This window comes from Pseudomonas sp. SK, assembly GCF_012975065.1.
GTDB lineage: Bacteria > Pseudomonadota > Gammaproteobacteria > Pseudomonadales > Pseudomonadaceae > Aquipseudomonas > Aquipseudomonas anuradhapurensis.
Genome location: NZ_CP051857.1, coordinates 1 through 113,339, shown reverse-complemented (window position 1 = coordinate 113,339; position 113,339 = coordinate 1). Strand labels below are relative to the sequence as shown.

General features: G+C 62.5%; 110 protein-coding genes (1 of these 110 running past the window's edge). 55 read left to right on the top strand and 55 right to left on the bottom strand.

Annotated features, from left to right (window positions below; translation table 11 throughout):
• From HG549_RS00550 to HG549_RS00510, 9 genes are all read left to right on the top strand, one after another.
• Window positions 1-1,152: the 3' portion of a CitMHS family transporter gene (locus tag HG549_RS00550; protein ID WP_170027709.1), read on the top strand. Its footprint begins 156 nt before the window's first position; only the last 1,152 of its 1,308 coding nucleotides appear in the window; its start codon lies beyond the left edge, outside the window; its stop codon occupies window positions 1,150-1,152.
• A 71-nt stretch (window positions 1,153-1,223) separates the two neighbouring features.
• On the top strand, window positions 1,224-1,994 hold the full coding sequence (locus HG549_RS00545) for a TerC family protein (protein ID WP_170027708.1): 771 nt from the start codon (window positions 1,224-1,226) through the stop codon (window positions 1,992-1,994).
• 214 nt (window positions 1,995-2,208) lie between these two features.
• On the top strand, window positions 2,209-3,867 hold the full coding sequence (locus tag HG549_RS00540; protein WP_170027707.1) for a Na/Pi cotransporter family protein: 1,659 nt from the start codon (window positions 2,209-2,211) through the stop codon (window positions 3,865-3,867).
• 31 nt (window positions 3,868-3,898) lie between these two features.
• Window positions 3,899-5,299 (top strand): pitrilysin family protein, encoded by a 1,401-nt coding sequence (locus tag HG549_RS00535; RefSeq protein WP_170027706.1) that lies wholly within the window; start codon window positions 3,899-3,901, stop codon window positions 5,297-5,299.
• A 149-nt stretch (window positions 5,300-5,448) separates the two neighbouring features.
• Window positions 5,449-6,471, top strand: coding sequence for a DUF5924 family protein (locus HG549_RS00530; RefSeq protein ID WP_170027705.1), 1,023 nt, complete (start codon window positions 5,449-5,451; stop codon window positions 6,469-6,471).
• 119 nt (window positions 6,472-6,590) lie between these two features.
• Window positions 6,591-7,715 (top strand): ABC transporter permease, encoded by a 1,125-nt coding sequence (locus HG549_RS00525; protein WP_170027704.1) that lies wholly within the window; start codon window positions 6,591-6,593, stop codon window positions 7,713-7,715.
• Window positions 7,712-8,503, top strand: a complete 792-nt coding sequence (locus tag HG549_RS00520; RefSeq protein ID WP_170027703.1) for an ABC transporter ATP-binding protein — start codon at window positions 7,712-7,714, stop codon at window positions 8,501-8,503. Before HG549_RS00525 ends, HG549_RS00520 begins: the two co-directional genes overlap by 4 nt.
• A gap of 3 nt (window positions 8,504-8,506) precedes the next feature.
• Window positions 8,507-9,445: an MlaD family protein gene (locus tag HG549_RS00515; protein ID WP_170027702.1), complete on the top strand. Its 939-nt coding sequence runs from the start codon at window positions 8,507-8,509 to the stop codon at window positions 9,443-9,445.
• On the top strand, window positions 9,442-10,059 hold the full coding sequence (locus HG549_RS00510; RefSeq protein WP_170027701.1) for an ABC-type transport auxiliary lipoprotein family protein: 618 nt from the start codon (window positions 9,442-9,444) through the stop codon (window positions 10,057-10,059). Before HG549_RS00515 ends, HG549_RS00510 begins: the two co-directional genes overlap by 4 nt.
• A gap of 123 nt (window positions 10,060-10,182) precedes the next feature.
• On the opposite strand, the gene HG549_RS00505 is transcribed toward HG549_RS00510, so the two are convergent.
• From HG549_RS00505 to HG549_RS00480, 6 genes are all read right to left on the bottom strand, one after another.
• Entirely contained in the window at window positions 10,183-11,412 is a 1,230-nt protein-coding gene (locus HG549_RS00505) for a nucleoside recognition domain-containing protein (RefSeq protein ID WP_170027700.1), read from the bottom strand.
• A gap of 246 nt (window positions 11,413-11,658) precedes the next feature.
• The gene (gltP, locus tag HG549_RS00500) at window positions 11,659-12,987 is read right to left on the bottom strand and encodes a glutamate/aspartate:proton symporter GltP (RefSeq protein WP_170027699.1); all 1,329 of its coding nucleotides are present in this window, start codon (window positions 12,985-12,987) and stop codon (window positions 11,659-11,661) included.
• Between the two features lie 740 nt (window positions 12,988-13,727).
• Window positions 13,728-14,198, bottom strand: coding sequence for an inhibitor of vertebrate lysozyme family protein (locus HG549_RS00495; RefSeq protein ID WP_170027698.1), 471 nt, complete (start codon window positions 14,196-14,198; stop codon window positions 13,728-13,730).
• A 2-nt stretch (window positions 14,199-14,200) separates the two neighbouring features.
• Window positions 14,201-14,362, bottom strand: coding sequence for a DUF1328 domain-containing protein (locus HG549_RS00490; RefSeq protein ID WP_003252966.1), 162 nt, complete (start codon window positions 14,360-14,362; stop codon window positions 14,201-14,203).
• A 42-nt stretch (window positions 14,363-14,404) separates the two neighbouring features.
• Window positions 14,405-14,695 carry a hypothetical protein gene (locus HG549_RS00485; protein ID WP_170027697.1) on the bottom strand — a complete coding sequence of 97 codons (291 nt, stop codon included), beginning with the start codon at window positions 14,693-14,695 and terminating at the stop codon, window positions 14,405-14,407.
• Between the two features lie 178 nt (window positions 14,696-14,873).
• Complete coding sequence (locus tag HG549_RS00480) at window positions 14,874-15,695, bottom strand: BON domain-containing protein (protein ID WP_170027696.1); 822 nt, start codon at window positions 15,693-15,695, stop codon at window positions 14,874-14,876.
• A 212-nt stretch (window positions 15,696-15,907) separates the two neighbouring features.
• Between HG549_RS00480 and algB the strand changes: the two genes are divergently transcribed.
• Window positions 15,908-17,254, top strand: a complete 1,347-nt coding sequence (gene algB, locus HG549_RS00475; RefSeq protein ID WP_170027695.1) for a sigma-54-dependent response regulator transcription factor AlgB — start codon at window positions 15,908-15,910, stop codon at window positions 17,252-17,254.
• A complete protein-coding gene (locus HG549_RS00470) occupies window positions 17,251-19,032 on the top strand; it encodes a KinB sensor domain-containing domain (RefSeq protein ID WP_170027694.1) in 1,782 nt (593 codons plus the stop codon). Before algB ends, HG549_RS00470 begins: the two co-directional genes overlap by 4 nt.
• On the opposite strand, the gene HG549_RS00465 is transcribed toward HG549_RS00470, so the two are convergent.
• From HG549_RS00465 to HG549_RS00435, 7 genes are all read right to left on the bottom strand, one after another.
• Window positions 19,011-20,612 (bottom strand): EAL domain-containing protein, encoded by a 1,602-nt coding sequence (locus tag HG549_RS00465; RefSeq protein WP_170027693.1) that lies wholly within the window; start codon window positions 20,610-20,612, stop codon window positions 19,011-19,013. The two genes, HG549_RS00470 and HG549_RS00465, sit on opposite strands and share 22 nt — an antisense overlap.
• A 100-nt stretch (window positions 20,613-20,712) precedes the next feature.
• Complete coding sequence (locus HG549_RS00460) at window positions 20,713-21,501, bottom strand: N-acetylmuramoyl-L-alanine amidase (protein WP_170027692.1); 789 nt, start codon at window positions 21,499-21,501, stop codon at window positions 20,713-20,715.
• An 80-nt stretch (window positions 21,502-21,581) separates the two neighbouring features.
• Complete coding sequence (locus HG549_RS00455) at window positions 21,582-23,513, bottom strand: GGDEF domain-containing protein (RefSeq protein WP_170027691.1); 1,932 nt, start codon at window positions 23,511-23,513, stop codon at window positions 21,582-21,584.
• Between the two features lie 27 nt (window positions 23,514-23,540).
• Window positions 23,541-24,395, bottom strand: coding sequence for an endonuclease/exonuclease/phosphatase family protein (locus HG549_RS00450; RefSeq protein ID WP_170027689.1), 855 nt, complete (start codon window positions 24,393-24,395; stop codon window positions 23,541-23,543).
• 12 nt (window positions 24,396-24,407) lie between these two features.
• Window positions 24,408-25,040 carry a thiol:disulfide interchange protein DsbA gene (gene dsbA / locus HG549_RS00445; protein ID WP_170027687.1) on the bottom strand — a complete coding sequence of 211 codons (633 nt, stop codon included), beginning with the start codon at window positions 25,038-25,040 and terminating at the stop codon, window positions 24,408-24,410.
• Between the two features lie 282 nt (window positions 25,041-25,322).
• A complete protein-coding gene (locus HG549_RS00440; RefSeq protein WP_170027685.1) occupies window positions 25,323-25,940 on the bottom strand; it encodes a cytochrome c in 618 nt (205 codons plus the stop codon).
• Between the two features lie 31 nt (window positions 25,941-25,971).
• Window positions 25,972-26,274 carry a cytochrome c5 family protein gene (locus HG549_RS00435; protein ID WP_170027683.1) on the bottom strand — a complete coding sequence of 101 codons (303 nt, stop codon included), beginning with the start codon at window positions 26,272-26,274 and terminating at the stop codon, window positions 25,972-25,974.
• 201 nt (window positions 26,275-26,475) lie between these two features.
• Here HG549_RS00435 and yihA point away from each other — a divergent pair, with 201 nt between their 5' ends.
• Window positions 26,476-27,108 (top strand): ribosome biogenesis GTP-binding protein YihA/YsxC, encoded by a 633-nt coding sequence (gene yihA / locus HG549_RS00430; RefSeq protein WP_170027681.1) that lies wholly within the window; start codon window positions 26,476-26,478, stop codon window positions 27,106-27,108.
• A gap of 355 nt (window positions 27,109-27,463) precedes the next feature.
• Here the strand turns inward: yihA and polA are convergent, their stop codons facing one another.
• Entirely contained in the window at window positions 27,464-30,211 is a 2,748-nt protein-coding gene (gene polA / locus HG549_RS00425; protein ID WP_170027679.1) for a DNA polymerase I, read from the bottom strand.
• A 75-nt stretch (window positions 30,212-30,286) separates the two neighbouring features.
• Between polA and HG549_RS00420 the strand changes: the two genes are divergently transcribed.
• Together HG549_RS00420 and HG549_RS00415 are read left to right on the top strand one after the other, a co-directional pair.
• Window positions 30,287-30,574: a DUF2782 domain-containing protein gene (locus tag HG549_RS00420; RefSeq protein WP_170027677.1), complete on the top strand. Its 288-nt coding sequence runs from the start codon at window positions 30,287-30,289 to the stop codon at window positions 30,572-30,574.
• A gap of 69 nt (window positions 30,575-30,643) precedes the next feature.
• Window positions 30,644-31,594, top strand: a complete 951-nt coding sequence (locus HG549_RS00415) for a homoserine kinase (RefSeq protein WP_170027675.1) — start codon at window positions 30,644-30,646, stop codon at window positions 31,592-31,594.
• Window positions 31,595-31,643: 49 nt separating this feature from the next.
• Here the strand turns inward: HG549_RS00415 and HG549_RS00410 are convergent, their stop codons facing one another.
• Window positions 31,644-32,600, bottom strand: coding sequence for a zinc ABC transporter substrate-binding protein (locus HG549_RS00410; protein ID WP_170027673.1), 957 nt, complete (start codon window positions 32,598-32,600; stop codon window positions 31,644-31,646).
• Window positions 32,601-32,618: 18 nt separating this feature from the next.
• On the opposite strand from HG549_RS00410, the gene zur reads away from it, so the two are divergent.
• The 4 genes from zur to HG549_RS00390 all read left to right on the top strand — a co-directional run bounded on the left by zur (window position 32,619) and on the right by HG549_RS00390 (window position 35,488).
• Complete coding sequence (zur, locus tag HG549_RS00405) at window positions 32,619-33,104, top strand: zinc uptake transcriptional repressor Zur (RefSeq protein ID WP_170027671.1); 486 nt, start codon at window positions 32,619-32,621, stop codon at window positions 33,102-33,104.
• The gene (gene znuC / locus HG549_RS00400) at window positions 33,101-33,877 is read left to right on the top strand and encodes a zinc ABC transporter ATP-binding protein ZnuC (RefSeq protein ID WP_170027669.1); all 777 of its coding nucleotides are present in this window, start codon (window positions 33,101-33,103) and stop codon (window positions 33,875-33,877) included. The genes zur and znuC overlap by 4 nt, the downstream gene beginning before the upstream one ends.
• On the top strand, window positions 33,870-34,652 hold the full coding sequence (znuB, locus tag HG549_RS00395; RefSeq protein WP_170027667.1) for a zinc ABC transporter permease subunit ZnuB: 783 nt from the start codon (window positions 33,870-33,872) through the stop codon (window positions 34,650-34,652). The genes znuC and znuB overlap by 8 nt, the downstream gene beginning before the upstream one ends.
• Before the next feature lie 128 nt (window positions 34,653-34,780).
• A complete protein-coding gene (locus HG549_RS00390; protein ID WP_170027665.1) occupies window positions 34,781-35,488 on the top strand; it encodes a PA5502 family lipoprotein in 708 nt (235 codons plus the stop codon).
• Between the two features lie 108 nt (window positions 35,489-35,596).
• On the opposite strand, the gene katE is transcribed toward HG549_RS00390, so the two are convergent.
• The gene (katE, locus tag HG549_RS00385; protein ID WP_170027663.1) at window positions 35,597-37,732 is read right to left on the bottom strand and encodes a catalase HPII; all 2,136 of its coding nucleotides are present in this window, start codon (window positions 37,730-37,732) and stop codon (window positions 35,597-35,599) included.
• Between the two features lie 224 nt (window positions 37,733-37,956).
• Here katE and HG549_RS00380 point away from each other — a divergent pair, with 224 nt between their 5' ends.
• The 3 genes from HG549_RS00380 (at window position 37,957) to HG549_RS00370 (ending at window position 40,470) form a co-directional block, all read left to right on the top strand.
• Window positions 37,957-38,964: a methionine ABC transporter ATP-binding protein gene (locus HG549_RS00380; protein ID WP_170027661.1), complete on the top strand. Its 1,008-nt coding sequence runs from the start codon at window positions 37,957-37,959 to the stop codon at window positions 38,962-38,964.
• Window positions 38,964-39,635 carry a methionine ABC transporter permease gene (locus HG549_RS00375; RefSeq protein WP_170027659.1) on the top strand — a complete coding sequence of 224 codons (672 nt, stop codon included), beginning with the start codon at window positions 38,964-38,966 and terminating at the stop codon, window positions 39,633-39,635. The genes HG549_RS00380 and HG549_RS00375 overlap by 1 nt, the downstream gene beginning before the upstream one ends.
• Before the next feature lie 64 nt (window positions 39,636-39,699).
• Window positions 39,700-40,470: a MetQ/NlpA family ABC transporter substrate-binding protein gene (locus HG549_RS00370; protein ID WP_170027657.1), complete on the top strand. Its 771-nt coding sequence runs from the start codon at window positions 39,700-39,702 to the stop codon at window positions 40,468-40,470.
• Between the two features lie 122 nt (window positions 40,471-40,592).
• Here HG549_RS00370 and HG549_RS00365 read toward each other — a convergent pair whose 3' ends face one another.
• The 5 genes from HG549_RS00365 to HG549_RS00345 are packed head-to-tail and all read right to left on the bottom strand — an operon-like array spanning window position 40,593 to window position 44,476.
• Window positions 40,593-41,225, bottom strand: coding sequence for an SCO family protein (locus tag HG549_RS00365; protein ID WP_170027655.1), 633 nt, complete (start codon window positions 41,223-41,225; stop codon window positions 40,593-40,595).
• Window positions 41,222-42,121, bottom strand: coding sequence for a heme o synthase (cyoE, locus tag HG549_RS00360; protein ID WP_170027653.1), 900 nt, complete (start codon window positions 42,119-42,121; stop codon window positions 41,222-41,224). The genes HG549_RS00365 and cyoE overlap by 4 nt, the downstream gene beginning before the upstream one ends.
• A complete protein-coding gene (locus HG549_RS00355) occupies window positions 42,106-43,179 on the bottom strand; it encodes a heme A synthase (RefSeq protein ID WP_170027651.1) in 1,074 nt (357 codons plus the stop codon). Before HG549_RS00355 ends, cyoE begins: the two co-directional genes overlap by 16 nt.
• Before the next feature lie 9 nt (window positions 43,180-43,188).
• A complete protein-coding gene (locus HG549_RS00350; protein WP_170027648.1) occupies window positions 43,189-43,770 on the bottom strand; it encodes a hypothetical protein in 582 nt (193 codons plus the stop codon).
• Complete coding sequence (locus tag HG549_RS00345; protein ID WP_170027646.1) at window positions 43,739-44,476, bottom strand: SURF1 family protein; 738 nt, start codon at window positions 44,474-44,476, stop codon at window positions 43,739-43,741. Before HG549_RS00345 ends, HG549_RS00350 begins: the two co-directional genes overlap by 32 nt.
• 63 nt (window positions 44,477-44,539) lie before the next feature.
• On the opposite strand from HG549_RS00345, the gene HG549_RS00340 reads away from it, so the two are divergent.
• Window positions 44,540-44,743: a twin transmembrane helix small protein gene (locus HG549_RS00340; protein ID WP_003258925.1), complete on the top strand. Its 204-nt coding sequence runs from the start codon at window positions 44,540-44,542 to the stop codon at window positions 44,741-44,743.
• 164 nt (window positions 44,744-44,907) lie between these two features.
• Here the strand turns inward: HG549_RS00340 and HG549_RS00335 are convergent, their stop codons facing one another.
• From HG549_RS00335 to coxB, 4 genes are read right to left on the bottom strand one after another with little or no spacing between them, the layout of a single operon-like run.
• Window positions 44,908-45,795, bottom strand: a complete 888-nt coding sequence (locus tag HG549_RS00335) for a cytochrome c oxidase subunit 3 (protein WP_170027644.1) — start codon at window positions 45,793-45,795, stop codon at window positions 44,908-44,910.
• A gap of 16 nt (window positions 45,796-45,811) precedes the next feature.
• On the bottom strand, window positions 45,812-46,378 hold the full coding sequence (locus HG549_RS00330; RefSeq protein WP_170027642.1) for a cytochrome c oxidase assembly protein: 567 nt from the start codon (window positions 46,376-46,378) through the stop codon (window positions 45,812-45,814).
• Window positions 46,379-46,388: 10 nt separating this feature from the next.
• Complete coding sequence (gene ctaD / locus HG549_RS00325; RefSeq protein WP_170027640.1) at window positions 46,389-47,978, bottom strand: cytochrome c oxidase subunit I; 1,590 nt, start codon at window positions 47,976-47,978, stop codon at window positions 46,389-46,391.
• Between the two features lie 43 nt (window positions 47,979-48,021).
• Window positions 48,022-49,149, bottom strand: a complete 1,128-nt coding sequence (coxB, locus tag HG549_RS00320; protein ID WP_170027638.1) for a cytochrome c oxidase subunit II — start codon at window positions 49,147-49,149, stop codon at window positions 48,022-48,024.
• 369 nt (window positions 49,150-49,518) lie between these two features.
• Here coxB and HG549_RS00315 point away from each other — a divergent pair, with 369 nt between their 5' ends.
• Window positions 49,519-50,163 (top strand): hypothetical protein, encoded by a 645-nt coding sequence (locus HG549_RS00315; RefSeq protein WP_170027636.1) that lies wholly within the window; start codon window positions 49,519-49,521, stop codon window positions 50,161-50,163.
• Between the two features lie 108 nt (window positions 50,164-50,271).
• Window positions 50,272-51,354 carry a hypothetical protein gene (locus HG549_RS00310; RefSeq protein ID WP_170027634.1) on the top strand — a complete coding sequence of 361 codons (1,083 nt, stop codon included), beginning with the start codon at window positions 50,272-50,274 and terminating at the stop codon, window positions 51,352-51,354.
• Window positions 51,355-51,356: 2 nt separating this feature from the next.
• Here HG549_RS00310 and HG549_RS00305 read toward each other — a convergent pair whose 3' ends face one another.
• The 6 genes from HG549_RS00305 to prlC all read right to left on the bottom strand — a co-directional run bounded on the left by HG549_RS00305 (window position 51,357) and on the right by prlC (window position 59,691).
• Window positions 51,357-52,874: a SulP family inorganic anion transporter gene (locus tag HG549_RS00305; RefSeq protein WP_170027632.1), complete on the bottom strand. Its 1,518-nt coding sequence runs from the start codon at window positions 52,872-52,874 to the stop codon at window positions 51,357-51,359.
• A gap of 193 nt (window positions 52,875-53,067) precedes the next feature.
• Window positions 53,068-53,787 (bottom strand): carbonic anhydrase, encoded by a 720-nt coding sequence (locus tag HG549_RS00300; RefSeq protein WP_063912352.1) that lies wholly within the window; start codon window positions 53,785-53,787, stop codon window positions 53,068-53,070.
• A 297-nt stretch (window positions 53,788-54,084) separates the two neighbouring features.
• On the bottom strand, window positions 54,085-55,143 hold the full coding sequence (locus tag HG549_RS00295; RefSeq protein ID WP_170027630.1) for a PA0069 family radical SAM protein: 1,059 nt from the start codon (window positions 55,141-55,143) through the stop codon (window positions 54,085-54,087).
• A gap of 77 nt (window positions 55,144-55,220) precedes the next feature.
• On the bottom strand, window positions 55,221-57,215 hold the full coding sequence (locus tag HG549_RS00290) for a M3 family metallopeptidase (RefSeq protein WP_170027628.1): 1,995 nt from the start codon (window positions 57,213-57,215) through the stop codon (window positions 55,221-55,223).
• Between the two features lie 110 nt (window positions 57,216-57,325).
• Window positions 57,326-57,607: a YheV family putative zinc ribbon protein gene (locus tag HG549_RS00285; RefSeq protein WP_170027626.1), complete on the bottom strand. Its 282-nt coding sequence runs from the start codon at window positions 57,605-57,607 to the stop codon at window positions 57,326-57,328.
• Entirely contained in the window at window positions 57,604-59,691 is a 2,088-nt protein-coding gene (gene prlC, locus HG549_RS00280) for an oligopeptidase A (RefSeq protein ID WP_170027624.1), read from the bottom strand. The genes HG549_RS00285 and prlC overlap by 4 nt, the downstream gene beginning before the upstream one ends.
• Window positions 59,692-59,757: 66 nt before the next feature.
• On the opposite strand from prlC, the gene HG549_RS00275 reads away from it, so the two are divergent.
• Both HG549_RS00275 and HG549_RS00270 read left to right on the top strand, forming a co-directional pair.
• Window positions 59,758-60,306 carry a gamma carbonic anhydrase family protein gene (locus HG549_RS00275; protein ID WP_170027622.1) on the top strand — a complete coding sequence of 183 codons (549 nt, stop codon included), beginning with the start codon at window positions 59,758-59,760 and terminating at the stop codon, window positions 60,304-60,306.
• A 121-nt stretch (window positions 60,307-60,427) separates the two neighbouring features.
• On the top strand, window positions 60,428-61,078 hold the full coding sequence (locus tag HG549_RS00270) for an HAD family hydrolase (RefSeq protein ID WP_170027620.1): 651 nt from the start codon (window positions 60,428-60,430) through the stop codon (window positions 61,076-61,078).
• A 45-nt stretch (window positions 61,079-61,123) separates the two neighbouring features.
• Here the strand turns inward: HG549_RS00270 and HG549_RS00265 are convergent, their stop codons facing one another.
• A complete protein-coding gene (locus HG549_RS00265; protein WP_170027618.1) occupies window positions 61,124-62,260 on the bottom strand; it encodes an aminopeptidase in 1,137 nt (378 codons plus the stop codon).
• A gap of 66 nt (window positions 62,261-62,326) precedes the next feature.
• Here HG549_RS00265 and HG549_RS00260 point away from each other — a divergent pair, with 66 nt between their 5' ends.
• A complete protein-coding gene (locus HG549_RS00260) occupies window positions 62,327-62,740 on the top strand; it encodes a hypothetical protein (RefSeq protein WP_170027616.1) in 414 nt (137 codons plus the stop codon).
• Between the two features lie 55 nt (window positions 62,741-62,795).
• Window positions 62,796-63,209, top strand: a complete 414-nt coding sequence (locus HG549_RS00255) for a hypothetical protein (protein WP_170027614.1) — start codon at window positions 62,796-62,798, stop codon at window positions 63,207-63,209.
• A gap of 33 nt (window positions 63,210-63,242) precedes the next feature.
• On the opposite strand, the gene HG549_RS00250 is transcribed toward HG549_RS00255, so the two are convergent.
• Window positions 63,243-63,476 (bottom strand): DUF1161 domain-containing protein, encoded by a 234-nt coding sequence (locus HG549_RS00250; RefSeq protein ID WP_170027612.1) that lies wholly within the window; start codon window positions 63,474-63,476, stop codon window positions 63,243-63,245.
• Window positions 63,477-63,550: 74 nt separating this feature from the next.
• Entirely contained in the window at window positions 63,551-63,976 is a 426-nt protein-coding gene (locus tag HG549_RS00245) for an OsmC family protein (protein WP_170027610.1), read from the bottom strand.
• Window positions 63,977-64,128: 152 nt separating this feature from the next.
• Here HG549_RS00245 and HG549_RS00240 point away from each other — a divergent pair, with 152 nt between their 5' ends.
• A complete protein-coding gene (locus tag HG549_RS00240; RefSeq protein WP_170027608.1) occupies window positions 64,129-65,133 on the top strand; it encodes an LLM class flavin-dependent oxidoreductase in 1,005 nt (334 codons plus the stop codon).
• Window positions 65,134-65,328: 195 nt separating this feature from the next.
• Here the strand turns inward: HG549_RS00240 and HG549_RS00235 are convergent, their stop codons facing one another.
• Window positions 65,329-65,550 (bottom strand): DUF1161 domain-containing protein, encoded by a 222-nt coding sequence (locus tag HG549_RS00235; RefSeq protein ID WP_170027606.1) that lies wholly within the window; start codon window positions 65,548-65,550, stop codon window positions 65,329-65,331.
• Between the two features lie 102 nt (window positions 65,551-65,652).
• Entirely contained in the window at window positions 65,653-65,868 is a 216-nt protein-coding gene (locus HG549_RS00230) for a dodecin (RefSeq protein WP_170027603.1), read from the bottom strand.
• A 150-nt stretch (window positions 65,869-66,018) separates the two neighbouring features.
• Here HG549_RS00230 and HG549_RS00225 point away from each other — a divergent pair, with 150 nt between their 5' ends.
• Window positions 66,019-66,342, top strand: a complete 324-nt coding sequence (locus HG549_RS00225) for a YqjD family protein (RefSeq protein ID WP_170027601.1) — start codon at window positions 66,019-66,021, stop codon at window positions 66,340-66,342.
• Here the strand turns inward: HG549_RS00225 and HG549_RS00220 are convergent.
• Window positions 66,339-67,235, bottom strand: coding sequence for a LysR family transcriptional regulator (locus HG549_RS00220; protein ID WP_170027599.1), 897 nt, complete (start codon window positions 67,233-67,235; stop codon window positions 66,339-66,341). The genes HG549_RS00225 and HG549_RS00220 overlap by 4 nt on opposite strands.
• 110 nt (window positions 67,236-67,345) lie before the next feature.
• Here HG549_RS00220 and trpB point away from each other — a divergent pair, with 110 nt between their 5' ends.
• The gene (trpB, locus tag HG549_RS00215; protein ID WP_012269890.1) at window positions 67,346-68,563 is read left to right on the top strand and encodes a tryptophan synthase subunit beta; all 1,218 of its coding nucleotides are present in this window, start codon (window positions 67,346-67,348) and stop codon (window positions 68,561-68,563) included.
• Complete coding sequence (gene trpA / locus HG549_RS00210) at window positions 68,560-69,369, top strand: tryptophan synthase subunit alpha (RefSeq protein WP_170027597.1); 810 nt, start codon at window positions 68,560-68,562, stop codon at window positions 69,367-69,369. The genes trpB and trpA overlap by 4 nt, the downstream gene beginning before the upstream one ends.
• 120 nt (window positions 69,370-69,489) lie before the next feature.
• Here the strand turns inward: trpA and HG549_RS00205 are convergent, their stop codons facing one another.
• A complete protein-coding gene (locus HG549_RS00205) occupies window positions 69,490-69,822 on the bottom strand; it encodes a DOPA 4,5-dioxygenase family protein (RefSeq protein WP_170027595.1) in 333 nt (110 codons plus the stop codon).
• Window positions 69,823-69,874: 52 nt separating this feature from the next.
• Here HG549_RS00205 and HG549_RS00200 point away from each other — a divergent pair, with 52 nt between their 5' ends.
• Window positions 69,875-70,492: an NAD(P)-dependent oxidoreductase gene (locus HG549_RS00200; RefSeq protein ID WP_170027593.1), complete on the top strand. Its 618-nt coding sequence runs from the start codon at window positions 69,875-69,877 to the stop codon at window positions 70,490-70,492.
• Window positions 70,493-70,621: 129 nt separating this feature from the next.
• Here the strand turns inward: HG549_RS00200 and HG549_RS00195 are convergent, their stop codons facing one another.
• Window positions 70,622-71,521, bottom strand: coding sequence for a LysR family transcriptional regulator (locus HG549_RS00195; protein WP_170027591.1), 900 nt, complete (start codon window positions 71,519-71,521; stop codon window positions 70,622-70,624).
• A gap of 108 nt (window positions 71,522-71,629) precedes the next feature.
• On the opposite strand from HG549_RS00195, the gene betC reads away from it, so the two are divergent.
• From betC to HG549_RS00180, 3 genes are all read left to right on the top strand, one after another.
• The gene (gene betC / locus HG549_RS00190) at window positions 71,630-73,147 is read left to right on the top strand and encodes a choline-sulfatase (protein ID WP_170027589.1); all 1,518 of its coding nucleotides are present in this window, start codon (window positions 71,630-71,632) and stop codon (window positions 73,145-73,147) included.
• Between the two features lie 16 nt (window positions 73,148-73,163).
• Window positions 73,164-74,093, top strand: a complete 930-nt coding sequence (choX, locus tag HG549_RS00185; RefSeq protein ID WP_170027587.1) for a choline ABC transporter substrate-binding protein — start codon at window positions 73,164-73,166, stop codon at window positions 74,091-74,093.
• A 114-nt stretch (window positions 74,094-74,207) separates the two neighbouring features.
• Window positions 74,208-75,773, top strand: coding sequence for a SulP family inorganic anion transporter (locus HG549_RS00180; protein WP_170027585.1), 1,566 nt, complete (start codon window positions 74,208-74,210; stop codon window positions 75,771-75,773).
• A gap of 126 nt (window positions 75,774-75,899) precedes the next feature.
• On the opposite strand, the gene aroE is transcribed toward HG549_RS00180, so the two are convergent.
• A complete protein-coding gene (aroE, locus tag HG549_RS00175) occupies window positions 75,900-76,724 on the bottom strand; it encodes a shikimate dehydrogenase (RefSeq protein ID WP_170027583.1) in 825 nt (274 codons plus the stop codon).
• A 25-nt stretch (window positions 76,725-76,749) separates the two neighbouring features.
• Window positions 76,750-77,661, bottom strand: coding sequence for an oxygen-dependent coproporphyrinogen oxidase (gene hemF, locus HG549_RS00170; RefSeq protein WP_170027581.1), 912 nt, complete (start codon window positions 77,659-77,661; stop codon window positions 76,750-76,752).
• A gap of 134 nt (window positions 77,662-77,795) precedes the next feature.
• On the opposite strand from hemF, the gene HG549_RS00165 reads away from it, so the two are divergent.
• Window positions 77,796-78,773: an NADPH:quinone reductase gene (locus HG549_RS00165; RefSeq protein WP_170027579.1), complete on the top strand. Its 978-nt coding sequence runs from the start codon at window positions 77,796-77,798 to the stop codon at window positions 78,771-78,773.
• A gap of 15 nt (window positions 78,774-78,788) precedes the next feature.
• Here the strand turns inward: HG549_RS00165 and HG549_RS00160 are convergent, their stop codons facing one another.
• The 3 genes from HG549_RS00160 to dprA form a co-directional block, all read right to left on the bottom strand.
• Entirely contained in the window at window positions 78,789-78,956 is a 168-nt protein-coding gene (locus HG549_RS00160; protein ID WP_170027577.1) for a hypothetical protein, read from the bottom strand.
• A 301-nt stretch (window positions 78,957-79,257) separates the two neighbouring features.
• Window positions 79,258-79,815: an L-threonylcarbamoyladenylate synthase gene (locus HG549_RS00155; protein ID WP_015268440.1), complete on the bottom strand. Its 558-nt coding sequence runs from the start codon at window positions 79,813-79,815 to the stop codon at window positions 79,258-79,260.
• A gap of 42 nt (window positions 79,816-79,857) precedes the next feature.
• The gene (dprA, locus tag HG549_RS00150) at window positions 79,858-80,955 is read right to left on the bottom strand and encodes a DNA-processing protein DprA (protein ID WP_170027575.1); all 1,098 of its coding nucleotides are present in this window, start codon (window positions 80,953-80,955) and stop codon (window positions 79,858-79,860) included.
• Window positions 80,956-81,163: 208 nt separating this feature from the next.
• Here dprA and def point away from each other — a divergent pair, with 208 nt between their 5' ends.
• From def to HG549_RS00125, 5 genes are read left to right on the top strand one after another with little or no spacing between them, the layout of a single operon-like run.
• Window positions 81,164-81,670 carry a peptide deformylase gene (def, locus tag HG549_RS00145; protein WP_051097836.1) on the top strand — a complete coding sequence of 169 codons (507 nt, stop codon included), beginning with the start codon at window positions 81,164-81,166 and terminating at the stop codon, window positions 81,668-81,670.
• A gap of 60 nt (window positions 81,671-81,730) precedes the next feature.
• The gene (gene fmt, locus HG549_RS00140; RefSeq protein ID WP_170027573.1) at window positions 81,731-82,663 is read left to right on the top strand and encodes a methionyl-tRNA formyltransferase; all 933 of its coding nucleotides are present in this window, start codon (window positions 81,731-81,733) and stop codon (window positions 82,661-82,663) included.
• The gene (gene rsmB, locus HG549_RS00135; protein WP_170027571.1) at window positions 82,660-83,970 is read left to right on the top strand and encodes a 16S rRNA (cytosine(967)-C(5))-methyltransferase RsmB; all 1,311 of its coding nucleotides are present in this window, start codon (window positions 82,660-82,662) and stop codon (window positions 83,968-83,970) included. Before fmt ends, rsmB begins: the two co-directional genes overlap by 4 nt.
• Window positions 83,971-83,993: 23 nt before the next feature.
• Window positions 83,994-85,367, top strand: coding sequence for a Trk system potassium transporter TrkA (trkA, locus tag HG549_RS00130; protein WP_170027569.1), 1,374 nt, complete (start codon window positions 83,994-83,996; stop codon window positions 85,365-85,367).
• Window positions 85,368-85,378: 11 nt separating this feature from the next.
• Window positions 85,379-85,687 (top strand): tetratricopeptide repeat protein, encoded by a 309-nt coding sequence (locus HG549_RS00125; protein ID WP_170027567.1) that lies wholly within the window; start codon window positions 85,379-85,381, stop codon window positions 85,685-85,687.
• Window positions 85,688-85,858: 171 nt separating this feature from the next.
• On the opposite strand, the gene HG549_RS00120 is transcribed toward HG549_RS00125, so the two are convergent.
• On the bottom strand, window positions 85,859-86,746 hold the full coding sequence (locus HG549_RS00120; RefSeq protein ID WP_170027565.1) for a lysophospholipid acyltransferase: 888 nt from the start codon (window positions 86,744-86,746) through the stop codon (window positions 85,859-85,861).
• Between the two features lie 41 nt (window positions 86,747-86,787).
• Window positions 86,788-87,339: a DNA-3-methyladenine glycosylase I gene (locus HG549_RS00115; RefSeq protein ID WP_170027563.1), complete on the bottom strand. Its 552-nt coding sequence runs from the start codon at window positions 87,337-87,339 to the stop codon at window positions 86,788-86,790.
• Between the two features lie 83 nt (window positions 87,340-87,422).
• Here HG549_RS00115 and glyQ point away from each other — a divergent pair, with 83 nt between their 5' ends.
• The 4 genes from glyQ to HG549_RS00095 are packed head-to-tail and all read left to right on the top strand — an operon-like array spanning window position 87,423 to window position 91,784.
• Window positions 87,423-88,370 carry a glycine--tRNA ligase subunit alpha gene (gene glyQ, locus HG549_RS00110; RefSeq protein ID WP_029615043.1) on the top strand — a complete coding sequence of 316 codons (948 nt, stop codon included), beginning with the start codon at window positions 87,423-87,425 and terminating at the stop codon, window positions 88,368-88,370.
• The gene (gene glyS / locus HG549_RS00105; RefSeq protein ID WP_170027561.1) at window positions 88,367-90,421 is read left to right on the top strand and encodes a glycine--tRNA ligase subunit beta; all 2,055 of its coding nucleotides are present in this window, start codon (window positions 88,367-88,369) and stop codon (window positions 90,419-90,421) included. The genes glyQ and glyS overlap by 4 nt, the downstream gene beginning before the upstream one ends.
• Window positions 90,422-90,424: 3 nt before the next feature.
• A complete protein-coding gene (gene gmhB / locus HG549_RS00100) occupies window positions 90,425-90,952 on the top strand; it encodes a D-glycero-beta-D-manno-heptose 1,7-bisphosphate 7-phosphatase (RefSeq protein WP_170027560.1) in 528 nt (175 codons plus the stop codon).
• 46 nt (window positions 90,953-90,998) lie between these two features.
• A complete protein-coding gene (locus HG549_RS00095; RefSeq protein WP_170027558.1) occupies window positions 90,999-91,784 on the top strand; it encodes a 1-acyl-sn-glycerol-3-phosphate acyltransferase in 786 nt (261 codons plus the stop codon).
• 201 nt (window positions 91,785-91,985) lie between these two features.
• On the opposite strand, the gene HG549_RS00090 is transcribed toward HG549_RS00095, so the two are convergent.
• Together HG549_RS00090 and HG549_RS00085 are read right to left on the bottom strand one after the other, a co-directional pair.
• Window positions 91,986-93,605: an MFS transporter gene (locus HG549_RS00090; RefSeq protein ID WP_170027556.1), complete on the bottom strand. Its 1,620-nt coding sequence runs from the start codon at window positions 93,603-93,605 to the stop codon at window positions 91,986-91,988.
• A 99-nt stretch (window positions 93,606-93,704) separates the two neighbouring features.
• Complete coding sequence (locus HG549_RS00085) at window positions 93,705-95,351, bottom strand: GMC family oxidoreductase (protein ID WP_170027554.1); 1,647 nt, start codon at window positions 95,349-95,351, stop codon at window positions 93,705-93,707.
• A 293-nt stretch (window positions 95,352-95,644) separates the two neighbouring features.
• On the opposite strand from HG549_RS00085, the gene HG549_RS00080 reads away from it, so the two are divergent.
• A complete protein-coding gene (locus HG549_RS00080; protein WP_170027552.1) occupies window positions 95,645-96,532 on the top strand; it encodes a LysR family transcriptional regulator in 888 nt (295 codons plus the stop codon).
• Here HG549_RS00080 and HG549_RS00075 read toward each other — a convergent pair.
• The 3 genes from HG549_RS00075 to HG549_RS00065 are packed head-to-tail and all read right to left on the bottom strand — an operon-like array spanning window position 96,521 to window position 99,531.
• Entirely contained in the window at window positions 96,521-97,339 is an 819-nt protein-coding gene (locus tag HG549_RS00075; protein WP_170027550.1) for a sulfite exporter TauE/SafE family protein, read from the bottom strand. The two genes, HG549_RS00080 and HG549_RS00075, sit on opposite strands and share 12 nt — an antisense overlap.
• The gene (locus tag HG549_RS00070; protein ID WP_170027548.1) at window positions 97,336-98,607 is read right to left on the bottom strand and encodes an FAD/NAD(P)-binding oxidoreductase; all 1,272 of its coding nucleotides are present in this window, start codon (window positions 98,605-98,607) and stop codon (window positions 97,336-97,338) included. The genes HG549_RS00075 and HG549_RS00070 overlap by 4 nt, the downstream gene beginning before the upstream one ends.
• Before the next feature lie 39 nt (window positions 98,608-98,646).
• Complete coding sequence (locus tag HG549_RS00065) at window positions 98,647-99,531, bottom strand: MBL fold metallo-hydrolase (RefSeq protein WP_170027546.1); 885 nt, start codon at window positions 99,529-99,531, stop codon at window positions 98,647-98,649.
• Between the two features lie 223 nt (window positions 99,532-99,754).
• Between HG549_RS00065 and HG549_RS00060 the strand changes: the two genes are divergently transcribed.
• The 8 genes from HG549_RS00060 (at window position 99,755) to HG549_RS00025 (ending at window position 106,831) form a co-directional block, all read left to right on the top strand.
• Window positions 99,755-101,047 (top strand): sigma-54-dependent Fis family transcriptional regulator, encoded by a 1,293-nt coding sequence (locus HG549_RS00060; RefSeq protein ID WP_170027545.1) that lies wholly within the window; start codon window positions 99,755-99,757, stop codon window positions 101,045-101,047.
• A 161-nt stretch (window positions 101,048-101,208) separates the two neighbouring features.
• Window positions 101,209-101,658 carry a YjfI family protein gene (locus HG549_RS00055; RefSeq protein WP_225931910.1) on the top strand — a complete coding sequence of 150 codons (450 nt, stop codon included), beginning with the start codon at window positions 101,209-101,211 and terminating at the stop codon, window positions 101,656-101,658.
• 15 nt (window positions 101,659-101,673) lie between these two features.
• Window positions 101,674-102,378, top strand: coding sequence for a PspA/IM30 family protein (locus HG549_RS00050; protein ID WP_170027541.1), 705 nt, complete (start codon window positions 101,674-101,676; stop codon window positions 102,376-102,378).
• A gap of 440 nt (window positions 102,379-102,818) precedes the next feature.
• Window positions 102,819-103,844 (top strand): ion channel, encoded by a 1,026-nt coding sequence (locus HG549_RS00045; RefSeq protein ID WP_170027539.1) that lies wholly within the window; start codon window positions 102,819-102,821, stop codon window positions 103,842-103,844.
• On the top strand, window positions 103,844-104,500 hold the full coding sequence (locus HG549_RS00040; protein ID WP_170027537.1) for a DUF2491 family protein: 657 nt from the start codon (window positions 103,844-103,846) through the stop codon (window positions 104,498-104,500). The genes HG549_RS00045 and HG549_RS00040 overlap by 1 nt, the downstream gene beginning before the upstream one ends.
• Before the next feature lie 10 nt (window positions 104,501-104,510).
• A complete protein-coding gene (locus HG549_RS00035) occupies window positions 104,511-104,939 on the top strand; it encodes a DUF350 domain-containing protein (protein ID WP_170027535.1) in 429 nt (142 codons plus the stop codon).
• 14 nt (window positions 104,940-104,953) lie between these two features.
• Entirely contained in the window at window positions 104,954-105,667 is a 714-nt protein-coding gene (locus tag HG549_RS00030) for a DUF1190 domain-containing protein (protein WP_170027533.1), read from the top strand.
• 9 nt (window positions 105,668-105,676) lie between these two features.
• Window positions 105,677-106,831 carry a glutathionylspermidine synthase family protein gene (locus HG549_RS00025; protein WP_170027531.1) on the top strand — a complete coding sequence of 385 codons (1,155 nt, stop codon included), beginning with the start codon at window positions 105,677-105,679 and terminating at the stop codon, window positions 106,829-106,831.
• A 281-nt stretch (window positions 106,832-107,112) separates the two neighbouring features.
• Here the strand turns inward: HG549_RS00025 and gyrB are convergent, their stop codons facing one another.
• The 4 genes from gyrB to dnaA are packed head-to-tail and all read right to left on the bottom strand — an operon-like array spanning window position 107,113 to window position 113,339.
• Complete coding sequence (gyrB, locus tag HG549_RS00020; RefSeq protein ID WP_170027529.1) at window positions 107,113-109,533, bottom strand: DNA topoisomerase (ATP-hydrolyzing) subunit B; 2,421 nt, start codon at window positions 109,531-109,533, stop codon at window positions 107,113-107,115.
• A gap of 4 nt (window positions 109,534-109,537) precedes the next feature.
• Window positions 109,538-110,641, bottom strand: coding sequence for a DNA replication/repair protein RecF (gene recF / locus HG549_RS00015; protein WP_170027527.1), 1,104 nt, complete (start codon window positions 110,639-110,641; stop codon window positions 109,538-109,540).
• Window positions 110,642-110,656: 15 nt separating this feature from the next.
• Entirely contained in the window at window positions 110,657-111,760 is a 1,104-nt protein-coding gene (gene dnaN, locus HG549_RS00010; RefSeq protein WP_170027525.1) for a DNA polymerase III subunit beta, read from the bottom strand.
• A gap of 40 nt (window positions 111,761-111,800) precedes the next feature.
• The gene (gene dnaA, locus HG549_RS00005) at window positions 111,801-113,339 is read right to left on the bottom strand and encodes a chromosomal replication initiator protein DnaA (protein ID WP_170027523.1); all 1,539 of its coding nucleotides are present in this window, start codon (window positions 113,337-113,339) and stop codon (window positions 111,801-111,803) included.

The following is a 113,339-nucleotide window of genomic DNA, read 5'->3' as shown; positions in this document are numbered from 1 at the left end:
ATCAGCAAGCTCGCGCCAACCGGCGTGATGCTGATGTTCGCCATCCTCTACTTCGCCCTGATGATCGACTCCGGCCTGTTCGACCCGGCCGTGCGCAAGATCCTCAAGCTGGTCAAGGGCGACCCGCTGAAAGTCTCCGTCGGCACCGCCGTGCTGGCCCTGGTGGTCTCGCTCGACGGTGACGGTGCCACTACCTACATGATCTGCTGTGCCGCCATGCTGCCCATGTACAGCCGCCTGGGCATGAGCCCGCGGATCATGGCCGGCCTGATCATTCTCGCTGGCGGGGTGATGAACATGACTCCGTGGGGTGGCCCGACTGCCCGCGCCGCCAGCGCCCTGCACGTGGACCCGTCGGAGATCTTCGTGCCGATGATCCCGGCCATGCTGTTCGGCGTACTGGCGATCCTGGCCATCGCCTACTTGTACGGCAAGCGCGAGCGTGCCCGCCTGGGCGAACTGCACCTGCCCACCGACGATATCGACCATAGCGAAATCACCGTTTCGCAGTTCCCGGATGCGCGTCGGCCGAAACTGCTGTACTTCAACGGGGCCCTGACCGCTGCGCTGATGGCGGCGCTGATCGCCGGGGTGCTGCCGCTGCCGGTGTTGTTCATGATCGCCTTCAGCATCGCCATGATCGTCAACTACCCCTGCCTGCAACAGCAGAAGGACCGCATTGCCGCTCACGCCGGCAGCGTGCTGGCGGTCACCGGGCTGATCTTCGCCGCCGGCATCTTCACCGGCATCCTGTCGGGTACCGGCATGGTCGACGCCATGTCCAAGAGCCTGCTGGCGGTCATCCCGGAAGCGCTCGGCCCGTACCTGGCGGTGATCACCGCGATTGTCAGCATGCCGTTCACCTTCTTCATGTCCAACGACGCGTTCTACTACGGCGTGCTCCCCGTGCTGGCCGAAGCCGCCAGCCACTACGGCATCAGCCCGGTGGAAATGGCCCGTGCCTCGATCGTCGGGCAGCCGGTACACTTGCTCAGCCCGCTGGTACCCTCCACCTATCTGCTGGTGGCCCTGGCCGGCATCGAGTTCGGCGATCATCAGCGCTTCACCTTGAAGTGGGCAGTGCTGGTGTGCCTGTGCATAATGCTCGCCGCGCTGCTGATGGGGATTTTCCCGCTGTTCAGTAGTCTTTAATAAACGCGAATCACCCTAACGCGACGTGCCCTGGTGTGGGCACGTCGCCTTTACCGCTCGAAGGAAAACACATGGAATGGCTGACCAGCCCGGAAATCTGGGTTGCCTTTTTCACCCTTACCGCGCTTGAGATCGTCCTCGGTATCGACAACATCATCATGATCTCGATCCTGGTCAGCCGCATGCCCAAGCACATGCAGCCGCGCACCCGGATCTTCGGCCTCGCCCTGGCCATGGTCACCCGCATCATGCTGTTGCTGTCGATCACCTGGGTCATGCGCCTTACCGCCGACCTGTTCGTGGTGTTCGACCAGGGTATTTCCGGGCGTGACCTGATTCTGTTCTTCGGTGGCCTGTTCCTGCTGTGGAAAAGCTCGCAAGAGATCTATCACGGCCTGGAAGGCGAGGATGAGAACGCTGAAGAGCCGAAAGGCGCGGGTGGCAAGTTCTTCTATACCATCATCCAGATCGCCATCATCGACATCGTGTTCTCGCTGGACTCGGTCATTACCGCAGTGGGCATGGTGTCCCACGTACCGGTGATGATCGCCGCCATCGTCGTCGCGGTGCTGGTGATGATGCTGTGCGCCGGCACCATCAGCGAGTTCATCGACAAGCACCCATCGTTGAAGATGCTTGCACTGTCGTTCCTGATCGTGGTCGGTACCGTGCTGATCGCCGAATCTTTCGACGTGCACGTGCCGAAGGGCTACGTCTACTTTGCCATGGCATTTTCGCTGGCGGTGGAGGCCATCAACATTCGCATGCGCACCGCCCTGGCCCGCAAGGAAGGCAAAGAGCACGAACCGGTGAAACTGCGCAAGGACATTCCGGGTCAATAAGATCAGGAAGCGCAGTACAAAAAGGGCCCTTCGGGGCCCTTTTTTTCATGCCGGCAATCATTCATTTCCAGCGTGTTTCAAATAAATGGCAGCCATGCGAAGCTGGCGACAGCTACGCAAAACGACTAAAGCTTTGAGTGAGCACTGAAAATTCTTCAAACGCTCGCGCTTCATCTCTTGGCCCGCTGGGCCAATGTATCAGGGGGCCGTCGCCATGCTGACCCTGCTCAACCTGCTCTCGGCCGTGACACTTCTGGTCTGGGGCACCCACATCGTACGTACCGGCATCCTTCGGGTATTCGGCTCGAGCCTGCGGCGCATCATCGGCCATAACATGAACAAGCGGCCGTTGGCGTTCGTCGCCGGCATTCTGGTCACCGCCATGGTGCAAAGCAGTAACGCCACCGCCATGCTGGTCACCTCGTTCGTCGGCCAGGGCCTGATGGCCATGACCCCGGCCCTGGCGATCATGCTCGGAGCCGACGTGGGGACCGCGCTGATGGCCCGGGTGCTGACCCTGGACCTGTCGTGGCTATCGCCGCTGCTGATCTTCCTCGGCGTGATCTTCTTCCTCTCGCGCAAGCAGACGCGGGCCGGCCAGCTGGGCAGGGTAGGCATCGGGCTCGGCCTGATCATCCTGGCACTTGAGTTGATCGTGCAGGCCGCTACGCCGATTACCCACGCCCAGGGTGTGAAAGTGCTATTCGCCTCGCTGACCGGCGACATCATGCTGGATGCCCTGGTCGGTGCGCTGTTCGCCATGGTTTCCTATTCCAGCCTGGCCGCCGTGCTGCTCACGGCGACGCTGGCGGGCGCCGAAGTGATCAGCCTGCCGGTGGCCATCGGCCTGGTGGTCGGCGCCAACATCGGAAGCGGCCTGCTGGCCTTCATCAGCACCAGCATGCAGAACGCCGCCGGCCGTCGGGTGGCCCTGGGCAGCCTGTTGTACAAGCTGATTGGCCTGTTGCTGATCATCCCTGTGCTGCACCCGCTGGTGGCCTGGATGGACTCACTGAGCTTCAGCGCGCAGGAGCTGGTCATCGGCTTTCACCTGCTCTACAACACCCTGCGCTGCCTGATCATGCTGCCCACGGTGAAACCGATGGGCCGGTTGTGCAACACCTTGCTACCCGACCGGGAAAACGGCAATGGCCAGATACGCCCGCGCCACCTCGATACTTCGGCACTGGAAACCCCCAGCCTGGCCCTGGCCAACGCTGCCCGCGAAACCCTGCGCCTCGGCGACATCGTAGACAGCCTGCTCGAAGCCATGCTCGGTGCCCTGCGCGGCACCCAGACAGCCTTGCCGCAGCAGGTTCGCGCCTTGGGCGAAGACGCCGACGCCTTGTACAACGCGATCAAGCTGTACCTGGCGCAAATGTCGCGTGAAGACCTCAGTGAGCAGGACAACCGTCGCTGGGCGGAAATCATCGAGCTGGCGATCAACCTCAAGCTGGCCTGTGACCTGATCGAACGCATGCTGCGCAAGGTCCAGCAACAAAAAACCAGCCAGCGCCGGGAATTCTCCCAGGTGGGCCTGGAAGAGCTGACCGGGCTGCAGGAACAGTTGCTGGCCAACCTGCGCCTGGGCCTGTCGGTATTCCTCAGTGCCGACCCGGAAAGCGCCCGCTTGCTGTTGCGCGAAAAGCGCCGATTCCGCGCCCAGGAACGACGCCTGGCCCACGCCCACGTCAGCCGCTTGCAGCGCAAGGTAGTGCAAAGTATCGAGACCAGTTCGCTACACTTGGAGCTGATCGCCGACATGAAGCGGTTGAACTCTTTGTTCTGTAGCAGTGCCTATGTGGTACTGGGTGGCTCGGACACGGGCGGGCTGATGCTCGACAGCGTGCCGGACGAAGCCCGCCTGCCGTGATTTCCGCCTACCTGAGGACCCAAGCTCGCCCATGCGTTGCCTGATGTTCGTTTGCCTGCTGATCTGCAGCCTGCCCACATTCGCCCTCGACCGCTCGCGGGTTGAAGGCTACCTGTTGCCCAATGGCCTGCAGGTCATCCTGAAAAACGGCTACGAACGTGACCATGTGGCGATCCGCCTGGTAGTCGGCGTAGGCCTGGACGACTTCAATTGCGAGCAGAAGGAGCTGCCACACCTGCTTGAGCACTTGCTGTTCAGCGGCATCGATGAAACCGGCGAAGGTGGCCTGGAAGAGCGCCTGCAGGCGCTGGGTGGCGAATGGAACGCCTATACCAGCAGCGCCGACACCACGTTCGTCATCGAAGCGCCAGCGCGTAACCAGCGCAAGGTCCTCGACCTGCTGCTGGCAGTTATCCGCGACACCCAGATCGATGCCAAAACGCTGGCCACCGCCAAGCGCATCATCGAGCGCGAGGATGGCGGCCACTATGGCCACCTGCAGCGCTGGCTCGACCGCCAGGACATCGGCCACCCCGCCAGCGACCAGCTGGCCACCGAACTGGGCCTGAAGTGCCCGGAGCGCTCCAACCTCGACGACATGACCCTGGAGCAGGTGCAAACCTTGCGTGACCACTGGTACGCGGCCAACAACATGACCCTGATCATGGTCGGCGGCCTCGACCGCCTGCTGCCGGCCTACCTGGAACGTACCTTCGGCGAACTGCCTGCCAGCGAGCCGGAAGAGCGCCGCACCCTGGAAAGCATCAGCCAGCAGGCCGAGCAGCGCCGCGACCTGACCCGTGGCTGGCTGGGTGACAACGTCAAGCTGCACTGGCTGTTCGTCGAGCCGGTGCTGGACAACGACCACCAGGCCACCCTTGACCTGCTGTCGCATTACCTGGAATGGGCGCTGTATGACCAGCTGCGCCTGCGCAACGGGCTGTCCTACGGCCCTTCGGCGCAACGTGAAAGCTTTGGCGACACCGGCCTGCTCAGCCTCAATGCCGACCTTGAACGCGAAGACATCGACCAGGCGGTCAAGGTGATGCAAGCGTTGTTCGACCACCTGCGCAAGGAAGGCCTCGACCCGGACACCTTTGCCCGCATCAAGGACGCCAGCGTTGCCAAGGAAAGCTGGAGCACCCAGGGCAACAGTGCCTTGGCCGACTATTACTGGGGTGCCCTGAACGACTACAACGACGGGCGCTTCACCGACCCTGCGCGCAAGCTGCGCCAGGTGAGCCTGGAGCAGGCCAATGAAGCGCTCAAGGCATTGCTCAAGAAGGATGGTTACGTACGCGTCGAGAAGCCGTTGCTTGGCTATGATGACCTTTATGGCCTGGCGGCCTTGCTGTTGGGGCTGATCCTTGCGGCAGGGCTGTTGCGCTGGCGTCGGCATGGCCCGGAAAAACCGGGCGGCGCTACACGCTAGCGTGTAATCGGCGGTATCCTTTTGCCATTACCGGCCGCTTCGCAGGCACGCCCGACCCACAAGGAGCGCTTTATCGCTGAACCTTGTGGGAGCGGGCATGCCCGCGAAGCGGCCGGCACAGCCACCTCATCTTCTCTGTTGTAGAGCCAATGCCCCACATACCCCGCATCGTCCAGCGCATCATCGATCTGCTAAAACGCTACCCCGGCATCATTGCGCTTGGCGGTTTCCTTTCAGGCATCGGCAGTTTCATCCTGGTTGACCGTCAGGCCAGCCTGGCCAGCTGGGTGGCCGTGCTGATGCTGGTCAGCTGGGTCTGGCTGATGCTGGAGAACACCCTCACCGGCCTGTTCGCGCGGATCTTCAACCGCGAAATTCCGCAACCGCTGTTGCGCTATGCAACGCAGATGATTCACCAGGAATCGCTGTTCTTCGTGCTGCCATTCTTCTTCGTCACCACCAGCTGGAACAGCAGCCAACTGGTGTTCACCGGCCTGCTCGGCGCCGCCGGCCTGGTCTCGATCATCGACCCGCTCTACTACAAGTGGCTGGCACCACGGCGTTGGCTGTTCCTGGCGCTGCATACGCTGACCCTGTTCGCTGCATTGCTCACTGCGCTGCCGATCATCCTGCACCTGACCACCGCGCAAAGTTTCAAGCTGGCCTTGATCATCGCCATGGCACTGTCGTTCCCCAGCCTGGCCAGCAGCTTCCCGATCAACAACTGGCGGCGGGCCGTCGCCCTGGTGCTGGTTACCCTATCGGTCGGCGGCGGCGGCTGGCTGCTGCGCTCATGGGTGCCACCGGCGACCCTGTGGATGACCGACGTCGCGGTTAGCACCGAGGTGCAGAACCGCCAACCAGGCGCTTCGCTGAAAGAAATCGCGGCCAGCCGCATCAGCAGCGACGGGCTGTATGCCTATACCGCGATCAATGCGCCACGCGGCCTGAACGAACGGATCTACCACGTCTGGCAAAAAGATGGCCAGGAGGTCGACCGCATTGCCCTGGACATCCATGGCGGCCGCAAGGAAGGCTACCGCGCCTGGACGCACAAACAGAACTTCCCGCCGAACCCGGTGGGCAAGTGGCAGGTAAGGGTACTGACCGAAGATGGGCAGGTGATTGGCGTACTGCGCTTCAAAGTGGTCGACGACACGCCAGCGCAATGATGAGGGAGAGACGTTGTGCCCCCCGTGCCCCACACAGCACATAATCACCAAACAGCCCCGGCCCGCTGCGCTATGATCAGGCCCTGAGCCTCACTGCCGAGTCAGGAGCATGGAGCCCGATGACCCCACCCAGCGCCACCCTGGACACCAGTAGCCAACCGGCTTGCCTGCGCATTACCGGCGACTGGACGCTGGCGCATTACGCCAGCCTCAAGCGTGGCAGCGAGCATCTGCGCGCACAGTACGCCGCCGATACCGTTGCCGATCTCAGCCAACTGGGGCGCCTGGATACCGCCGGGGCCTCGCTGCTGGCCGAACTGCTCGGTGCCGAGCGCCTGTCGCACTGCACCGACCAACTGCCCGAAGCCAGCCGCGCACTGCTGAAGAACGTGTATTGCTCCGTGCAGGACTACTGCATTCCGGTCAAGGAGCCCGAGCGCAACGTGCTGCTGTTGCTGCTGGAACGCATCGGCTGCGCCGTCGGCACCTTGTGGCAAGACAGCCTGCAGTTGCTCGGCTTCGTTGGCGTGATTCTCGAAACCCTTATGCGCCGCGCCCTGCAACCGCATCGCTGGCGCTTTACCCCGGTCGTCGCGCACATCGAACAGACCGGCCTGGATGCCGCGCCCATCGTCGCCTTGCTGACCTTCCTGGTGGGCGCGGTGGTAGCCTTCCTCGGCGCCACGGTGCTGGCTGATTTCGGCGCGACCATCTTCACCGTCGACCTGGTGGCCTTCTCGTTCCTGCGCGAGTTCGCCGTGCTGCTGACCGCCATCCTCATGGCCGGCCGCACCGCCAGTGCGTTCACCGCACAGATCGGCTCGATGAAGGCCAACGAGGAGATCGACGCCATCCGCACCCTGGGCCTGAATCCCATGGAACTGCTGGTGGTGCCACGGGTACTGGCCTTGCTGATTTCGCTGCCCTTGCTCACCTTTGTCGCGATGATCTGCGGCATCGTCGGCGGCGCGGTGGTATGTGCGCTGTCGCTGGACATTTCGCCAGCCATGTTCCTGTCGCTGCTGCAAAGCGACATCGGCGTACAACATTTCCTGGTGGGCCTGGCCAAGGCGCCGTTCTTCGCCTTCCTGATTGCCGCCATTGGCTGCCTGGAAGGCTTCAAGGTCAGCGGCAGCGCCGAATCGGTAGGGGCGCATACCACCTCGGCAGTGGTGCAGTCGATATTCGTGGTCATCGTGCTGGACGCGGTGGCCGCCCTGTTCTTCATGGAGATGGGCTGGTGAGTGGCCGGGAACGCGTGATCGAGGCGCGGGGCATCTGCAACCGCTTTGGCCGCCAGAGCGTGCATGAAAACCTCGACCTCGACCTGTACCGCGGCGAGATCCTCGCCGTGGTCGGCGGCTCAGGCAGCGGCAAATCGGTACTGCTGCGCAGTATCATCGGCCTGCGGCGACCCAATGAGGGGCAGATCAAGGTGTTCGGCCAGGATCTGGCCGGCCTGCGCGAAGAGCAGCGTTCACTGGTCGAGCGGCGCTTCGGCGTGCTGTTCCAGAAGGGCGCGTTGTTTTCCTCGCTGACGGTGACCGAGAACGTGGCCTTGCCGCTGATCGAGCATGCCGGGCTGTCCCGCGCCGATGCCGAGCATCTGGCCGGGGTGAAGCTGTCCCTGGCCGGCTTGCCGATCTCAGCCGCTGACAAGTACCCGGCCTCGCTGTCCGGCGGCATGATCAAGCGCGCGGCACTGGCCCGTGCCCTGGCGCTGGACCCTGACATCCTGTTCCTCGACGAGCCCACCGCCGGCCTGGACCCGATTGGCGCCGCCGCCTTCGACCAACTGATCCTGACCCTGCGTGACGCGCTGGGCCTGTCGGTATTCCTTATCACCCACGACCTCGACACCCTGTACACCATCACCGACCGCATCGCCGTGCTGTCGCAGAAGAAGGTCCTGGTCGCCGGCCCGCTGGCCGAGGTCGAACAGGCCAGCGACGCCTGGATTCAAGAATATTTTCATGGCCCACGCGGGCGCGCAGCCGAACAGGCCGCCGTCCGTGCCGGGCAGGAGCGCTGAGCAATGGAAACCCGAGCCCATCACGTCCTTATCGGCCTGGTCACCGTCCTGGTGGTGGCCGGCGCCATGCTGTTCGGCCTGTGGCTGACCAAATCCAGTGTCGACGACGCCTTCAAGGACTACGAGGTGGTGTTCAACGAAGCGGTCTCCGGCCTGTCGCGCGGCAGCCCGGTGCAGTACAACGGGATCAAGGTGGGTGACGTGTCGACCCTGCGCCTGGACCCGAAAGACCCCCGCCGGGTACTGGCACGGGTGCGCTTGAGCGCGGACACCCCGGTGAAGGAAGACACCCAGGCCAAGCTGACCCTCGCCGGCGTGACCGGCAACTCGTTCATCCAGCTCAGCGGCGGCACCCCGCAAAGCCCTGAACTGAAAGGCAAGGACGGCAAGCTACCAGTGATCATCGCTTCGCCCTCGCCGATCTCGCGGCTGCTCAATGACAGCAGCGACCTGGTGACCAACATCAACCTGCTGCTGCACAACGCCAACCAGATGTTCTCCGACGACAACATTGGCCACCTCAGCAACACCCTGGCCAACCTCGACAAGACCACTGGCGCCTTCGCCGGCCAGCACGGCAGCATCACCCAGGCCATCGAGCAACTGGTGGAGGTGGGCAAGCAAGCCAGCGCCACCCTGGCTGAAACCCAGGCGCTGATGCGTAATGCCAATGGCCTGCTGGGCAGCGAGGGCAAACAGGCGATCGGCAGCGCCGAGCAGGCCATGCAGTCGTTGGCCGAAAGCACCGCAACCATCAACCGCCTGCTCGAGGACAACCGCGAAGCGATTGGCGACGGCGCCCAGGGCCTGAACCAACTCAGCCCGGCGATTCGCGAACTGCGCGAAACGCTCAACGCACTCAAGGGTATTTCCCGGCAGCTGGAGGCCGACCCCAGCGGCTACCTGCTAGGCCGCGACAACAACAAGGAGTTCCAGCCATGAAACCGTCGCTGCGCCTGCTGGCCCTGGCGGCTGCGCTGAGCCTGGCCAGTGCCTGCTCGATCCTGCCGCAGAGCGAACCCGTCGACCTCTATCGCCTGCCGGTCAACCAACCCAGCCGTACAGTGCCAGCGCTGGACTGGTCACTGCGCCTGAACAAGCCGCTGGCCAGCGAGGTGCTGGCCGGTCCGCGGATTGCCGTGATTCCCCAGGGCAACGTGGTCAGCAGCTACAAGGGCGCACGCTGGAGCGACGCGGTGCCGGTGCTGCTGCGCAATCGCCTGCTGGACGGCTTTCAGCGTGACGGCCAGGTACAGCGGCTGAGCGCCGACGACAGCAATCTGCAGGCCGACTTCGAACTGGCCGGCGAGCTGCAGGCGTTCCAGAGCGAATACCGGGCGGACGGGGGGGTGGAAGTGGTAATTCGCTATGACGCACGGCTGGTACAGGGGCGCACTCAGCGCGTCCTCGCCAGCAAACGCTTCGAAATCCGCAAACCATTGGCCGAACGGCAGGTGTCAGCGGTAGTCGCAGGCTTTGGCCAGGCTTGTGACCAGCTGACTTCGCAGGTGGTGGGCTGGACCATTGCCCAGGCAGGTAGCGTTCCCGCGCCCTGAAAGCCTGTCCGCGTTGTGCAGGCGCGGCCTTGCGTCGCGATGACGCGCGCAGCGGCCCAGGCCAGCGTCAACGCCCCATCGCGACGCAAGGCCGCTCCTACAACAGCCCGTAGCGCAGCTAACTCAGGCGAAGAACCAGTAGCAGACGAAGATCGCTGCTATCACACCGCACAATTCCGCCAGCAATGCGCAACCAACCGCATGGCGCACCCGCTGGATACCCACCGCACCGAAGTACACCGCCAGCACATAGAAGGTGGTTTCGGTGCTGCCCTGGATGGTCGCTGCCACCAGCGCCGGGAAGCTGTCGACGCCGTGGGTCTGCATGGTCTCGATCAGCATTGCCCGCGCGGCACTGCCGGAGAATGGCTTGACCAGCGCCGTGGGCAGGCCCTCGACGAAGCGGGTGTCCAGGCCCATCCAGGTCACCAGGTGGCGAATGCCGTCGAGAGCCATCTCCAGGGCGCCAGACGCGCGCAGCACGCCCACCGCCACCAACATCGCCACCAGATAAGGCAACAGGCCTTTGGCTACATCGAAACCTTCCTTGGCGCCTTCGATAAAGGCTTCATACACCTGCACCCGTCTCAAAGCACCAATCACCAAGAACAGGATGATCACGCCAAACAGGGTGAGATTGCCCAGGATCGACGACAAGCTGGCCAGCGCAGCCGCCGACAGGGTACCGAGGAACGCCATGAAGCCGCCCAGCAGCAAGGCACCGGGGATCAGGTAGGCGAGCACTACCGGATCCCACAGGCGCAAGCGCTGCATCACCGCCACCGACAGCAGGCCGACCACGGTCGAGACACTGGTGGCCAACAGGATGGGCAGGAATACCATGGTCGGGTCCGCTGCGCCCTGCTGCGCCCGGTACATGAAAATGGTCACCGGCAACAAGGTCAGCGACGAGGCGTTGAGCACCAGGAACAGGATCTGCGCATTGCTCGCCGTGGTGCTGCTAGGGTTCAGCTCCTGCAGCGCGCGCATGGCCTTCAGGCCGATCGGCGTGGCGGCATTGTCCAGGCCCAGGCCGTTGGCGGCAAAGTTCATGGTGATCAGGCCCAGGGCAGGGTGGCCGGGCGGGACCTCGGGCATCAGGCGGGCGAATAACGGGCCAAGCACCTTGGCCAGCCACTCGACGATGCCAGCCTTCTCGGCAATCTTGAGAAAGCCCAGCCAAAGGGTCAGGGTGCCGAACAACAGCACCATGACCTCGACCGACAGCTTGGCCATGGCAAAGATGCTCTCGACCATGGCCGCGAAGATACCGGCGTTGCCGCCAACCAGCCATTGCGCCAGAGCGGAGACTGCCGCCACCAGGAAAAAACCAAGCCAAAGGCCGTTGAGCATCCGTGTGTTCCCCCTGAAAAATGCCCGAATGATAGCGTATCGCGGCCCCTGGCGGCCGCGCTTGCGTGTAGCAGCAGCCTTGTCTCGCCAGCGGGTGCGCAGCGCCCCAGGGCTCAAGCTTCGCCGCTCTAAATTACCGGGGCCGCTCTGCGCCCCTTTCGCAACGCAAGGCCGCGTCTGCCGCAAACACACCGGAAAACAAAAAGCCCCGACAAGTCGGGGCTCTTGGTCAACCGTAGGTGAGGCTCAGCGCTTGGCAGCTTCGCCAACCATGGCCGCTTCCTGCTTGTCGGCCATCAGCGAGGCGTAGTACTTGTCGCCCTTGGCGGCGTCGTACATGCCTTCCCAACGGGCGATGACCAGGGCTGCCAGGGCGTTGCCCACCACGTTCAAGGCGGTACGGGCCATGTCCATGATGCGGTCGACACCGGCGATGAAGGCCAGGCCTTCCAGCGGGATGCCCACACTGCCCAGGGTAGCCAGCAGGACCACGAAGGACACGCCCGGTACGCCAGCGATACCTTTGGAAGTGACCATCAGGGTCAGGACCAGCAGCAGCTGCTGGCTCCACGACAGGTCGATACCGTACAGCTGGGCGATGAAGATGGCCGCGATGCTCTGGTACAGGGTCGAACCGTCGAGGTTGAAGGAATAGCCGGTCGGTACCACGAACGAGCAGATCGATTTCGGCGCACCGTACTTCTCCATTTTCTCGATCACGCGCGGCAGCACGGTTTCCGAGCTGGAGGTGGAGTAGGCGAGGATCAGCTCATCTTTCATGATGCGCATGATCTTGATCACCGAGAAGCCGAACAGGCGGGCGACCAGGCCCAGCACCATGAAGGCGAAGAAGGCGATGGCGAAGTACACCAGCAGCACCAGCTTGGCCAGCGGCAGCAGCGAGCTGAAGCCGAAGTTGGCAACGGTCACGGCGATCAGGGCGAACACGCCGATCGGGGCGTAGTTCATGATCATGTGGGTGACCTTGAACATGGTCTCGGAAACCGCCTGGAAGGTACGTACCAGCGGGTCACGCAGCTCTGCCTGCAGGCTCGACAGGCCCAGGCCGAACATCACCGAGAAGAAGATGATCGGCAGCATTTCGCCACGCATCAGCGCTGCGAAGATGTTCGACGGGATCAGGTTGAGCAGGGTCTCGATGAAGGCATGCTCATGCTGCACTTCGGCTGCAGTAGCCTGGTACTTGGAGATGTCCACGGTACCCAGGGTGCTCATGTCGATACCGGCGCCAGGGTGGAACAGGTTTGCCAGGACCAGACCCACGACAATGGCAACGGTGGTCACCACTTCGAAGTAGATGATGGTCTTCAGGCCGATGCTGCCGAGTTTTTTCGCGTCGCCAACCCCGGCGATACCCACGATCAGCGACGAAATCACGATCGGGACGACGATCATCTTGATCAGGCGAATGAAGATGTCACCAGCGGGCTGGAGGACGTTGCTGATCCACCATGCCTTTTCTGCACTGAAATGATTCAGTAGCGCGCCGATTGCAACACCCAGGATCAGACCGATGACGATCTGCCAGGCGAGGCTCAGTTTTGCCTTCTTCATGTCTTTACCCTTTGTTCTAGTGGTCATGGGCACCCGGCGGAACGCTTGTAACAGAGCCATTGCCCTGTTGATGGGCAACGGATGGTGCGTCCGACGAGTTCATGTAAGGACACCGCAGGCGAACGACAGAACGCTCGGCCAGCGAAAAAGGCCGCAACTATTGCGATGGCAAAGGGGGAAATCTAATGCCGGAAGCGCATACCCCATGCCGTTCATGCATAGGCTTTTTGACCCCCAGGATGAGTTCGCAAGTGCTTGATTTATAACGTTCGGAATCCCGAACAAGACCAAAGCGCCAATTTTCGGCAGATTTGGCGGGGTGGAAAGAGCTAGAAGGATGGCTTGTTCGACTATCCGAATGGCGCAAATGCCGCTTGATTGACGAGTCGGCTGTGGGAAAAAAAATGATGTACGGTCGAAACAAAATGTGTCTCGGGAGGGAATTCGCGCAGGGAAAGAGGAGGTTGCCGTATGGCTCCTCGGAAGCCAGGTCTGGCCAGGTGCCCTTGTGGCACCGCCGACCTGATGCTTCCGATTCCGCCTTTCCTGACCCGGCCCAATGCTGGAGGCACTCCCTGTACCCCTAGGCCACTCCGATCCTGTAGCAATCAGAACGGCCCGGCCCCTTGGTCATGTGCTGCCCCTCCTCGGGGCGGCGCATCATAGAAGGCCGAACTATAGAAAGGTTCGGCTTCTATTACGTGACAGTGCGTGACTCTTCATATGTACCGCGCAGGCGCTCAGTACCAGTTCGGGTCACGCTTGAGCTGCTCTTGCAGCATCGCCTTCATGCCGTCATCCGGCTTACCCAACCAGCGATACTGGGCATGGCGAGTTGGCGATTTGTCCTTGGGCAAGCCTTCGGGTACCTCCACGAGCATCCCGTAGGCATCGTCCTTGTCCCAGCTGAACGCCACGATCAGGCGCTTGTAGGTGCAGTTGTCCTGTCGTTCACACAACGGGCCAACCAGATACTTGTCGCCATCTTCGGTAACGGCCGACATCTGTTGCTGGGAACTGCCGGTCAGATTGACCACCCAATCGGGCAGGCGTTCCTCGCCTTCGATTGCGTCCTGCCAGGTTTCCCGATATTCCGGGTCCGAGCCGAGCAACTGGTCGACCCGGACCTGGCCGTCATTGGCCGCCATCGCCGCCGCACTGCCGCCCATCAACAGGGCGGCAGCCAGGGCTGTCCAACGCTTCCTGCCCATCTTCAACCTCGTCCACGTCCAAAGAAGAAGGAGGCTACGAACAGCACCAGGAAGACAATGAACAGAATCTTCGCGATACCTGTTGCAGCGCCTGCGATACCACCGAAGCCCAGTACCGCGGCGACAATGGCGATGATGAGGAAAGTGATAGCCCAGCTCAGCATGATGGTTCTCCTTTCTTTATCGAAATCGGTCTGGCCGTCGGGTCAGAAGACCCAGCGATCCTGCGGCACGACAGTTTCCACAGTGGCCGGTGAAGCCGTGGCCTGGCCGGCCGAGATCGGGCCGGTGGCCTTGACCAGGGTGTTGGCATGAGTCGCCTGGATCTGGGTCAACAGGGCGGTCTGCGCCGCCACTTGCTCGGCCAGGCGCGCGGTCTGCCAGCTGTAGTAGAACAGGCCAGCGGCCAAGGTCAGCAGCAGCGCCATGGCGAGTGAAAGCATCTGGCGCAGGGGCAGTGCGGCGTCTTGCGAGCGGTTGACGGGTTGACGGTTCATGCCGGCTCCTCCTGCTGTAATTTTTGTTCAAACCTGAACAGGTAATTGCAGCCTGCATGCCAGCCTAGGAATCTCAGTAAAATCTTTTTAAATCAATGAGTTATGAGTAATCGCCAACCCAGCGAAGCTCGTATCCTGCACGATGCCCGCCTGGCCGTCGTGCGAATTGCACGATCGCTCAGCCCTCGACCTTGGTCGCCACCTTGAGCAGGTCGGCATCGACGCCACGCACACCGACGATCTGCCGGGCGATTTCGACGGCAATGGTTTTCTGTTCGCTGCTGACCACTTCGCCTGACAACCGAACCAGGCCTTCTTCACTGGCCACCTTCAGGTTCAGGCCGTCAAGGTTGCGACTGAAGCGGTAGCTGTTCTGGATTTTATCGATGATCCAGCTGTCGCTCGGTTGCGGCCCGGTCGGTACGCCCGCCGGGGCTTCCCTGCCCTTGGCCATGGCAGCGGAATCAAGACTGACCAGGTTGTTCACCAGCTGCACGCCATCGGTGGTACGCGCCACCACGCCTGCGAGTTCCTTGGCCTCGGCACTGTCGACCTTGCCGCGCAGGGTCACCACGCCCTCACTGCTTTGTACATCTATAGGGGCGTTCTCGGTGGTGCGGCTCCACAGCAACCGGGCGCGGATAACGGCCGCCAGCGTGGCGTCTTCCAGACGCTGGGCGTAGGCACGCAATTCCAGCGGGCGCTCCACCAATTGGGCGTTGACCCGCAGCTGATTGTCCACTCTGTCGATGCCGCGGGTGGCCAAGGCTACCTGCTCGGCCAACTGGCGCTCGACATCGTTCTCCACTTCACCGGAAAGCCGCGCCTGCTTGCCGTTTACTTCGACGTCGATCCGGAACAGGTCGAGCATGCGGTTGAGCGACAGGGCTGTTTGCAGCGCACCCTCAAGGCGCGCGTCCTGTACCGGGTCGGCGATTGCCGGGGTGAACACCGGCAGCAAGGCGGCTGCCAACACGGCAGTACGCAGGTAAAAGGTCATGGCAATGCCTCCTTCTGTAGGCAAATACTGAAAATCATCGCAACCAATGTGCCACCCGGCGTCTCTAAGCAAATCATCGGAATAGCGCGGCCTCTGGGCTTTGATTGGCCATTGGCTAGCATGCAAAGGACAGATTCCTTCAGAATTGACCATGCAACTTGCCCGATTTTTCCCACACTAATTTGAAGACCTAACCCTAAGGAGCGCAGGACATGGAATCAGCTCAGGACACTCAAGGCCGCATTCTGCTGGTGGATGACGAGTCCGCGATCCTGCGCACTTTCCGCTACTGCCTGGAGGACGAGGGCTATAGCGTGGCCACGGCCAATAGCGCGGCGCAGGCCGAAACCCTGCTGCAGCGCCAGGTATTCGACCTGTGTTTCCTCGATTTGCGCCTGGGCGAAGACAACGGGCTCGACGTCCTGGCGCAAATGCGTATCCAGGCCCCCTGGATGCGAGTGGTGATCGTGACTGCTCACTCGGCGATCGATACGGCGGTGGATGCGATCCAGGCCGGCGCGGCCGATTACCTGGTCAAACCGTGCAGCCCCGACCAGCTGCGCCTGGCCACCGCCAAGCAGCTGGAAGTGCGCCAACTGTCTGCACGCCTGGAAGCCCTCGAAGGCGAAGTGCGCAAGCCCAAGGACGGCCTGGACTCGCACAGCCCGGCGATGATGGCGGTGCTGGAAACCGCCCGCCAGGTTGCCACCACCGACGCCAATATCCTCATCCTTGGTGAGTCCGGTACCGGTAAAGGCGAACTGGCCCGGGCCATCCATGGCTGGAGCAAGCGGGCGCGCAAAGCCTGCGTGACCATCAACTGCCCGTCGCTGAACGCCGAACTGATGGAAAGCGAGCTGTTCGGCCACACCCGCGGCGCCTTTACCGGCGCCAGCGAAAGCACCCTGGGGCGGGTCAACCAGGCCGACGGCGGCACGCTGTTCCTCGACGAAATCGGTGATTTCCCACTGACCTTGCAGCCAAAGTTGCTGCGCTTCATTCAGGACAAGGAGTACGAGCGCGTCGGCGACCCAGTCACCCGCCGTGCCGATGTACGTATTCTCGCCGCCACCAACCTCAACCTCGAAGAAATGGTGCGCGAAAGCCGCTTCCGTGAAGACTTGCTGTACCGCCTGAACGTCATCACCCTGCACCTGCCGCCGCTGCGCGAGCGCAGTGAAGATATCCTGACCCTGGCCGACCGCTTCCTCGCCCGCTTCGTCAAGGAATACTCCCGACCCGCGCGCGGGTTCAGTGACGAAGCCCGAACAGCGCTGCTCAACTACCGTTGGCCCGGCAACATCCGTGAACTGCGTAACGTGGTGGAACGGGCCAGCATCATCTGCCCGCAGGAGCGCGTGGAAGTCAGCCACCTGGGCATGGGCGAGCAGCCCGCAGGCAACACCCCGCGCGTTGGCGCGGCCCTGAGCCTGGATGAGCTGGAGCGCGCCCATATCGGCGCGGTGCTGGCTGCCAGCGACACCCTGGACCAAGCCGCCAAGACCCTGGGCATCGATGCCTCCACCCTGTACCGCAAGCGCAAGCAGTACAACCTATGAAGTGGCCACCCATGAAGCTGCGCACGCGGCTGTTCCTCAGCATTTCGGCGCTGGTTACCGTGGCGCTGCTGGGCCTGTTGCTGGGGTTGGTCAGTGTTCTGCAGATGGCCGCAGTGCAACAGCGATTGGTGCGCGATACGACCCATGTCCTGGAGGTTGGGCTGAAACTGCGCCAGAACCTCGGCGAACAGATGACCCTGATTCTTGACGAGGACACCACCCCGGAAAGCCTGCGGCTGCTGCAGGAAGATTTCCAGGCCCTGCTCAATCAGGCCCTGGAACAGGGCGGCGAGCGTCCCAGCTTCAGCAAGGCCAGCCGCAATTACCAGGCATTTCTCCAGGCCTACCGGGAGAGCGCCGCGCCCGCCCGCAGCATGGGTGCAGAGCAGCCGCTGGGCGCCGCCTTCAACCAGGTTCGCAGCGACCTGATCGATTCCCACAAACAGGCTTTGGAGCATATTACCCGCAGCGAAGAAAGCACCCGCGACCACGCCTTGCTGATCAGCGGCGCGCTTGGCCTGATGGGCCTGGTAGTGCTGGTGCTGGGCTTCGTCACTGCGCACAACATCGCGCGGCGCTTTGGCCAGCCGATCGAAGCACTGGCCAAAGCGGCCGACCAGCTTGGCGAAGGCAATTTCGATGTCACCCTGCCGGTGACCCAGGCCGCCGAGCTCAACCAGCTGACCCGCCGCTTCGGCCTGATGGCCGAGGCCTTGCGCAAGCACCAGGCCACCAATGTCGATGAACTGCTGGCCGGCCAGCAACGCCTGCAGGCCGTACTGGACAGCATCGACGACGGCTTGCTGATCATCGACCGCCAGGGCCGCCTGGAACACCTCAACCCGGTGGCCCAGCGCCAGCTGGGCTGGTCCGACAGCCGCGTGGGAAGCAGCCTGGCCGACGCCTTGCAGCGCCCGGAGCTGGAGCAACAGATTCGCCAGGTGCTGCGCGGCGGCAACCTCGACCGCCCACCGGATGACCTGAACATCGAGGTCGATGAAGAAACCCGCCTGCTCACCTACAGCCTGACCCCGGTCAGCCACCCGCAAGGGCCAATCCTCGGTGCGGTGATGGTGTTGCACGATGTGACCGAACAGCGCGCTTTCGAACGCGTGCGCAGCGAGTTCGTGCTGCGCGCTTCTCACGAGCTGCGTACCCCGGTAACCGGCATGCACATGGCCTTCGGGCTGCTGCGCGAGCGCCTCAAGTTCCCACCCGAGGCTCGCGAGCAGGACCTGCTGGAAACCATTGGCGAAGAAATGCAGCGCCTTACCCAGTTGATCAATGACTTGCTCAACTTCAGTCGCTACCAGAGCGGGCTGCAGAAGCTCGAGCTGGCCCCGTGCGCCATCGACGAGCTGCTGGAACGTGCGCAACTGCGCTTTGCCGAGCAGGCAGCGCACAAGCAGATCGAGCTGATCCGAGAGCTGGAACCGCCGTTGCCACGCATCCAGGCCGACGTCGCCCAACTCGACCGGGTCCTGGACAACCTGTTGCACAACGCCATCCGCCATACTGCCAGCGGCGGGCGGATTCGCCTGCATGCACGACGCCATGCGGAACGGGTGATCATCAGCGTCGAGGATAACGGCGAGGGCATCGCCTATGGGCAGCAGGGGCGCATCTTCGAACCGTTCGTGCAGGTAGGGCGCAAGAAGGGCGGGGCTGGCTTGGGGCTGGCGCTGTGCAAGGAGATCGTGCAGCTGCATGGCGGGCGCATGGGGGTTTTCTCCCGGCCAGGGCAGGGCACCCAGTTCTACATGGCGCTGCCGGCCTGACGCCCGCGGGTCACCAATTCGGCAAACTGGCGGGCATTCAACGGCCGGGCAAATAGCCAGCCCTGGCCATAATGAACCCCTTCGCTACTGAGCAGTAGCGCCTGGTCCTCGCTCTCGATGCCTTCGGCAATCACCCGCAGATGCAGGTCATGGGCCATGCGGATGATATGCGGGGCAACCCCACTGCTGGCGGCGTCATGCCCCAAGGCATCGATGAACGCCTTGTCGATCTTCAGGCAATCCACCGGCAGCGTCTGCAGATAGGCCAGGCTGCAATAACCCGTGCCGAAATCATCGATCAACACCTGATGGCCCACCGCCCGCAGTGCCTGCAGGTTATCGCGCGCCACCACCACATCGATCAGGCCACGCTCGGTCACCTCGAAGGCAATCTGCCTGGCCGCCACTTTGTGCAAGGCCAGCAAGCGTGCCGCCACCCGGCCTATCCGCGGCACCATCACATCGCAAGCCGCGAGGTTCACCGAAATGTACAAGTCGGGGTGCGAGCGCAGCAGCTGGCCCAACTGCTCCAGCACTCGCTGCAGGACAAAGTCGGTGATCTGGCGAATCTGCCCGGTGTTTTCCGCCAGCGGAATGAACAGGTCCGGGCTGGTCAGCGTCCCGTCCGGGCGGCGCCAGCGCACCAGGGCCTCGGCCCCCACGCAGCGTCGGCTGTCGAGTTCGAAGATCGGTTGATAGAGCACCTGCAGCTCACCGCGGCGCAAGGCGTTCTGCAATTCCGAACTCATCGAGCGTTTCTGCAGGATCAATTGCAGCACCACCCAGCCGATGAAGCAGGCTGCCAGCACGCTGCCGGGGAACAGTAGCCAGAGCATGCCGTTCATCCGCAGCGGCAGTTTCGCCCGCGGGGCGATCAGCACCAGCTGGTAATCCGGTGACTTGGTCGGCATGCGGTAGATCAAGCGGTCGCTGAGTTCGAGCAGCGACTTCTGGCTGGTCGACCAGGCCGAAGGTGGCGGCCAGACCTGCGGCGGGCCCAGGACCGGAATGGCCCGGGCGCCATTGTCCAACACCACCACCAGGCTACCGCCTGGGGGCAGGTCGACCACATCGGTCAGGTGGCCACGGGAGGTGGACACCACGAACTTGCCTCGCCCCAGCATCAGCGCGGCCAGGTTCTCGTTCGGCTCGGTCGTGGTGTTCAGCCAATAACTGTAGGTAGGCCCCTGAATGTCCGGGGCACGCAAGCGTTCGAAGGCCCGCTCGTCACCACGGCTGGAGCAGGCGACGCTCCCATCCACGTACGCCGCCTCATAAATGAACCGCGAACCCAGGCTTACCTGCTGCAATGTCGTGAGCATCGCCGGGCTGCAACCGCGCAAGGGCTGGGCCTGCAACAGGTCGACCCCTTCACGCAACTGGCCAAACACCTGCTCCAGGCGCTCAAGAAAGCGTTCGCCCTGGGCATTCATCTGTTCGCTCTCGCTTTGCTTCATCTGCTGCAAGGCAATGCCGAGGCTGGCGGAGAGCAACAGTGCAGCACTGGCCAATGCTGCCAGGGTGGCCAGCAACCAGGGATGGAAAAAAATTTGGCGCAGCAACACGGTGAGCGCTGACATCGACGGCATCCAGTTGATTACTAAGGTATAGCAACTGGATCGGGAATCACCTTTGCCGTCTGGCGCCTGGATCGAACCTCTGCCGGCCGCTGCGACAGGCTTAACGCATGCGGTTGAGTACCTGCAGCATCGCCGCCGTCTGGGCATCCGGCATGCCGTCGAAACGCTGTGGGCGGAAGCGCATCTGGAATGCGGCGATCACATGGCGGGTGGCGACATCCAGTACGCCGGTTTGCTCGATCGCATAGCCAAACCGCGCCAACTCCTGCTGATACCAGCCGACACTGGGTGGGTTGACGCTGAAATAGGCCTGCTGGCGCGCCACTGCATTGGCATCCGGCCAGATCCCCAGCCCGGCATCGGCCAGCCGCTTCCAGGGGAACAGCGGCCCCGGATCCAGCTTGCGCAGCGGCGCGATGTCGCTGTGGCCAATGATGTGGCGGGGCTCGATGTGGTTACGCTTCACGATGTCCTTGAGCAGCGCGATCAGCGACTGGATCTGCGCTTCGCTGTAAGGGTGCCAGACCCGGCCGTTCGGCGTGTCGGTAAAGCCTGGGTTGACGATTTCGATACCAATGGAAGACGAATTCAGCCAGGTTCGCCCCTGCCACTGGCTATCCCCTGCATGCCAGGCGCGACGGCTCTCATCCACCAGCTGGTACACCGTGCCCGGGCCATCGCCAATCAGGTAGTGACTGCTGACTTCGCCATGGGTCAGCAACGCCAGGGACCGATCCAGCGAAGCATTGGTGTAATGGAGGACAACGAACTGGATACGGTTGTCCTGGTTGGCCGAAGGATGGCTACGGTCGATGCGCAGGCCCGTCGAGCAACCGGCGACAGACAACAGCAAGAAGGAAATCAGCGTTCTTTTAAGCGTGGAAAGCACGTCAGTGGCCTCAGCGTATGAGCGCTACAGTATAACGTGCTCCCCCGGTACCGTGCGTGCCGCGATTCAGCAGCAGCCGACTACCCCTGCTCGACGCGATTGCGCCCCAGGTCCTTGGCCCGGTACAGCGCCGCATCGGCGCGCTTGAGCACCTGGTCGCCACGCTCGCCGGAACGGAACGCACTCAGGCCGATGGACGTGGTGATCACCACCCGTTCACCCTTGAAGTGGAACGGGCACGCCTCGACGGCAGCGCGCAGTGCCTCGGCCACCTCGGCAGCCGCTGCCAACGAGGTCTGCGGCAGCAACAGGACAAACTCTTCGCCACCAAACCGGGCGATGAACCCGCGACCGTTCAGGCGCTTGCGCAACTGGTCGGCGACAATTTTCAATACCTTGTCCCCTGCCAGGTGCCCGTAGCTGTCGTTGATGCGTTTGAAATGGTCAAGGTCGAGGATCGCCATCGTCAGGTGGCCACCTTTATCCTGCCACTCGATCATTTCGCGCTCGACCCGCTCGCTCCATGCCGCACGGTTGGGCAGGCCGGTAAGCGGGTCGAGCAAGGCTTTCTGCCGCTGTTCTTCCAGGTGCTCGCGATAGCCGAGCGCCTCCTGCTCCATGTTCGCCACCCGCTCCGACAACCCTTGCAGGCGCCCTGCCAGCTCCTGCTCGCGGCGATCGCGCTCATGCTTGTGCTGGTCCATGGTTACCAGCAAGCCTTCCAGGCGGTTGTCCAGGATGTGCTTGAGGCTGTCCACATCGGCAGCACCTTGCACGCTGCTTTGCAGCCCGTCGACGTGCTCGCGCAGCTGGTTATCCAGCTCGCGGGCAGCAGAACTGTTGTCGGCATGGCCAACACTGGCCTCGTGCAAGTGGCTCTGGAAGCCTTCCAGGCGTTCGTTGAGCTGCTGCAGGTAGGTTTCGAATTCATGCTGGCCGCTGTCGGTGATCGCCAGCATCAGCACAGCCAGGTCGTCCAGCACCGGGATCAGCTCATACCAGTTCAAGCCGCGGGCAACCCGTTCGCGCATCTCCAGCGCCTGGGCCTTGTGCCGCTCGGGCAGGCTGAGATCATCGAGCAGGCCGAGCAGGGTCTGCTCGATATGCGCAGCCACCTGGCTGTAGGGCGGCTCGACCGCATCCGGCAGGGCATAGGTGCCGTCTTCGCCAGGGGTTTCCTCAGGTATTTGTGGCGGCTCTGCTTCAGCCAGCAGCTCGCCACCGGAGGCTTGCGGTAGGGGTTCATCGTGCGCAGCTGGCGGCGGCAACGGGGCTGGCGATAGTTCGGCCGTTTCGATCAACGCCGGGCCAGGCACTTCCAGCTCGGCCTCCGCCGCCACAGGTACTTCGTCAACAGCGGCTTGAGGGGCTGGCAGCGGCTGCAACGCATCCACATCGTCGGCCTGCGCGGCATCAAACGCCTGGGGCTGCGTGGTTACAGCAGGCGGCGCCACCGCTACAGGCGTCGGTGCGCCTGGGGTGTCTTCCTCACGGCTGCCGAACAGGCGCTGCAACAAACCCGGCCGGGCCTCTTCCCCACGCTTGCCCAGGGCTGACAGTGCGCGGCCCTGCAAGCCGCTCAGTTCACCCAGCAACGGCGGCAGATCGCGTGACTGGGCAACGCCGCCTTCGAGCTTCTTCGCCAGTTTTTTCAACGGCCGCGAGACTTCGTTCGGCAGCGGCAGGCCTTGCAGTTGGCCAACCAGTGCGGTCAAGGCGTCACCGACCTGGTTCATGCGGGTTTCCCGACGCTGCTCGGAATCCAGCACCGCTTTCTCCAGGCGCGGAATCAGGCCGGCGAGGCCCGCGTCCATGTTGTCGCTGCGGATGACCTCGCGCATTTCCTTCATGCACTGGTCCACCACCTTGTCACTGCCTTCGGCAGCCAGGGTGCTGCGGACCAGGCCGCGGCGCAGCAGGTCGAGACGGGCCTCCCAACGGCGCTCGAGCCGTTCCTGCTGCTCGATGCTTTTAAGGTATTTTTCTTTCCAGCGCTCAGCGTCTTCAGTCATGCCCGGGTCCGCAAACGGTGATGGCAATTAGCTCGGGACCGGCAGCGTATCCACAGTCAATGCATCAGGCAATCGAATCTCGACGGCAACGGGAAGGTGGTCAGAAATTGGCTGTGCCAGCACCTCGACACGCTCCAGCGTGAGGCTTGGGCTGAGCAGGATGTGGTCCAGGCAACGCTGTGGCCGCCAGCTCGGGAAGGTGGCCTCGACTTGCGGGGCAATCAGGCCCAGGTCGCGCAACGGCGAGTGCTCCAGCAGGTCGGTGGCATGGGTGTTCATGTCACCCATCAACACCTGGTGGCGGTAGCCGCCAATCAGCTCGCGAATGTAGCCCAGCTGCAGCGCGCGGGTCTTGGCACCAAGGGCCAGGTGCATCATGACCACGATCAGGGCATCGTCACCCTCGCCGAAACGCACCAGGATCGCTCCGCGCCCGGCCGGGCCGGGTAACGGATGATCTTCGAGCACGTGTGGCTTGATGCGGCTGAGCACCCCATTGCTGTGCTGGGCAAAACGCCCGAGGTTGCGGTTGAGCTGCTGGTACCAGTAGGGGAAAGCACCCAGGTGGGCGAGGTGTTCGACCTGGTTGACGTAGCCCGAACGCAGGCTGCCACCGTCGGCCTCCTGCAAGGCCACCAGGTCGAAGTCACCCAGCAGTTTGCCGATCTTCTGCAGGTTGCCGGCACGCCCGTTGTGCGGCAGCAGGTGCTGCCAGCTGCGAGTGAGGTAATGCCGATAACGCTCGGTGCTGATGCCCACCTGGATGTTGAAACTGAGCAGCCGCAGGCGACCATCCTCAGGCAGGCCAGGGGCCTGCAAGTGGTGCTCGTTGACCTGCGGCTGGTGCAGGCCAATGCCACGCGTGGACCTGAAGCGGGGCATGGGCTGCGCCGCTTACTTAGCGGCGCGCTCCTTGTCGATCAGCTGGTCGGCAACATTCAGCACGCCTTCCGGCCCGCCGGCGGTACCCAGGTCGAAGCGGTACTTGCCGTTGACCACCATGCTTGGTACGCCGGTGATTTCGTACTTCTTCGCCAGTTCCTTGGCCTGGTTGACCTGGCCCTTGATGGCGAACGAGTCGTAGGTGGCCAGGAACTTGTCCTTGTCCACGCCTTGGGTGGCGAGGAATTCGGCCATGTCATTCTTGTCGGTCAGGCGCTTGTGCTGGTTCTGAATGGCATCGAACACCGCCGCGTGCACCTTGTGCTCGACGCCCATGGCCTCGAGGGTCAGGAACATCTGGCCGTGCGCATCCCATGGGCCACCGAACATGGCCGGTACGCGCTTGAAGTTGACGTCCTTGGGCAGCTTTTCAACCCAAGGGTTGATGGTCGGCTCGAAGTGGTAGCAGTGTGGGCAGCCGTACCAGAACAGCTCGACGACTTCGATCTTGCCAGGCACGGAAACCGGAACAGGGTTGCTCAGCTCGATGTATTCCTTGCCAGCCACAGGCTCCGCGGCCTGGACGGCAGTCATACCGAATACGCTGGCGGCGACCAGCGCAGCGCTGAGAATCAGTTTACGCATGCTTTACTCCTGAGCAGTCTTGGGTCGCCCCGACGCGACCTGCACTGTGACAGGCCGGGAAGGGCTCGAGTTCTGTAGTGTAACGGCTGCGGACTGAAAAAAGGGCGGTCCGGCCGCCCTTTCATCATTGGCTTACAACATTAACTGAAAGTTAATGCGCCGCCTGTAATGGCCTTATCGCCGGCAAGCCGGCGCCCACCTCGACCGCATCGACCTCAGGCGATGGAGTACCGGTGGCAGCTGGCTTGCCAGCGATAGGGCCATGGCAGGCTGTCGAGGGCCTCAGTGCAGCCCCTGGATGTAGCTGGCCAACGCCTCGATATCGTGGTTGCTCAGCTTGCCGGCGATGGTGCGCATGGTCATGGCATCGCCATCATTGGTGCGGTTGCCTTCGCGGAAATCGGTGAGCTGCTTGGTCACATACTGCGCGTGCTGGCCGCCCAGGTGCGGGAAGCCGGCCAGGGCGATGCCGGCGCCATTGGGCGAATGGCAACCGGTGCAGGCAGGCATGCCCTTCTCCAGGTCGCCGCCGTTGAACAGCGCACGGCCACGCTCGACGAGCTTGGGATCGGCAGCGCCAACGCTGCCTTTCTGGCTGGAGAAGTAGGCGGCGATATCAGCCAGGTCCTGGTCATTGAAATTGGCCAGCATCCCGGTCATTTCCAGCACGGTGCGCTTGCCCGACTTGATATCGTGCAGTTGTTTTTCGAGGTAGCGCTGGCCCTGGCCGGCCAGTTTCGGGAAGTTCGGCGCCAGGCTGTTGCCGTCGGGGTTGTGGCAGGCGCCACACACGGCAGTCTTGGCCTGGCCGGCGGCGGCATCGCCTTTGATAGGTTGCGCAGCAGTGGCCGCACCTGCGACACCCAGGGTCAACAGCAGACTCACGACTAGTTTGTTCATCAGCTAATCCAACACGGCTAAGGGTGAAATGTTATGTATCGGGACTGCCACTCATCCAAAGGATGACCAAACGGTAGTCCTCGGCACTGCAGTCCATGCACAATCCACGCGGCGGCATAGCCTTGAAACCCTGGGTCACGTGCTTCACCAGTACCTCCATGCCTTGCGCCAGCCTTGGCTCCCATGCTGCCCGATCACCCTGCCTGGGTGCCTGTGGCAACTGCCCGGCGTGACAGGCCGCACACGTGCGGTTGTACAACACCTCGGGATCCTGTGTAGCCTGTGCGCTGAAAAACGGCAGGAACATACCGACAGCAAGCAGCCATTTCGCCATGCGGAACGACCTTCAGGGTTGGGGGCCGCGCTGCGTTCTGTTGCGCGAGCTATTGTTCGACACCCCATGCTCGTTCCCCTTTGCCAGGAGAATGAGCACACAAAAACTGGGGCATTATATACTTCCGCCATCCAAACGGAAACGACACCGCTTGCCAGGCTCGGGCCTACAGAGTCAGGCAACACCCACATCGGATATCCCATGCAAGTCAAGAACCCCATCCTCGGCCTCTGCCAGAAAGCCACATTCGCCCTCAGCGCTGCCAAGGTCGAACAATGCCCGGACGACCAGGGTTACGAGGTGGCTTTCGCCGGCCGCTCCAACGCCGGCAAATCCAGCGCCCTCAACACCCTGACTCATGCCAGCCTGGCGCGTACCTCGAAAACCCCCGGGCGCACCCAGCTGTTGAATTTCTTCAGTCTGGACGATGAACGGCGTTTGGTCGACCTGCCGGGCTACGGTTATGCAAAAGTGCCGATTCCGCTGAAGCAACATTGGCAGAAACACCTGGAAGCCTACCTGGGCAGCCGTGAATGCCTGCGTGGCGTCATCCTGATGATGGACGTACGCCACCCGATGACCGACTTCGACAAGATGATGCTCGACTGGGCCAAGGCCAGCAGCATGCCGATGCACATCCTGCTGACCAAGGCCGACAAACTGACCCACGGCGCAGGCAAGAACACCCTGCTCAAGGTGCAGTCGGAAATCCGCAAGGGCTGGGGCGATGGCGTGACCATCCAGCTGTTCTCGGCAACCAAGCGCCTGGGCGTGGAAGAGGCCTACCGGGTGCTGGCGGGCTGGATGGAGCTGGAAGACAAGCCAGTGGCCTGAAGGCCTGCGCGTCTTCGTGTAGACGCGGCCTTGTGTCGCGCCTACACAAAGACCGCATCACCAAGGAATTCCGGGCAAAAAAAACCCCGGACTTCGTATGGGGAGGGGGAAGTTCGGGGTCCAAGTCCGGACCGCTAGGGCGGGGTCCAGATATCTGCCAACACTTAACACAACATAGGAGCATCGAAAGGCTTCACCAGCCATTCAGATACTCTGAGTTCCGCTTCACCGGTTTAGTTCCGAAGCCCTGGAAACTATTTGCGATAGTTTCATGAAGCGTCAGCACCCGTGGCACTGAGCGGTGCCAGGATCCGCGTCCCTACGTCGCAGATCCTACACAGCTTTACCTGCTCGATCAGTGAGCTTCGTCCCAATTCGCACCAATTCCTGCTTCCACCAGCAACGGCACATCCAGCTGCGCCGCCTGGCTCATGTGCTGGCGAATTTCATCTTTGACCTGGTCTACCAGGTCTTCGCGTACCTCCAGCACCAGTTCGTCGTGAACCTGGAGGATGACCCGGGCATCCAGCCCGCTTTCGCTCAGCCAGTTATCCACATTGACCATGGCGCGCTTGATGATGTCGGCCGCGGTGCCTTGCATCGGCGCGTTGATCGCGGTGCGCTCGGCGCCTTTGCGCAAGGCCGGGTTCTTGGCATTGATGTCCGGCAGGTACAGGCGCCGGCCAAACAGGGTTTCGACAAAGCCTTGCGCGGCAGCCTGGGCGCGGGTGCGCTCCATGTAGGCCAGTACGCCAGGGTAGCGAGTGAAATAGCGGTCGATATAGTCCTGCGACTGCTTGCGATCGACACCGATCTGCTTGGCCAGGCCAAACGCGCTCATGCCATAGATCAGGCCGAAGTTGATCGCCTTGGCGCTGCGGCGCTGGTCGGTGGTGACGTCTTCCAGGGCCACGCCGAACACTTCCGCCGCCGTCGCGCGGTGCACGTCCAGGTTGTTGCGGAAGGCATGCAGCAAGCCTTCGTCCTTGGCCAGGTGGGCCATGATGCGCAGCTCGATCTGCGAGTAGTCGGCCGCCAGCAACTTGTAGCCCGGGCTGGCGACGAAGGCCTGGCGGATGCGCCGCCCCTCGGCCGTACGAATCGGGATGTTCTGCAGGTTCGGGTCGCTCGAGGACAACCGGCCAGTAGCCGCCACCGCCTGCTGGTACGAGGTGTGGATACGCCCGGTGCGCGGGTTGATCTGCCCTGGCAGCTTGTCCGTGTAGGTGCTCTTGAGCTTGCTCAGGCTGCGGTACTGCATCAATACCTCAGGCAACGGATAGCCTTGCTCGGCCAGTTCGTCGAGCACCGCTTCTGCAGTGGATGGCTGGCCCTTGGTGGTCTTGCTCAGCACCGGCATGCCCAGCTTGTCATAGAGGATCGCACCCAGCTGCTTGGGCGAGCCGAGGTTGAATTCCTCACCCGCCAGCTCATAGGCACGCTGCTCCAGCTCGGCCATCTTCACCCCCAGCTCGCCACTCTGCACCCGCAGCAGCGCAGCATCGACCAACGCACCCTGGCGCTCGATCTTGGCCAGCACCGGCACCAGCGGCATCTCGATGTCCATCAGTACCGGCTGCACGCTCGGTGTCTGCGCCAGGCGCGCCTGCAACGCGTGGTGCAGGCGCAGGGTGATGTCGGCGTCTTCGGCGGCGTAGGGGCCGGCCTTGTCCAGGTGGATCTGGTTGAAGGTCAGCTGCTTGGCGCCCTTGCCGGCGATGTCCTCGAAGGCAATGGTGGTGTGGTCGAGGTACTTCTGCGCCAGGCTATCCATGTCATGCCGGGTGGCCGTGGAGTTCAACACATACGACTCGAGCATGGTGTCATAGGCTACGCCGCGCATTTCGATGGCCGGCGTGCCATTGGCGAGGATGTTGATATCGTATTTGGCGTTCTGCCCGACCTTGGCCTTGGCCGGGTCTTCGAGCAACGGCTTGAGTGCCTGCAGCACGCTGTCGCGGTCCAACTGCGCTGGCGCTCCCTCGTAATCATGGGCCAGCGGCACGTAGGCCGCTTCATGCGGCTCGACGGCGAACGACAGGCCAACCAGCTGCGCCTGCTGGGCATCCAGGCTGGTGGTCTCGGTGTCGAACGCGAACAGGGGTGCCTGGCGCAGCTTCTCCAGCCAGACTTGGAAACGGGCCGGGTCAAGAATGGTTTCGTACCTGGGCTCGACCTTGGCCACCGGTTCCGCGATCGGCGCGATGTCATTACCGGCCTTCGCCGCGTCGCGCTGCACTTCGGCGACCCAGCTCTTGAACTCCATTTCGCTGTACAACGCCAGCAGCGCTTCGCGATCCGGCTCCCCGCATACCAGGGCGTCAACCTCGATATCCAGCGGCACATCGATCTTGATGGTGGCCAGCTCATACGACAGGAACGCCGCGTCGCGGTGCTCTTCGAGCTTGGCCGGCAGGGTCTTGGCGCCGCGAATGGGTAGCGTCGGCACCTTGTCCAGGTTGGCATAGAGGTCGCTGAGGCCGCCGCCGATGCCGGTCAGCAGGCCGACTGCAGTTTTTTCGCCCACGCCCGGCACGCCGGGAATGTTGTCGACCTTGTCGCCCATCAGGGCCAGGAAGTCGATGATATGTTCCGGGCCGACGCCAAATTTCTCGTGCACGCCAGCAACGTCCAGCACGCTTCCGGTCATGGTGTTGACCAAGGTAATGTGCCCGTCCACCAGCTGCGCCATGTCCTTGTCACCGGTCGAGATGATTACCGGCCGGCCAAGGGCGGCGCTGCTGCGCGCCAGGGTGCCGATCACGTCGTCGGCCTCGACAGCCTCGACGCACAACAGCGGGTAGCCCAGCGCCTTGACGCTGGCGTGCAGCGGCTCGATCTGCAAGCGCAGGTCGTCCGGCATGCTCGGGCGGTTGGCCTTGTACTCGGCGAACATGGCATCGCGGAAGGTGCCGCCCTTGGCGTCGAACACCACCGCAAAGAGGCTGTCGGGGTATTGCTTGCGCAGGCTCTTGAGCATGTTCAGCACCCCCTTCACCGCGCCGGTCGGCATGCCCTTGGAGGTGGTCAACGGCGGCAGCGCATGGAAGGCGCGGTACAGGTAGGAGGAACCGTCCACCAGGACGAGGGGCGCTTGGCTCATGAGCAGAATCAACCTTTTCGACGGGTCCGGCGCTAGAATAGCCAGAATCATTGACGACAAAGGGACAAGGTTATCATGCGTACACTCAATCGCCTGTTACTGCTCGGTCTGTTGGCAACCATGCCTGTCGTCACCCTGGCGGCGGACGACGCCCCCTCGGCCGATCCCGAGGTGACCATTCGCACGGAAGGCGACAAAACCATCCAGGAATACCGGCAGAACGGGTTCCTGTATGCGATCAAGATCACGCCGAAACACGGCAAGCCTTATTTCCTGGTACGCGCCGATGGCTCTGATGGCAATTTCATTCGATCCGACCAGCCGGACATGCTGATTCCGTCCTGGAAGATCTTCGAGTGGTAATCTGACGCGCACCGTTCACATCAACCTGGCACTTCCCGGCGGAAGTGCCCGTATGGGCAACTTTTCATCATGTCAGTCTTCACCCCCGTGACCCGGCCTGAGCTGGAAACCTTTCTGGCACCGTACGCGCTGGGCCGTCTGCTCGACTTCCAGGGCATTGCCGCCGGCACCGAGAACAGCAATTTCTTCGTCAGCCTCGAACAGGGGGAGTTCGTCCTGACGCTGATCGAGCGCGGGCCCAGCGAGGACATGCCGTTCTTCATCGAGCTGCTCGATACCCTGCACGCCGCCGACATGCCAGTGCCCTATGCGATACGGGACCGCGACGGCAACGGCCTGCGTGAACTGTGTGGCAAGCCAGCGCTGTTGCAGCCACGGCTGTCGGGCAAGCACATCAAGGCGCCGAACGCCCAGCACTGCGCCCAGGTCGGCGAATTGCTGGCGCACATTCACCTGGCCACCCGCGAGCACATCATCGAGCGGCGTACCGACCGTGGCCTGGACTGGATGCTGGCTTCCGGTGCCGAGCTGCTGCCGCGCCTGACCACCGAGCAAGCCGCGCTGCTGCAACCGGCGCTGGATGAAATCCGCGCGCACAAGGCGCAGATCCTGGCCCTGCCACGGGCCAATCTGCACGCCGACCTGTTCCGCGACAACGTGATGTTCGAAGGCACCCACCTGACCGGTGTAATCGACTTCTACAATGCGTGTTCCGGGCCGATGCTGTATGACATCGCCATCACCGTGAACGACTGGTGCCTGGATGAGCACGGCGCTGTGGATGTACCGCGTGCCCAGGCGCTGCTGGCCGCTTACGCGGCGTTGCGGCCATTTACCGCTGCCGAGGCCGAGCTGTGGCCGGAAATGTTGCGGGTAGGGTGCGTCCGCTTCTGGCTATCGCGCCTGATCGCCGCAGAGTCGTTTGCCGGAATGGACGTGATGATCCACGACCCGAGCGAGTTCGAAGTGCGCCTGGCGCAGCGCCGGCAGGTGGCCTTGCACCTGCCGTTCGCCCTCTAGACCGCGTCTGCTTCTTCGCGGGCATGCCCGCGAAGAAGCCGGAACAGGCTTACAGCTGTTCCAGGCACCCGGCCAGGTCGCCACCCAGCTTTTCCAGCAAACGCTCATAACCCTTGCCATCCACCGGCTCGCTACCGCCCAGGGCGTCCAGCTCGGCCAGGCGCACCGGCAGGCCGGCAGTCAGCGTCTCGGCCAGGCGCGGGCGCAACGGCGGCTCGCTGAATACACAAGTCTTGCCCACTTCCTGCAGGCGTTTGCGCATGGCGGCCACATGCTGCGCGCCGGGCTGCACCTCGGCTGCCACGGTGAACACGCCGGTATGCTTCAGGCCGTACTCGGCTTCGAAATAATCGAACGCTTCGTGGAACACGAAGTACGGCTTGCCGGCAATACCGGCCACCCGCGCCTTGATCCGCCCGTCCAGTGCGTCCAGGCGCTCGTCGAACGCCTTCAGGTTGCTCTGGTAGCGCGCCGCATTGGCCGGGTCGACCTGGGCCAGGTCGGCGGCCATTTTCGCAGCGATTACCCGTGCATTGACCGATGATAGCCACAGGTGCGCGTCCAGGCTGCCTGGACGGTGATCGTGGTCATGGTCGTCATGGTCTTCCTCTTCGTGGGACTGGCTGTCCTCGCCAAAGTGGCGCAGTTTCATGCCTGGCAGCGACTGCACGGCGACCGTCGGCTTGCTGCGATTGCCCAGTACCCGCGGCAGAAAGTTTTCCATGTCCGGGCCGATCCAGTACAGCAGGTCGGCGTCCGCCACCCGCCGTACATCGGACGGGCGCAGCGCATAATGGTGCGGTGATGCGCCCGGTGGCAGCAAGACCTCAGGGCTGCCGACACCATCCTGCACCGCAGCGGCAATCTGCTGCAGGGGTTTGATAGTGGTCAGCACGCGTACGTCGGCCTGGGCGGAAAATGCGATAAAAGCGACAAACAGAGCTAGGAATCGGGACACGGTGAGTACTCGAGTCGTCAGAAACAGGTAACATAATAACGTCTCCATAAAGAACCGTCGCTGCCCATGTCCATCACGCCGCTGGCCAACCGTCCTCACGACCATTCCCACTGCGTACATAGCGCACTGGCTGAAGCCGACGCCTTGTGCACCCGCCAGGGCCTGCGCCTGACCGCGCTGCGCCGCCGGGTACTGGAACTGGTGTGGCAAAGCCACAAGCCGCTGGGTGCCTACGACATCCTCGCCGTGCTCAGCGAGCAGGATGGCCGCCGCGCCGCGCCGCCTACGGTATATCGCGCGCTGGATTTCCTGCTGGAGAACGGCCTGGTACACCGCATCGCCTCGCTCAACGCCTTCATCGGCTGCAGCCACCCAGAGCATGTGCATCAGGGCCAGTTCCTGATCTGCAAGGCCTGCCATGTGGCCATCGAGCTGGAACAGGACAGCATCAGCCAAGCCATCATCAACAGCGCCAAGGGCGTAGGCTTCACGGTCGAGAGCCAGACCGTGGAGGTGGTCGGCCTGTGCAGCAACTGCCGGAGCGCGGCATGAGCGATGCACTGATCCGCCTGGAGCAGGTCGGTGTCACCTTCGGCGGCGAGGCGGTGCTCGACAGCATCGACCTGTCGGTCGCACCCGGCCAGATCGTTACCCTGATCGGCCCCAACGGCGCGGGCAAGACCACCCTGGTGCGCGCCGTGCTCGGCCTGCTCAAGCCACACCACGGCAAGGTATGGCGCAAGCCGAAGCTGCGCATTGGCTACATGCCGCAGAAGATCCAGGTGGATGCCACGCTGCCGCTGTCGGTGCTGCGCTTCCTGCGCCTGGTGCCCGGAGTAGACCGTGCGGCAGCCTTGTCGGCGTTGCAGGAAGTGGGAGCCGAGCAGGTCATCGACAGCCCGATCCAGACCATTTCCGGTGGCGAGATGCAACGCGTGCTGCTGGCCCGTGCCCTGCTGCGCGAACCCCAGCTACTGGTGCTCGACGAACCGGTGCAGGGCGTCGACGTGGTCGGCCAGGCCGAGCTGTACAACCTCATTACCCGCCTGCGCGACCGCCACGGCTGTGGCGTGCTGATGGTTTCCCACGACCTGCACCTGGTCATGAGCGCCACCGACCAGGTGGTGTGCCTGAACCGCCACGTATGCTGCTCGGGCCACCCCGAGCAAGTCAGCGGCGACCCGGCATTCGTCGAGCTGTTCGGCCAGGCCGCCGCACCCAGCCTGGCCATCTATCACCACCATCACGACCACAGCCACGACCTGCACGGCTCGGTGGTCGCACCTGGCACCCATGTTCACGGAGCGCACTGCAAGCATGGCTGATTTTCTTCTCTACGCCCTGCTTGCCGGTTTGTCCCTGGCGCTGGTGGCCGGCCCGCTGGGCTCCTTCGTGGTGTGGCGGCGCATGGCCTATTTTGGCGACACCCTGTCCCACGCCGCCCTGCTCGGTGTAGCCCTCGGCTTTGCCCTGGACGTCAGCCCGGCGCTGGCGGTAACAGTAGGCTGCCTGCTGCTGGCGATCCTGCTGGTCACCTTGCAGCAGCGCCAGCCGCTGGCCTCCGATACCCTGCTCGGCATCCTCGCCCCCAGCACCTTGTCGCTGGGCCTTGTGGTGCTGAGTTTCATGCATGACGTGCGCATCGACCTGATGGCCTACCTGTTCGGCGACCTGCTGGCCATCAGCCCCACCGACCTGGCCTGGATCCTCGGCGGCAGCGTGCTGGTCCTGCTGCTGCTCGCCATGCTGTGGCGGCCGTTGTTGGCCATCACCGTGCACGAAGAGCTGGCCATGGTCGAAGGCCTGCCCGTAGCCGGCCTGCGCATGGCACTGATGCTGCTGATCGCGGTGGTGATTGCCGTGGCCATGAAGATCGTCGGCGTGCTGCTGATTACCTCGTTGCTGATCATCCCCGCCGCTGCGGCACAGCGCCACGCCCGCTCTCCCGAGCAGATGGCCCTGGGCGCCAGCCTGCTGGGCGTGACTGCGGTATGCGGTGGCCTGGCCATGTCGTGGTTCAAGGACACCCCCGCCGGCCCGTCGATCGTGGTGTGCGCGGCGGTGCTATTCTTGCTGAGCCTGGCCCTGCCCAAACGCTGAAAAAACAGGGCGCGTGAAGGCGCGCCCTGCAACCTTTTCGCACGTAAAGGGTCTGTAAGACTTGTTTTCGAGCGTGCGCACCTGGGTGTAGACTTGCTCGCTTTTTGCGCAAATAGAGAGTCGCAGGAATGAAGCCGTTCGCCTCCCGTTATCTGCTTGTTGCCGCGTTTTCCCTGTTCCTGGCTGCCTGTTCCAGCGCGCCGGTCGAACAGGCCGCCGTACCTGCCCAAGCCGATGCCTGGCAGCAGTTGCAACAGAACATCGCCAGCAACGAGCTGGCAACCGCCGAAGACCAGCTGGCCGCCCTGCAGGCCCAGTCGCCGGCTGACGCGCGCCTGGAGCAATACCAGCGCCAGTTGGCCGAGGCCTACCTGCAGCGCAGCCAGGTGTTCCTGCAAAAGGGCGATGTGAACGCGGCGGCCACCGCCCTGGCCCGCGCTCGTGCACTGATGCCGCAGGCCCCGGCAGTGACCGGTGGCGATGCCGTGACCCAGGCCCGCAAAGCCGAGCTGGAAAAAGCCGAGGCAGCGTTGAAAGCCGCCGAAGCCAAGCCCAAGGCGCGCATCATCGACCCGACGGCGCCCAGCACCGTGGTGGCCTTGAAAACCACCGACAGCCGCGCCATGCGCCGCCAGCTGGATGACATTGCCGCCGACGTGGTCAGCTACCAGTGCGACGTGGTGTTCCAGGTGCCGCGCACCGAGGACGGGCCTTGGCTGAAGACCTTGCTGGAAAAGCGCGTGCGCAAGATCGACAGCGGGTTCGAGCTGAAGCAGAAGCATGAGATCCAGCGCGCGCTGCCGGCGCAGGTCGTGCTGGTGCCACGCCAGCGCTGAAAAGCGGGGGCGCTTCGCGCCCCTTTCGCGACACGAGGCCGCTCCTACAGGGCAATGCGATCCTCTGCAGGGGCGGCCTTGTGTCGCCATGGGCTGCACAGTAGCCCCTCAGGCCGGTACCGCCTCCGCAGCCGCCTCACGCTCCCACACCCGATGCCCTTCAACCGCTTTGACAAAGGCATCCACCGCGCTCTGGTCATCCCCCAGCAGCAAGCCCTTGTCTGCCTTGAGGCCCAGGCTGCCGGACAGCTCCCTGGTCAGCACCATGGCCTTCAGATGCTTGTAACCCTCGAGCAGGAAATGCTTGGCCAGCCCGCTGGCCGCCAGCGCATCGGTCGAAGCCTTGCCACTCGGCACGACAATTCCGTCGAACATGATCGATGGCATGCCCTCCATGGAAGCAGCAACCGGCAACTGCGTGCCATCCGCCGCTTTCACCGGCGCTGAAGTCGGCCCCAACAGCAGCGGCCGGGCACTGTGCGCCTCCAGCGCCTTCACCAGCCGGTCGACACTGCCGGCGTCCACGCCATCCGCCACCAGCACTGCGATCTTGCGCCCCTTGATACCGACCACACCCGGGTGATTCAGCTGGCTCAGCGCCGGCGACTGGGCCAACTGGCTGCCCTTCACCTGCACGGTAGCCGCCGTTGGTGCGGGCAGGCCGAGGTTTGCCGCCACCGCCGCCGCCAGCTTGAGGTCGATGTTGGCCAGGATTTCGTTCACTTCCCGCGCCCGGATCGCCTCACGCTCGACCTTGCCCAGTTCGAAGCTGTAAGCCTTGATGATGTGCTGCTGCTCGGTTGGGCTCATGCTCTGGAAGAACAGCCGCGCCTGGGAAAAATGGTCGCCGAACGATTCGCTGCGCTGGCGGATCTTGTATGCATCGATGCGCTCCTGGTAGCTCTCGAAACCGCCATCCTGCGCCGCCGGCGGGGTTTCTTTCGGCCAGCCGCCATCGATGGAGTTCGGCTCGTAGGAGGCGCGCCCTTTGTGTACCACATGCTGATGCAGGGCATCGCGCTGGTTGTTGTGGTTGGGGGCGACCGGGCGGTTGATCGGGATCTGGTGGAAGTTCGGTCCGCCCAGGCGGCTAAGCTGGGTGTCGGTGTAGGAGAACAGCCGGCCCTGCAGCAGCGGGTCGTTGCTGAAGTCGATGCCCGGCACGATATGGCCGGGGCAGAACGCCACCTGTTCCACTTCGGCAAAGAAGTTGTCCGGGTTGCGGTTCAGCACCATCTTGCCCAGCGGCGTAACCGGGACCAGTTCTTCCGGGATGATCTTGGTCGGGTCCAGCAAGTCGAAGTCGAACTTGTGCTCGTCGGCTTCCGGCACGATCTGCACACCCAGCTCCCACTCCGGGTAATCACCCGTCTCGATGGCTTCCCACAGGTCACGGCGCTGGAAGTCGGGGTCTTTCCCGGCCAGCTTCTGTGCTTCGTCCCACAGCAACGAATGCACGCCCTGACGCGGTTTCCAGTGGAACTTGACGAAGCTGGCCACGCCCTGGTCGTTGACCAGGCGGAAGGTGTGCACGCCGAAACCTTCCATCATCCGCAGGCTGCGCGGGATCGCGCGGTCCGACATTGCCCACATCACCATATGGGCCGACTCCGGCACCAGCGAGACAAAATCCCAGAAAGTGTCGTGGGCCGAGGCACCGGTAGGGATCTCGTTGTGCGGCTCCGGCTTCACAGCGTGGACGAAATCCGGGAACTTGATCGCATCCTGGATGAAGAACACCGGCATGTTGTTGCCAACCAGGTCGAAGTTGCCTTCATCGGTATAGAACTTGACTGCAAAACCGCGCACGTCACGCACGGTGTCGGCCGACCCGCGCGGGCCCTGTACCGTGGAAAAGCGCACGAAGACGGGAGTGATCTTTGCCGGATCGCGCAAAAAACCTGCCTTGGTCAGCGCTGCGTGGTCGCCATAGCTCTGGAAATAGCCATGCGCCCCGGTGCCCCGGGCATGCACGATGCGCTCCGGAATACGCTCGTGGTCGAAGTGGGTGATCTTCTCGCGCATGATGAAATCTTCAAGCAGCGAGGGGCCGCGGTCGCCAGCCTTGAGGGTGTTCTGGTTGTCGGCGATGCGCACGCCCTGGTTGGTACGCAGTGCCTGGCCGGTGGCATCGCTGCGTACGTCTTCCAGGCTTTGCAGCTTGGCATTGGTGTTGGCACGGTCAGGCGTATCGGTGCCGGCGAGCTGGCTGTGTCTTGGCGAATCCGTCTTCTTGCTGGGCATCGTGGCTCTCCTCATCCGTCTTCAGGCCGCCCTTCAGGGCATGTTCAAGTAGTGACTGGAGGCCGCTTGGTTGCGTTCAATTGACTTTACCGGTTGTCGCGATATGCCCGAAGGATTGGTGCAATACGAAATAAATGCTAAGAACAGCTATTGGAAAAGGCTAAAATGCGCGACCCCAGCCAACCGCTGACCCCAATTTCCATGCGCCCCACAAGGTTCGCTACGTGATCGAGTTCCAACAGGTACACAAGACCTACCGCGTTGCCGGTAGGGAAATTCCCGCACTGAATCCGACCACCCTGACCATCGAGAATGGCCAGGTGTTCGGCCTGATCGGCCATTCCGGCGCCGGCAAGAGCACCATGCTGCGCCTGATCAACCGCCTGGAAGAACCTTCCGGCGGCAAGATTATCGTCGACGGCGAAGATGTCACCGCGTTCAACGCCAGCCAGTTGCGCGGCTTCCGCCAGCAGGTCGGGATGATTTTCCAGCACTTCAACCTGCTGGCCTCCAAGACCGTCGCCGACAACGTCGGCCTGCCGCTGACCCTGGCCGGCGAACTGTCGCGCAGCGAGATCGACAAGCGTGTCACCGAGCTGCTGGCCCGTGTCGGCCTTTCCGACCACGCCAGGAAGTACCCGGCGCAGTTGTCCGGCGGCCAGAAGCAGCGCGTCGGCATCGCCCGCGCCTTGTCCACCAACCCGAAGATCCTGCTGTGCGACGAGGCCACCAGCGCCCTCGACCCACAGACCACGGCCTCGGTCCTGCAATTGCTGGCCGAGATCAACCGTGAGCTGAAGCTGACCATCGTGCTGATCACCCACGAGATGGACGTGATCCGCCGGGTGTGCGACCGCGTGGCGGTGATGGACGCCGGCCAGATCGTCGAGCAAGGCCCGGTGGCCGAGGTGTTCCTGCACCCGCAGCACCCCACCACCAAACGCTTTGTCCAGGAAGACGAGCAGGTCGACGAAGGCGAGCAGCGCGACGACTTTGCCCACGTGCCAGGACGCATCGTGCGCCTGACCTTCCAGGGCGACGCCACCTATGCACCGCTGCTGGGCACCGTCGCCCGTGAAACCGGTGTGGACTACAGCATCCTCGCCGGGCGCATCGACCGCATCAAGGACGTGCCCTATGGCCAGCTGACTCTCGCCCTGATCGGCGGTGACATGGAAGCGGCGTTCACCCGCTTCAAGGCAGCTGACGTACATATGGAGGTACTGCGTTGATGGACGCCCTGAATTTCTTCGCCAACGTCGACTGGGCCGAAATCTGGCTGGCCACCGTCGATACCATGATCATGCTGTTCGGCTCGCTGTTCTTCACCGTGTTGCTGGGCTTGCCGCTGGGCGTGTTGCTGTTCCTCTGCGGCCCCAAGCAGATGTTCGAACAGAAGGGCGTGTACGCGTTGCTGTCGCTGGTCGTCAACATCCTGCGTTCGCTGCCGTTCATCATTCTGCTGATCGTGATGATCCCGGTCACCGTGCTGATTACCGGCACTTCGCTGGGCGTTGCAGGTGCCATCCCGCCACTGGTCGTCGGGGCCACGCCGTTCTTCGCACGCCTGGTGGAAACCGCCCTGCGTGAAGTGGACCGCGGCATCATCGAAGCCACCCAGTCGATGGGCGCCACTACCCGCCAGATCATCACCAGTGCATTGCTGCCGGAGGCCCGCCCGGGCATCTTCGCGGCCATTACCGTAACCGCCATCACCCTGGTGTCGTACACCGCCATGGCGGGCGTGGTGGGTGCCGGCGGCCTGGGCGACCTGGCCATTCGCTTCGGTTACCAGCGTTTCCAGACCGATGTGATGGTGGTAACCGTGGTTCTGCTGCTGGTACTGGTTCAAGTACTGCAAAGCGTGGGCGACAAACTGGTCGTGCATTTTTCCCGTAAATAACCCCAATGGGGTCGGCCAGGCCGACCCGTTCGGGGGCCGTCGCGGCCCTCACAAGGAGTGCTCAATGAAGAAGCTGCTTGCTGTTGTCGCCGCTGTCGCGGCCTTCTCGGCCCACGCCGAGTCCCTGACCGTCGCCGCCACCCCGGTGCCACACGCCGAAATCCTCAACTTCGTCAAACCTGCGCTGGCGAAGGAGGGCGTGGAGCTGAAGGTCAAGGAATTCACCGACTACATTCAGCCGAACGTGCAAGTGGCGGAAAAGCGCCTGGATGCCAACTTCTTCCAGCACCAGCCTTACCTGGATGAGTTCAACAAGGCCAAGGGCACCCAGCTGGTCAGCGTGACTGGCGTGCACATCGAGCCGCTGGGCGTGTACTCGGCCAAGATCAAGAAGCTGGACCAGCTGTCCTCCGGCGCCACCGTGGTCATCCCCAACGACGCTACCAACGGTGGCCGCGCCCTGCTGCTGCTGGACAAGGCCGGCGTGATCAAGCTCAAGGACAACAAGAACATCCTGTCCACCGTGAAGGATGTTGCCGAGAACCCGAAAGGCCTGAAATTCCGTGAGCTGGAAGCAGCCACCATCCCCCGCGTACTGACCCAGGTCGATGCTGCCCTGATCAACACCAATTATGCGCTGGAAGCCAAGCTGAACCCGGAAAAAGACGCGCTGGTGATCGAAGGCAGCGATTCGCCATATGTCAACATCCTGGTCGCCCGCCCGGACAACAAGGACTCGGAGGCGATGAAGAAGCTGGCCGCGGCGCTGCACTCGCCTGAGGTCAAGCAGTTCATCAACGAGAAGTACAAGGGCGCTGTGGTTCCGGCGTTCTGATCCGAACTATCGCGCTGGATTCTTCGCGGGCACGCCCGCTCCCACAGGTACATCGCTAGCCTCAGGCCTTGTGATATCTCTGTGGGAGCGGGCGTGCCCGCGAAGCTTTTCAGGGGCCCCACTCAGTCCCGCTTCACCAGCCCCGGCAACTGCGCCACCAGCTTCTGGTTGTTGAACGGCGCCCGAATGAACCCGCGCTGGCGCCCGTCCGGCCCCACAACCGCCAGGTTGCCGCTGTGGTCCACGGTGTAGCCTGGCTTGCTGGTATCCGCCGGAATGAACGGAATGCTCAAGGCATTGGCCAGCTTCTGGGTATCCTCGATCGACCCCGCCACCCCGACGAAGTCCTTGTCGAAATAACCCAGGTACTGTTTCAGCTGGGTCGGTGTGTCACGGTTCGGGTCCACGCTCACCAGCACCACCTGCAGCCGATCGACCGCCTCCTTGGGCAGCTCGCTCTTGACCTGGCGCAGTTGTGCCAGGGTGGTCGGGCAGATATCCGGGCAATACGTGTAGCCAAAGAACAATAGCGACCATTTGCCTTTCAGGTCATCCAGGCGCACCGGCTGGCCATCCTGGTTGGTCATGGTGACGTCGGCCACGGCACGGCTCTGCGGCAGCAGGATGATGCCGGCATCGATCAGCTCGGTCGGATTGGGTTGGCCGCGGCCATTGAGCACCTTGTTGACGGTCAGGCCCAGAATCAGCGCGACCAGGGCAACGAGGATGAAGACGGTTTTCTGGGTTCGGGTCATAGGTTCAGCAACAGGTAGTGGTCAACGAGCAACGCGATGAACAGCGCGAACAGGTAGCCGATAGAGTACTTGAAGGTGCCGATCGCCGCGTGCGGCCGGCTGCCACGGTACAACACCCAGGCCCATTGCAGGAAGCGCGCGCCCAGCAGGACGGCACAGGCCAGGTACAGCGGGCCACTCATGTGGATGACATAGGGCAGCAGGGTGATCGCCAGCAGCACCAGGGTGTACAGCAGGATATGCAGCTTGGTGTAGCGCTCGCCGTGGGTCACCGGCAGCATCGGGATGTCGGCCTTGGCGTATTCCGCTTTGCGGTGAATGGCCAGGGCCCAGAAATGCGGTGGTGTCCAGGCAAAGATGATCAGCACCAGCAACAGCGGTTCGGCACTGACATGCCCGCTGACCGCGACCCAGCCAAGCAGCGGCGGGGCGGCCCCGGCCAAGCCGCCGATGACGATGTTCTGAGGCGTGGCACGCTTGAGAAAGCCGGTATAGATCACTGCATAACCCACCAGCGAAGCCAGGGTCAGCCAGGCCGTGAGGGGATTGGTGAACACCAGCAACAAGGCCATCCCCGCCAGCGCCAGGCCCAAGGCAAACAGCAGCGCTGGCAGCGGCTCGACGCGCCCTTGGGCCAGAGGGCGCTTGTGGGTACGCGCCATCAGCGCATCGATACGCCGGTCCACGACGTGATTGACCACCGCCGCCCCGCCCGCGCACAAGCCGATACCGAGGTTGCCGAACACCAGCACCTGCCACGCCACCCCGGCACGGGTGGCGAGCAGCATGCCCACCAGCGAGGTGATCAGCATCAGCACCACCACCTTGGGCTTGGTCAGTTCCAGGTAGTCGCGCCAGCCGGCACGTTGTCCCTGTGCTTTCAGAAGCGTCGCCACAGTGCATTCCTCGGGTGTGGGGCGACGCCCGCGCCGGCCATCGGCGTCAGGCGCCAGCCATGGCTGATATGAATTTGGTCAGCCACCCGGATGCGGTAGTTCAGGAAAACCATGGTCAGCAGCAGCAGCGCCCCGCCAGCGTTGTGCGCCACGGCGACGGCCAGTGGCAGGTGCAACACCACATTCGCCAGGCCCAGGCTCACCTGTAGCGCCAACGCCAGCAACACCAGGCGCGCCAGGCCATTAAGCTGGTTGCGGTGCAGCTTCCAGCTGAGCAGCAACAGCACAAGCGTCACTGCCAGCGCTCCCAGGCGGTGGCTGATGTGGATAGCGGTGCGAGCGTCGCTGTCGAGCTGGCCGCCCAGGTAATTCGGGCCGACCTGCTGGGTCAGGTGAAAACCATTGCTGAAGTCGGCTGCCGGCCACCACTCACCGTGACAGGTGGGCAAGTCGATGCAGGCCACGGCGGCGTAATTGGAGCTAACCCAACCACCCAGGGCGATCTGGCCAATCACTACCAGCAACGCCAGCGCAGCGACCCGACGAAGGCTCAGCGGCAATTTTGGCAAAGGCGCAAATGCCCGGGATAGACGCAGGGACAACAGGAACAGCAAGCTCAGCGTGGTGAAGCCGCCCAACAGGTGGGCAGTTACCACTTGCGGCCAGAGTTGCAGGGTAACGGTCCACATGCCGAAAGCGGCCTGGGCCAGCACCACGCCCAGCAGCAGCAAGGGCAGACGATAAGGCTGGCCATCGCGGGCATGACGGCGCACCGCCTGGAACGCGAGCAGGGCGATTACCAGCGCCAGCGTACCGGCGAAGTAGCGATGCACCATCTCGGCCCACCCCTTGGCAGCTTCCACCGGGTGATCGGGAAAATGCAGCTCGGCATGGGCCAGCTGCGCTTCGCTCTTGGGCACGCTGATAAAGCCATAACAGCCTGGCCAGTCGGGGCAACCGAGGCCGGCGTGGGTCAGGCGGGTATAGGCACCGAGCAGGACGACCAGCAGCGCCAGCAAGGTGGCGAACACAGCAAGGCGGAATCCGGGTCTGGCCATGGCAGGCTCCTAGCCAATGTTGGACAGCTTGAGCAGGTGGCGCAGGTCGTCCAGCACATGCTTGCCGTTGACCTTGGCGTCGTAGCGCAGCACCAGGTTGCCGTGCGGGTCGATGATCCACAGCTGCGGGCCGGCCTCGCCGACCTTCTGCAGGTAGCGTTGCGCATCCAGTGGGTAACGCTGCAACTGCGGGTACTCGCGGCCAAGCAGCGCCTGGTAGTCGGCGCTCAGCGGCTGCGCGCTGGCCAGCGCATGGCTGGCACGGCTGGCGTCACGGCCCAGGCCCACCTGGATCTGCCGGGCCAGGTACACCAGGCGCTGGCAATCGTCGGCACAGGCTGCGGGGGCACTCACCAGCAGCTGCCAGCGCTCGTCCTGGCCCGCCACGCCAAGATCGGCACGGCTCTCACCATTGCCAATCATCTCGCCGTGGTAGCTGCGACCCTCCGGTACCCAGAACTTGAGCTTGTACATGCTGGTGGCGAGGATCATCGGCCCGAGCACCACCAGGAGGATCAGGATCAGCTGCAAACGCCCACGGGCTCTGGGTTTGCTGCGTTCAGGCACGTCCAGTGGAGTGGCGGTGGCCATGGCGTTTCTCCTTGTTGTGGTGCCAGCCGAAGTAGAGGTAGAGCAGCACCAGCGCAGCCGCGAGGGCGAACCACTGCACGGCGTACCCCAGGTGTTTTTCCGGGCCTATGGCGACAACCGGCCAGTCCAGGCGATAGGCTGCCGGGCCGGGTTCCAGGCGCAGTTCGTGGGCGAAGCCTTCGCGGTCGAGTTGCTGCCATAGCTGTGCGGTATCAACGGCGGTCAGCAAGTGCGGCCATTGGCCGCCTGCCGGGTCGGGGTGCAACTGGAACGTGCTGCCGGGCGTGACATACACCGACGCGTCCACTGCCAGCGCCTGGGCTGGCGTATCGAAGTGCACCGGCACGCGGCGATCCGGCCATGGCAACCAGCCGCGGTTGACCAGCAGCCACAGGCCGCTGGCCTGGTCATGGAAGGGTTGCAACAGCTCGACACCGGCCCGGCCATCGCGCAGGCGGTTGTCGAGCAAAAGGCTGTGTTCGCCATCGAAGCGGCCATACAAGTGCACGCGGCGGAAGGCGTTGTCCTGGTTCGCGGTCAGCTGGGCCAGGGCCAGGGGCGCCTCGGCTCGGCGCTCGGCATAAGTGGCCAGCAGCAAGCGCTTTTCCGTGGCGCGGCCGAGCTGCCAGCAGCCCAGCGCGATCAGCCCCGGCAGTAGCGCAAGCACCACCAGGGTGGGTACCCAGCCCGGGCGAAACGGCCTCATCGGTGCCTCGCCAGGTCGCTCGCTATACTTGTCCACATCACCGCATCCCCCCGGAGTATCGCCATGCTCAAGGCCGCGATTGTCCTGATGCTGTTGGCCACGATTGCCAGCCTGTTCAGTGGGCTGGTGTTTCTGGTCAAGGACGACGAAAACTCGACCCGCTTGTTGAAGGCGCTGACCGTGCGGGTGACCCTGGCAGCCCTGACCATCGGCCTGGTCGCCTGGGGCTTCATCAGTGGCCAGCTGGTTTCTCACGCCCCCTTCTGATCCTACGAGACACCTTGTAGGAGCGGCCTTGCGTCGCGATGGGCCGCGTAGCGGCCCCAAAGGCAGCCAATGCGGCCTATCAGAGGTATCGGCGGTCGCAGGATTGGGGCCGCTACGCGGCCCTTCGCGACGCAAGGCCGCTCCTACAGGGACCGCGCCGTTTGTCAAAGCACGTACACAAAGATGAACAGCCCCACCCACACCACGTCGACGAAGTGCCAGTACCAGCTGGCGGCCTCGAAACCAAAGTGTTTGTCCGGGTTGAAGTGCCCGCGCAGGATGCGCAGGAACATCACGATCAGGATGATCGTGCCAAGTGTCACGTGGGCCCCGTGGAAGCCGGTCAGCATGAAGAACGTCGCGCCATAGATGCCCGAGCCCAGCGTCAGCCCCAGCTTGGTGTAGGCCTCGTGGTACTCGTAGGCCTGCAGCGCAATGAAGCTGGCCCCCAGGACGATGGTCAGCGCCATCCACAATTTCAGCGCACCGCGGTGGTCACGGCGCAGCGCATGGTGGGCAATGGTGATGGTCACGCTGGAGCTCACCAGCAGGATGGTGTTGATCAGCGGCAGGTGCCACGGATCGATCACTTCCTTGGGCGGCGGGAACAGTTTCGGGTCCGGCGTGTGCAGCAGCGGCCAGGTGAATTCGAAGGATGGCCACAGCATGTGCGCCACCCCTTTGGCCCCTTCACCCCCCAACCACGGCCCGGCCAGCACGCGCACGTAGAACAGCGCACCGAAGAATGCCAGGAAGAACATCACCTCGGAAAAGATGAACCAGCTCATGCCCCAGCGGAACGAACGGTCCAGCTGCGGGCTGTACAGTCCCGCGCGGCTCTCCCGCACCACCGAGCCGAACCAGCCAAACAGCATGTAGGCCAGGAACAATGCACCAACGAAGAAGATCAGCGGCCCGTGCGACTCGGGGTGGCCGGCCTTCATGTCGTTGAACCAGGTCCCCAGGCCGAACACCGTGATGAACATGCCGATGGTGGCGATGATCGGCCATTTGCTCTGCGCCGGGACGTAGTAGTGCTGGTGACTTGCCATTGCTGTTCTCCTTCCCTTAACGGGCGCCCTGGACGTCCTGGGCCGCAACGTGCGCGACCGGCGGGTGGCGAGCGGTGATGTCGAACAAGGTGTAGGCCAGTGTCAGGTGCTTCACGCTGGCCGGCAGGTCGCGGTCGACGATGAAGCGCACTGGCATCTCGATGCGTTCGCCGGGCTGCAGCACCTGCTGGGTAAAGCAGAAGCACTCGGTCTTGTGGAAGTACGCCGCGGCCTCGGCCGGGGTGATGCTGGGGATGGCCTGGGCACTCATTGGCCGGTCGGTCGGGTTGTGGGCGACGAAAATCATCTGGTTCACCGCTCCCGGGTTGACCTCCAGCTGATCGGCCGTGGAGTAGAAGTCCCAGACCATGTCGCTGGCATTGGTCGACATGAACTGCACCCGCACCGAACGCGTCGGGTCGGCAAGCTGGCTGCCTTCATACTGCCCGCCGGTCTTGCCATTGATGCCGAAGGCCTTGCACATCACGTCGTAGATCGGCACCAGGGCGAAACCAAAGGCGAACATCACCACCGTCAGCATCAGCAGGCGCAATACCAGGCGTTTCAACGACAGGCCATTCATGGCAGCGTTCCTATTTCACTTCCGGTGGTGTCTGGAAGGTGTGGTAGGGCGCAGGCGAGGGGATCGACCATTCCAGGCCCTCGGCGCCATCCCAAGGCTTGGCCGGCGCTGGCGCACCACCGCGGATGCACTTGATGACGATGAACAGGAAGAACACCTGCGTGGCACCGAACATGAAGGCACCGATCGAGGACACCATGTTGAAGTCGGCGAACTGCAGGTTGTAGTCGGGGATCCGCCGCGGCATGCCGGCCAGGCCGACGAAGTGCATGGGGAAGAACGCCATGTTCATGCCCACGAAAGACAGCCAGAAGTGCAGCTTGCCGAGGGTTTCGTCGTACATGTGGCCGGTCCATTTCGGCAGCCAGTAGTAGGCCGAGGCGAAGATCCCGAAGATGGCCCCGGGCACCAGCACGTAGTGGAAGTGCGCCACCACGAAGTAGGTGTCGTGGTACTGGAAGTCGGCTGGCGCGATGGCCAGCATCAAGCCACTGAAGCCGCCGATGGTGAACAGGATGACGAAGGCGATGGCGAACAGCATCGGGGTCTCGAAGGTGAGCGAGCCCTCCCACATGGTGCTGACCCAGTTGAACACCTTCACCCCGGTGGGGACGGCGATCAGCATGGTGGCGTACATGAAGAACAGCTCGCCGACCACCGGGATGCCGACCACGAACATGTGGTGGGCCCAGACGATGAACGACAGGAAGGCGATTGCGCCGGTGGCGTACACCATGGAGGTGTAGCCGAACAGCGGCTTGCGCGAGAACGCCGGGATGATCGAACTGACCGCGCCGAAGGCCGGCAGGATCATGATGTACACCTCGGGGTGGCCGAAGAACCAGAACACGTGCTGGAACAGCACCGGGTCACCGCCACCGGCGGCACTGAAGAAGCTGGTGCCGAAATGAATATCCATCAGCATCATGGTCACTACGCCGGCCAGCACCGGCATCACTGCAATCAGCAGGAACGCGGTGATCAGCCAGGTCCAGACGAACAATGGCATCTTCATCAGGGTCATGCCCGGGGCACGCAGGTTGAGGATGGTGGCGATCACGTTGATCGCGCCCATGATCGAGCTGATACCCATCAGGTGGATGGCGAAGATGAAGAAGGTGACACTGGCCGGGGCATAGGTGGTGGACAGCGGGGCATAGAAGGTCCAGCCGAAATTCGGCCCGCCGCCCGGGCTGAACAAGGTCGAGACCAGCAGCAGGAAGGCCGCCGGCAGCAGCCAGAAGCTGAAGTTGTTCATCCGCGGCAGGGCCATGTCGGGTGCGCCGATCATCAACGGGATCATCCAGTTGGCCAGGCCGACGAAGGCCGGCATCACCGCGCCGAACACCATGATCAGGCCGTGCATGGTGGTCATCTGGTTGAAGAACGCCGGCTCCACGATCTGCAACCCGGGCTGGAACAGCTCGGCGCGGATCACCATGGCGAACGAGCCACCGAGCAGGAACATGATGAAGCTGAACCACAGGTACATCGTGCCGATGTCCTTGTGGTTGGTGGTCAGCACCCAGCGCATCAGGCCCTTGGCCGGCCCGTGTGCATGCTCATGGCCGTGGGCGTGGTCGTCGATCACTGCACTCATGTCCTGCCTCCTGCAATCCGCTGATTGCCGCGAGTAACCCGGTTCATTGCGCTTCTGCCTGCTTCAGCGCCAGCACGTCCTTCGGCGTGACCATGTCGCCCTTGTTGTTGCCCCAGGCGTTGCGCTCGTAGGTGACCACGGCGGCGATATCGACCTCCGACAGCTGCTTGCCGAACGCCGCCATGGCGGTACCCGGCTTGCCATGGAAGACGATGCCCAGGTGGGCTTCCTTGGGCCCGGTAGCGATCTTCGAGCCCTTGAGCGCCGGGAACATCGGCGGCAGGCCCTGGCCTTCGGCCTGGTGACAGGCTACGCAGGTGGTGTGGTAGACCTTATCGCCGCGCTCCACCAGCTCCTGCAGGGTCCATTCCTTGCTGGTCAGTTCCTTGAGCTTGGCGGCTTCGGCCTTGCGCTCGCCGAGCCAGGTGTCGTAATCGGCCTTGGACTTGACCTCGACCACCACCGGCATGAAGCCGTGATCCTTGCCGCACAGTTCGGTGCACTGGCCACGGTAGATGCCGGGCTTGTCGATGCGAGTCCAGGCTTCGTTGACGAAACCGGGGATGGCATCACGCTTGACCGCGAACGCCGGCACCCACCAGGAGTGAATGACGTCGGCAGCGGTGACCAGGAAGCGCACCTTGGCGCCGACCGGCAGTACCAGCGGCTGGTCGACTTCGAGCAGGTAGTGCTCGTCCTTGGGTGCCTGGTTATGGATCTGGTCGGCAGGGGTGGCCAGGTTGCTGAAGAACTCCACGTCCTGGCCAAGGTATTTGTAGTGCCACTTCCACTGGTAGCCGGTGACCTGGATGTCGATGTCCGGCTCACTGGCGTCGTAGATGTTGATCAGGGTCTTGGTGGCCGGAATGGCCATCGCCACCAGAATCAGGAAAGGGACTACGGTCCAGAGGATTTCCACCCAGGTATGCTCGTGGAAATGCGCAGCCTGCTGGCCGGTGGAGCGGCGGTGGATGACCATCGACCAGAACATCGCGCCAAACACAACCACGCCGATGATCACGCAGATCCAGAAGATGGTCATGTGCAGGTCGAAGACGGCGTTGGAGACTTCCGTCGCCCCTGGGTGCATGTTCACGGTCCAGGCAGCGTTGGCCTGACCAAAAACCGACCACAACAGGAGGCCCATCCAGACATGTGGATGTCGCATCATTGCGGGTTCCCCTTCTCGTTCTTGTTGTCCCGGAGGCGTGGCCTGCGGCAAGAGGGAACGGCGGTCAAGACTGCTGGCTTCGACGACCGAGCCCCTGCTAAAAGCAGTTGGGCCTCATCAACGAATCACGTTCACCGGGAGTATAGACAGCGACCAATGGCACGCAACGACACCCGTGAAATGAACTTCATGAAATGCCCGATCACCTCGGAAAACCGCGCACTTGACGGGGCATGGCGCGATAATGGCATTTCGATATGCCGGAGCATGCACAGCGTCGCGCCACTTATAACAAATGCGTCTTAGGTATTCTGTATACCGAGCTAATTTAGTGTCTTCCGTTTGAAACGTAACGTCCCTGGAGTTGTCATGAACATCGCTGCTGTACGCGAGCAGATTAGCCAAGCCCACGATCACGAAAGCCGTACCGGCCAACTGAAAAAGCGTCTCGAGATACAACTGCCCCACCTGCATCCCTCGATCCAACTGCCTGAGCAGGACGCCCAGGGTACTTTGGCGCGCTTCGTCAGAGCCTACATCGACCAGGTACCGGAATTGCTGGAGGCGGCACACGAGGTCGCCCGTGAAGCCGGTATCGAATCGCAGATCACCCCTGTACTGAAGATTGCCGAGGCTTATTTCCTGCAGCCGCCAAGCATGGTGCAAGGGCATGTGGGGCTGGATTGCCTGCTGGATGAAGCCTACCTGGCTCACCGCCTGGTGGAGGAGGTCAATGACCTGTACATCCGCCATTTCAAGCAACCGCTGATACCTGTGGATACCACCGTGGCCAACCTGGTCGCCCACCAGTTGATTGGTGAAACCTTCGCCAACCAGCTGGATGAGGTGGTGCATCATTCGGTGGATCAGATGCTCGACGACGAGAGCTTCGCCAGCGAATCGGTGGAAGCCTATCGCGCAGCCCTGAGCAGCCCGCAGACAGGCGCGGCCTGGAAGCGCTGGCCGTGCCTGTCCCGTCAGTTGAACGTGGCGTTCGGCCAGACAGGCGCCTGACCCGCACGACCGTCCGGGGAAGGCGGTCCTTCTGCTGCCCATTCGGGCTCATCGCTACTGTCATCCCGCCGTCTGAAGGCGGCGCTTTCCTATTTCAAGGTGATGACAATGACGATCAAAAGAAACCGAGTGTTCACGGACCTGCTGCGTGGTACCTATGGCACGATATGGGGCAACTGGGGCCTCAACCCATCGATCAAGCCTGGCGCCGTCGGCATCGTCGATTCCGATTCCGGCGACTTCAAGCTGGTCGCCGATGCCCTGCCCGGCGTCGAGGTCAGCAAGAATCTGCAGAGCCGCAAGTGGGACTTCAAATCCAGTGGCGTGACCTGCAGGAGCGTCAGCGCCAAAGGGCAGGGAGTGATCCTCGATCCGGGCACGGGGGTCGAGGTCAAACCGGATGCCGCACTGGAGTGGACCTTCGACAAGGAAAATGCCATCACCTCCGAGTTTGCCATCGCCGGTGAGCACAGCATCTGCAACCTCTGCGTGCTGGACGATCAGTACGAATGGCTGCTTGCCCAGGCACGCAAGGTGAACATGGCAACCAGCGCCGGTATATCGGAAGGTTTTGGCGTCGTCACCTCGGTGGTCTACGCCAGCAGTGGCCTGAATGCGGTGTCAAAGAAGAGCAAGGCAAGCTTCACCGTTGCCGGCAGCGCGACTGGCCTGAACCGGTTGCTCGGTGAAGAGGGCATTTCGGGCAACGGCAAGGCGAGTTACCTGTTCACCAGCAACTCAAGTGAAGTCGAGACACACACCCTGCCGGCCAAAAGCGGTGAAGTGGCAACCGACCCCCTACCTGTGGCCTATTACTTCGCATCGTACGCAGGCAGCCGGGTGTTGATTCCGAGCTGGGTCGGCAAGATTGGGGTATTGAACCTGCATGTCGACAGCAAGGCCTCGTCTCTGACTACCTACATCACCAAAGTCACGCTCGCCTACCAGACGCCCTCTGGCCCTGTGGAACATTCCAGTACCGTAATCGGCGGTAGCTCGGCGAGCTTTGGCGATATCCCGCTGACAGCCACCGAGATGGTGCTGACAGCGGAATTCGTCAACATCGGCGCCAATACCCGCAAATCGCTGAAGTGGAACACCCCCGCCACCGAGTGGCTGGGTGGCACCCGTACGGTCAACCTGACCGGTACCTGGCCGGGTGCACCCGAGATGATCGAGGTGAAGAACTGACCTCAGGCACCCGCCACGCTTCGCAGACGTCCCTCCACCCTGCGCTTGAGCCCTCGTTGTTCAATGCGCAGGATCGAGCCACTGGTTCTGCTCCAGTCCTCCAGCAGCTCCAGGCAGGAGTGGTCGATGTAGGTCAGGTTGGCCAGCGGCACATGCAACGTAGTCCCCGCAGGCACGCTATCGAGTACCTGGGTCAGGGCAGGTACCTTGAGGAAGGTTGCCGCACCGCTCAGGCGTAACTCCATATGGCCGCTGGTCTCGAGCTGGGCGAGGCTGATCTTCAGGCGTGCCGCCTTGAAGGCCAGCTTCAGCAGCGTCAGGGCAAAGCCCAGCAACACCCCGGTCAACAGGTCGGTAAAGATGATCGTCACGGCTGTTGCCACGTAGGTGAACATCGGCATCCTGCCGTAGCGGCTCAGGCCGCGCAGGGCCTTGAAGTCGACCAGTTTCACGCCGGTGTACACCAGCACGCCCGCCAGGCTCGCCACCGGAATCTGCTGCAGCACGCTGCCCAGAGCCACGACGAACGCCAACAACCATGCGCCATGCAGAATGGCCGAAGCCCGTGTTTGTGCACCTGCCTGCACGTTAGCCGAGCTGCGTACGATGACGCCAGTCATTGGCAGCGCGCCCAGCAACCCGCAAAGCATGTTGCCAATCCCTTGTGCCGAGAGCTCACGGTCGAAGTCTGAACGTTGCCCGCTATGCATGCGATCCACCGCAGCGGCGGACAACAAGGTTTCGGCGCTGGCGATGAAGGCCAATGCGAAAGCGGCCACCAGCAGGGACGGATCGGCCAGCTTCATGAGGTCATCGGGGCGGATCCAGTCGATGGCTTCGGTTAGGTCCGTCGGCACCTGTACCCGGTTCACCGGCAGTGCCAGCCAGATGGCGATAACCGTCATCGCTGCCACGCCCAACAAGGCACCGGGAACGAAACGCAGCTTGCGCGGCCGCAAGCGCTCCCACCCCCACATGATGGCGATGGTACCCAGCCCGAGTGCACCGGCTTGCCAACCAGAGCCCGCATTCTCCACCGGCAGGGCAGCCGCCACGGTCGAAGGAAATTCCACCAGGTTCTGCAGGCCCGAAGGCTGCGGTGTTGTGTCGAACATCACATGCACCTGGGACAGCACGATCAGCACACCGATACCTGCGAGCATGCCGTAAACAACCGCCGGGGCGGTGACACGGAACCAGCACCCCAGGCGCAGGCGCCCGGCCAGCAATTGCAGCAGGCCAGCCAGCAGCAAGATCGGCCCGAGCATGGCCATGCCATGCTGGCGCACCAGTTCGAACACCAGCACGGCCAGGCCAGCGGCCGGGCCACTCACCTGCAGCGGCGAGCCAGCGAGGAAACCCACGACGATGCCGCCGATGATGCCGGTAATCAGGCCTTTGGCCGGCGGCATCCCCGAAGCGATTGCAATACCCATGCATAACGGCAGGGCTACCAGGAAGACCACCACCGACGCCAGCAACTCACGCGGCAGGGCCGCTTTCAACTGTGTAATGTTCACCGTTGTTTCTCCTTTCTCTGTCACACAGCCATTCCCCTGGCCATGGGCACGTTTGCCCCTGACAAGCGCGCAGGCGCGGGCCGCCAGCAGGCATGCCGGCAGGGCAGTCAGGGAATTCAGGGCAGCCGAAAGCCGCGCCACACCCCAGCAGGGTGCAGCCGGCTATCAAGGTTCCAGCGGGTGGATGGGTCGCTTAGTAGCGGCCTCTCGGAGTAGCGCAGGGGACCGGCTCGCCAGCGGCAAGCGGCAGGAAGCTGTCGCTGGCAGCGTCGTAGGCTTCGATCTTGCTGGTCTCGATGTCGTAGACCCAGCCATGGATGAACAGCTCACCGGCTGCCAGGCGCGAAGCCACCGAAGGGTGAGTGCGCAGGTGATGCAACTGAGCGATGACGTTTTCCTTGGTCAGCACTTGCATCGTTTCGTGTTCGCTACCGCACGAACAGTTGTTCTCGACCACGGTGCGGGCCACTTCGGCGTGGCGCAGCCAGGCGGAAACGGTCGGCATCTTGGTCAGCGATTGCGGGTTGAGCACTGCACGCATTGCGCCACAGTCGGAGTGGCCACAGACGATGATGTGGTGCACTTTCAATGCCAGCACCGCGTACTCGATAGCGCTGGAAACGCCGCCGTTCATCTGACCATAAGGCGGTACCACGTTACCGACGTTACGGGTCACGAACAGGTCGCCTGGCGAACTCTGGGTGATCAGCTCGGGAACGATGCGCGAGTCGGCGCAGGTGATGAACATGGCACGCGGGGTTTGCGCGGTGGCGAGCTTCTTGAACAGCTCTTGCTGCTCGGGGAAAACGTCATGGTGAAAACGCAGGAAGCCGTCGACGATGTGCTTAAGGGCGGCATCGGCGCTCTCCGCGGGGACCTGCGGAACAACCTTGGATGGGTCCTTGATGGGCATGATTCATCCTCTTGACGGTGTTGTAGGTAAATCCATTTTACCGGTGAAAGATTTTGGCTATGCAGGGTTTTAGATGACGCGCATGGGCCATAGATCACAGTCGCTGCAAACTGATTTGCTACGCTAGCGGGGAAAACTTAACTGAAACTTAATTCGACGGCTCTAGAACGGGCGTTCCAGAACAAAGAGGCGGGAATTGAATAATAGCAAAAAACCATCAACTGCCAAGAGTCATTAGCACAATTATTTGCTTGCATGAGTCTCACTGAGGGTTTGCAACGTGCCCTTTTCCCATTACTAGAACAGTGCCATCTGCCCACCCGGCGGGCAGAACGCCGAGCAATCCAGCGCCTGCGCTTCCCGTCCCTCGAAGTCCAGCCGTCTCATGGCCTTGGCGAACCGCTGCGCCAGCAAATCGGCAAACACCCCTTCACCGCGCATGCGCGCACCAAACCGGCTGTCATACAGTTCACCACCGCGGCTCTGACGGATCAGGCTCAGGACGTGTGCCGCCCGTTGCGGGTAGTGGTCCTGCAGCCATTGCTCGAACAGCGGCGCCACCTCCAGCGGCAGCCGCAGCATCATGTAGGCCGCACTCTGTGCACCGGCCTCCCGGGCCGCCTCGAGCAGGCGCTCCAGCTCACTGTCGTTGATCATCGGGATCATCGGCGAACACAGCACACCTACCGGCACGCCGGCCTCGCGCAATACGCGAATGGCGCGCAACCTTGCCTTGGGCGAGGCTGCACGCGGCTCGAGCACCCGCTTGAGGCCATCGTCCAGGGTTGTCAGGCTGATCATCACCCGTGCCAAACGCTGGCTGGCCATTTCGGCCAGCAGGTCGAGGTCGCGCAAGACCAGCGCGCCCTTGGTGACGATGGTCACCGGGTGGCGAAAGCGCAGCAGCACTTCGAGCAGGCGACGGGTCAACATCTGTTCCCGCTCGATTGGCTGGTAGGGGTCGGTATTGGAGCCCAGGTTGATCGGCGCGCAGACATAACCCGGCTTGCTCAGTTGTTGCGCCAGCACCTCGGCAGCGTTGGTCTTGGCGATCAGCTTGGTCTCGAAATCCAGGCCGGGGGAAAGGTCCCAGTAAGCATGCGAAGGACGGGCGTAGCAGTAGATGCAGCCATGCTCGCAACCGCGGTAAGGATTGATCGAACGGTCGAAGGGCAGGTCGGGCGAGGTATTGCGGCTGATGACCGATTTGGCCATCTCGACCCGCACCTCGGTGCCCTGGGTTTGCGGCACCTCCTGGTACCAGCCGTCATCCTCCGCCACCGAGTGGCTCGGGGCGAAGCGGTTGTGCGGGTTGTGCGCCGTACCACGGCCCTTTGGCGGTGCTGGATGAAACATGGCTGTGCCTCGATACTGTACTTATATACAGTAAAGGGTGCGCCATGATCTTTCCAGCACCTCTGGTCAGCACACCTTCACGCCAAACCATGCCAGCGCAGGTATGGCGTAGGGCTCGCCTGTCGACCAAGGAATGCCTCGATGCCTTCGCGCAACGGCCGCGCTGCCCCTGGGGCGAACAGCGCCTCCTGCAGTTCACGGCCAGTCGCTCGGTCCAGCAGCCCTGCCGCTTCAAAGCGGGTGAACAGGTCGAAGGCGTGGACATCCGACCACAGGTACGCGTAATAGCCTGCGTCGTAGCCATTCACCAGGTGGTCGAAGGCATGCGCCGGGTGCTCGAAGCCTGCCAGGGGCCAATAACCGCAACGCTCGCGAGCCTGCTCCAGGCGCTGCTCGAGCGTCCTGCCATCGTTTGGCGTGGCATGCAGGTCCAGATCGAACAGCGCCAGGCTCAGATCACGTGCAATCTCTTCCACGCCTTGCTGCCGCAAGCGATACAGACACTCACCGACCCGCGCACGGTCAAGCGGGCTGCCATCCCGCTGGTGCGACGAGATCGCCACCAGGTAATCCGCATCCCAGACCCAGCGCTCGAACAACTTGCCGACCAGTTCCACGCCATCGGTGCCGAGTTCGGTAACGTTGGACATCACGTGATTGGTCGTGCGCACCAGCAAGTGGTGCAGGGCGTGGCCGAACTCATGGAACAGCTTGCGAAGCGACAGGTGGTCGAGCAACGGCTGGCCACCCGGCAGCGCTGGCGGCACGTCACTGAAGACCACCACCGAGGCCGCCTGGTAGATCCCTTCGGCATCGACTCGACGGTTGCGTATGTAGGTGGTGAACACCGCGTCGGGCTGCTTGCCAGCATGCTGTACGGCATCCAGGTAGAGGAAACCGATGAAGGCGTTGTCCTGCCACACTTCGAACGGCTGCACACTGTCATGCCAGGTAGCCAGCGGCCTGGGCTGCAACACTACGCCCAACAGCTGCTCCGTCAGCTGCTGCAACGCAGTGACGACGGCATTGAGCGGGAAGTATTCGCGCAAGGTTTCGGTGGAGAGAACAGCCGGGGGCGGGGCCTGGAGGTAGGCAATGTCCCAGGGCTGCACAGGCGCCAGCCCTTGGGCCGCCGCCCGGCGTTCGATCTCCGCGCGCCATTGCAACATGCCAGGGCGGACTTGGTCCGCCAGGTGGTGAAGAAAGCCTCGCACCTCGGCCGCCGCGCCAGCACTCTTCACCAGCAGGCTCTGCTCCAGATGGCTGGCGAAGCCAAGCAAGCGTGCCTTTTCATCAAGCCACGTCGCCAGTTGCTGCAAGTGCAAGCGATTGTCCTGCCCAGGCTCGTCACTGACCCCGCGTGCATGGTAAGCGCGGTACACACGCTCACGTAACGGGCGGTTCCCGGCGTACCTGAGCGCGTCATCGGTGGCCACGCTTTCACAGGCGATCAACCAGCCCGACAGCGCTGCTTCGCGTGCACGTTCGGCCCATTCATCGCGTATCCGCTGCGGAATGCCGTTCAGCTCGGTTTCATCGGTGACGTGCAACCCTGGCCGGTTGATGTTGGCACGGAAAGCCTCGCGTGCAGTGCCGATATGCGCCTGCAATTGGGCCAGGCGCGCCTTTGCGGTGGCGTCGAGCTTCGCTCCATTGGTGGTGAACTTGTCCAGGTGCCAGCGCAGGGTAGTCCTCTTGCGAGCATCCAGCTGCTTGCCAATGTCGCTGTTGGCCAGACGCTCATACAAGGCCTGCAGCGCTGAGTTGGCAAACTTCTGGTCGAAGCGTGCCGTTGCCTTGCCGTAGAAGTCGATAATGGCATCGGCCCAGTCATCGTCCCGGCCAACCAGTGGTGAAGCGGCGTATAGCACCGATAGCAGCTGGGCATCCAGGCCATCCACCGCCAGTACCATGTCGTCCCAGGTTGGCATCACCTGCTGGTCGCGAATGATACGGTCGATGCCTTGCTCATGCGCCAACAGCACATGGGCGAAGGCAGCAGCCATGTTTTCCAGGGTGATCGCCGGATAATCGACGGGGATATGGCTATTTTGCAGAAGCGGGTTGTCCATGACGCTACACCTTGCTCGTAGTGGGGAGCAGGGGAGCTTGCAGGCTTGCTGCGCGGCACGAGGCCTGACTATCTACCACCCGGGCGTGGCGCCCGGGCGGCACGGCGGCTTCAGTCAGCCGGTTTCTTCAGCTTCGGGTTGGGGAAGAACTGCACGGTCTGCACCTTGGCGGGCGCCGCTTTCGGTGCCAGCTGGTTGACCCGCGTGCCGAGCTCCTTGGGCACCGACAGGCCCTGCTCGTTGAGGGTATCGGTGAAGCCGCAGGCCACGCACTCGCGGTGCGGTACGCCGTCTTCGTTCCACATCATCAGCTTGTCGGTCTCGCTGCATGCCGGGCACACCGCCCCGGCAATGAAGCGCTTCTTGGTCTTGTTCACGGCTACCTCGCTCATGCTGCAGCGTCCTCGCTCAGGCCACTGTGGCGCAGCAAGGCATCGATGGAAGGTTCACGGCCACGGAAGTCGACGAACAGCACCATCGGCTCGCGTGAACCGCCGCGAGCCAGAATCGCCTCACGGAAGGCGCGACCGGTCTCGGCATTCAGCACGCCCTCTTCCTCGAAGCGCGAGAAGGCATCGGCAGACAGCACTTCGGCCCACTTGTAGCTGTAGTAGCCGGCTGCGTAGCCGCCCGCGAAGATGTGCGCAAAGCTGTTGGGGAAGCGGTTGTACGCCGGCGGGCGCATCACCGACACCTCGTCGCGTACGCCTTCGAGTACCTGAAGCACACTGCGGCCATCGCCATGGCTGGCGTGCAGTTCGAAGTCGAACAGCGAGAACTCCAGCTGGCGCACCATCATCATGCCCGACTGGAAGTTCTTCGCCGCCAGCATCTTGTCCAGCAGGTCTTGCGGCAGCGGCGCACCGGTTTCGAAGTGGCCGGAGATCAGCGCCAGGCCTTCAGGCTCCCAGCACCAGTTTTCCATGAACTGGCTGGGCAGCTCGACAGCGTCCCAGGCCACGCCATTGATACCGGAAACACCGGCATGCTCGATGCGGGTCAGCAAGTGGTGCAGGCCGTGACCGAACTCGTGGAACAGCGTGGTCACTTCGTCGTGGGTCAGCAAGGCCGGCTTGCCCGGCGCAGCCGGGGTAAAGTTGCAGACCAGGTTGGCCACCGGGCTCTGCAGGCGGCCATCGGCCGTGCGGCGACGGTCACGGGCGCCGTCCATCCAGGCACCGCCACGCTTGTTGGCGCGAGCGTACAGGTCGAAGAAGAAGCGGCCGACGTGCTGGCCGTTTTCCTTGATCTCGAACAGGCGCACGTCCGGGTGCCAACTGTCGAAGCCCTTGAGTTCGGCGATTTCGATGCCGTACAGGCGCTGAACGATGCTGAACAGGCCACCCAGCACCTTGTCGATCGGGAAATAGGCGCGCAGGGCTTCCTGCGACACGCTGTAGCGCTGTTCACGCAGCTTCTCGCCGAAGTAACCGGCGTCCCAGCTGGCCAGCTCGGGGCAGCCCTGCTCGGCGGCATAGGCCTTGAGCTGCGCCAGGTCCTGTGCGGCGAACGGCTTGGAACGCTTGGCCAGGTCGCGCAGGAAGCTCAGCACCTGGTCGCTGGACTCGGCCATCTTGGTAGCCAGGCTCAGTTCGGCGTAGTTCTGGTAACCCAGCAGTTCGGCCAACTCCTGGCGCAGGGCAAGGATTTCCTGCATCACCGGGCCGTTGTCGAACTGACCGGCGTTCGGGCCCTGATCCGAGGCACGGGTGCAGTAGGCGGCATACAGTTCTTCGCGCAGGGCACGGTCGTTGGCGTAGGTCATCACCGCGTAGTAGCTGGGGAACTCCAGGGTGATCAGCCAGCCGTCGAGCCCCTTGGCCTGCGCGGCGGCAGCCATCTGCGCCTTGGCCGAATCGGTCAGGCCGGCCAGTGCGGCTTCGTCGGTAACGTGCTTGGTCCAGGCTTGGGTGGCGTCGAGCAACTGGTTGGAGAAGCGGCTACCCAGCTCGCTGAGCTTGCTCTGCACTTCGGCGTAGCGCTGCTGCTTGTCCGCCGGCAGGTCGATACCCGACAGGCGGAAGTCACGCAGGGCATGCTCGAGGATAGTCTTCTGCGCCACGTCGAAGCCGGCAGCCTCCGGGCTGTCGATCAGCGCCTGGTAGGCTTCGAACAGCGCTCGGTTCTGCCCAAGTTCGGTAGAGTAGGCGCTCAGCGCCGGCAGGCACGACTCATAGGCCTCACGCAGCTCGGGGCTGTTGCACACCGCATTGAGGTGGCTGACCGGGCTCCAGGCGGCGCCCAGGCGGTCGTTCAGTTCGTCCATGGCCAGCACCAGGCCAGCCCAGGAGGGGTTCTTGCCCTGCTTTTCGAGGATCTCGGCAATGGCTTTACGGTTGTCGGCCAGGATCGCTTCGATCGCCGGCAACACGTGTTCGGCACGGATTTGCGAGAAGGGCGGCAGATCGTAGGACTGCAGAAGCGGGTTGTTCGCACTCACGGTTTGGATACCTTGGCAGAAGAAACACTGGCCCATCTTAATTACAATCGACGCCGACCGCAGCAGGCAGCCTGCCTATCGGCACAGATGAGAGACGCTATCATGGCCATCCGAAGCTTCCAGCAACACACTCCGAAAGTTGGACCACGGGCCTTCGTCGACCGTTCGGCGATCGTGCTGGGCGACGTGGAAATCGGCGAGGACAGCTCGGTGTGGCCGCTGACCGTGGTGCGCGGCGACATGCACCGTATCCGCATCGGCGCACGCACCAGCGTGCAGGACGGCAGTGTCCTGCACATCACCCACGCCAGCACGTATAACCCTGACGGCTTCCCGCTGATCATCGGCGACGAAGTGACCATCGGCCACAAGGTCATGCTGCATGGCTGCACTCTGGGCAACCGCATCCTGGTCGGCATGGGCAGCACCATCATGGACGGCGCCATCGTCGAGGACGAAGTGATCATTGGTGCCGGCAGCCTGGTACCGCCGGGCAAGCGCCTGGTCAGTGGCTACCTGTACATGGGTAGCCCGGTGAAACAGGCCCGGCTGCTGAACGACCAGGAGCATGCGTTCTTTGCCTACAGCGCCAGCAACTATGTGAAGCTCAAGGACCAGCATCTGGCCGAAGGCTACGATCAACCTGAATGACCGATTCGCGGGCTTGCCCGCTCCCACAGGTCTAGTGGAGTCTTCAAGGCCAGCGCTGTACCTGTGGGAGCGGGCGAGCCCGCGAAGAAGGCCACGCAGCACTCAAGTGGAACCTATGTAAATGCACCAGCAGAACATCCTCTTCGACCTCGACGGCACCCTGACCGACCCGCGCCAGGGCATCACCCGCTCGATCCAGTACGCCTTGGCCAAGCTGGGCATCGACGAGCCGGACCTGGCCCGCCTCGAACACTTCATCGGCCCGCCCTTGCTGCAGGCGTTCATGCAGTTCTATGGCTTCGACGAGGCCAAGGCCTGGGAGGCGGTGAACTTCTACCGGGAACGCTTCCGCGTCACCGGCCTGTATGAAAACCTAGTGTTCGAAGGTGTGCCGGAACTGCTCGCAGCCCTGAATGGCCAAGGCCGCACCCTGTACATCGCTACCTCCAAGCCCTGGGAGTTCGCCCGTGAAATTGCCCGTCACTTCGCTTTCGACCAGCATTTCAAGGTGATCTATGGCAGTGAACTGGATGGCACACGCACCAACAAGGTCGAGCTGATTCGCCACCTGCTGGACGAAGAGGGGCTGGACCCGGCGCAGACGCTGATGATCGGCGACCGCAAGCATGACCTGATCGGTGCACGCAGCAACGGCTTGCAGGCGGTGGCGGTGGGGTATGGGTTTGGCAGCCGGGAGGAGTTGATGGCGGAAGAGCCGGCCTATCACTTTGCAACCTTGGCCGAAATGCATCGAGCGTTTCTCGAGGCTTGAGGGCCATGGGGCTGCTTTGCAGCCCATCGCGACGCAAGGCCGCTCCTACCAGGACCGCGTAGGCTTTGTAGCGCGATGGGCCGCAACATCTGATGGGTTGACCATCAACCGCTGCAACGCCGCTTTGCGCTCCTCGATCGGCAGCCGTCCCAACTGCTCCACCCGCTGATAAAACCGCGCCCAGTCCCCACCCACCTCGCGGAACAGTGCTGCGAACGCTGGCACCCACTGGTCATACAGCCCGAACGGCAACAGCTTGGCATTGTTCATCGGCCCATACATCCAGGCGTCGTAACGCTTGTCGCCGCCCCACTGGCCGTCACGCAGCAGCCGGTACTCCCGCCTCAACCGCTCGAACTCGGCCTGCTTGGCCACGCGCTTTTGCGCATCGTCCAACGGCCCGGCATAAATGGCCTGCAACCGCTCGCGGCTGGCCAGTACGAGCCGGATGAACTGGTCACGCTGCGGCCCCTGGGCCTGGTCAACCGCTGCAAGCCCACGCGCCACGCGCCATTGCCGCGTGCCCTCCTGCTCGACGAAGGAGGCGAATGACTCGTTGAACTCGGTGTCGTCCTGCACATAGAAGCGCTGGTGGGCCAGTTCATGGAAGATCAACGTGGCCAGGCGCTCATCGCCCCAGCCAACCATCGACGACAGGATCGGGTCATCGAACCAGCCCAGGGTCGAATAGGCTTCCACGCCGCTCACGTACACGTCCATGCCGTCCTGCCGCATCAACGCCGCCGCCCCGCGTGCCGCCCCCAGCTGGTAGTAACCGCGATACGCCACGCAGCCGGCGATCGGGAAGCAGTGCGTGACCGGCTGCAGTGACAGCTCGGGGGTGGCGAACACATTCCACACCACAAAGGGCCGGCCAAGTTCCACGTACACCCGGTAGCTGCGGTTGTCCGGCAATTTCAGCTGCTGGCTGGCAAACGCGCGTGCCTGCTCGGCATGCGTCAGTCGCTCACGCAACTGCGGCGAGGTAGCAGGGTCGGCCACGACTCGCTCCACCGACTGACGGGCACGCAGCAGTTGCCACTGGCCTTCGGCCAACTGCCCGTAATAGGTCGTACTGGCACAACCGTTCAGCAGGAGCGCGGCAAGCGTGGGAACCAAACGGGTGAAAAAGCGGTCGAGTGCCCCAGGGCCCGAGCGCTGAACAAGAAAAAATCGAAGCATCCGGTAGGTCAGACTCGCTCTAGGCCGTTTCACTTCAAGACTATCTCGCCAAGGGGGAGTTTCGCCATGCGCGCACTGTTGGTTGCCGGCTCACTGTTGCTGATATCCGCCTGCTCGACCCTGCCGGACCCGGACCCGAACCAGGCCTGGATCGACCTCACCCCCTACGACAACACCTCGCTGCATGCGCTGCAGGTCGATGAACGAGACTGGGCCGATAGCCGTTATTTCGAAGTGCCGCCCGGCAGCCATGAGCTGACCGTGCGCTACCAGTTCCCGGTTACCCCCAGCAATATCGGCCCGGTCGACGAGCCGCTGTGGCGCGACTGCCAGGTCAAACTGACCTTCAAGGACTTCGGCGCCGGCCAGCGCTACCAGCTGCAGGCTGGCAGCATCGGTTTCCGGCCCTGGATCAAGCTCTACGACCATCAGCAAAAGCTGGTTGGCCAGGGCCTGCCCGCTGGCTGTCAACACAGCTGACAGGCACGAATGGCGCTATGCTTGTAGCGTGTAATCCGCAAGCGGGAGTCTTGCCATGCGCCAGCCCATGATGCTGATCGCCCTCAGTACACTGGGGGCCTGCGCCAGCCCCTTGCCGCCCGTCGACCCCAAGCAGGCCTGGGTCGACCTCTATACCACCACCCCAGGCAGGGTCATCATGGCCGACCGCCTCGACGGAAAACGACTGGATGACGGCCGTTACTTCCAGGTGACACCAGGCAAGCACGAACTGGTCGTGCGTTTCGATTACGAAATCTACTCTGGCGGCATCACCACCGACCCCAGGGACCGAACCTGCTACCTGACTGTACGCTTCGACAACTTCAAGGCCGGGGAACGCTATCGCCTGGAGGCACGGGCACCGGTAATGGAGCCGCAAGTGCTGCTGTATGACGGCAACCGCAAGGTGGTGGTCAACGAACCTAGCGAAGTGTTCTGCATTCCGTGATCACCGGCTGCTGCACGGCCCCGGGGTTCGCCGCTACTGGTCGTTCTTCTGGTAGATGATCTTCTTGCTGCCGCCATCACAGGTCCCGACGACCATGCTCGGGTCCTTCACTTCGCTGTTGGGCACGATTTCCAGGGTGTAGGAGGGAACCCCCTGGGCCTGTATCTTGGTCTCGATCTCGGCCTTGAGCTCCTCGCACGGCTTCACCGCCGCCAGCGCAGAGGTGGCGACCAGGGAAGCCAACACGGTGATTGCTACGCGAATCATGAAACGGCTCCTGAAAGGGGCAGCATGCTGCCGACGCTGTCTAGACTACAGCAAACCGCCCTCATTGCACCGCTTCAGCCCACCAGTGCCGCATCCAGGCTGATCCTGGCGTTCAGTACCTTGGATACCGGGCAACCCGCCTTGGCCTTGTTGGCGATATCCAGGAACTGCGCCTCGCTTGCTCCGGGGACCTTGGCCCGCAGTACCAGGTGCACGGCGGTAATGGCAAAGCCATCAGGCTGCTTGTCGAGGGTCACCTCGGCGGCAGTGTCGATCCGCTCGGCAGTCAGCCCCGCTTCGCCCAGCATCATCGACAGCGCCATCGAGAAGCAGCCAGCATGTGCCGCTCCGATCAGCTCTTCCGGATTGGTGCCGGGCGAGCCTTCGAAACGGGTATTGAAACCGTAGGGGTTCTGCTTGAGCGCGCCGCTTTCCGTGGAGAGCAGGCCTTTGCCGTCCTTCAGGCCACCTTGCCAGATCGCCGATGCTGTCTTTTTCATGCTACCTCCTGGTCACTGGTTACATACCTACCGGTTCAGAGGCCTGCCACGCCTGGCAAGTTCAGCGCAATCTGACCGCAGGCATTGAATCCAACGAATACGCCCATACAGAGTCAAAAAGGCCTCTGGCCAACCATTCCTGCGGAGGCACCATGACCCAGTTGCGTGACCTGAAAATATCCACCCTCGACCTGGTGCCCGTGCGCGCCGACGCTGGCCCGGCCCAATCGCTACGTAACTCGCTGGACCTGGCGCAGCATGTCGAACGCTTTGGCTACCACCGCTTCTGGGTAGCCGAGCACCACAACATGGACGGCATCGCCAGTTCCGCCACTGCGGTGCTGATCGGCTACCTGGCCGGTGGTACTTCGAGCATTCGCGTGGGCTCTGGCGGGGTCATGCTGCCCAACCATGCACCGCTGGTGATCGCCGAACAGTTCGGCACCCTGGCCAGCCTGTATCCAGGGCGCATCGACCTGGGCCTGGGCCGTGCCCCGGGCTCCGACCAGATGACCGCCTACGCCCTGCGCCGCGACCGTGCTGGCGGCCCGGACGATTTCCCGGACGACGTCGAGGAGCTGTCGCGCTACCTCGGCCCGCGCACCGATGAGCAGAAAGTGATTGCGGTGCCAGGGCACGACACCGAGGTGCCGATGTGGCTGCTTGGCTCCAGCCTGTTCAGTGCCCAGCTGGCTGGTATGCGCGGCATGCCCTATGCCTTCGCCTCACACTTCGCGCCGCGCTACATGCACGAGGCGATCCGCGTGTACCGCAACCACTTCAAGCCCTCCACCACGCTGGACAAGCCGTACGTGATGCTGGGTATTCCGATGGTCGTGGCGGAAACCGACGAGAAGGCCGAATACCTGGCCACTTCGGTGTACCAGCGTATCCTGGCGCTGATCCGCGGGCAGAGCTTGATGCAGAAGCCGCCGGTGGCAAGCATGGAGGGCCTGTGGCTACCGCATGAGCGGGATGCGGTGGGCAGCTTCCTGGGCCTGGCGATGATTGGCAGCCCAGAGAAAGTGCGGGCCAAGGTGGAAGTGCTGCTGGAGCAGACCGGGGCGGATGAGCTGATCTTTACCTGTGATCTGTATGAGCATGCCGACCGGGTGCGGTCGTACGAGTTGCTGGCGCAGGCCCTCAGGGCCGAGTGACCTTCTGCGCCGGCAAACCCGGCGCGGTCAGCTGTAGGAGCGGTTTGTGTCGCGAAGGGCTGCGAAGCAGCCCCGGCTATCTGTGCACCTGCGCTGAAATCCTGGGGCTGCTTCGCAGCCCTTCGCGACACAAGGCCGCTCCTACAGGGACAGCGCCACGTTCAAGCCTATCGGGCCGGCGAAGACGCCAAGCCATCAGCCACGGCGGTAGACGATCTCCTTGGTGCCGGCCTCGCAGCTACCAATCACCTTGCCCGCCGGTTCGCCCTTCTTCACCACCTCCAAGGTGTAACCCTGGACACCTTTGGCATCCAGCTTGGCTGCAATCTCCGCCTTCAGTTCCTCGCAGGGCTTGCCTGCTGCCAACGCCCCACCGGCCAGGCTCAGCAGGCCCAGCGCCAGAATCAGTTTGTTCATCGATCGCTTTCCTTGTGCAGATGAAATCAGAAAAGGGCGCCTGCCAAGGCGCCCGCTTCTTAAATATCCCATCCTGCCGGACTCATCCAGCCCGGTAATATTTCAGCTGTTGGCGATACGGAAGCCAACCTTCAGCGTGACCTGGAAGTGTGCCGCCTTGTTGTCGCGGATATGGCCACGGGTGTCGACTACCTCGAACCACTCCAGGTGCTTGATGCTCTTGCCAGCTTCGGCCAGGGCATTGTTGATCGCCTCCTCTATGCTGGTGGTCGAAGACCCTACCAGCTCGATCTTCTTGTAAGTGTGATGATCGGTCATGAGCGCTCTCCTTGGATGACGGTGTGATTGAGCCTAGCAGCGCAGGCAGGGTTTACCTGCGAGCCGATACGAATGTGCAAAGTTCGATCGCACTTTCGCTTCGCTTGGCAGTCGCAACCTCTACAGCCCACAACGCGAAGGAGAGTCAACATGCCCCGCAATTCGCTGCGAAAAGCATCCCTGGAAAGCATGGAAGCCGAGATCGAAAGCCTGCTGAAGAGCCTGGAGAGCCTCAAACACGACGCCTCGGAAGAATCCCAGAAGTCGGTCAAGGCCATCCGCAGCAGCGCCGAGAGCGCCCTTCGCCATTCTCGTAGCCTGCTGAGCGACGCCTATGAGGAAATGAAGCAGCGCACCCGCCAGACCGGCATCGCTACCCGTGACTACGCGCAGCAGCACCCTTACACCACGGCAGGTGTTGCCATCGGTGCACTGGGCCTGCTGGCGGCTTACCTGCTGTGCAAACGCAACTAAGCGCCTTGACCGGCCAGTTCGGCGCGTAGCCATCGCGCCAGCTGCTCGGCGCGCCCGTCTGCGGCGCGCCGGGGCACCCATAACGCCAGCACCGCCGAAGTAGGGGAAAAGCCCCAAGGCGCACGCAAACGCCCCGCCCGCAGGTCATCGGCGACCAGCGGCTGCGGCGCAATGGCTACGCCCAGGCCCGCCACAGCAGCTTCCAGCAGGTAGTACAAGTGCTCGAAGGCCTGCCCATACTGCAATGCCCTCGGCTCCAGCCCCTGTTCCGCCGCCCAGGTCGGCCAGGCCTGCGGGCGCGAGGTGGTGTGCAGCAAGGCCTCGTCGAGCAAGGCGCTGGCAGGTGCACCCTGCAAGCGCTCGAAACCAGCAAAATGCGGGCTGAGCACTGGCCCGATGCGTTCTTCGGCCAGCACGTGCACCTGCATGTCTGCCGGCCATGGCGGCTCGGCATATACCAACAGCGCATCCAGCCCCGGCCGCCGCGGGTCGAGGTCGCCTTCGCCTGCCGACAGGTGCAGGCGCAGCTCGGGCAAATCGGCCTTCAGCCGCCCCAGCCGCGGTATGAACCAGCGCGCCAACAAGCTGCCCGAGCAGCCCAGGACGAACGGTGCCTCACTCACGTCGCGGCTGAGTTCGGCACATACGCTGCGCAGCCGATCGAACGCTTCGCCGCTGGCATCACGCAGGCGGATACCGGCATCTGTGAGTTTGATGCCACGTCCGTCCTTGACGAACAGCGCAACCCCCAGGTGTTCTTCAAGCACCTTGAGCTGCCGGCTGACCGCGCCGTGGGTGACGTGCAGCGCTTCAGCCGCCTGGCTGACGCTATTAAGCCGGGCGGTGGCCTCGAAGGCTCGCAGGGCGTTGAGGGGAGGGAGGTCGTGAGCCATTTTACCTGTGAGTTTTCCTGACAAGTTTGCGCAATCTTATCGGTTTTCAGCCAGGCCTGTCGTGGTTAGAGTAAAGCCCATACCTCATCGACTACGCCCTGGAGCGCCCCATGACCCAGTCCCAATACCGCCCCGGCCCAGATGCCAATGGCCTGTTCGGCTCGTTCGGCGGCCGCTACGTGGCCGAAACCCTGATGCCATTGGTGCTGGACCTGGCCCGCGAATACGAAGCAGCCAAGGCAGACCCGAAATTCCTCGAAGAGCTGGCCTATTTCCAGCGCGACTACATCGGCCGCCCCAACCCACTGTACTTCGCCGAACGCCTGACCGAGCACTGCGGCGGGGCAAAGATCTTCTTCAAGCGTGAAGAGCTCAACCACACCGGCGCGCACAAGGTGAACAACTGCATCGGCCAGGTGCTGCTGGCCAAGCGCATGGGCAAGAAGCGCCTGATCGCCGAAACCGGTGCCGGCATGCACGGCGTTGCCACTGCTACCGTTGCCGCGCGCTTCGGCCTGCCTTGCGTGATCTACATGGGCGCTACGGACATCGAGCGCCAGCAGGCCAACGTATTCCGCATGAAGCTGCTGGGCGCCGAGATCGTTCCGGTCACCGCCGGCACCGGCACCCTCAAGGACGCCATGAACGAGGCCCTGCGCGACTGGGTCACCAACGTCGAAGACACCTTCTACCTGATCGGTACCGTGGCCGGCCCACACCCTTATCCGGCCATGGTTCGCGACTTCCAGTCGATCATCGGCAAGGAAACCCGCGCCCAGCTGCAAGAGAAGGAAGGCCGCCTGCCAGACAGCCTGGTCGCCTGCGTCGGTGGCGGTTCCAACGCCATGGGCCTGTTCCATGAATTCCTCGAAGAACCGAGCGTGCAGATCATTGGCGTCGAAGCCGGTGGCCACGGCGTGCACACCGACAAACATGCCGCCAGCCTCAACGGCGGCGTCCCAGGCGTGCTGCACGGCAACCGTACCTACCTGCTGCAGGATGCAGACGGCCAGATTACCGACGCCCATTCGATTTCCGCCGGCCTGGACTACCCGGGCATCGGCCCGGAGCATGCCTACCTGCACGAAGTGAAACGGGTGGAATACGTCAGCATCACCGACGACGAAGCGTTGGATGCGTTCCACGCCACCTGCCGCCTGGAAGGCATCATCCCGGCCCTGGAGAGCTCCCATGCCTTGGCCGAGGCGATCAAGCGCGCACCGAAGCTGCCCAAGGACCACCTGATGGTCGTGTGCCTGTCGGGCCGCGGCGACAAAGACATGCAAACCGTCATGAACCACATGGCTGCCCAGGAGAAACAGGCATGAGCCGTCTTGAACAACGCTTCGCCGAGCTGAAGGCCGAAGGCCGCTCGGCACTGGTCACCTTCATTACCGCGGGCGACCCGGGCTATGACGCCTCGCTGCAGATCCTCAAGGGCCTGCCGGCAGCCGGTGCCGACGTGATCGAACTGGGCATGCCGTTCACCGACCCGATGGCCGATGGCGTGGCCATCCAGCTGGCCACCCTGCGTGCCCTGGAAGCCGGCCAGACCCTGGCCAAGACCCTGCAGATGGTTCGCGATTTCCGTGTGGGTGACCAGGCCACGCCGATCGTGCTGATGGGCTACTACAACCCGATCCACCGCTTTGGCGTGGAACAGTTCGTGGCCGAGGCCAGGCAAGCGGGCGTCGATGGCCTGATCATCGTCGACCTGCCGCCGGAGCACGACGCCGAACTGGCTACCCCGGCCCAGGCCGCAGGCATCGACTTCATCCGCCTGACCACCCCGACCACCGATGATGTGCGCCTGCCGCGCGTGCTGGAGCGCAGCTCCGGGTTCGTCTACTACGTGTCGGTGGCCGGTGTGACCGGCGCCGGCTCGGCCACCACCGAGCACGTGACCGAGGCCATTGCCCGCCTGCGTCGGCATACCGACCTGCCGATCAGCGTTGGCTTCGGCATTCGTACGCCGGAGCAGGCGGCGAACATCGCCCGCTTGGCGGATGGTGTGGTGGTGGGCTCGGCACTGGTCGACAAGATTGCCCAGGCCGAGACTGGCGAGCAGGCGGTGAACGATGTACTGAGCCTTTGCTCGGCATTGGCTGAAGGGGTGCGTGGCGCTCGTCGCTGAACCGCGGCGCCCTCTTCGCGGGCATACCCGCTCCCACAGGTACAGCGCCGTACCCAGGCCCTGTGATACCCCTGTCGGAGCGGGCGTGCCCGCGAAGAGGCCCTCGTAAGCAACAGAGCCTCAGCCCCCAAAAATAGACAGATCCAAAGGCCTTACAGCCCCCATCCAGATCGCATGATCACGGTGATCCGCCAATTCATCCCCGGTCAGCGGGTGCATGAACACCACCAGCCCCTTGCGATACAACGCCAACCAAGGCAACACCACCCCCACCACCTCCGGCCCGAACGCCAGCTGGCAGCTCCAGTCCGGGTGTGGCCCCACCGGCTGCTGGTGCATGCGCCCCATGGTCACCGGGAACAGTCGCGCGGCCTCCTCGCACAACTCACGGGCCTGCTCCATGGTCGCTGCGTCGTAGTACACGTGGGCGTGGTAACCCTTGATTCTCTGCACGATAACTCCTGATTACGGTCCAAACCTCACCACCTGCAAAGGGAGTGATGCCGTGAAAAACGCCGAAACGCCGGTGTTCAAGCTGGTCCTGTTCGGGGCTGAAAGCAGCTTGGGCAATGCTTTGATGGTCGAACTGCTGTCACGCCAGCACGAAGTCACGGCCGTGGTGAATGACCTCAACCGCCACGCGCCGCGCCCGGGCCTGCATTTCAAGATAGGCGGGCTGGGCGATGCCGACCAGGCGGAACAGGGTGCGGCAGGCGGTTCGGCGGTGATTGCCCTGCTGTCGACACTGGCGCCGGGCGACCTGCCAGGCCAGGCGCGCATGAGCGAGGCGCTGGTGGCGGGCCTCAAGCGCACGACTATACGCCGGCTGTTGCTGGTGGGCGATTTCGATGTGCTGGACAAGCCGGCCAAGTACAGTGAAGCGGAGCGGGAATGCGTGGACCAGATGGTTGATGGCTTGCAGCGCAGTGCCTTGCACTGGACGTTGATCAATGCGCCGCCGGAGCTGCCCGGGTTGGGGATGGAGCATTTTCGCAATACCGAGGGCACGCTGGAGCCGGGGTTGGCAGAGCCGTTGCGGCACCTGGCCGGGGTCGCGGCGGGGATGGTGGATATGCTGGAACTGGACTTGCACCGGGGCGAGCATCTGAACTTCGTGGTCTAGATGGCCGGGGCTGCTGCGCAGCCCATCGCGACACAAGGCCGCTCCTACCTCGACCGCGCAGCCTCGGCTGGCGCGATTCCTGTAGGAGCGGCCTTGCGTCGCGATGGGCCGCAAAGCGGCCCCAAAATCTCAAAGGCTGCGCTCCCGCTCCAGCCAATCCACAAACCGCTCGATCAACGCCCCACGCCGCTTGCGCGGCGGCAACACTGCGTAATACCCACGCGCCGAACGCAAACTCCCCTCCAGCGGCCGGCACAGCAACCCTTGCTCCACCAACCCGTCCACCAGATGCCCCCAGCCAATCGCCACGCCCTGGCCGGCGATCGCCGCCTGAATCAGCAACGTATAGTTATCGAACCGCAGCTGCCCCGGCGGCGGCGGGCTGGCCACGCCAAACCCGCGAAACACCCCCGCCCAGTCGAACCAGCGGCTGGCCTGCTCGCCCTTCAAGTGCAACAACGGCAATCGTTGCAAAGCCTCGGCTGACAAGGGTTTGCCATGAATCAGCCGCGGGCTGCAGACCGGAAAAACCTCTTCATCGAACAGCCACCGGCTCTCGCCCTGGTGAAAGCGCCCGTCACCAAACAGCACTGCCACATCGATGTCCGGGCGCAACATGCCCTGGCTGCGTTCACCCGTCACCAGGCTCACATCCACCTGTGGATAAGCCTGATGAAAGCGCTGCAACCGTGGCATCAGCCAGAACGCCGCAAAAGCGAAGTCGGTCGCTACCTGCAGCACCTCGCGCTGGCCTCTCCCGCAGACCTCAGCGACGCCGTCATCCATGGCCTGCAGGCCCTGATGCACCTGTTCGAACAACACCTGGCCAGCCTCGGTCAGCTCGATGCCCCGGTAAATGCGGTCGAACAAGCGCGTGCCCAACCGAGCCTCCAGCCGTTTGACCTGCTGGCTCACCGCCGGCTGCGTGGTGCCCAGCTCCAGCGCCGCTGCAGTGAAGCCACGCAGCCGCGCAGCGGCCTCGAACACGCGCAAGGTATCCAGCGACAAATCGGCGAGGTGGTCAAACATAAGCGTGGCTAATCCTGGTCATTGTTGGCCATGGGCTTTACCCATGTTATCCACAGTCGCATCTTGATAGGCAAGCGGTTCGCATAACTCTCAACGATGGAAGCCACCATGACGCGCCCGAATATCCTGTTCATCATGGCCGACCAGATGGCCGCGCCCTTGCTGCCGATCTACGCCCCCTCGCCAATCCAGATGCCACACCTGAGCCGCCTGGCCGCGCAGGCGGTGGTATTCGACGCCGCCTACTGCAACAGCCCGCTTTGCGCCCCGTCTCGTTTCACCCTGGTCAGCGGCCAGTTGCCCAGCCGCATTGGCGCCTACGACAACGCCGCCGACTTCCCCGCCGATGTACCTACCTACGCCCACTACCTGCGCCGCCTGGGCTACCGCACTGCGCTGTCAGGCAAGATGCACTTCTGTGGCCCGGACCAGTTGCATGGCTACGAAGAACGTCTGACCAGCGATATCTACCCGGCAGACTACGGCTGGGCGGTGAACTGGGACGAACCGGATGTGCGCCCAAGCTGGTACCACAACATGTCGTCGGTGCTGCAGGCCGGCCCCTGCGTGCGTACCAACCAACTGGATTTCGACGAAGAAGTGCTGTTCAAGGCGCGCCAGTATCTGTACGACCACGTCCGCGAAAACGATGGCCGGCCGTTCTGCCTGACCGTGTCGATGACCCACCCGCACGACCCATACACCATCCCCAGGCGCTACTGGGATCGCTATGAGGGTGTGGATATTCCCATGCCACGTGCCGAGCTCGCGCAGGCGGAACTCGACCCCCACTCGCAGCGCCTGCTGAAGGTCTACGACCTGTGGAACAAGCCGCTGCCTGTGGACAAGATTCGCGATGCCCGCCGCGCCTACTTCGGCGCCTGCAGCTACATCGACGACAACATCGGCCAGCTGCTGCAAACCCTGGAGGAATGCAACTTGGCCGACAACACCGTGATCGTATTCTCCGGCGACCACGGTGACATGCTCGGTGAGCGAGGCCTCTGGTACAAGATGCACTGGTTCGAGATGTCGGCGCGGGTACCGCTGCTGGTGCATGCGCCAAAGCGCTTCGCGGCAGGCCGCGTGAGCGCCTCGGTATCGACCTGCGATTTGCTGCCGACGCTGGTCGAACTGGCTGGCGGGGCTGTGGATAAAGACCTGCCGCTGGATGGCCGCTCGCTGCTCGGCCACCTGCAAGGGCAGGGCGGCCACGACGAGGTGATCGGCGAGTACATGGCCGAAGGCACGGTCGGGCCGCTGATGATGATCCGCCGCGGGCCATACAAGTTCGTGTACAGCGAAGACGACCCGTGCCTACTCTATGACCTGAGCCGCGACCCGCACGAGCGGGAGAACCTCACCAGCAGCCCGGACCACCAGGCGCTTCTGCAGGCATTTGTCGATGAAGCACAGCAACGCTGGGATATCCCCAGCCTGCGCCAGCAGGTGCTGGCCAGCCAGCGCCGCCGCCGGCTGGTGGCCGAGGCACTGGCCATCGGCAAACTGAAAAGCTGGGACCACCAACCCTGGGTGGACGCCAGCCAACAGTACATGCGCAACCACATCGATCTCGACGACCTCGAGCGCAAGGCACGTTATCCACAGCCCGCACCCTTGGAATGAGTAAAGAGAGGCCGCCATGCATAAGTTCTCCGCCGCCGTGTTCGCCCTGGCCATCAGCCTGGGCACGGGCACCGTTTACGCCGCCGACAGCGACACGCAATGCACTACCGTGAAATTGGCCGACCCCGGCTGGAGCGACATTGCCTCGACCAACGCCGTGGCCCGCCTGCTGCTGGAAAGCCTGGGTTACCAGGTAAAGATCGACAGCCTGGCTGTACCGATCATCTATGGCGGCCTCAAGGATGGCCGCGTAGATGCCTTCCTCGGAAACTGGATGCCCGCGCAACAGGGCTTTCATGACAAGTTCATCGCCAATGGCGACGTGAAGCAGCTGTCACGCAATCTGGAGGGAACCGAGTTCACCCTGGCAGTGCCCGATTATGTGTGGGATGCCGGAGTCAGGGACTTTGCCGACCTGCAGAAACACGCCGAGCAGTTCGACAAGAAGCTTTACGGGATTGGCTCCGGCGCCCCGGCCAACCTGTCGCTGAAGGAAATCATCGACAACAATGAGTTCAACCTTGGCCAATGGAAGCTGGTGGAATCCAGCGAACAGGCGATGCTGGCGCAGGTTGACCGAGCGGTGAAAAAACAGCAGTTCATCACCTTCCTCGGCTGGACCCCGCACCCGATGAATGTGAAGCTGAAAATGCATTACCTGACCGGCGGGGAAAAGTGGTTCGGCAGCAAGGGCGATGTCTATACCCTGACCCGCAAAGGTTATCCACAAGCCTGCCCCAATGCGGCGAAGCTGCTGGAAAACCTGAAGTTCACGCTGGATATGGAAAACAGCATCATGGCCGAGGTGGTGGACAAGAAGATCAGCTTCGACGAAGCGGCCAAGGCCTGGGTGAAGGCGCATCCGGAGGTGCTGGAGGGGTGGTTGGCCGGAGTGAGCACCAAAACTGGCGAGGATGCTGGCAAAGCATTAAAAACCAAGCTCTAAACCGATCCTGTGGGCGCAGGTTCATCCGCGAATGCATCAGTGAGGCTACTAATCCATTCGCGGATAAACCTGCTCCCCACAGGGGCAGTGCCCCATAGGAAATCTGGATATCTCATGCATCGCCTCACTCACCTGCTGCCCTTCCTCACCTGGCTGCCGCGCCAATCGGGCCGCAGCCTGCGCCAGGACCTGCTGGTGGGCCTGAGCGGTGCCATCCTCGCCCTGCCACAATCCATCGCCTACGCCCTGATCGCCGGCCTGCCTGCCGAATACGGCCTGTACGCCGCCATCGTGCCGGTGCTGATCGCCTGCCTGTGGGGCTCGTCCTGGCACCTGATCTGTGGCCCGACCGCCGCCATTTCCATCGTCCTCTACACCAGCATCAGCCCGCTGGCCGTGGCTGGCAGCACCGACTACGTTACCCTGGTGCTGTTGCTGACCTTCCTCGGCGGCCTGTTCCAATTGCTGCTCGGGCTTTTGCGCTTCGGCGCGCTGGTCAACTTTGTCTCCCATTCCGTGGTGCTTGGCTTCACCCTGGGCGCTGCCATTGTCATTGCCCTGGGCCAGTTACCCAACCTGCTGGGCATAGACCTGCCCAGCCAGGCCACTGCGCTGAAGACAGCGCAGGACCTGGCCAGCCACGCCGGTGAGGTGGACCTGCCTTCGTTGGTGCTGGGCCTGGCCACCGTGGCCATCGGCGTGACCTTCAAGCTCTGCTGCCCACGCTGGCCGAGCCTGTTGCTCAGCCTGATACTGGTCAGCCTGCTGGCCTGGTTGCTGCCCGGCTGGTTTGGCCATGTACCGCGAGTGCCAGCCTTCGCCGGCCAACTGCCACCGTTCAGCCCGCTGCCGTTGCTGGATGTGGAACTGGTGCTGCGGCTACTGCCCAGCGCCGTGGCGGTGGGTATGCTCGGGCTGGTCACCAGCCTGTCGATTGCCCGCTCGTTGTCGGCACGTTCGGAACAGTTGATCAACGCTGACCAGGAAATTCGTGCCCAGGGCCTGTCGAACATCATTGGGGCGTTCTTCTCCGGTTACCTGTCTTCCGGCTCCTTCACCCGCTCCGGGTTGAGCTATGACGCTGGCGCCCGCTCGCCCCTGGCAGGGGTGTTCTCGGCACTGTGGGTAGCGCTGTTCGCCGTTGCCGGGGCCGGGCTGATTGCGCATCTGCCGATACCGGCCATGGCCGGCAGCATTCTGTTGATCTGCTGGGGGTTGGTGGACCACCGCGCGATTCGCGCGCTGTTCCGGGTCAGCCGTTCGGAATTCCTGGTCATGGCACTGACAGCGGCGGCGACGTTGTTGCTGGAGCTGCAAACCGCGATCTATGCCGGGGTGTTGGCATCGCTGTTCTTCTACCTCAAGCGCACGTCACGGCCAAGGGTGCAGCAAACCCGGGAAGGGGAGGCGGACGTGCTGCGGGTAGGCGGGTCGATTTTCTTTGGTGCAGCGCCTTACCTGCAGGTGCGCTTGCAGCGCTGCCAGGGGCCGCATGTGGTGATCGATGCGCGGCAGGTGAACTTTATCGACTATTCCGGTGTGGATATGTTGCACCGCGAGGCGCGGCGGTTGCGGCGGGCGGGGGGAAGCCTGACCTTGCACCGGGCCAGGCCGCAGGTGATCGAGGAATTGCAGAAGCTGGAAGGGGTGGAGCTATGCCCGATCCGGTTCGAGGAATGAGCTTGGGTTGATATTTTGGGGCTGCTACGCAGCCCATCGCGACGCAAGGCCGCTCCTACAGGCGTTTCGCGTTCGTTGTAGGAGCGGCCTTGCGTCGCGATGGGCCGCAAAGCGGCCCCGACAAATTCAGCCCCGAGCGAGCTGTCGGCGCAGCTCAGCCAAAACCGGCGCCGTATCCGGACGCACCCCACGCCAGACCAGGAACGCCTCAGCCGCCTGCTCGGCCAGCATCCCCAGCCCATCCAGTACCTGAGCCGCGCCGAGCCTGGTAGCCCACTGGCAAAACGGCGTCGGCTCCTTGCCATACATCATGTCGTAGCACACCGTACGCCCCGCCTCGACCAGGCTGTCGGCAATTGGCGGCAATTCACCGGCCAGGCTCGCCGAAGTGGCATTGATGATCACGTCCACCGGCTCCTGCAACCAGGCAAAACCACTGGCTACCACCGGCCCCAGTTCATCGAATTCCCGCGCCAGCTGCTCGGCCTTTTCCACGGTGCGGTTGGCAATCACCAGCGACTGCGGCCTGTGCGCCAGGATTGGCTCCAGCACGCCACGCACGGCGCCGCCAGCACCGAGGATGAGGATGCGCTTGCCTGCCAGCTCGACCCCGGCATTCACCGTCAGGTCGCGCACCAGGCCCGCGCCATCGGTGTTGTCGCCCTGCAGCGTACCGTCGGCCAGCTTGCTAAGCGTATTCACCGCGCCGGCGCGCTGTGCGCGTGGGGTCAGGCTGTCGCACAGGCGGTAGGCCTCTTCCTTGAACGGCACGGTGACATTGGCGCCGCTGCCTTGCTTGAAAAAGCCGCGTGCACAATCGCTGAACTCGTCCAACGGCGCCAGCAGGGTAGCGTATTCCAGGTCCTCGCCAGTCTGTTCGGCGAACAGACGGTGGATCAGCGGCGACTTGCTGTGGCCGATGGGGTTACCGAAAACGACGTACTGGTCCATGGCGATTCCTCTATTGTGCGCGGGCTTACTGGCCGAGCCAGTCGCGGTCCTGCAGGAAGTATTCGGTCAGGCGCGCTTCCTCGCTGCCGGGCGCGGCCTTCCAGTCGTAGCCCCAGCGCACCTGCGGCGGCAGCGACATGAGAATGGACTCGGTACGCCCACCCGATTGCAGTCCGAACAGGGTGCCACGGTCGTAGACCAGGTTGAACTCCACATAGCGGCCACGGCGGTATTCCTGAAACTCGCGCTGTTGCGGGGTGTACGGCGTGTTCTTGCGGCGCTGGACGATCGGCAGGTAGGCGTTGACGTAGGCATCGCCAATGGCGCGCATGAAGGCGAAGCAGGTGTCGAAGTCCCACTCGTTCAGGTCATCGAAGAACAGCCCGCCAATACCGCGTGGCTCGCCACGGTGCTTGAGGTGGAAGTAACGGTCGCACCAGGCCTTGTAACGCGGGTACACGTCGGCACCGAACGACGCGCAGGCCTGCTCGGCCACGCGGTGCCAGTGAATACAGTCTTCCTCATTGCCGTAGTAGGGGGTCAGGTCGAAACCACCGCCGAACCACCACACGGCCTCTTCACCTTCCTTTTCGGCAATGAAGAAGCGCACGTTGGCGTGCGAGGTAGGCACATGCGGGTTGTGCGGGTGGATCACCAGCGACACGCCCAGAGCCTCGAAGCCACGGCCCGCCAGCTCGGGGCGATGGGCGCTGGCCGACGGTGGCAGGCCGGCACCGAATACGTGAGAAAAGTTGACCCCGCCTTTCTCTATCACCTTGCCGTCGCCGATCACCCGCGTGCGGCCCCCACCACCGGCCTCGCGCACCCAGGCGTCCTCGACGAAGCTGGCACCGCCGTCTTCTGTTTCGAGGGCAAAGCAGATGCGGTCTTGCAGGTCGAGCAGATAGGCTTTCACGGCCTCGGTGCGGCTAGTCATCGGGTCACCAGGAACGGGCAGGGAATAATTCGCCGCGTAGCATACCACCGCCAGCGCGCGCGCCGCAGTTGACGGCGATCAAGCAAAGGCGTCCGATAGAAGGCCTTTCCCGATCCCGACTACAGGAGTGCGAGATGGCCAAGCGTATCCAGTTCAGCCAGCATGGCGGCCCGGAAGTGCTGCAGTTTGTGGAATTCGAACCCGCTCCGCCCGGGCCGCAGCAGGTACGAGTGCGTAACCATGCGATCGGCCTGAACTTCATCGACACCTACTTCCGCAGCGGGCTGTATGCACCGCCATCGCTGCCCTCGGGGCTGGGTACCGAGGCGGCGGGTGTGGTCGAGGCCGTGGGCGAGGGCGTGACCCGCCTGAAGGTTGGCGACCGCGTCGCCCATGCCGGTGGCCCGCTGGGTGCGTACAGCGAAGTGCATACACTGCCGGAGGCCAACCTGGTCAAACTGCCCGACAACATCAGCTTCGAGCAGGCGGCGGCGGTGATGCTCAAGGGCCTGACCGTGCAGTACCTGTTGAAGCAGACCTATGTGGTAAAGCCAGGCGACGTGATCCTGTTCCACGCAGCGGCGGGCGGCGTGGGTTCGTTGGCGTGCCAGTGGGCCAAGGCACTGGGGGCCAAGCTGATCGGTACCGTCAGTTCTGCCGAAAAGGCCGCACGGGCCAAGGCGCTGGGGGCGTGGGCGACCATCGACTACAGCCATGAGGATGTGGCCAAGCGGGTGCTGGAACTGACCGACGGCAAGAAATGCCCGGTGGTGTATGACGGGGTGGGCGCCGACACCTGGCTGACCTCGCTGGACTGCCTGCAGCCGCGTGGGCTGATGGTGAGCTTCGGCAATGCCTCGGGCGCGGTGAGCGGGGTGAACCTGGGTATTCTGGCGCAGAAGGGTTCGCTGTACGTGACCCGGCCGACGCTGGCGACCTATGCCAACAATGCCGAGAACACCCAGGCCATGGCCGATGACCTGTTTGCGATGATTGGCAGTGGCAAGCTGGTTGTGGATATCCAGCAGCGGTATCCGCTGAGCGAGGCGGCCAAGGCACAGGCGGAGCTGTCGGCGCGGCGGACTGTGGGGTCTACGGTATTGTTGCCTTGAATGGTTGGGAACGCGTTAGGGCGACGATGTGTACGCCTTCAGGTTTTCAGCGCCTGTGAGATCGAGCGCCGCCCGCGCGGCGCATCGCGGATAAATCCGCTCCCACATTTGTTGCAACGTGGCCATGCCTGTGAGGCCATGGTTGTCAGCCTTGTTGGCATGACGGGATTTTTGGGTGGGCATTGATGCCGCCTCGCATGCCCTGAGACATGCCCCAAGGCAGGCAACCATGGCCTGACAGGTTCGGCACGTTGCAACAAATGTAGGAGCGGATTTATCCGCGATGCGCCGCGCGGGCGGCGCTTGATCTCACAGGCACTGCAAATCCAAAGGGTGGGCATTGATGCCGCCTCGCATGCCTGAGACATGCACCAAGGCAGGCAACCATGGCCTGACAGGTTCGGCACGTTGCAACAAATGTAGGAGCGGATTTATCCGCGATGCGCCGCGCGGGCGGCGCTCGATCTCACAGGCGCTGCGTCTATTAGCCCGGACGCACAACCTCGCCAGTTGCCAGGTTACGAATCACGCTCGGGTTCTTCCGCCCACCCAACGCTCCACCCAGCACCAGGTCCAACTGACCATGGAAGTACTGCTCCACCCGCAACCGGGTCTTCGCCGCCGGGCGCCCGCCGGGGTTGCACGAAGTGGAAATCAGCGGGCCCACCAACGCACACAGTTCACGCACCACCGGATGGTCGCTGACCCGCAGCGCCACCGTGTCATGCTGCCCGGTCACCCACTCTGGCAGCAGGTCCTGGTGCGGCACCAGCCAAGTGTTCGGCCCCGGCCAGGTGCTGCCCATGCGGTCGATCCAGTCTTCGGGGAAATCCTCGAACAGGAAGTCGAACTGGCGGATGTTGTCGGCCACCAGGATCAGCCCTTTATCCACAGGCCGCGACTTCAGCGCCAGCAGGCGATACACCGCGTCCTCGTTCCACGGGTCGCAGCCCAGGCCCCAGACCGCTTCCGTCGGGTAGGCGATCACCGCGCCGGCCCGGATCTCACGTGCGGCTTGTTGCACTCGAAAACTGCTCACCATTTCTGTCACTCCACCTATGAAACTTGCTTGTGAGCAGTGTACTTAGCCCGCGCGGGCAAACCAACGCCCGGCTTCATTGCTGACCCGCCCTTCCAGCTCAAGTTCGGTAAGCTGCGCCAGCACATCGGCCAGCGGTTGCTCGCTGCAGTGGGCCAGGCTTTCGCTGGTCTGTGGCGCAGCATGCAGCAGCGCGAGCAACGGATGCTCGAACTTGTCCACAAGCGCCGGCGGCAGGTTGTGCCAGCCCTGCAGGCTTTCCAGGATCTGCTCCACGCTTTCCACCAACAGTGCGCCGTCACGAATCAACTGGTGGCAACCCTTGGCCCCTGGATGGTGAATGGACCCCGGGATGGCATACACCTCGCGCCCCTGCTCGGCCGCCAGGCGGGCAGTGATCAGCGAACCACTTGCCAGACTTGCCTCGACCACCAGCACCCCCAGCGACAAGCCACTGATGATGCGATTGCGCCTTGGGAAGTTGCCCGGCAGCGGTCCGGCGTCCAGCGGGTACTCGGAAACCAAAGCGCTGCCATTGTCGACCATCGCCTGCGCCAGAGCCTGGTGGCGCTGTGGATAAAGTTTTTGCAGCCCCGTGCCCAGCACCCCGATCGTGCGCCCTCCAGCCTGCAACGCGGCCCGATGAGCGGCGCCATCTATACCCACGGCCAGCCCGCTGGTAATGGTGAAACCGGCTTGTGCCAGATAACGGGAAAACGCACCGGCATTGTCGATTGCCGGCGGTGAAGCACGCCTGCTACCCACAATTGCAAGCTGTGGGCGTTCGAGCAAACCCGGGTCACCGGCGACGAAAAGCAGCGGCGGAGCATCGTCGATCTCGGCCAGTAGCGGTGGGTAGCCAGGGCCGTCCCACATCAGTAAATGCTGGCCCGGGCGCTCTAGCCAGGCCATTGCGGCCAATGCGCCTTGACGTACTTCGGCACTGCGCCTGGCATCGATGGTAGCCTGCGGTATGCCCAATGCACGCCAGGCACCGGCCGGGGCACACAGGGCCGACGAGGCACTGCCAAATGCTTCGAGCAAGCTGCGAAAGCGTCGCAATCCGGTATCAGGCAGGCGGTGCAGGCGCAATCGCGCCTCCAGCTCTGCAGGTGGAAGAGGCGACGAATGGTAATTTTCCATGAGGGATCATCCTTGATCGAAACGGGGCCATCGGCGTGGCACAAGCTGTGGATAACTTTGTTGATAACGCTTTGACAACCTGTCCATCGAATGGGCTATAAGCTGGCCCTGAAAACCCTAGCCGAGCTTTGCCAGGTGCTGAAATCGCCGTTTCCCTTTATTATGTGTGCTCAGTTTTCAACCGAACGCACAGTGACTGCCTGACCTTATGGCCATCTTGAACATTCTCGAATTCCCGGACCCGCGCCTGCGCACCATCGCCAAACCGGTGACGGAGTTCGACGACGCCCTGCGTCAGCTGATCGACGACATGTTTGAAACCATGTACGAAGCCCCCGGCATCGGCCTGGCCGCCACCCAGGTCAATGTGCACAAGCAGGTCGTGGTCATGGACCTCAGCGAAGACCGCAGCGAGCCGCGCGTGTTCATCAACCCGACGGTCGAAGAGCTGACCCATGACATGGGCCAGTACCAGGAAGGCTGCCTGTCGGTACCGGGCTTCTACGAGAACGTCGACCGCCCGCTACGTGTGCGGGTAAAGGCCCAGGACCGCGACGGCAAGCCGTACGAGCTGGAATGCGAAGGCCTGCTGGCGGTATGCGTGCAGCACGAATTCGATCACCTCAACGGCAAGCTGTTCGTCGATTACCTGTCGCAGCTCAAGCGTGACCGGATCAAGAAGAAGCTGGAAAAGCAGCACCGCCAGCAAGCCTGATCCCTACCTTCCAGAAGGCTTGCTCCGGCAAGCCTTTTTCTTTTTTGAAGCGAGAACTCCATGCGCATCGTCTTTGCAGGCACTCCAGAGTTTGCCGCCGAACACCTCAAGGCCCTGCTCGACAGCCCGTACGAGATCGTGGCCGTCTACACCCAGCCCGACCGCCCCGCCGGCCGCGGCCAGAAACTCATGCCGAGCGCGGTCAAGGCACTGGCGGTGGCCCATGACATTCCGGTGTTCCAGCCGCCGTCGCTGCGCAACGCCGAAGCCCAGGCCGAACTGGCTGCGCTGCAGCCAGACCTGATGGTGGTGGTGGCCTATGGCCTGATCCTGCCGCAGGCAGTGCTGGATATCCCGCGCCTGGGTTGCATCAACAGCCACGCCTCGCTGCTGCCACGCTGGCGCGGTGCCGCACCGATCCAGCGCGCCGTGGAAGCCGGCGATGCCGAGAGTGGTGTAACCGTCATGCGCATGGAAGCAGGCCTGGACACCGGCCCGATGCTGCTCAAGGTGGTTACCCCGATCAGTGCCGACGACACCGGTGGCAGCCTGCATGACCGCCTTGCCGAAATGGGCCCGCCCGCGGTGGTAAAGGCCATCGCCGGCCTGGCCGACGGCTCGCTGCAGGGGGAAGTGCAGGACGATGCCCTGGCCACCTATGCGCACAAGCTGAACAAGGACGAAGCCCGCATTGACTGGAGCCGCCCGGCGATCGAGCTGGAGCGCCTGATCCGCGCGTTCAACCCATGGCCGGTTTGCCACAGCACCCTCGATGGGGAAAGTGTAAAAGTGCTGGCCGCCAGCCTGTCCACCGCCCAAGGCGCGCCGGGCGAGATCCTGTCGGCGAGCAAGGACGGCCTGGTCGTCGCCTGCGGTGACCAGGCGCTGAGCCTCACCCGCCTGCAATTGCCCGGCGGCAAGGCGCTGAACTTCAGCGACCTGTTCAACAGCCGCCGCGAGAAATTCGCCAGCGGCAAGGTGCTGGGCCAATGAACCCACGCCTCGCCGCCGCCCGCGCCCTTGCCGCTGTGCTCAGCGGCAAGGCCTCGCTGAACAGCTCGCTGCCGGCGCAGCTGGACAAGGTCGACGAACGCGACCGTGGCTTGACCCAGGATCTCGCTTTCGGCACCGCACGCTGGCAGCCGCGCCTCGAACTGCTGGCCGCACAGTTGCTGCAAAAGCCGTTCAAGGCCGCCGACGCCGATGTCCAGGCGCTGTTGCTGGTCGGCCTGTACCAGCTGTTCTACACCCGTATTCCGGAGCACGCCGCCATCGGCGAAACCGTGGGCTGTGCCGACAAGCTGAAGAAGCCTTGGGCCAAGGGCCTGCTCAATGCCGTGCTACGTCGCGCCCAGCGCGAAGGCGAGGCATTGCTTGCGGGCATGGAGCGCGACCCGGTGGTGCGCACCGCCCATCCACGCTGGCTGCAAAAATCGTTGAAGGCCTTCTGGCCGGAGCAGTGGGAAGCCATCTGCGCCGCCAACAATGCCCACCCGCCCATGATTCTGCGGGTCAACCGCCGACACCACAGCCGCGACGCCTACCTGGCGCTGCTGGCCGAGGCGGGTGTTGGCGCCAGCGCCTGCCAATACAGCCGTGACGGCATCGTGCTGGCCGAAGCCTGCGATGTGCGTGGCCTGCCCGGCTTTGCCGAAGGCTGGGTGAGCGTGCAGGACGAAGCCGCGCAGCTGTCCGCCGACCTGCTGGAACTGGCCCCGGGCCAGCGCGTGCTGGATGCCTGCTGCGCACCCGGCGGCAAGACCTGCCACCTGCTGGAGGCCGAAGCCGGCCTGGCCCAGGTGGTGGCCATCGACCTCGAAGCCAAGCGCCTGAGCCGGGTGCGCGAGAACCTCGACCGCCTCCAGCTTGACGCCCAGCTGATCGCCTGCGATGCCCGCGACACCGCCAGCTGGTGGGATGGCAAGCCGTTCCAGCGCATCCTGCTCGACGCGCCGTGCTCGGCCACCGGCGTGATCCGCCGTCACCCGGACATCAAGCTGACCCGCCAGGCCGACGACATCCCGGCCTTGGCCGCGCTGCAAGGTGAGCTGCTCGATGCCCTTTGGCCGACCCTGGAGGTTGGCGGCATGCTGCTGTACGCCACCTGTTCCAGCCTGCCGACGGAGAACACCGAAGTGATCGACGCCTTCCTCGCCCGCACCCCTGGCGCCCGCGAGCTGGACCTGGCCACCGCGGCCGGCCTGCGCCAGCCCCATGGCCGCCAGTTGCTGGCCCAGGAAGGCGGCCACGATGGCTTCTACTATGCCAAGCTGATCAAGATTGCCGCTTCGCGCGGATAAGAAAACAAGGTAGGGAGTAGCGGATGAAGATCATCATCCTCGGGGCAGGTCAGGTAGGCGGTACGCTGGCAGAGCACCTGGCGAGCGAAGCCAACGACATTACCGTGGTCGACACCGACGGCGACCGCCTGCGCGACCTGGGCGACCGCCTGGACATCCGCACGGTGCAGGGCCGCGGCTCGCTGCCCACGGTGCTGCGCCAGGCCGGTGCCGACGATGCCGACATGCTGGTGGCAGTGACCAACAGCGACGAGACCAACATGGTCGCCTGCCAGGTGGCCTATTCGCTGTTCCACACCCCGACCAAGATCGCCCGGGTACGCGAATCGGCCTACCTCACTCGCGAAGAGCTGTTCGACAACGACCATATTCCGGTCGACGTGCTGATCAGCCCGGAACAGGTGGTGACCAACTACATCAAGCGCCTGATCGAACAACCCGGCTCGCTGCAGGTAATCGACTTTGCCGAAGGCAAGGCCCAGCTGGTGGCGGTGAAAGCCTACTACGGCGGCCCGCTGGTGGGGCAGCAGTTGCGCCAGATCCGTGCCCACATGCCGAATGTCGACACCCGCGTGGCGGCCATCTTCCGCCGCGACCGCCCCATCACGCCACGCGGTGACACGGTGATCGAAGCCGACGACGAAGTGTTCTTCATCGCCGCGAAGAAGGACATCCGCGCGGTAATGGGCGAACTGCGCCGCATCGACGAGACCAACAAGCGCGTGGTCATCGCCGGTGGCGGGCAGATCGGCGAGCGCCTGGCCGAGGCCATCGAAAGCCGTTACCAGGTAAAGATCATCGAGATGAGCCCGGCCCGTTGCCGGTACCTTTCCGACACCCTGGAAAGCACCGTGGTGCTGCAGGGCAGTGCCTCGGACAAGGACCTGATGCTCGAGGAAAACATCGCCGATGCCGACATCTTCCTGGCCCTGACCAACGATGACGAAGCCAACATCATGTCATCGCTGCTGGCCAAGCGCCTGGGTGCGCGCAAGGTGATGACCATCATCAACAACCCAGCCTATGTCGACCTGGTGCAGGGCGGCGAGATCGACATCGCCATCAGCCCGCAGCTGGCCACCATCGGCACCCTGCTGGCGCATGTGCGCCGGGGCGACATCGTCAGTGTGCACTCGCTGCGCCGCGGTGCAGCCGAGGCCATCGAGGCGGTCGCGCACGGGGATTCGAAGTCGAGCAAGGTGGTCGGCAAGGCCATCGAAGACATCACCCTGCCGCCGGGCACCACCATCGGCGCGATCATTCGCGACGAAGAGGTGATCATCGCCCACGACGACACGCGGATCGAATCGGGCGACCATGTGATCCTGTTCGTTGTGGATAAAAAGCACATCCGGGATGTGGAGAAGCTGTTCCACGTTGGCTTGACCTTCTTCTAGGAAAACAGGGCATGCGCGAATCGCTGGAGAAGATGCTGGCCAAGGGTGTGGATAACCCGTTGCTGAGGTTTGGCCTGGGCAAGGCTTGGCTGGACGAGGGCAATGGCGCTGAAGCGGCCGTGCACCTGGCGCGGTGCGTGGAGCTGGACCCGAAATATTCGGCGGCGTGGAAGCTGCTGGGCAAGGCGTACCAGTTGCAGGGCGACCTGGCGGCGGCGCGCAAGGCCTGGGAAGAAGGGATCGTGGCGGCGCAGGCGCATGGCGACAAGCAGGCCGAGAAAGAGATGGCCGTGTTCCTCAAGAAGCTGAACAAGGCTTGAGATCGCCGGGGCTGCCTCGCAGCCCATCGCGACGCAAGGCCGCTCCTACAGAAATCCGCGCTCTGAGCTGCGCCCCTAATGTTGGACACCTGTCCACCATCTGGGGCGCAGCTCACTCGCTTGTAGGAGCGGCCTTGCGTCGCGAAAGGGGCGCGAAGCGCCCCCAATATCTCAATACCAGCGCGGTTCGCCCGCCGGGCGCTTCTTGAAGCGCTTCATGCTCCACATGTACTGGCTCGGGTACTCGCGCACGTAACGCTCGACCACCTTGCTCATCGCCGCCGCCGATACCGTCACATCAGTGCTGTACATTTCTTCCGGCGCCGCCTCGAGGAACACCTTGAAGCCCGAACCGTCCGGCAACCGCAGCGCATGCAGGAACACCCCCACCGCCTTGCCACCGGCCAGCATGTTCGGCACGAACTTGCTGGTCAGCGCCTGGGTCCCGAGGAACGGCACGAACACGCCAGCCGACTCCGCAGGCTCCGGGTCGGCAGGAATGCCCACCTGGCCACCACGGCGCACTTCCTTGATGACGCTGAGGATGCCTTCCTTGGTCGAAGGCGCCACGCGGTTGCCCATCTGCACCCGCTGCTCGCGCAGCAGGTCATCCACGGCCTTGAGCTTCGGCGGGCGGTAGAAGATGATCGGTTTGCACTGGTTGCAGTAGAAGTGGTTCAGCACCTCCCAGTTGCCCAGGTGGCTGGTGATGCCGACCACGCCCTTGCCCGAGGCCAGGGCCTGCTCCAGCACTTCCAGGCCATGCACTTCCTTGACTAGCGCCAGCGAGCGTTGCGGCGGCCAGATCCAGGCACAGGCACTTTCGACGAAGGATTTGCCGATATCTTTCAGCGCACGGCCGACCAGTTGCTCCCGCTCGGCCGGGTCCATCTCCGGGAAACACTTGGCCAGGTTGATGCGCACGACGTTGCGCGAGCCATTGGGGATTTTCCACATCAGCCAGCCGATACCCGCGCCGACGCGCTGCACAGCGCCCCAGGGCAGCTTGGCAAACAAGCGCAGCACCCCGACCATCAGGGCGCCCTTGAACTTTTCCACAGGCGAATTCCTTATTTCAGCAAGGCGCGCATTGTAACCCCTCAGCGCAACAAGGCGGCGTAGCGATCGCAATCGGTGGTGTGGTCCATGACCATGCCGGTGGCCTGCATGAAGGCATAGCAGATGGTCGGGCCGACGAAGGTGAAGCCGGCCTTCTGCAGGGCTTTGCTCATGGCCTTGGCCTCCTCGGTTACCGCTGGCACCTCGCTGCGGCCATTGAAGTGGTTGATCTTCGGTTCCCCACCAACGAACGACCAGAGCCATTGCGCCGGGTTATCCACAGCCAGCCAGGCCTGGGCATTGCGCCGGACGGCCTTGAGCTTGAGGCGGTTGCGGATGATGCCGGCATCCTGCATCAGCGCTTCGATCCGCTCATCGCTCAGGGCCGCCAGTTGCACGGGATCGAAGCCATGCAGCACCTCGCGATAGCGCTCGCGTTTGCGCAAAACGGTGATCCAGGAAAGCCCGGCCTGGAACCCTTCGAGCAAAAGCATCTCGAACAGCAACGCCGGGTCACGCTGGGGCGTACCCCATTCCTGGTCATGGTAGGCCTGGTACAACGGATCGTCGGTACACCAAAAGCAGCGTGGCATAAGGCTCCAATGAGTAGAGGGCGAGGCGAATCAGGTTATACTCCCGCTCTTTACATCCGCATCCCCAGATACAGGTGAATTTCGTGAGCCAGCCTACGCCAGCCGTGCGTACCTTCCAAGACCTGATCCTCGCCCTGCAGAACTACTGGGCCGAGCAAGGTTGTGTGGTGCTTCAGCCCTACGATATGGAAGTAGGCGCCGGCACATTCCACACCGCCACATTCCTGCGCGCCGTGGGTCCAGAAACCTGGAACGCCGCCTATGTGCAGCCTAGCCGTCGCCCTGCCGACGGGCGGTATGGCGAAAACCCCAACCGCCTGCAGCACTACTACCAGTTCCAGGTAGTACTGAAGCCGAACCCGGCCAACTTCCAGGAGCTGTACCTCGGCTCGCTGAAAGCCATCGGCCTGGACCCGCTGGTGCACGACATTCGCTTCGTCGAGGACAACTGGGAATCGCCGACCCTGGGCGCCTGGGGCCTGGGCTGGGAAATCTGGCTCAACGGCATGGAAGTCACCCAGTTCACCTACTTCCAGCAGGTGGGCGGCATCGAGTGCTACCCGGTTACCGGTGAAATCACCTACGGCCTGGAGCGCCTGGCCATGTACATCCAGGGCGTCGACTCGGTGTACGACCTGGTATGGGCCGACGGCCCGTTCGGCAAGGTCAGCTACGGCGACGTGTTCCACCAGAACGAAGTGGAGCAGTCGACCTACAACTTCGAACACGCCAACGTCGAGAAGCTGTTCGAGCTGTTCGATTTCTATGAAAGCGAAGCCAACCGCCTGATCAAGCTGGAGCTGCCGCTGCCGACCTATGAAATGGTCCTGAAGGCCTCGCACACCTTCAACCTGCTGGACGCCCGCCGCGCCATCTCGGTGACCGAGCGCCAGCGCTACATCCTGCGTGTACGTACCCTGGCCCGGGACGTGGCGCAAAGCTATCTGCAAGCCCGTGCACGCCTGGGCTTCCCGATGGCCACCCCTGAACTGCGTGACGAAGTGTTGGCTAAGCTGGAGGCTGCACAATGAGTGCTCAAGATTTCCTGGTAGAACTGGGCACCGAAGAGCTGCCACCGAAGGCCCTCGCCAGCCTCGGCGAAGCCTTCCTGGCCGGCATCGAGAAGGGCCTGCAGGCCGCCGGCCTGAACTACGCCGGCAAGCACGTCTATGCTGCGCCGCGTCGCCTGGCCGTACTGATCCGCCAGTTGGACGTGCAGCAGCCAGACCGCAGCATCAACATCGACGGCCCGCCCCTGCAGGCGGCATTCAACGCCGAAGGCGAGCCGACCCAGGCGGCCCTGGGCTTTGCCAAGAAGTGCGGTGTGGAACTGGCCGAAATCGACCAGAGCGGCCCCAAGCTGCGCTTCTCCCAGCACATTCCAGGCAAGGCCACCGCTGGCCTGCTGCCAACCATCGTCGAAGACTCGCTGAACGACCTGCCGATTCCCAAGCGCATGCGCTGGGCAGGCAGCCGTGAAGAGTTCGTGCGCCCGACCCAATGGCTGGTGATGCTGCTGGGCGACCAGGTGGTCGACTGCACCATCCTGTCGCAGAAGGCTGGCCGCGAATCCCGTGGCCACCGCTTCCACCACCCGGAAAACGTGCTCATCACCACCCCGGCCAACTACGTCGAAGACCTGCGCAAAGCCTATGTGCTGGCCGACTTCGCCGAACGCCGCGAGCTGATCAGCAAGCGTACCGCCGAGCTGGCCATGCAGCAGGAAGGTACCGCCATCGTGCCAGCGGCGCTGCTGGACGAAGTGACCGCCCTGGTCGAGTGGCCAGTACCGCTGGTGTGCTCGTTCGAGGAGCGTTTCCTCGAAGTGCCGCAAGAAGCCCTGATCACCACCATGCAGGACAACCAGAAGTACTTCTGCCTGCTGGACAGCGAAGGCAAGCTGCTGCCGCGCTTCATCACCGTGGCCAACGTCGAGAGCCGTGATCCGAAGCAGATCGTGCAGGGTAACGAGAAGGTCGTGCGCCCACGCCTGACCGACGCCGAGTTCTTCTTCAAGCAGGACAAGAAGCAGCCGCTGGAAACCTTCAACGAGCGCCTGAAGAACGTGGTCTTCCAGGCTCAGCTGGGTACCGTGTACGACAAGGCCGAGCGCGTTTCCAAGCTGTCTGCCTTCATCGCCCCGCTGATCGGCGGCAACGCCCAGCGCGCCGGCCGCGCCGGCCTGTTGTCGAAATGCGACCTGGCCACCGAGATGGTTGGCGAATTCCCTGAAATGCAGGGTGTCGCCGGTTACTACTACGCGCTCAACGACGGCGAGCCGGAAGACGTCGCCCTGGCCCTGAACGAGCAGTACATGCCGCGCGGGGCTGGCGCCGAGCTGCCGCAGACCCTCACCGGCGCTGCCGTGGCCATCGCCGACAAGCTCGATACCCTGGTCGGCATCTTCGGTATCGGCATGCTGCCCACCGGTAGCAAGGACCCGTACGCCCTGCGCCGCGCCGCCCTGGGCGTGCTGCGCATCCTGATCGAGAAGCAGCTGGACCTGGACCTGACCGCTGCGGTCGACTTCGCGGTCAAGCAGTACGGCGCCAAGGTCAAGGCCGCCGGGCTGGCCGAACAGGTGCTGGAGTTCATCTTCGACCGCCTGCGTGCACGCTACGAAGACGAAGGCATCGACGTTGCCACCTACCTGTCGGTACGGGCCCTGCAGCCACGCTCGGCGCTGGACTTCGACCAGCGCGTGCAGGCCGTGCAGGCGTTCCGCAAGCTGCCGGAAGCCGAGGCCCTGGCTGCGGTGAACAAGCGCGTTTCCAACCTGCTGAGCAAGGCCGAAGGCGCCATCGCCGACCAGGTCGAGCCGAAGTACTTCGACAACGCCAACGAGTTCTCGCTGTACTCGGCGATCCAACAGGCCGACCAGGCCGTACAACCGATGGCCGCTGCACGCCAGTACAGCGAATCGCTGGCTCGCCTGGCAGCCCTGCGTGATCCGGTCGACGCCTTCTTCGAGGCGGTGATGGTCAACGCCGAGGACGCCAAGGTACGCGCCAACCGTTATGCCCTGCTCAGCCGCCTGCGCGGCCTGTTCCTGGGCGTGGCCGACATCTCGCTGCTGGGGTAAGCCTTGAAACTGCTGATTCTCGACCGTGACGGGGTGATCAACTACGACTCCGACGCCTACATCAAGACGCTGGAAGAATGGGTCCCGATCCCTGGCTCGGTCGCAGCGATCGCGCAGTTGAGCAAGGCGGGCTGGACGGTGGCGGTCGCCACCAACCAGTCCGGCATTGCGCGTGGCTACTACCCCCTGGCCACTCTCGAAGCCATGCATGCGCGCCTGCGCACGCTGGTGGCGGAGCAGGGCGGCGAGGTGGGCCATATCGTGTATTGCCCGCACGGGCCTGACGAGGGCTGCGATTGCCGCAAGCCCAAGCCTGGCATGCTGCGGGCTATCGCCGAGCATTACCAGGTGAGCCTTGAAGGCGTCTGGTTCGTCGGCGACAGCAAGGGTGACCTGGAAGCCGCCTTGGCCGTCGGTGCACAACCGGTGCTGGTGAAAACCGGCAAGGGCGAACGGACCCTGGAAAAAGGCGTCCCGGAAACTACACTGATTTTCGACGATCTGGCAGCTATCGCCAGAGAACTAATTTAAACAGTGCGCCTACGGGCGCATTTTTCTCAGGCGGGCATGCCCCGCAATGGTACAAGCCACTATGTCGATCCTGCAGGCGATCAGAATCTTTCTTTTTTACCTGCTGCTGGGCACCAGTTCGCTGCTGTGGTGCTCGCTGAGCTTCTTCGTCGCGCCGTTCCTGTCCTTCCCCAAGCGCTACAGGTTCATCAATGTGTACTGGTGCCGCTGTGCCTTGTTCCTGGTGCGTACCATCCTGGGCATCGATTACAAGATCACCGGTGCCGAAAACGTGCCGAATGAGCCCTGCGTGATCCTGTCCAACCACCAGAGCACCTGGGAAACGTTCTTCCTTTCCCAGTATTTCTCGCCGTTGAGCCAGGTGCTCAAGCGCGAGCTGTTGTACGTGCCGTTCTTCGGTTGGGCCATGGCCATGCTGCGGCCGATCGCGATCAACCGCGACAACCCCAAGGAAGCCCTGCGCCAGGTAGCGAGCAAAGGTGATGAACTGCTCAAGCAGAAAATCTGGGTGCTGATCTTCCCGGAAGGCACCCGCGTACCGTTCGGCACCATCGGCAAGTTCTCCCGTGGCGGTACTGCCTTGGCAGTAAATGCCGGGCTGCCGGTGCTGCCGATCGCGCACAACGCTGGCAAATTCTGGCCAAAGACCGGTTGGGGCAAACGCGCAGGCACGATCGAGGTGGTCATTGGCGAACCGATGTACGCCAACGGCACTGGGCCACGTGCAATCGCCGAACTCAACGACCGCGCCGCAGCATGGAATGAAGCGACCCAGCGGGCCATGGGTTCGCTGCCTCCAGCAGAGGAAACCCCTCAGGAACAAATGGCCTGATCATCTGTGGATAACTTGTGTGCAATTTTTGGATGAAATGCTCGAAGTATTCGCTAACACATTGAATTAGCTACTTATTTTTCTGTATGACGTTTTTCTGAAAATCGTGCATAAGTTTTTTCAGAGCATAAAAAAACCGGCTTTTACAGCCGGTTTTTTTATAGGTGAATCAGGTGTGCTTAGAGCAGGCCCGCGTTAACGTCAGACCTTGTCGATATCCACATCCTTGGTTTCTTTCAGGCAGAAGATTCCCACCACCAGGCTGATCCCCGTCACCAGCACCGGGTACCACAGCCCATAGAAGATGTCCCCGGTATACACCACCAGCGCGAACGACACCGTCGGCAGGAAGCCCCCGAACCAGCCATTACCGATGTGGTAGGGCAGCGACATCGAGGTGTAGCGGATACGGGTCGGGAACAGCTCGACCATCACCGCCGCCAGCGGGCCATAGGTCATGGTCGCGATCAGGATCATTGCCACGATCAGCACCACCACCATCACCTGGTTGACCTGCGACGGGTCAGCCTTGGCCGGGTAGCCGGCCTGCTCCACCGCCGCGCGCATGGCGGCTTCGTCAAAGCCATTGATGGTCTTGTCACCAATGTTCACCACCACTTCGCTGCCGGTTACATCCACCGAGCTGTAGGGCAGGCCCTGCTTGACCAGGAAGGTCTTGACCTTGTCACACGGGCTGTCGAAACGCGCCTTGCCCACCGGGTCGAACTGGAAGGTGCAGCCTTGCGGATCGGCAGTGACCACGATCGGTGCCTGGCGGCTGGCGGCGTCGATCTGTGGGTTGGCGTAATGGCTCAGCGCCTTGAACAGCGGGAAGTACAGTACGGTGGCCAGCAGCAGCCCGAGCATCAGGATCGGCTTGCGGCCAACACGGTCGGACAACCAGCCGAAGAACACGAAGAACGGTGCCCCGATCACCACGCTGATGATCAACAGGGTATTGGCCTGGGCCGGGTCCATCTTCAGCATCTGGGTCATGAAGAACAGCACATAGAACTGCGCCGTGTAGAAGGTCACAGCCTGCCCGGCGTTGATGCTGAACAAGGCGGTAAGCACTACCTTGAGGTTCGGCCAGGAGGTGAACGACTCACGGATCGGCGATTTGCTGATCTTGCCCTGGGCCTTCATTTTCACGAAGGCCGGCGACTCATGCATGCTCATGCGGATCCAGGTGGAAATGGCCAGCAGCACGATCGACAACAGGAACGGCAGGCGCCAGCCCCACGTCTCGAACTGGTCGCCACTGATATAGCGGCTGCCCAGCACGACCACCAGCGACAGCAACAGGCCGAGCGTGGCGGTGGACTGGATGAAGCCGGTGTGGAAGCCGCGCTTGCCGGGCGGTGCATGTTCGGCCACGTAAGTGGCGGCACCGCCGTACTCACCGCCCAGCGCCAGCCCCTGCAGCATGCGCAGCACCACCAGGATGATCGGTGCAGCAATGCCAATGCTGGCGTAGGTGGGCAACAGCCCGACAGCGAAGGTGGACAGGCCCATCAGCACGATGGTGACCAGGAAGGTGTACTTGCGCCCGATCATGTCCCCCAGGCGGCCGAACACCAATGCACCGAATGGCCGCACCAGGAAGCCGGCAGCGAAGGCCATCAGGGCAAAGATGAACGCGGTGGTATCGTTCACACCCGCAAAGAACTGCTTGCTGATGACCGCTGCCAGTGCACCATAGAGAAAAAAGTCATACCACTCGAACACCGTCCCGAGGGATGACGCGAAAATGATCTTGCGCTCTTCACGACGGCTGGGGCTGCTGGCCGCCGCACTCTGCTCTTGGATGAAATCCGACATCGTTGCTGTCCTCGGCCCTAAGGCCACAGTGATTATTGTTGTTGTTCCACTGTCGACGGCTTCTGACCACAAGCCGCCGTTCACTTGCACGCACCCGGGTCAGGGCGTCGGTATTGCGTCTTCGTTCAGACAGGTCTGGGTAGCCGCTCCTTTGAGGATCAGTTGCGCCGCCTTTTCAGCGATCATCAGGGTGGGTGAACAGGTATTGCCGGAAGTGATCTGCGGCATGATCGAGGCATCGGCGATGCGCAGGCCGGGGATGCCATGCACCCGCAGCTGGTTATCCACAACATCCATTGCGCCGTTGCCCATGCGGCAGGTGCCGACCGGGTGGAAGATGGTCGTGCCGATCTTGCCCGCGGCTTCGAACAGCTCTTCCTCACTTTGCAAGGCCGGGCCGGGCAGATATTCCCTGGGCTCGAAGACGGCGAGGGCAGGGGCCTGGACGATACGCCGGGTAAGGCGAATGGCATCGGCGGCAACGCGCAGGTCCTCGGCGGCGCTGAGGTAGTTGGGGTCGATCAGCGGCGTGCTGCTCATGTCGGCACTGCGGATATCGATACGCCCGCGGCTGGCCGGGCGCAGGTTGCACACCGATGCGGTAAAGGCCGGAAACCCGTGCAGTGGCTCGCCGAAGCGCTCGAGTGACAGCGGCTGCACGTGATACTGCAGGTTGGCGGTGGTCTGCTCCGGGCCAGAGCGTACGAACGCGCCCAGCTGGCTCGGGGCCATCGCCAGCGGGCCGCTGCGGTCGTAGAGGTAGCGCAGGCCCATGCCCATCTTGCCCAACAGGCTGTTGGCCATCTGGTTCAGGGTGCGGGTATTGCGGACCTGATAGATCAGCCGCAGTTGCAGGTGGTCCTGCAGGTTGCCCCCCACACCTGGCATGTCGTGACGCACGCCAATGCCCAGACGTTCCAGCAGCGGGCGCGGGCCGATGCCGGAACGCTGCAGGATGCCCGGCGAACCCACCGCCCCCGCGCACAGCACGATCTCGCGACGTGCGGCAAATTCGTGCCAGGCGCCTTGCCACAGCGCTTTCACAGCACGCGCACGGGTGTTGTTGAGAAGCACCTGGTCAACCTGGACACCGGTCAGCACCGTGAGGTTGGGGCGCTTCCTGATTGGCCGCAGGAAAGCCTTGGAGGCGTTCCAACGCACACCGCTGCGCTGGTTGACCTGAAAATATCCACAGCCTTGGTTATCGCCGGTATTGAAGTCGTCGACCTTGCCGATGCCACTCTGCTCGGCAGCATCGCGAAAGGCGTCGAGGATCGGCCAACTGTAGCGCTGGCGTTCAACCCGCCATTCGCCGTCACCGCCATGGTATTCGCTGGCACCGGCAAAGTGGCTCTCGCTGGCCTTGAACAGCGGCAGTACATCCTTCCAGGCCCAGCCGTCATTGCCTTGCTCGGCCCAACGGTCATAGTCCGCCGCCTGGCCGCGCATGTAGATCATGCCGTTGATCGAGGAACAGCCGCCCAGCACCTTGCCTCGCGGGTAACCCAACGCGCGGCCGCCCAGGCCGGGCTGTGCCTCGGTCCTGAAGCACCAGTCGGTGCGCGGGTTGCCAATGCAGTAGAGGTAACCGACAGGGATGTGAATCCACGGATAGTTGTCGCGGCCACCGGCTTCCAGCAGCAGGACGCGGCAGGACGGGTCGGCGGATAAACGATTGGCCAGCAGGCATCCGGCAGGGCCGGCACCCACAACCACGTAGTCGAAGACAGAATCGGCTGATGGCATGTGCAACCTCGCGCCTGTTTATTATTCTTGTCCCGGTCCATCTTAGTGAGTAATTTCGTGGAGGAAACACGAGATTTCGCGCAGCCGCTGTGCGTTTTGGCACAGCGACCATCACCGCAACGGTGCGTTACTGTAGGAGCGGCCTTGTTTCGCGAGGGGGCGCGCAGCGGCCCCGAGTACAGCAAGCCCGGTCCATCTCGATGACCGCATGTGCTCTCCCAGGGCCGCTGCGCGCCCCATCGCGACACAAGGCCGCTCCTACAAAAGTACGCGCCTGGGGCATAGGGACTAGCATGTTCGACTGGAACGATCTGCGGTTTTTCCTCGAGTTGCAGCGCAGCGGCCGCCTGCTAACCGCCGCCAAGCGCCTCAACACCACCCACAGCACCGTCGCCCGGCATATCGAAAACATCGAGCAGAGCCTGGGCACCGCGCTCTTCGTGCAGCATGCCCAAGGTTACGAACTTACCCCTTCGGGCCAGGCCCTGCTCAAACACGCCGAGGCCATGGAAAATGTCGCCCTGCTGGCGCAGGAAGAAATCACCCAGGCCATCACCCCGCTGGGCAAGATTCGCCTTGGGGTAACCGAAGGCATCGGCATCATGTTCTTCACCCCGCGCATGAATGCCCTGTTCGAACGCTACCCCGGCCTGGAAGTGGAATTGGTGGCAGTGCCGCGCTTCGTCAGCATTCTCAACCGCGAAGCGGAGATCAGCATCCACCTGGAGCGCCCCAACGCCGATTTGCTGATTACCCGCAAGCTCACCGACTATCGCCTGGCCCTGTACGCCAGCCAGGCTTACCTGGACCGTGCGCCTGCGTTGCGCAACCGCGAGGACCTGGCCCGGCACAGCTGGATCGGCTACGTCGACGACTTGCTGTTCAGCCAGGAGCTGTTGTTTCTCAACAGCTTCTGCCGCACACCCAACGTGGTATTCCGCAGCACTAGCGTGATCGCTCAGCAGGCCGCCGCCCGCGCCGGGCTGGGCATCGCCGTACTGCCCAACTACATGGCCCGCCACGACCCGACACTGGTGCGCGTACTGCCTGGCGAGACCATCCAGCGCAGCTACTGGATCTGCACCCGTCGCGAGCTGCACAAGTCGGTGCGCCTGCGGGTCGTATGGGACTACCTGCTGGCGCTGTGTGCGGCTGAACAGAGCGAACTGCTAGCCCAGTAGCGCCTTGCCGGCAAGCAGCGCCGCTGCCACCCACCCCGCCACAGCGAACATCTGCTGCAAACGCGGCCCGGCCAGCCTGGCCGCCAAAGGCCGCGCCAGCAGCAAGCCGAGCACCGCGCCAACGGCAAACGGCGTACCGACCTGCCAGTGCATGACCCCGGCCAGGCTGGCACTGACCACACTGCCGGTAGACACCAGGGCAATCACCGCCAATGAGGTGGAGACGATGCTGGCCATGCGCAGGTTGGTATAGCGGTTCAGCGCCGGGATGATGACAAAGCCACCGCCCACACCGAGCAGCCCGGACAGCAGGCCGGACAATGCCCCGGTGAACGCCAGGGCGCGCGCGCAGGGCAGCGTCCAGCGCAAACGCCCCTGCAGCGGGTTGAGCACACAGGGTTCGATGTAGCGATGGGCGTCATTGGCTTCGCCACGCAATTCCTTGGCCGCCTTGCGCCAGATACGCAGGCACGCGTATACCAGTACCCCGGCGAATAGCAACTGCAAGGGTGAATTGGGCACGCGGTGCGCCAGCATCAGCCCGAACGGCGCCGTGGCCACACCCACCAAGGCGATGAACAATGCCGCCCGGTAGCGCACCAGGCCCTGGCGCAAGCCCAGCACAGCCCCCACTGCCGCCGCCAGGCCGACGGCCAGCAGGCCAACCGGTGCCGCCTCGACCATCGACAGCCCGAGGCCGAACACCAGCAATGGCACTGCCAGGATGCCACCCCCTGCACCGGTCAACGCCAGCACGGCGCCAATGATTGCCCCCAGGCCAGCACCCAACAGTTGATGTTCGATCACTGGCCACCCTCGGCTACCAGCGGCTGCGGCCGCGCCAACCACTCGCGTCCCTTGAGCATGCCTTGCCAGTACAAGGGTGGCAGCACTTGCGCCTTGAGCAACCAGGCCAGGCGCGTCGGCTTGCGGCCATCCAGCAACCAGCTGGGGAAACTCGGCGCCAGCTTGCCGCCATAGCTGAACTCCGCGAGGACAATCTTGCCGCGCTCAACGGTAAGCGGGCAGGAGCCATACCCGTCGTAGCGGGCCAGGGTTGGCAGCCTGCCCAGTGCCACCAGCACGTTGTTGGCCACTACCGGGGCCTGCTTGCGAGCAGCCGCAGCGGTCTTGGCATTGCTGGTGTTGGCCACGTCCCCCAGGGCATGGACATTGGCGAACTGGCGATGGCGCAGGGTGTGCGGGTCGACATCAACCCAACCGGCAGCGTCGGCCAAGGGGCTTTCGCGGATGAAATCCGGCGCCACTTGTGGCGGCACCACATGCAGCATGTCGAAGGCCTCGGTGCGGGTTTCACTGCTGCCATCAGCCATGGTCCGCACAAAGGTGGCGCGCTTGTTGGCGCCATCCACGGCGACCAGGCGGTGAGCAAAGTTGAGGTCCACCGCGTACTTTTCGATGTACTTCATCAGCGCGGGTACGTAGTCCGGCACGCCGAACAACACCGCACCGGCATTGAAGAAACTGGCTTTCACTGCACCCAGCCGGCCATGGCGCAGCCAGTGGTCGCAAGACAGGTAAAGCGCCTTCTGCGGAGCGCCCGCGCATTTGATCGGCATGGGCGGCTGACAGAACAGGGCGCGGCCTTGCTTGAGCTTCTGCACCAGCTCCCAGGTATAGGGCGCCAGGTCATAGCGATAGTTGGAAGTGACGCCATTGCGCCCCAGGGTTTCGCTGAGCCCCTCGATGGCAGCCCAGTCCAGCTTGAGCCCAGGGCAAACCACCAGCTGTTGGTAACCGATGGCGCGCCCATCGTCGAGGATGACCTGTTGGCCGTGCGGGTCGAAGCCTTGCACCCGTGCCTTTATCCAGCGCACACCGCGCGGAATGGTCGAGGCCATGGAGCGGGCCGTGCTCGGTGCGGTGAACACACCGGCACCGACCATGGTCCAGCCGGGCTGGTAGTAATGCACCTCGGCAGGGTCGATCAACGCCACGTCCAGCGACGGGTCACGGCTGATCAGGCTGGAGGCGGTGGCAATACCGGCGGCACCGGCACCGACGATGACCACGGTGTGGTGGTCGCTATTGGCAGGGGACAACAAGGCAGGCATGGCGGTAAATCCTGGAAATCTGGTTATGGGGCAGGGCGGTCACAGCGTGTTCAGCGGAATCTTCAGGTAGCTGACACCGTTCTCTTCTGGCGCGGGCAACTGGCCGCTGCGCATGTTCACCTGCACCGACGGCAGGATCAGCACCGGCATATCGAGGGTCTTGTCGCGGGCTTCGCGCATGGCGACAAAGCTGTCCTCGTCGATCCCTTGGTGGATGTGGATATTGCTGGTGCGTTGCTCGGCCACCGTGGTGACGTATTGCATGTCGCGGCCACCGGGCAGGTAGTCATGGCACATGAACAGCAGCGTCTGGTCAGGGAAGGCCAGCAGGCGGCGGATCGAGCGGTACAGGGTGCGCGCATCGGCCCCAGGGAAGTCACAACGAGCGGTGCCGTAGTCGGGCATGAACAGCGTATCGCCGACAAACACGGCGATCTCGCCTGCGTCCTCGATCATGAAGCTCATGCACGCGGGAGTGTGCCCCGGGGTGTGCAAGGCACGGGCATGCAGGTTGCCGATGCGAAACCCTTCTTCGTCCTCGAATAACGCATCGAACTGGCTGCCATCGCGAGCGAAGCCAGGCTCGGCGTTGAACAACGCACCAAACACTTTCTGCACCTGGGTGATGTGTGCGCCGATGGCGGTGTGGCCACCCAGTTTCGCCTTCAGGTAAGCCGCTGCCGAAAGGTGGTCGGCGTGTACATGGGTTTCCAGTATCCATTGCACGCAGGCTTCAAGCTCGGCCACGCGCTGGACCAGGCGGTCTGCCGAAGCGGTGCAGGTGCGTCCGGACTTCGGGTCGTAGTCCAGCACACTGTCGATCAATGCGCAGTGGCGCGTTTCACGGTCCATGACCAGGTAGCTGATGGTCGAGGTCGCCTGGTCATAGAAGGCGTCCACGTGCAGGTTGTTGCCGATGATCATCACGTTCTCCAAATTTTCCGCCCAGCCTTGTACAGGCGTAGGCAGTGAAAGGAGCTTTATCAAGATGCATGCCAGGCATTTTCCTACGAGCAGACCAATGAAATCGGCTTGTTACTGACAGCGCTTACTGCTACTGGCAGCACGGGCTGGCAGTCGACTGTCAGCCAATGGCAGTATTTGGCAGTCCTTGTTACCCTGCGCCGGTAAACCTACCGGTGTCCCCATGCCTGAAACCCACCCGCTCACCCTCGCCCTGGTTTCCTATCTCGAGCACGATGCCCTGCCAACCATCGTGCTGGACACCGACTACAACATCCTCGCTGCCAATGCCGCCTATCGCCGCCAGTTCGGCCACCACGACCAGGCGCCGCTGGGTGAAAAATGCCATAAGGTCTCGCATCACTATGCCGTGCCTTGTGACCAGGCCGGCGAGCATTGCCCGATGCGCAAGGCATGGCACAGCAAGCAGCCAGAGCGGGTCTTGCACATTCATCACACGCCACGCGGGCCCGAGCATGTGGATGTCGAGTTACGCCCGATCCTGGATGAACAGGGCAGGGTAGTGGCCTTCGTCGAACGCCTGACCAGCATTACCCTGGCCTCGGCACAGCCACAGGAACAAGGGCTGGTGGGGCGCGCCCCTGCATTCAAGGCTGCCCTGGCCAGCCTGCAACGGGCAGCGCCGGCGCAAATTCCGGTGTTGCTGCAAGGTGAGTCGGGTACCGGCAAGGAACTGTTTGCCCGCGCGGTGCACATGGGCAGCCCCAGGGCGAATGGGCCATTGGTGGTGGTCGACTGCACCGGCCTGACTGAATCCCTGTTCGAGAGCGAGTTGTTCGGCTACGAGAAGGGGGCGTTCACCGGCGCCAACCAGCGCAAGATCGGCCTTGCGGAAGCTGCCCATGGCGGAACCCTGTTCCTCGATGAAATTGGTGAAGTGCCGCTGGCGATGCAGGTGAAGCTGCTGCGCCTGATCGAGTCTGGCAGTTTCCGTCCGGTGGGTAGCCTGCGCACGGTGCATTCGGATTTCCGCCTGGTGTCGGCCACCCACAAACCGCTCAGGCAAATGGTTGCAGACGGCAGCTTCCGCGAAGACCTGTACTACCGCATCAGCGGCTTCCCGATCCGCCTGCCGGCCTTGCGCGAGCGAGTGGAGGACCTGCCTCTGCTCGCGCAGAGCCTGCTTCAGCGCATGGCTGGCAAACCGACACCCACGCTGAGCGACGATGCCTTGCAGCAGCTTCGGCTGCATCCGTTCCCGGGCAATATCCGCGAGCTGCGCAACATCCTTGAACGGGCGCGGTTGTTTGCCGATGACGGGCTGATCCAGCCGGAACATTTACCCGAGGACATAGGGCCAACTGCAGCAGTCTTGGGCGGCGGCCGGCGCAATCACCTAGGTGAGCTGGCGCAGGCGCTGGAACACTTCAAGGGGTCGCGCAGTGAACTGGCCCGTCACCTCGGCTTGAGCGAACGCACGCTGTACCGCCGCTTGAAGGAGCTCGGCCTGAATTGAACAATGGCGAGTTCTACAGGGTACTCTCGCAGGCGATATATTGACTTCAATTCAGTGGTATATGTAAGCATCACACGGGAGGGGTTATGCCTAAAGCGAATCCTCCAGTTCGGCGTCTTCGCCAGCCGCTGAAAGCTGGCAAGTTCAAGATGGAGTCATTCATGACGGAAGGAAACACCTGGAACACCAAGCGCCTTTTCGATGCACTCAACGCCTTGGCTACTAATGAGCGCGACTCCGTGCTGGGTAGCGCCTCGTTGGCACTCATCGAGGGCGCTGAGCAAGCGATCAAGGTCGACCTGCATGAATTCGGAGGTTTACCTGTATTCATCGTGGTTGCTGGTGAACAGATCATCGTCGACACGTTGCTGATCGAAGCCGAAGATATCACTGATGTGGGCGCCTTCAATGACGCGGTACTGCGCAGTCGGGAGATGTTCCCGCTGTCCAGCATCGGTATCGAAACCATGCCAAACGGTGAGACGGCCTACAACATGTTCGGCGCCTTGACCGCTGATTCCTCGCTGGCGAACGTCGTCACCGAAATATTGACCCTGGCTGAGAACGTCCAGAGAGCAGTCATCGCTTTCGAATCCTTCTTCAGCCAATAACGGACCGGGACAACCATGGATAACAATCAATCGCTCTGGCGCAAGCTACTGACCGCACTGCGTGGTAAGGGTACCGAAATCGGCGAGGCCATCGCCGACAGGCAGGCCATTACCATTCTGGATCAAGAGATCCGTGACGCAGACTCAGCTATCCGCAGTGCTCAGAACGAACTGGCGACTCTGATGGGTAAGGAGAAGCTGGCATCCAAAGAGCTTGCCGAGCTGCAGTGCACGATCGGTGACCTGGAAGAAAAGGCTAAGAAGTCCCTGGCTGCGAATCGTGAAGACCTAGCCCTGGAAATCGCTGGCCGGATCGGCGAGATCGAGGGCAAGCTCCAGCTCAAGCGCGAAGCGCACCAGCAGCTGCAGGGTGGCATCGCCCGGATGCGTTCTGACATCGAGAAGGCGCAGTCCCGGATCAATGGTTTGCGTACGCAGGTGGACATGGCCAAGGCCCGCGAAACCGTGCAGAAGGCCCAGGTCAGCGCTACCCTGTCCAGCGGCCAGGCAAATGGCAAGCTGGAAACCGCAGTTATGACCCTCAACCGTCTCAAGCAGCGCCAAGATGAGCGCGAGGCGACCCTCAATGCGCATGAAGAGCTCGCGGCTCATGCCGATGGCAGTGATCTGGACAAGCGCCTGCGGGAGGCCAACATCATCGCCGACGAGAACAGTGCCCAGTCTGTACTGGCCCGTTTGAAAGGCTCAGCTCAGCAGTAACCAGGTGTCGGTCGCCGGCCGGGTTATCCCGGCCAGCGAGTCTCGTTAGAAGGAAACGTCCTTGGCAAATGGAAAAGCCTTGCGCATCGTCGCTGCGCTACTCGTGGTTATGCTCGCGTTACAACTCGGTAACGCTCTCCTCGGATTCCCTCTGGGTGCGTTTGGCCTACAGCCGCGAAGCGCAGGAGGTGTAGCCGGGGTTTTCCTGTCTCCCTTCCTGCATGGCCCGTTTGGTCATGTGCTTTCTAACGCCATCCCCTATGCAGTTCTCTCGATGGTGATACTCGGGTATGGCATCGGACGCTATGCAACTGTAGAAGCATTGGTCCTTAAAACCCGTACCGAAAGAGGCGCTGATAGAGCTCGCTGAATCTCATTGCATCTGCAAGGTTCCGGGTTGGCGTCTCGAAACTCAAATTTCAAATTACGGATATTGGCCTATGTCGATCTTTCTGCTTCTTCGGCAGGTTGCAGCTACCGTGCTCGTCAGATTCACGTGGATGGCGCTCGTGCTGGCAGTTCTAGTCCACTTCGCCGTTGCGTACATTGGCCTGTGGTACGCAGGCGAGAAACACCTCGTCGGAGATCCGACGACCTTCTTCTACTTCTACATCACGACTGCCATGACGGTGGGCTATGGGGATCTTTCCCCTCAAGGTCCGGCTGGCAGGATCTTTGTTGCCATCTGGATGATGGTCGGCGGCATCGCACTGCTGACGGCCGTCATTGGCAAAACGACCAACTCCATAATCGAACTCTGGAGGCGCCAAGTGAAGGGAAACGGCAGTTTCGAAAAACAGTCCGGCCACACCGTCCTGATCGGATGGCTTGGGCAGAGCAGTGAAGAAATCATCAACCTGCTGCATCAGGACGATGTATCCAACGATCACCTGATAGTCATCTGCGCAACCGGCCTGGACGAGAATCCAATGGGAGGGAGGGCGTCCTTTGTTCGTGGTGAAAATCTGAGTTCGCCCTGCTTGCTGGCCCGTGCCGGAGTGTCGACGGCGGAGCGCGTTCTGATCCGAACAGAAACTGATGACCAGACGCTGGCCGTAGTCTTGGCCGTGCATAAACTTCAACCTCGAGGCCACGTTGTGGCCCACTTCAGTGATTCTCAAAAGGCTGACTTGGCTCGAAGCTATGCGCCCGGTCTGGAGTGCACGTCCAGTATGTCAGTCGAGATGCTGGTGCGCTCCTCCCAAGACCCTGGCTCCTCCGAGCTCATCACCGAACTGCTCACCGTGGGAAGCGGCGCCACCCAATACCGTGCAACGCTCAGCCCTGGCATCCAGTGGTCATTTGGCGAGCTTTTCGCTTCCATGAAAGATCGTCACAACGCAACCGTCATTGCCTACAAGGCTGAGGGAGAGGACAGGCTCCTGATCAATCCTCCCTCCGATACCCAGGTGTGTGCAGGAGAGATCTTCTATATCGCCAACAAACGTATCGCTGGTGACATCTGATGAGCTTCTTCAAGCGGCTTCTCGGCCTCGAATCGCCAACGCCTAGTACGAACACCGCGCCTTTGCCAAAGGGGCCACTTGGCCTTGGGCAGGGCGCGATGGTCTCAATTGATCCCGGTCTGAGCTTGCTGTTTGAGGGGGCCACCAAGGTGATGCTACCGACAGCGCAAAACGCCTTCGCAGAGGGTGTTGTAGACCTTGGTCAATCCAGCTGGCTGACCCGCATCTACCTCGACGATGAGGACTTCTGGATCCAGGTACTGACATCCGGCAAACGCGATGGACAAGTCGATGCGCTGGTGCTGTTCAACTACATCGATTGCAAGTTCATCCATAGCCAAGGTGAGTTAGCCGCCATTGCAGGGCCCGCAAGCAAAATCGGCATGCCGGTCTACATGCACGATGGTCATGCGTATTACCGGGAGTGGGGCAGCTCCGAAGGTCAGACCGAGCTGGTCGACCTTGTCGAGCGAGTGGCCAACCCAAATGAGTCCTACGAAGTCCAGCATCGCTCGATGCTGTACTCGCGTGACATCGGCCTCACTGATCGGAAGGAGCTGCTGCTCTTCTCGGTTGAGGAGTCCGAACAGGGGGCTGTCTGCGTTACAACTTCGCTGGGCGTAAACCTTTTCTCTTCTGACCTACAAAGCACGTAAGGAACACTCCATGCTTGAAGCACTGAAAATGTCTTTGAATGCACCGGCCGTGATCGGCTTCGTACTCTACATCATCGGGGCCTTGGTCCTGCTGGCGCTGTTCCAGTTCATCTACATACGCCTTACCCCGCACAAAGAATTCCAGCTCATCCGGGAGGGGAACACTGCCGCCGCGATTGGGCTGGCCGGCGCTGTGATCGGCTTCGCCCTCCCGGTAAGCAGTGTGATCTCCTTCTCGGTCAGCATTCTGGACTTTTTGGTCTGGGCTGTTATTGCTGGCTTCGTTCAGCTATTGGCGTTCTACGGTGTGCACTTGATTCTCAAGGGGCTGTCGGAGCGTATCCACAAGGGTGAAGTTGCGGCAGGCATCTATGTGGCAGCCATCGCGATCAGTGTGGGTCTGTTGAACGCAGCCTGCATGACTCCTTCTACCAACTGAGCTGGAGGGACTCCATGAAGCGAAGTAAGTGCGTACAGCTGTCGCTCTCTGCAGCTGTGGCGGTGGCCATTACTGGGTGCCAGCCAAAAGAACCCAACTATCAAGTCAGCAAGACCTTCAAATTTGACACGGTCCAACAGTGCGTCGACCAGAAAGTCCCGGTGGATATCTGCTCTGAGGCCTACATGGCGGCCATGGCCGAACACCGGCGCATTGCGCCGACATACAACAGCCAGGCTGAATGCGACGCCGATTTCATCGAGAACTACTGCAAGGCCAATTCAGACGGCAAGTTCACTCCTCCGCTTTCCGGCTTTGCGCTGACTGCCGATGGCACTGTGTCCGAGGCGCAACTGAACGCAGCGCATGCAAGTGCAGGTTCAGGTGGCGCTGGTACCAGCGGGCTGAACGATGTTGTCTTGGGTATGCTGATCGGCAACATGCTGTCGAGCAATAACGGGCGCTACTACTCGGAGCCGGTGTACCGGTACCGCTCTGACCGTGACAGCTATTCGACCTCGACCCTTGCAAGTCGGATCAAGTCTGGTACCAACTTCAGTAATTCGACCCAGGTCAAGCGTGGCGCCAGCTACGTATCCAGCAGCAAATCCGGACTCAAACCATCCATTAACACCAAGCCGATCGCGGTAAGTAGTACCACCTCCCGCGGTGGTTTCGGCAAATCAGCTTCGGCCCGTAGTGGTTGGGGCGGCAGTTTCGGCGGCTAAGGAAGCAAGATGAAACGGATCGCGATCAATGAACGACCCAACTGGCAGTCTCGGGCAGAATCGTTCGGGTTCAAGTTCCACACGATTGATGGGGAGCGGTATTGGGACGAAAGCGCCTACTACCAGTTCACGCTCTCTCAGATCGAAAACGACCTTGAGGACCCGACTGCCGAGCTTCACCAGATGTGTATGGACTTGGTATCTCGTGTCGTGGACAGTGAAGAATTGCTGTCCAGGCTGAGCATTCCTCCAGCGTATTTTGATGCGATCCGCGAATCTTGGAAGGAGGGTCATCCGCACCTATATGGGCGCATGGACTTCTCGTACAACGGCAAGGGCCCGGCCAAGTTGCTGGAACTAAACTACGACACCCCGACCAGCTTGTATGAGGGCTCAGCCCAACAATGGGACTGGCTGGATCAGTGCATTCAGATGGGCATGCTCCCGAGTCATGCCGATCAGTTCAACAGTATCGAGGATCAGCTCACTCAAGTGTTCTGTGAGCTTCAAATCGATCGCCCGTTCTACTTCGCCTCAATCACAGGATCCGAAGAGGACAAGGGAACTACCGACTACCTGCGCATGATCGCTGAGAAGGCAGGCATCCAGACTCACCACATCTACCTCGAGGACATCGGGTACAACGGTCAGAGGTTCGTGGACCAGCAAGATAATTGGATTCCTCACCTGTTCAAGCTTCATGCCTGGGAGTTCATCATGCACGAGGAATTCGGGCCGTTGGTTGCCAGCTCGGATACCCAATTCTTTGAGCCCATGTGGAAGGCCGTACTCTCTAACAAGGGGGCTCTGCCGCTGCTTTGGGAATTCAACAAAGGACATCCCAACCTGCTCCCCACCTTCTTTGATGGTGAACCTGGCAGACGGGTACCCAAGGGGTGGGTCAGAAAACCTTTTTTCTCCAGAGAGGGAGCCAACATCGAGCTTCGCACTGCGGACGAGCAGCTTGTGAAAGTGGATGGCCCTTATACAGATGCTCCATACATCCTGCAGGAATGTGCCCCGCTTCCGAAGTTTGGCGACAGCTACACCCTAATCGGATCCTGGGTCATTGGCGACAACGCTGCAGGAATCGGTATCCGCGAGGATGACTCACTCGTGACAAAAGACAGTAGCCGTTTCCTTCCCCACCTAATCCTCGACTGATCCGCAACTCACCCGAAGTTGCGATTTGCCAACGAGGGTTGGCAAAGGCGAGTACTGGGTAATCCGCGGGTGCTCCTTTCCGGCTCGCCCACAACCTGCCTCAACCCATTTCCGGTTCCATCCATGCTCGATCGAGCAGGGCGGGCAACTCCGAAAAGAACTCCAAGAAAAAAAAAGCCCGCGAAAGGCGGGCTTGATTGGGGCCGACGCGGACCAGGCTTGGAGCCCGGCCGGTCAACTATTCGAGAAAACGTGCACTATTTTGTGAACCTGCATCCTTATCAGAAATCCAGGTTCGATACCGACAGTGCATTGCTTTCGATGAAGTCACGACGCGGCTCGACCGCATCGCCCATCAGGGTGTTGAAGATCTGGTCGGCAGCGATGGCGTCTTCGATGGTCACCTTGAGCATGCGACGAACAGCCGGATCCATGGTGGTTTCCCAAAGCTGGTCCGGGTTCATCTCGCCCAGCCCTTTGTATCGCTGGATGGTATGGCGCTTGGTGGTCTCGTTCATCAGCCAGTCCAGGCCTTCCTTGAATTCGACGATCGCTTTGCGGCGCTCACCACGCTGCACGTAGGCGCCTTCACCCAACAGACTGGACAGCTTGGCACCGATGTTGACCACGGTCCGGTAGTCATTGCTGCCGAAGAAGTCGCGGTTGAAGGTGACGTAGCTGGCCAAGCCGTGAGAGGTGATTTCCACCTCTGGCAGCCATACATTGCGTTCCTTGTCCTCACGCAGGCTGGCTTTGTAAACCAGGCCAGACTTCTGGCTGTTGCTCAGACGCTCCTGGAACTTGGCCAGCCAGGCTTGCATCACCGCGTGGTCACCCAACTGCTCAAGGGTCACCTCCGGCAAGTAGATGAAGTGCTCGGTCAGCTCTTCCGGGTACAGGCGCGACAGACGCTTGAGGGTCTTCATGACGCTACGGAATTCGTTGACCAGCGCTTCCAGTTGCACACCGGAAACCGCTGGCGCCGACTCGTCCAGGTGCAGGCTGGCATCTTCCAGGGCCGACTGGGTCATGTACTCTTCCATGGCCTCGTCGTCCTTGATGTACTGCTCCTGCTTGCCCTTCTTCACTTTGTACAGCGGCGGCTGGGCAATGTAGATGTAGCCACGCTCGACCAGCTCCGGCAACTGACGGAAGAAGAAGGTCAGCAACAGGGTACGGATGTGCGAACCGTCAACGTCAGCATCGGTCATGATGATGATGTTGTGATAGCGCAGCTTGTCGATGTTGTACTCTTCGCGGCCGATACCACAGCCCAGCGCAGTGATCAGCGTGCCAACTTCCTGGGACGAGATCATCTTGTCGAAGCGTGCTTTCTCGACGTTGAGGATCTTGCCCTTCAAAGGCAGGATCGCCTGGGTACGACGGTTGCGGCCCTGCTTGGCCGAACCACCCGCAGAGTCACCCTCCACCAGGTACAGTTCGGAAAGGGCAGGGTCCTTCTCCTGGCAGTCCGCCAGTTTGCCCGGCAGGCCGGCGATATCCAGCGCCCCTTTGCGGCGAGTCATTTCGCGGGCTTTACGGGCAGCTTCGCGCGCTCGCGCCGCGTCGATCATCTTGCCAACGACGGCCTTGGCCTCGTTCGGGTTTTCCAGGAGGAAGTCGGCGAAGTACTTGTTCATCTCCTGTTCCACGGCGGTTTTAACCTCCGAGGAGACCAGCTTGTCCTTGGTCTGCGAGCTGAACTTCGGGTCCGGTACCTTCACCGAGATGATCGCGGTCAGGCCCTCACGAGCGTCATCGCCAGTGGTTGCCACCTTGTTCTTCTTGGCCAGGCCCTCCTGCTCGATGTAGCTGTTAAGGCTACGAGTCAGAGAGGAACGGAAGCCCACCAGATGCGTACCACCGTCACGCTGAGGAATGTTGTTGGTGAAGCACAGCAGGTTTTCGTTGAAGCTGTCATTCCACTGCAGGGCAACTTCGACGCCTACGCCATCATCGCGCTGGACATTGAAGTGGAACACCTGCGAGTTCACCGGGGTCTTGTTGGTGTTCAGGTATTCGACGAATGCACGCAGGCCGCCTTCGTACTTGAAGAACTCTTCCTTGCCGCTGCGCTCATCCTTCAGCAGGATGCCCACGCCCGAGTTGAGGAACGACAACTCACGGATACGCTTGGCCAGGATGTCCCAGCTGAAGTGGATGTTCTTGAAGGTTTCGGCCGACGGCTTGAAGTGGATGTGGGTACCCGTGGTTTCGCTGTCGCCAACCACCGCCATAGGAGCCTGGGGAACGCCATGGACGTAGGTCTGCTCCCAGATCTTGCCGCTACGGCGAACAGTCAGTACCAGTTTCTCGGACAGGGCGTTCACCACGGAAACACCTACGCCGTGCAAGCCACCGGATACCTTGTAGGAGTTATCGTCGAACTTACCGCCGGCGTGCAGTACGGTCATGATGACTTCAGCTGCGGAAACGCCTTCTTCTTTATGCACGTCGACCGGAATGCCGCGACCGTTGTCGCGCACACTGATGGATTCGTCCGGGTGGATAATGACGGTGATGTCGTCGCAGTGACCGGCGAGGGCTTCGTCGATGGAGTTGTCGACCACCTCGAAGACCATGTGGTGCAGGCCGCTACCATCATCGGTGTCGCCAATGTACATGCCGGGACGCTTGCGTACGGCATCCAAACCTTTCAGCACCTTGATGCTGGAGGAGTCGTACGTTTGATTTTCGCTCATGCCTTCACTCCCGATGGTCGTGGGTCTGGGTGATACGGCCTTGTTCCACGTGGAACAAAGCAACTGGCGTTTCCGTCTGCCAGCCTTCCCTCAGTAATTCGTGATCTACACAGGTGATGAACACCTGGCAGCGTAATTCTTCAAGCAAGCGGCACAGCGCGCGGCGATGCTGGTCATCCAGTTCGGACGGCAAGTCATCCACGAGATAAATACAGTGACCGCGGCGAGCCTGACTAACGAGGTGGCCTTGGGCAATGCGCAAGGCACACACCACCAGCTTTTGCTGACCACGCGACAGAATGTCGGCTGCGTTGTTGGCAGCCAGACGAAGACGCAGATCAGCGCGCTGCGGACCGGCCTGGGTGTGGCCCATCTGCTGATCGCGAAGGAGAGAGGAGGCGAGTACTTCTTGCAGTTCCCGGTCCTTATCCCAGCCTCGGTAGTAGCTCAGGGTCAACCCGTCCAGCTCGACCAGTTCGCTCAGGGTTCGCTCGAAGACGGGCTTCAAGGCCTTGATGTAGTTGCGACGGTATTCATCTATTTCCGCGCTGGCCAGGCACAATTCCCGGTCCCAGGCGGCTTGCGAAGCTGGGTCAAGTGTACCATGACGCAACCATGAGTTCCGCTGCCGCAGCGCCTTCTGCAGCCGCTGCCAAGCTGGCAGGAAACGAGGTTCCACGTGGAACACTCCCCAATCCAGAAACTGCCGGCGAATCTTCGGGGCACCTTCCAGCAAGCGGAAGCTGTCCGGGTTAATGAGCTGAAGCGGCAGCAATTCAGCCAACTGTGCTGCGCTGCGTGCATTCTGCCCATCGATACGAATAGTGAACTCCCCTTGCCGCTCCCGGGATACGCCCAGGTTGCTGCTGCCGCCCTCGGCCAATTGCACTTCACCAAATACGGTACAGGCAGGCTGTTCGTACTGAATGACCGGGTTCAAGCGGGTACTGCGGAAAGAGCGCGCCAGCCCGAGCAGGTGCACAGCTTCGAGCACACTGGTCTTGCCGCTACCGTTGGCGCCGTAAAGGATGTTGATGCGGGGAGAGGGTAAGAGTGTCACCGGGTGCAAGTTGCGCACCGCGGTGACCATGATACGTCGAAGGGACATTTCGCCTGCTACGGGTTACAGGCGCATCGGCATGACAACGTAGGAAGAATCGTCATTACCCGCTTCCTGCAGCAGCGCACTGCTGTTGGAGTCGGACAGGATCAGACGAACTTGCTCGGTAGTCATTACGCCCAGCACGTCCAGCAAGTAGCTGACGTTAAAGCCGATTTCCAGCGAGCTACCGTCATAGTCCACGCTGATTTCTTCTTCAGCTTCTTCCTGCTCAGGGTTGTTGGCCTGGATTTTCAACTGACCAGCTGCCAGCTGCAGGCGAATACCGCGGTACTTTTCGTTGGAAAGAATCGCAGTACGGCTAAACGCTTCGCGCAACGCCTGGCGGTCACCGACGACAAGCTTGTCACCGCCTTTTGGCAGAACCCGCTCGTAGTCCGGGAACTTGCCGTCCACCAGTTTGGAGGTGAAGGTGAACTCACCGGTGGTGGCACGGATGTGGTGTTGGCCGAGGACGATGCTGACCATACCTTCCGGATCGGTGAGCAGGCGTGCCAGCTCGAGGATACCTTTACGCGGCACGATCACCTGATGGCGCTCATCCTGCTCGATCGGCGCGCTCATGGAGCACAGCGCCAGGCGGTGGCCGTCGGTCGACACTGCACGCAGAGTATTGCGGGACACTTCCAGCAGCATGCCGTTGAGGTAGTAGCGCACATCCTGCTGGGCCATGGCGAAGCTGGTGCGTTCGATCAGGCGGCGCAGTTTGCTTTGTTCCAGGTTGCAGGTCAGCGAGCCCGGGCCTTCTTCGACGGTCGGGAAGTCATTGGCTGGCAGCGTCGACAGGGTAAAGCGGCTGCGGCCGGCCTTGACCAACAGTTTCTGCTCATCAACCTTGATATCGATCAGGGCGTCGTTCGGCAGGCTTTTGCAGATGTCCATCAGCTTGCGAGCTGGAACAGTGATTTCGCCAGGCTCGGCTGGCTCTTCCAGTTGCACGCGGCCTACCAGTTCGACTTCCAGGTCGGTACCGGTCAACGACAGTTGCTGGCCTTGAACGACCAGCAATACGTTGGACAGCACCGGCAAGGTCTGACGGCGCTCGACGACACCGGCGACCAGTTGCAGGGGTTTCAACAGGGCTTCGCGTTGAATGGTGAAATGCATGGTCTAGTCCCTTGCCTTCAATTAGCTGCGCAGACGGCCATCAGGTCGTCAGCGTCCGCAGCAGGTTCTTGTAGTCCTCGCGGATGTCCGCGTCGGATTCCTTCAGTTCATTGATCTTGCGGCAGGCGTGCAGCACGGTCGTATGGTCGCGACCACCGAACATGTCGCCGATTTCGGGCAGACTGTGGTTGGTCAGCTCCTTGGACAGTGCCATGGCCACCTGGCGCGGACGCGCGACAGAACGCGAACGCCGCTTGGACAACAGATCGGAGATCTTGATCTTGTAGTACTCGGCGACGGTACGCTGAATGTTATCCACACTGACCAGCTTGTCCTGCAGCGCCAGCAAGTCCTTGAGCGATTCACGAATCAATTCGATGGTGATGTCGCGGCCCATGAAGTGCGAGTGAGCGATCACCCGTTTCAATGCGCCTTCCAACTCACGGACGTTGGAGCGAATACGCTGGGCAATGAAGAACGCGGCGTCATGCGGCAGCTCGACCTTGGCCTGGTCGGCTTTCTTCATCAGGATCGCCACGCGGGTTTCCAGCTCGGGTGGCTCGACTGCCACCGTCAGGCCCCAACCGAAGCGCGATTTAAGGCGTTCTTCCAGGCCTTCGATCTCCTTGGGGTAGCGGTCAGAGGTAAGAATCACCTGCTGACCACCCTCAAGCAGGGCGTTGAAGGTGTGGAAAAACTCTTCCTGCGAGCGCTCCTTCCGGGCAAAGAACTGGATATCGTCGATCAGCAACGCGTCCACCGAGCGGTAGAAGCGCTTGAATTCGTTGATGGCGTTGAGCTGCAGTGCCTTGACCATATCCGCGACGAAACGCTCCGAATGCAGGTACACGACCTTGGCGTTCGGGTTCTTTTTCAACAGGTGGTTACCCACAGCATGCATGAGGTGGGTCTTACCCAGGCCCACGCCGCCATAAAGGAAGAGCGGGTTGTAGCCATGCTTGGGGTTGTCGGCCACCTGCCAGGCAGCAGCTCGCGCCAGCTGGTTCGACTTACCTTCGACGAACGTGTCGAAGGTGAAGGTGCGATTCAGGTAGCTGGTGTGCTTGAGCGCGCCTTCGACCTGCACGGTACGTTGTTCGGTCCGGGCGCTGGCGGCTGACTGCGAAGCCGGTTCGGCCATGGAATCGAAGCTGTCACGCAAGGACGGTTCGGCCAACTCATCGACCAGCACGGGCTCAGCCGCTGCCACTGCAACCGGTTCGACCGCTGCCGGCACTGCCTTCTGGGTCTGGCTCTGCGCCTGGGTATTGGCCAGCGATGCCGCCACCGCAGCACTCACTGGCGCGTTAGGTGCAGCACGTGGTGCCGAGCTGCGGCGGCTGCCGATCAACAAGGAAAGGGCAGGCGCGATGCCGCTGCCGTTTTCGCCCAACAGTTCGAGCAAGCGCCCCAGGTACTTTTCATTGACCCAATCGAGAACGAAACGGTTAGGCGCATAGACGCGCAACTCGTCGCCTTCGGCTTCGACCTGTAGCGGACGGATCCAGGTGTTGAATTGCTGGGCAGGCAGTTCATCGCGCAGAAGCTCCACGCACTGCTGCCAAAGTTCCACTGACAC

Coding starts and splice junctions, on each gene's coding strand:
- HG549_RS00545 (WP_170027708.1), top strand. CDS start 1,224: ATGGAATGGCTGACCAGCCCGGAAATCTGGGTTGCCTTTTTCACCCTT.
- HG549_RS00540 (WP_170027707.1), top strand. CDS start 2,209: ATGCTGACCCTGCTCAACCTGCTCTCGGCCGTGACACTTCTGGTCTGG.
- HG549_RS00535 (WP_170027706.1), top strand. CDS start 3,899: ATGCGTTGCCTGATGTTCGTTTGCCTGCTGATCTGCAGCCTGCCCACA.
- HG549_RS00530 (WP_170027705.1), top strand. CDS start 5,449: ATGCCCCACATACCCCGCATCGTCCAGCGCATCATCGATCTGCTAAAA.
- HG549_RS00525 (WP_170027704.1), top strand. CDS start 6,591: ATGACCCCACCCAGCGCCACCCTGGACACCAGTAGCCAACCGGCTTGC.
- HG549_RS00515 (WP_170027702.1), top strand. CDS start 8,507: ATGGAAACCCGAGCCCATCACGTCCTTATCGGCCTGGTCACCGTCCTG.
- HG549_RS00510 (WP_170027701.1), top strand. CDS start 9,442: ATGAAACCGTCGCTGCGCCTGCTGGCCCTGGCGGCTGCGCTGAGCCTG.
- HG549_RS00505 (WP_170027700.1), bottom strand. CDS start 11,412: ATGCTCAACGGCCTTTGGCTTGGTTTTTTCCTGGTGGCGGCAGTCTCC.
- gltP (WP_170027699.1), bottom strand. CDS start 12,987: ATGAAGAAGGCAAAACTGAGCCTCGCCTGGCAGATCGTCATCGGTCTG.
- HG549_RS00495 (WP_170027698.1), bottom strand. CDS start 14,198: ATGGGCAGGAAGCGTTGGACAGCCCTGGCTGCCGCCCTGTTGATGGGC.
- HG549_RS00490 (WP_003252966.1), bottom strand. CDS start 14,362: ATGCTGAGCTGGGCTATCACTTTCCTCATCATCGCCATTGTCGCCGCG.
- HG549_RS00485 (WP_170027697.1), bottom strand. CDS start 14,695: ATGAACCGTCAACCCGTCAACCGCTCGCAAGACGCCGCACTGCCCCTG.
- HG549_RS00480 (WP_170027696.1), bottom strand. CDS start 15,695: ATGACCTTTTACCTGCGTACTGCCGTGTTGGCAGCCGCCTTGCTGCCG.
- algB (WP_170027695.1), top strand. CDS start 15,908: ATGGAATCAGCTCAGGACACTCAAGGCCGCATTCTGCTGGTGGATGAC.
- HG549_RS00470 (WP_170027694.1), top strand. CDS start 17,251: ATGAAGTGGCCACCCATGAAGCTGCGCACGCGGCTGTTCCTCAGCATT.
- HG549_RS00465 (WP_170027693.1), bottom strand. CDS start 20,612: ATGTCAGCGCTCACCGTGTTGCTGCGCCAAATTTTTTTCCATCCCTGG.
- HG549_RS00455 (WP_170027691.1), bottom strand. CDS start 23,513: ATGACTGAAGACGCTGAGCGCTGGAAAGAAAAATACCTTAAAAGCATC.
- HG549_RS00450 (WP_170027689.1), bottom strand. CDS start 24,395: ATGCCCCGCTTCAGGTCCACGCGTGGCATTGGCCTGCACCAGCCGCAG.
- dsbA (WP_170027687.1), bottom strand. CDS start 25,040: ATGCGTAAACTGATTCTCAGCGCTGCGCTGGTCGCCGCCAGCGTATTC.
- HG549_RS00440 (WP_170027685.1), bottom strand. CDS start 25,940: ATGAACAAACTAGTCGTGAGTCTGCTGTTGACCCTGGGTGTCGCAGGT.
- HG549_RS00435 (WP_170027683.1), bottom strand. CDS start 26,274: ATGGCGAAATGGCTGCTTGCTGTCGGTATGTTCCTGCCGTTTTTCAGC.
- yihA (WP_170027681.1), top strand. CDS start 26,476: ATGCAAGTCAAGAACCCCATCCTCGGCCTCTGCCAGAAAGCCACATTC.
- polA (WP_170027679.1), bottom strand. CDS start 30,211: ATGAGCCAAGCGCCCCTCGTCCTGGTGGACGGTTCCTCCTACCTGTAC.
- HG549_RS00420 (WP_170027677.1), top strand. CDS start 30,287: ATGCGTACACTCAATCGCCTGTTACTGCTCGGTCTGTTGGCAACCATG.
- HG549_RS00415 (WP_170027675.1), top strand. CDS start 30,644: ATGTCAGTCTTCACCCCCGTGACCCGGCCTGAGCTGGAAACCTTTCTG.
- HG549_RS00410 (WP_170027673.1), bottom strand. CDS start 32,600: ATGGAGACGTTATTATGTTACCTGTTTCTGACGACTCGAGTACTCACC.
- zur (WP_170027671.1), top strand. CDS start 32,619: ATGTCCATCACGCCGCTGGCCAACCGTCCTCACGACCATTCCCACTGC.
- znuC (WP_170027669.1), top strand. CDS start 33,101: ATGAGCGATGCACTGATCCGCCTGGAGCAGGTCGGTGTCACCTTCGGC.
- znuB (WP_170027667.1), top strand. CDS start 33,870: ATGGCTGATTTTCTTCTCTACGCCCTGCTTGCCGGTTTGTCCCTGGCG.
- HG549_RS00390 (WP_170027665.1), top strand. CDS start 34,781: ATGAAGCCGTTCGCCTCCCGTTATCTGCTTGTTGCCGCGTTTTCCCTG.
- katE (WP_170027663.1), bottom strand. CDS start 37,732: ATGCCCAGCAAGAAGACGGATTCGCCAAGACACAGCCAGCTCGCCGGC.
- HG549_RS00375 (WP_170027659.1), top strand. CDS start 38,964: ATGGACGCCCTGAATTTCTTCGCCAACGTCGACTGGGCCGAAATCTGG.
- HG549_RS00370 (WP_170027657.1), top strand. CDS start 39,700: ATGAAGAAGCTGCTTGCTGTTGTCGCCGCTGTCGCGGCCTTCTCGGCC.
- HG549_RS00365 (WP_170027655.1), bottom strand. CDS start 41,225: ATGACCCGAACCCAGAAAACCGTCTTCATCCTCGTTGCCCTGGTCGCG.
- HG549_RS00355 (WP_170027651.1), bottom strand. CDS start 43,179: ATGGCCAGACCCGGATTCCGCCTTGCTGTGTTCGCCACCTTGCTGGCG.
- HG549_RS00350 (WP_170027648.1), bottom strand. CDS start 43,770: ATGGCCACCGCCACTCCACTGGACGTGCCTGAACGCAGCAAACCCAGA.
- HG549_RS00345 (WP_170027646.1), bottom strand. CDS start 44,476: ATGAGGCCGTTTCGCCCGGGCTGGGTACCCACCCTGGTGGTGCTTGCG.
- HG549_RS00340 (WP_003258925.1), top strand. CDS start 44,540: ATGCTCAAGGCCGCGATTGTCCTGATGCTGTTGGCCACGATTGCCAGC.
- HG549_RS00335 (WP_170027644.1), bottom strand. CDS start 45,795: ATGGCAAGTCACCAGCACTACTACGTCCCGGCGCAGAGCAAATGGCCG.
- HG549_RS00330 (WP_170027642.1), bottom strand. CDS start 46,378: ATGAATGGCCTGTCGTTGAAACGCCTGGTATTGCGCCTGCTGATGCTG.
- ctaD (WP_170027640.1), bottom strand. CDS start 47,978: ATGAGTGCAGTGATCGACGACCACGCCCACGGCCATGAGCATGCACAC.
- coxB (WP_170027638.1), bottom strand. CDS start 49,149: ATGATGCGACATCCACATGTCTGGATGGGCCTCCTGTTGTGGTCGGTT.
- HG549_RS00315 (WP_170027636.1), top strand. CDS start 49,519: ATGAACATCGCTGCTGTACGCGAGCAGATTAGCCAAGCCCACGATCAC.
- HG549_RS00310 (WP_170027634.1), top strand. CDS start 50,272: ATGACGATCAAAAGAAACCGAGTGTTCACGGACCTGCTGCGTGGTACC.
- HG549_RS00300 (WP_063912352.1), bottom strand. CDS start 53,787: ATGCCCATCAAGGACCCATCCAAGGTTGTTCCGCAGGTCCCCGCGGAG.
- HG549_RS00295 (WP_170027630.1), bottom strand. CDS start 55,143: ATGTTTCATCCAGCACCGCCAAAGGGCCGTGGTACGGCGCACAACCCG.
- HG549_RS00290 (WP_170027628.1), bottom strand. CDS start 57,215: ATGGACAACCCGCTTCTGCAAAATAGCCATATCCCCGTCGATTATCCG.
- HG549_RS00285 (WP_170027626.1), bottom strand. CDS start 57,607: ATGAGCGAGGTAGCCGTGAACAAGACCAAGAAGCGCTTCATTGCCGGG.
- prlC (WP_170027624.1), bottom strand. CDS start 59,691: ATGGGCCAGTGTTTCTTCTGCCAAGGTATCCAAACCGTGAGTGCGAAC.
- HG549_RS00275 (WP_170027622.1), top strand. CDS start 59,758: ATGGCCATCCGAAGCTTCCAGCAACACACTCCGAAAGTTGGACCACGG.
- HG549_RS00270 (WP_170027620.1), top strand. CDS start 60,428: ATGCACCAGCAGAACATCCTCTTCGACCTCGACGGCACCCTGACCGAC.
- HG549_RS00265 (WP_170027618.1), bottom strand. CDS start 62,260: ATGCTTCGATTTTTTCTTGTTCAGCGCTCGGGCCCTGGGGCACTCGAC.
- HG549_RS00260 (WP_170027616.1), top strand. CDS start 62,327: ATGCGCGCACTGTTGGTTGCCGGCTCACTGTTGCTGATATCCGCCTGC.
- HG549_RS00255 (WP_170027614.1), top strand. CDS start 62,796: ATGCGCCAGCCCATGATGCTGATCGCCCTCAGTACACTGGGGGCCTGC.
- HG549_RS00250 (WP_170027612.1), bottom strand. CDS start 63,476: ATGATTCGCGTAGCAATCACCGTGTTGGCTTCCCTGGTCGCCACCTCT.
- HG549_RS00245 (WP_170027610.1), bottom strand. CDS start 63,976: ATGAAAAAGACAGCATCGGCGATCTGGCAAGGTGGCCTGAAGGACGGC.
- HG549_RS00240 (WP_170027608.1), top strand. CDS start 64,129: ATGACCCAGTTGCGTGACCTGAAAATATCCACCCTCGACCTGGTGCCC.
- HG549_RS00235 (WP_170027606.1), bottom strand. CDS start 65,550: ATGAACAAACTGATTCTGGCGCTGGGCCTGCTGAGCCTGGCCGGTGGG.
- HG549_RS00230 (WP_170027603.1), bottom strand. CDS start 65,868: ATGACCGATCATCACACTTACAAGAAGATCGAGCTGGTAGGGTCTTCG.
- HG549_RS00225 (WP_170027601.1), top strand. CDS start 66,019: ATGCCCCGCAATTCGCTGCGAAAAGCATCCCTGGAAAGCATGGAAGCC.
- HG549_RS00220 (WP_170027599.1), bottom strand. CDS start 67,235: ATGGCTCACGACCTCCCTCCCCTCAACGCCCTGCGAGCCTTCGAGGCC.
- trpB (WP_012269890.1), top strand. CDS start 67,346: ATGACCCAGTCCCAATACCGCCCCGGCCCAGATGCCAATGGCCTGTTC.
- trpA (WP_170027597.1), top strand. CDS start 68,560: ATGAGCCGTCTTGAACAACGCTTCGCCGAGCTGAAGGCCGAAGGCCGC.
- HG549_RS00195 (WP_170027591.1), bottom strand. CDS start 71,521: ATGTTTGACCACCTCGCCGATTTGTCGCTGGATACCTTGCGCGTGTTC.
- betC (WP_170027589.1), top strand. CDS start 71,630: ATGACGCGCCCGAATATCCTGTTCATCATGGCCGACCAGATGGCCGCG.
- choX (WP_170027587.1), top strand. CDS start 73,164: ATGCATAAGTTCTCCGCCGCCGTGTTCGCCCTGGCCATCAGCCTGGGC.
- HG549_RS00180 (WP_170027585.1), top strand. CDS start 74,208: ATGCATCGCCTCACTCACCTGCTGCCCTTCCTCACCTGGCTGCCGCGC.
- aroE (WP_170027583.1), bottom strand. CDS start 76,724: ATGGACCAGTACGTCGTTTTCGGTAACCCCATCGGCCACAGCAAGTCG.
- hemF (WP_170027581.1), bottom strand. CDS start 77,661: ATGACTAGCCGCACCGAGGCCGTGAAAGCCTATCTGCTCGACCTGCAA.
- HG549_RS00165 (WP_170027579.1), top strand. CDS start 77,796: ATGGCCAAGCGTATCCAGTTCAGCCAGCATGGCGGCCCGGAAGTGCTG.
- HG549_RS00160 (WP_170027577.1), bottom strand. CDS start 78,956: ATGCCCACCCAAAAATCCCGTCATGCCAACAAGGCTGACAACCATGGC.
- HG549_RS00155 (WP_015268440.1), bottom strand. CDS start 79,815: ATGGTGAGCAGTTTTCGAGTGCAACAAGCCGCACGTGAGATCCGGGCC.
- dprA (WP_170027575.1), bottom strand. CDS start 80,955: ATGGAAAATTACCATTCGTCGCCTCTTCCACCTGCAGAGCTGGAGGCG.
- def (WP_051097836.1), top strand. CDS start 81,164: ATGGCCATCTTGAACATTCTCGAATTCCCGGACCCGCGCCTGCGCACC.
- fmt (WP_170027573.1), top strand. CDS start 81,731: ATGCGCATCGTCTTTGCAGGCACTCCAGAGTTTGCCGCCGAACACCTC.
- rsmB (WP_170027571.1), top strand. CDS start 82,660: ATGAACCCACGCCTCGCCGCCGCCCGCGCCCTTGCCGCTGTGCTCAGC.
- trkA (WP_170027569.1), top strand. CDS start 83,994: ATGAAGATCATCATCCTCGGGGCAGGTCAGGTAGGCGGTACGCTGGCA.
- HG549_RS00125 (WP_170027567.1), top strand. CDS start 85,379: ATGCGCGAATCGCTGGAGAAGATGCTGGCCAAGGGTGTGGATAACCCG.
- HG549_RS00115 (WP_170027563.1), bottom strand. CDS start 87,339: ATGCCACGCTGCTTTTGGTGTACCGACGATCCGTTGTACCAGGCCTAC.
- glyS (WP_170027561.1), top strand. CDS start 88,367: ATGAGTGCTCAAGATTTCCTGGTAGAACTGGGCACCGAAGAGCTGCCA.
- HG549_RS00095 (WP_170027558.1), top strand. CDS start 90,999: ATGGTACAAGCCACTATGTCGATCCTGCAGGCGATCAGAATCTTTCTT.
- HG549_RS00090 (WP_170027556.1), bottom strand. CDS start 93,605: ATGTCGGATTTCATCCAAGAGCAGAGTGCGGCGGCCAGCAGCCCCAGC.
- HG549_RS00085 (WP_170027554.1), bottom strand. CDS start 95,351: ATGCCATCAGCCGATTCTGTCTTCGACTACGTGGTTGTGGGTGCCGGC.
- HG549_RS00080 (WP_170027552.1), top strand. CDS start 95,645: ATGTTCGACTGGAACGATCTGCGGTTTTTCCTCGAGTTGCAGCGCAGC.
- HG549_RS00070 (WP_170027548.1), bottom strand. CDS start 98,607: ATGCCTGCCTTGTTGTCCCCTGCCAATAGCGACCACCACACCGTGGTC.
- HG549_RS00065 (WP_170027546.1), bottom strand. CDS start 99,531: ATGATCATCGGCAACAACCTGCACGTGGACGCCTTCTATGACCAGGCG.
- HG549_RS00060 (WP_170027545.1), top strand. CDS start 99,755: ATGCCTGAAACCCACCCGCTCACCCTCGCCCTGGTTTCCTATCTCGAG.
- HG549_RS00055 (WP_225931910.1), top strand. CDS start 101,209: ATGACGGAAGGAAACACCTGGAACACCAAGCGCCTTTTCGATGCACTC.
- HG549_RS00050 (WP_170027541.1), top strand. CDS start 101,674: ATGGATAACAATCAATCGCTCTGGCGCAAGCTACTGACCGCACTGCGT.
- HG549_RS00045 (WP_170027539.1), top strand. CDS start 102,819: ATGTCGATCTTTCTGCTTCTTCGGCAGGTTGCAGCTACCGTGCTCGTC.
- HG549_RS00040 (WP_170027537.1), top strand. CDS start 103,844: ATGAGCTTCTTCAAGCGGCTTCTCGGCCTCGAATCGCCAACGCCTAGT.
- HG549_RS00035 (WP_170027535.1), top strand. CDS start 104,511: ATGCTTGAAGCACTGAAAATGTCTTTGAATGCACCGGCCGTGATCGGC.
- HG549_RS00030 (WP_170027533.1), top strand. CDS start 104,954: ATGAAGCGAAGTAAGTGCGTACAGCTGTCGCTCTCTGCAGCTGTGGCG.
- HG549_RS00025 (WP_170027531.1), top strand. CDS start 105,677: ATGAAACGGATCGCGATCAATGAACGACCCAACTGGCAGTCTCGGGCA.
- gyrB (WP_170027529.1), bottom strand. CDS start 109,533: ATGAGCGAAAATCAAACGTACGACTCCTCCAGCATCAAGGTGCTGAAA.
- recF (WP_170027527.1), bottom strand. CDS start 110,641: ATGTCCCTTCGACGTATCATGGTCACCGCGGTGCGCAACTTGCACCCG.
- dnaN (WP_170027525.1), bottom strand. CDS start 111,760: ATGCATTTCACCATTCAACGCGAAGCCCTGTTGAAACCCCTGCAACTG.